The organism is Kitasatospora sp. NPDC094015, assembly GCF_040304075.1.
Lineage (GTDB): Bacteria > Actinomycetota > Actinomycetes > Streptomycetales > Streptomycetaceae > Kitasatospora.
This window is the reverse complement of the sequence record NZ_JBEOUL010000026.1, coordinates 1-112,435: the sequence shown is the minus strand read 5'-3', so window position 1 is coordinate 112,435 and position 112,435 is coordinate 1. Positions and strand designations below refer to the sequence as shown.

The window sequence follows — 112,435 nt, the reverse complement described above, 5'->3', positions numbered from 1 at the left end:
CTCGGTGAGCGGGTAGCGGCTGAGGATGCCGACGCTGCCGGCGCTCTGGTAGGCGAACCAGCCGAGCGCGTCGGCCAGCGCCTGCGCGCCGGTGCCCGCGGTCTCCTGGAGGGCGACCAGGTCGAAGCCCTGGGTGAGCACCACCCGTAGCTGCTTCTCCAACGCGTCCTCGACGTTGGCGCCGGCCTTCCAGAGGTTCAGGGTGGCGGTCTTCAGCTGCGGCTTGCGGGTGTTGACCGGCACCTGCACGGTGATCGTGTCGGTGGCGCCGGCCGGGTCCTTGACCCCCACGGTCAGCACGGCCGGCCGGGCGAGGGCGGAGTTCGGGGCGGTGCCGGTCACGGTGCCGTCGGCGGCGACGGACAGCCAGGAGTCCCCGCTGATCTTGCGGAACACCGGGGCGCCGGTGCCGCGCGTCCACAGGCCGCCGAGCTTGATCCGGAAGGCGGCGGACGGCGCAACGGTGGTGGCGGTGAGCGCGTCCACCGCGGCGTGCGGGCGGGGCGCGGCCGGGCGCGGCTTGAAGCTGAACGGCGCGCTCTGCGCCAGGATGCCGTAGCCGTCCTTGGCGAGCAGGTACGCGGTGTACGGGCCGCCGGTCAGCGCGGAGGTGTCCAGCTGCAGGTCGCCGGAGGCGTCGGGGGTGTACTTCCACAGCAGCGAGGAGCCGGTGCCGGGGAGCCTGGTGCCGTCGTAGATGCCGACCCAGTTCTTGGCGTCCGGGGCGTCGGTGGTCCAGTGGAAGGTGAGCTTGTCGCCTTCGGTGGGGTTCGGGGGTGTGGAGAGGACGAGGGAGGATCCTGTCGCCACGCGGGGGTCCTGTCCGCCGCGGCGGGGTCGCGCGGCTGAGTCGAGTTGGCTGTACAACTGGGCCAATTCAGTCGGGACGTGGCGGACGGCGGATGAACGGGACGTGACGCCGCGTCGGGCGCTCCCGGAACTAACGGCCGGTAACATGCGGCCGGGCGGGGCACCCCGAAGGGCACCCCGCCCGGAGCGGAGGTCAGTGGCCGCCGCGCAGGTTGAGGACGACCACGCCGGCGATGATCAGGGCGACGCCCGCCCACTGGGCCCGGCCCAGCACCTCACCGAACGCGACCACGCCGATGCCGGCGACCGCCGCGGTGCCGGCGCCGGACCAGACCGCGTACGCCACCGAGACCGGGATGTGCTTCAGCGCCCGGCCGAGCAGCAGGAAGGACAGCGCGTAGCCGACGCCGACGCCGAGGCTCGGCCACAGCCGGCTGAAGCCCTCGGTCAGCTTCAGGCAGCTGGTGGCGCACACCTCGCTGGCGATGGCCAGCGCGAGCAACAGGTACGGCATCAGGCCGCGGCGGCGGTCAGCCGTCCGAGCAGGGCCAGGTCGGCCTGCTCCAGGCTCTCCAGCGGGGTGACCCGCTCGGCCGCCGGGATCGGGACGGTGGAGGGCACCGCCAGCACCGCGCAGCCGGCCGCCTGCGCGGAGGCGACACCGGTCGGGGTGTCCTCGACCGCCACGCAGGCGGCCGGCTCCAGGCCGAGCCGCTCGGCGGCGGCCAGGTACGGCGCGGGGTCGGGCTTGGTGCGCTCGGTGTCCTCGGCGGCCAGGGTCACGGTGAACCACTGGCGGCCGATCGTGTCCAGCACCAGGTCGACCACCCGGCGGGGGGAGGCGGAGACCAGCGCGGTGGGCACCTCGGCGTCCCGCAGCGCGGCCAGCAGCGCGAGCGCGCCGGGCCGCGGCACCACCTCGGCGGCGACCTTGCCGGTGAAGGACTCGTCGAGCAGCTCGACGAGTTCCCGCTCGGCCCGGTCGGTGCCGCTGGCGCGGTGCAGGTGGGCGGCGGTGTGCTCGACGGCGCGGCCGAGCACCTCCGGCAGGTCACGGTCGGTGAGGACGAGGCCGAGTTCGGTGGCGAGTTCGGCGGCGCACTGCCACCAGAGGTGTTCGGTGTCGACCAGGGTGCCGTCCATGTCGAACAGGACGGCCGCTGGGCCGGGGGTGGGGCGGGCAGGCATGGCGGTACCTTCGGTGGAGATCGGAGGAGTCAGGACGCGCGGCGGTCGACCAGCACCGGACGGTCCGGCAGGGCGATGTCGGCGGTGGAGCCTATCGGCAGGCCGGCGGCGAGCTCGGTCGCCAGGTCCGCCTTGACCTCGGTCCCGTCGGCGAGGCGGACGGTGAGCCGGGTGACCGCGCCGAGGAAGGACGCGCCGACGACCTGCGCACGGCCGTGCGGGGCCGGCAGCAGGGTGACGTTCTCCGGGCGCACCAGCACGTCCAGCTGGCCGTCGGCGGGCAGTGTGCCGTCGACCTGGTGGCGGCGGCCGAGCACCTCGACGCCGTCGAGCGAGCGGACGGCCGGGATCCGGCTCATGGTGCCGACGAACTCGGCGACGAACGCGGTGGTCGGGCGGGCGTACAGCTCGGCCGGGGCGGCGCACTGCTCCAGGCGGCCCGCGCGCAGCACGGCGACCCGGTCGGCCATCGACAGCGCCTCCTCCTGGTCGTGGGTCACGAACAGGGTGGTGATGCCCAGCTCCTGCTGGAGGCGGCGGATCTCCTCGCGGAGGTTGAGCCGGACCTTGGCGTCCAGCGCCGACAGCGGCTCGTCCAGCAGCAGCACCCGGGGCTGCAGGGCCAGCGCGCGGGCCAGCGCGATGCGCTGCTGCTGCCCGCCGGACATCTGGTGCGGGTAGCGGTCGGCGTGCTGCGGCAGGCCGACCAGCTCCAGCAGCTCCTTGGCGCGCTTGCGCCGATCGGCCTTGCCGGTGCCGCGCATCCGCAGGCCGAAGGCGACGTTGTCGGCCGCGGTGAGGTGCGGGAAGAGGCTGTAGGACTGGAAGACCATGCCGGCGTCGCGGCGGTGGGCCGGGATCCGGGTGATGTCCTCGCCGTCGACCAGGACCTGGCCGGAGTCGTGCTGCTCGAAGCCGGCCAGGATCCGCAGCGCGGTGGTCTTGCCGCAGCCGGAGGGGCCGAGCAGGGCCAGCAGCTCACCGGGGCGGACCGTCAGGTCCAGGCCGTCCAGCGCGGTGGTCGCACCGAACGAGCGGCGCAGCGAACGGAATTCGACGGTCGCGCTGTCGGGTGCGGTCGGCACGCCGGCAACGGGGGCGGTAACCGTGGTCATGGGGGTTTCTCCGCTGGTGGTTCAGGAGTGGGCAGGCTTGTGGCGGCGCTCGCGGCCGGCCGCGGCCAGCAGGAGCAGCAGCACCCAGGTGATCAGCAGGCTGAGCACCGAGACCGCGACGGACATCTGGCCCTGGCTGTTGCCGACCGCGTAGATCCAGACCGGGAAGGGCTGGTATCCGAGGATCGAGGCGGAGGTGAACTCGCCGAGCACCAGCGCCAGGGTCAGGAAGGAGGCGTTCAGCAGCGCGCCGCGCAGGTTGGGCAGGATCACCGTGAAGACCGAACGCGGCCAGCTGGCACCGCAGTTGCGGGCGGCCTCGACCAGCGTGCGGACGTCCACCGAGCGCAGCCCGGCGTCGATCGCGCGGTACGCCAGCGGCAGGGCCATCAGCACGTACGCGAGCACCAGCACGAGCGGGAACTCGGGCTGCTGGACGAACACGAAGGTCTGGAAGAACGGCGTGTCCATCAGGTAGTCCGGGCCCCAGCGCAGCACGCCGATCATGCCGGCGGTGAGCGCCACCGGGGGCACCACCAGCGGCAGGGTGCAGAGCACCTCGAGGATGGTGCGCAGCCGGGGCGAGCCCAGCCGGGCGGCGATCATCGCGGGCACCAGCAGCAGCAGGAGCAGGACGACGGTGGCCAGCGCCAGCTTCACGGTCAGCCAGAGGCTGTCGGTGAAGCCCTCGGCGCCGAGCAGGCCGGTGTAGGCCTGGAAGCCGATCCCGTTCTTGTCGCTGATGGAGAACCAGACCGAGGCGCCCATCGGGATCAGGAAGTACAACGCGGCCACCAGCAGCACGAGGCCGCGGCCGAGCTGCGGCCGGCGCATCGGGGTGCGGGAGGTCAGCTGAGCCATCGGGCGCTCCGGCGCTGGAGGGGCAGGTAGATCGCCATCACCAGGACGGCGACGATGATCATGTCGAGGCTGAGGGCGAGCGCGAGGTTGCCCTGGCCGACCAGCACGTTGCCGGACAGCGCGTCGGCGATCTGGCGGCTGATCAGGGGCACGGTCGCGCCGACCATCGCGGCGGCCGTCGCGTACGCCGCGAAGGCGCTGCCGAACAGCAGGACGAAGCCGCCCAGCAGCGAGGGCAGCAGGATCGGCAGGGCGACGAAGCGCCAGTACTGCAGGCCGGTGGCCCGGTTGTTCTGGGCCGCCTCCCGCCACTGCGCCCGCAGGCCGTCCAGGGCCGGGGTGATGGTGAGGACCATCAGCGGGATCAGGAAGTACAGGTAGGCGACGGTCAGGCCGCTGAAGCTGTAGAGCGTCCAGCCGTGGTCGGTCAGGTGGAACAGCTTGGTCAGCTCGCCGGCGTTGCCGAGGGTCGCCACGAAGGCGAAGGCCAGCGGCAGGCCGCCGAAGTTGGCGAGCACGCCGGAGGCGGTCAGCACCGCCTCGCGCAGCATCCGGAACCGGGAGGTGACGACCGCCTGGGCGATCGGCAGGCCCACCAGGGTCCCGATCAGGGCGGTGAGCGCGGAGAGCTTGAGGCTGCTCAGCAGGGCGGTCCAGTACGCGCCGGAGACCGAGTCGCTCAGGTTGGCGGTGGTGAAGCTGCCGGCGCCGGTCTCGGCGTCGCTGGAGACCGTGAAGGCGCCGATCACGATCGCGACGGCCGGCAGGCCGAAGGCGATCACGAAGAACACGAACAGCGGGAGCGTGGCCAGCCAGGAGCCGCCGCGCGGGGCGCGGCGCTTGGCGTGCGAACGGGCGGGGGCGGGGGAGGCGGTGCCGGACACCCCGGGGCCGCCACTGAACTCGTCAGTGGCGGCCGGGGTCGGCACCGGGGTGGGAGCCGTGGTCATGTCTGTGATCAGCCCGCGATCGCCTTGGCCCAGTTCTCCGTCACGACCTTCTTGGCGGCCGTGATCTGGTCCTGGGTCGGGAAGGTGGTGAAGGGCTTCTCGACGGCCGGCAGCTTGGCGGCGGCCGCGGCGTCGAGGGTGCCGTCCTTCTTCATCGGGTCGAACAGGGCCGGGGTGGCGTAGCCGCCCAGGAAGAGGTTCTGGCCCTCGGCGCTGAAGAGGTACTCCTGCCACAGGCGGGCGGCCGCCGGGTGCGGGGCCCACTTGTTGATGGCCTGGTTGTAGTACTGGGCGTAGGAGCCGTCGGAGGGGACGGCGACCTGCCAGTCGATGCCCTTGCCCTTGAACTCGTCGGTGTAGCCGGCGTTCAGGTACGACCAGTCGATCGAGATCGGGGTCTCGCCCTTCTCGACGGTGGCCGGGGTGGACTCGACCGGCACGAAGTTGCCGCTCTGCTTCAGCTTCGCGAAGAAGTCGATGCCGGGCTGGATGTTGTCCAGCGAACCGCCGTTGGCCAGGGCCGCCGCGTAGACGCCGCCGAAGGCGGAGCCGGACTTGGTCGGGTTGCCGTTCAGCGCGACCTTGCCCTTGTACTCGGGCTTGAGCAGGTCGGCGAAGGTCTTCGGGCAGACCGGGATCGCCTTGGCGTCGCAGCCGATCGAGATGTAGCCGCCGTAGTCGTTGACGGCGAGGCCGGTGGCCTCCTTCATGGTGTCCGTGATCTTGTCGAACGAGGCCACCTTGTAGGGGGCGAGCAGGCCGTCCTTGGCCGCGGAGACGGCGAAGGCGCTGCCCAGGTCGACCACGTCGGGGGCGCGGTCCTGGCCCTTGCGGGAGGTGATCGCGTTGATCTCGTCCTGGCTGGAGCCGTCCGGGTTCTCGTCCTCGATCTCGATGCCGTACTTGGCCTTGAACGAGTCCATGATCTTGCCGTAGTTCGCCCAGTCCTTGGGCAGCGTGATGACGTGCAGCTTGCCCTCCTTCTTGGCGGCGGCGACCAGGGCGTCCATGCCGCCGAGGTCCGCGGCCGAGGTGGCGTCCTTGGCCTCCTTCTTCGCGCCGGCGGCGGCGTCACCGGACTTGGCGGAGGTCCCGGCCGAGCCGCAGGCGGTCAGCGAGAGGGCGGCGGCGGTCAGCACGGCCGCGAGGGCGGCGGCACGAGGGCGGTACACGGTCACGGGTGGTTCTCCTGAATGAGGTGAACAGGCGGGGAGAGTTCGCGAAGGTGGGGTCAGCTGACGCTGAGCCAAGTTGGCTGGCCAACTTGTGCTGACGGGGGTAAGTACGCCCCAGCCCGGTGACGGGAAGGTGAACGGACGCCCCAGAACAGGGGGCGGCTGCTGGAACGGTCGAATCCCGTCCGTCCACGGAGATCCGCAGCGGCTACAGTCGGTGGCGTCCCGCGCGACACCACTGCCCGGGCCGCCGCCCCAGGAGGGACCTTGACTGACGTGGCACTCGACCAGGACCGCGCCGCCGGCTCGCTGTACCGCAAGGTGGCCGCCGACCTGCGCGAAGCGATCACCTCGGGCAGCTTCGGGGAGGCCGGCCGGCTGCCCGCCGAAGGCGCGCTGGCCGAGCAGTACGGCGTCTCCCGGGGCACCGTCCGGCAGGCCCTGGCGATGCTCCGGGCCGACGGCCTGGTCACCTCGCGTCGCGGCACCCGCCGGGTGGTGCTCGGCACCGCCCGGGTGCAGAGCTTCTCGGAGCTGCTGAGCTTCACGCACTGGGCCCGCTCGATGGGCGAGGAGCCCGGCGGCCGGCTGGAGTCGCTGGTCCGCCGCCCGGCCGACGCCGCCGAGCGCGAGCACCTGCGGCTGGAGCCGGGCACCGAGGTCTACGTGACGCTCCGGCTGCGCACCCTGTCCGGCACCCCGGTGATGGTCGAGCGCACCGTCTACCCGCCCCGGGTCGGCGAGTTGGTGGCCGAGCTGCCCGCGGACGTGGTCTCGCACACCGAGCCGCTGCGCGAGCACGGCATCCTGTTCACCGACGCCGACCACACCATCGACGTGGTCGCCGCCAACGCCGACGACGCCCGGCTGCTCGGCTGCCGCCGCGGCAGCCCGCTGCTGCGCGAGCGCCGCCGGACCACCGACCCGACCGGCACCCCGGTGGAGTGGTCCCAGGACCGCTACCTGCCCGGCACGGTCGCCTTCAGCGTGCACAACTCGCTGGCGGCCTCGGCGCTGTCCCGGCACACCCGCGAGAGCGACTGACCCCCGGGCCCGGGCGGGCCGGTACGAAGGCGTACGGGCCGGGCGGTTCGGGCGGCGTTCCGGCGATTCGGCGTTAGGCTGACGATTCGTCCGATGATCTGCCTTTAGGGGAAGCGGCCATGACGTCACGTCAGGATGAGTCCGACCAGCACGCCGACGACCCGGGCGAGTGGGCCCGCCTCGGTGTCGACACCGGCGCGCCCCACTCGGCCCGGGTGTACGACTACTGGCTGGGCGGCAAGACCAACTTCGCGCCGGACCGGGCGATGGGGCAGGCCTTCGAGGAGGCCATCCCGAGCATCCGCGCGATGGCCAAGGAGAACCGCGCCTTCCAGGGCCGCGCCGTCCGCTACCTGGCCCAGGAGCTGGGCATCCGCCAGTTCCTCGACCTCGGCACCGGCATCCCCACCTCGCCCAACACCCACGACATCGCCGAGGCGGTCAGCCCCGGGACCCGCGTGGTGTATGTGGACAACGACCCGATCGTGCTGGCCCACGCCCGGGCGCTGATGGTCAGCACCGAGGCCAGCCGCACCACCTACATCCACGCCGACCTGCGCAAGCCGGCCGAGCTGCTGGCCGACCCGGAGCTGACCTCCACCCTCGACCTGGACCAGCCGGTCGGCCTGCTGCTGATCGCCGTGCTGATGCTGGTCGCGGACGAGGACGACCCCTGGGGCAAGGTCGCCGAGCTGCGCGACGCGCTCCCCTCCGGCAGCTGCATCGCGCTCACCCACCCGACCCAGGACTTCGACCCGGAGACGGTGGCCACGGTTGCCGCCGCGGCCCGGCAGGGCGGGATGACGCTGGTGCCGCGCACCCGCGAGGAGGTCACGCGGTTCTTCGACGGCTGGGAGCTGCTGGAGCCGGGCGTCTCCCCGGTGATGGCCTGGCGCCCGGAGGGCGAGCCGCCGACCGATCCGACCGCCGCGTACTACTGGGGCGCGGTCGCCCGCAAGAAGTAGCCGCCGCACCACCGGGGTGCCCCGCCGGACGGGCGGGGCACCCCGGTCGGTACCGGCTCAGCGCATCAACGCGGCCAGCAGCGGCCGGAAGTGGGCGAACGACGGGATCGCGGCGTCCGCGTCCTTGGCCTGCTCGTCCCAGCGGCGGACCGCGACCGCGTCCAGCGCCCCGGAGCCGGCCGCGAACCGGGCCGCCTCCTGCTCGTCCATCGGGCCGCCCTGCACCTGCAGGGTGTACTCGGAGGCCTCCGACAGCCGCTCCCGGTAGCCCGGCTCCACGGCACACAGGTAGCGCTTGGCCGCCACATGCAGCCGGACCGGCTCGGTGACCGCCGGGCCGAACCACTGGCCCAGCCAGTCGGCGCCGGTGTGGCTGTGCCGGTTGTCCCGGCCCTGCATCAGCTCCAGGCCCGAGCCGTTGAAGTGGCCGACGTCGTGCAGCAGCGCGGCCGCGACCAGGTGCGGCGGCGCCCCGGCGGCCTGGGCCAGCGCCCCGGCCTGCAGCATGTGCTGGGCCATCGTGACCTCCTCGCCCAGGTACTCGGCGCCGCCCTCACCCTCGAACAGTTGCTCGAGGGTGTCCAGCGCGGCGGCGCGGCGGTGCAGCACGGCGAGGGTGCTCGCCAGCGAGTCCAGGTCCGCGTAGCAGCCCTGCAGGTGGCGGTGGCCGTCCTGCTCGAAGGCCGTCCGGGCGTGCAGCAGGCGGGTGTTGTCGAAGACCAGGCAGTCACCGGGGCCGAGCCGGAAGGTCAGCTGGAGCTCGGGCCGCAGGGTGATCGCGGCGAACCGCCGGTAGGCCGTGTAGAAGGCGTCCAGCTCGGTGGCGGGCAGCCGCAGGGTGCCGATCGAGCGGTTGTTGAACCGTACTTCGCGGATCCGCCCGCGCGCGTCGGTCTCGATCAGCGGCCGCTCGGCGCGCAGTTCGGTCCGGCGGTCGCGGAACACGAACGGGACCGGGGTGGCGGTCAGCCGGGCGAAGTCCTCGGGGTGCTCGGTGCGCAGCAGGTCGGCCGCGCGGAAGCCGTCCACCAGACCGGAGTCGCCGCCGGTGGCGTCGTTGCGCAGGCAGTGCAGCAGCTGGAGGGTGGGCACCGGGTCGCGGTACGGGTTGTCCGTGTGCGGGGCGATCGCGGCGCTGGTGAAGGCCAGGTTGTTGGGGTCCGGCTCGACCCGGACGTCGAACAGCGGGCCGTAGTTGGTCTCCCGCACGTAGCCGAAGCTGGCGGCCACCGCCAGCACCTGGTCCTCCTGCGCCGGGACCCCGCGCAGCACCGCGAAGCCCAGGTGCCGCACCGCCCCGAGGACGGCCGCCCGCTCGGCCGGGTCCGCCAGGTAGGTCGCCCAGTCCGCCTCCGGGAGGCCGCGCTCGAACTCCGCCGCCGCCCACAGCCGCTTGTCCTGCTCGGTCCGCCCGTCCCCCTCGCCCTCCTCCGCCAGCCAGCCGAGCGGGTACGAGGAGCGGTGGCCGTCCGACCACACCACGTGCAGCGCCCCGGCCTCCTCGGTCTCCTCCACGGCGGCCAGGTCGTCGGGCAACTCGCTGATCTGGAACAGCTTCTGCCCGTTGCGCGGGTCGCGGCACCCGGTGCACGGGCAGTTGTCGCGCAGCCAGTACGGGGACAGGGTCATCGTCTCTCGACTCCTCAGATGGGGTCAGTTGTACATACAACTTTCCGTCACCTCGACCCTGCCGAAGCCCGGTGATGCCGACGGGTCCGCCAGATGGCCGGCAGGCGAACAACAGCGGCCGCTGGGATCGGTAACGATCCGGCCGCGACAATGCGGATCCCGTCGGCGATACCGGACAACGGCCGGGCCCCCGCCGCCGCGCGCTGCTGGGATGGCCTGCGAACGGTCCGGTACGAGGGGGATGGATGAACAACGCGCTCAAGGAACTGCCGTACCCGATGGAGGCCTTGCCGCAGCCGCGGCGATGGGGCCGGCGGGGTTGGCTGGCCGTGGGGGCCGCGGCGGCGGTGGCCGCGGGCGCCCTCGCGTACGCGTACGGCGGTGGCGCGCAAGGGCCCTCCGGCTACCGCTTCGAGGCGCCGGACCACTTCCAGGGCCTCACCCGAGCCCCCGAGGACCGCACGCCCGGGACCGGTCTCGTGATGGCTGCCGGTCCCGGTGACTTCACGGTGCTGTACACGGACGAGGAGGCGCCCGACCGGATCGTGCTGGTCATGGGACACGCCCAGCCCTTCGCCGACCCCTCGGCGCGGCTGGACGCCCAGGTCGAAGGGAGCCCCTGGGCCTACTCCGACCTGCGCCGGGTGGACCCGGGCCCGTTCGGCGGCGCCATGAGCTGCGGCGCGTACAACCCGAGCGCAGTCGGGGCCCCGCAGTACGGCCTGTGCATCTGGTACGACGCCGGGATGACGGTGACCTACGGCGAGAGCGTGCACCGCCGCGCTCCCGACCTGCGAACCCTGGAGGAGCACGCCCGCAGCCTGCGCGAACTCGCCGAGAAGCCGGGCTGATCCGGCTCCCGGCAGTGCGGTCACCGGACGGCTTGCGCCCAGGCGGCCCGCGCCCGCTCGTGGGCCGGGGCCGGGTCGGCGCCGAGGGCGGTGGCCAGGGCGGTGAGGGTGGCCAGGACGGTGTCCAGGGCGGCCGCCGGGCCGTAGTGGTTGACCCGGAGCATGGTGGCGGCGAGCGGGCCGCCGCCGGCCTGGAGCGGGACGGCCGGGTCGGTGGCGAGGGCCGTGGCGGTCAGCTCGGCCGCGTCCAGCTCCGGCGGGGTGCGCAGCGTGGTGGCCACCGGGGCGGCGTCCGCCTCGCGCGGCACGTAGGGGGCGAGCGGCGCGAGGGCGCGGGCGCCGGCCCGGGTGGCGGCGGCCGCGGCGCGGTGCCGGGCGAGGGTGGCGGGCAGCCCTTCGGCGTCGATCCGGTCCAGGCAGGCCTCCAGCGCGAGCATCTCCAACTGGGCCGGGGCGTGCGGCAGGGCGGTGCGGCCGGCGTCCGTCCAGCGCTCCTTCCAGTCCAGCAGCGAGAGGTACGAGCGGCGCGGCGCGGCCGGGTTGGCGGTGATCCGCTCCCAGGCGCGCGGGCTGACCGCGACCGCCGAGACGCCGGCCGGGCCGCCCATCGCCTTCTGCCCGCCGATCACGCACAGGTCGACGCCCCACGCGTCGGTGAGCACCGGTTCGGCCGCCACCGAGGCGACCGCGTCCAGCATCAGCAGGGCGCCGTGCGCACGGACCACGGCCGCGATCTCGGCGACCGGGTTGGTGTTCCCGGTGGCGGCCTCGGCGTGCACCAGCGAGACCAGGCCGGTGCCGGGGTGCGCGCGCAGCGCCTCGGCGACCTGTTCGGCGCCGACCGCGGTGTCGTACGGCACCGCCAGGTCGACCACCTCGGCGCCGCAGTCGCGCAGCCAGTCGCCGAAGGTCCGGCCGTAGGGGCCGGTGACGATGTTCAGCGCGGTGGAGCCGGGGTGCGCGGCGCCGCGGATCGCGGCCTCCAGCGGCAGCAGGGCCTCGCCCTGGGTGATGATCACGTCCGAGGAGGTGTGCAGCAGGGCGGCCACCCGGTCCTCGATCGCGGCGAACCGTGCCGCGCTCAGCGGCGGGAGATCCAGGAACTGGCTCATGGCGACGGCCTTTCGGGTGCGGACGGACACCGGGCCAGTCTGCCGCATCGCACTCTGCCGCCGGGTGGAGCGGTCTCGGTAGAGTGCGGCGCATGAGCGACGGTGCGGTGCTGCACATCAAGGGCCGGGTGCTGGTCGGGCCCGAGGAGGTCCGGGACGAGCTGTGGGTGGTCGACGGCCGGGTGACCTTCGACCGGCCGGTGTCCGCGGCGGAGGTCCGGACGGTCACCGGCTGGGTGCTGCCGGGCCTGGTGGACGCGCACTGCCACGTCGGCCTGGACGCGCACGGCGCGGTGGACGCGGCGACCAGCGAGAAGCAGGCGATCACCGACCGGGACGCCGGCACCCTGCTGATCCGGGACGCGGGCTCCGCCGCCGACACCCGCTGGGTCGACGACCGCGAGGACCTGCCGCGGATCATCCGGGCCGGCCGGCACATCGCCCGCACCCGGCGCTACATCCGCAACTACGCGCACGAGATCGAGCCCGGCGACCTCGCGGCGTACGTCCGCCAGGAGGCCCGGCGCGGCGACGGCTGGGTGAAGCTGGTCGGCGACTGGATCGACCGGGAGCGCGGCGACCTGGCGGCGTGCTGGCCGGGCGACGCGCTGAAGGAGGCGATCGCGGCGGCGCACGCCGAGGGCGCCCGGGTGACCGCGCACTGCTTCGCCGCCGAGTCGCTGCCGGACCTGCTGGCGGCCGGGATCGACTGCGTCGAGCACGCCACCGGCCTGACCGAGGAGTTGATCCCGCAGTTCGCCGAGCGGCAGGTCGCGATCGTCCCGACGCTGGTCAACATCGCCACCTTCCCGGGCCTCGCGGCGGGCGGCGAGAGCAAGTTCCCGGCCTGGTCGGCGCACATGCGGCGGCTGCACGAGCGCCGGTACGAGACGGTCGGCGCGGCCCGCGACGCGGGGATCCCGATCTTCGTCGGCACGGACGCCGGCGGCTCGCTCGCGCACGGCCTGGTCGCCGAGGAGACGGCCGAGCTGGTCAAGGCCGGTCTGTCGACCACCGAGGCGCTGGCGGCGGCCAGTTGGCGGGCCCGCGCATGGCTGGGCCGGGAGGGCCTGACCGAGGGGGCCCCGGCCGACCTGGTGGTCTACGACCAGGACCCGCGTGCGGACATCCGGGTGCTGGCCGATCCCCGGCTGGTGGTGCTGCGCGGGCGGATCGTCCGCTGACGTTGGGCCGATAGGGTGGCGGGCATGGCACCGCGTCCCCTCCACGAGATCGTCGAACCCGGCTGGGCCAAGGCCCTGGAGCCCGTCTCCGGGCAGGTGGCCGCCATGGGCGACTTCCTGCGCGCCGAGCTGGCGGCCGGCCGCACCTACCTGCCGTCCGGGCCGAACGTGCTGCGCGCCTTCCAGCAGCCGTTCGACCAGGTCCGGGTGCTGATCATGGGTCAGGATCCGTACCCGACGCCGGGTCACGCGGTGGGGCTGAGCTTCTCGGTGGCGCCGCAGGTGCGGCCGGTCCCGGGCAGCCTGGTGAACATCTTCCAGGAGTACGGCCGCGACCTGGGCTTCCCGCCGCCCGCGAACGGCGATCTGACGCCGTGGACCGAGCAGGGCGTGCTGCTGCTGAACCGTGCGCTGACCACCGCGCCGGGCAAGCCGGCCGCGCACCGGGGCAAGGGCTGGGAGGAGGTCACCGAGCAGGCGATCCGGGCGCTGGTGGCGCGCGGCGGCCCGCTGGTGGCGATCCTCTGGGGGCGTGACGCCCGCAACCTGCGCCCCCTGCTCGGTCAGGTGCCCTCGGTGGAGTCCGCGCACCCCAGCCCGATGTCGGCCGACCGCGGCTTCTTCGGCTCCCGCCCGTTCAGCCGCGCCAACGACCTGCTCGCCCGGCAGGGCGCGCAGCCCGTGGACTGGCGCCTGCCGTAAGGCGGTTCGGCCTCACCGGGGTCAGGGCAGCGGCACCTGGGCCAGCGGCCGCGGGGGGCTGCCCTGGAGCGCCGCGGCGATCGCGTCCCGCCAGATCGGGCCGGCCACCGTGCCGCCCGACGCGGAGCCGATCTGCCGGCCGCCGATCCTCCGGTTGTTCAGCGAGGCCTGGTTGTCGGTGTCGCCGACCACGGTCGCGGCCGCCAGCTCGGCGGTGTAGCCGACGAACCAGACCTGCTTGGAGCCGTTGGTGGTGCCGGTCTTGCCGGCGCTGTCGCGGTCGTCCAGGCCCGCCTTGGTGCCGGTGCCGTCCTGCACCACGCCCTTGAGCATGGTGGTCAGGGCGTCCGCGGTGTCCGCCGACACCGCCTGCCGGCAGTCGGCGGCCGGCGCCTTCAGGGCCTTGCCGTCGGCCGTGCTCACCGAGGTGATCGCGACCGGCCGGCAGTAGGTGCCGTGCGCGGCGAAGGCGGCGTACGCGGCCGCCATGTCCAGCGGGGTGAGGCTGTTGCTGCCGAGGGCCATCGACGGCACCGCGTCCAGCTTCGCGCCGCCGCCCTGCTGGGTGATCCCCAGCTCGGCAGCGGTCTGCTCGACCGTGCACAGGCCGGTCTCGCCCTCCAGTGCGGCGAAGTAGGTGTTCACCGACTCGGCCATCGCCGGCGCCATGGTGAACGGCCCGACCATGTCGCTCTCGTCGTTGTGCACCTCGCCGCCCTGCGGGTACCGGTCGCCCGCGCAGTTCTTCATCGCCGGCCAGGGCGTGCTGTACGGCGAGGGGTAGCTCTGCGCCGGGGTCAGGCCGTTCTCCAGCGCGGCGGCCGCCACGATCGGCTTGAAGGTCGACCCGGTCGGGAAGCCCTGCCCGCCGCCCATCGAGGTGCCGGCGTTCAGGTTGATCAGGGTCTGTCCGGCGGCCGGTCCGTACGGGCGGCTCTGGCCCATCGCCAGGATCCGGCCGGTCCCCGGCTGCACCACGGTCATCGCGCCCGCCGCCTTGTCGCCCGCGTACACGTGCTCGGTGACGGACTTCTGCACCGCCCGCTGCGTCGCGGGGTCGAGCGTGGTGCGGATCTGCAGGCCGCCGCGCGCCCACAGCGCCTGCCGCTCGGCGGAGGTGGCGCCGAAGGCCGGGTCGGTGGTGATCACCCGGTGCACGTAGTCGCAGAAGAAGCCCTCGCCGTCCTGGGCGGTGATGCACCCCTGCCGCGGGCGGCTGACCTTCAGCGTGACCGGGGTCGCGATCGCCTCGTCCGCCTGGGCCCGGGTGATCGAGCCGTACTCGGCCATCTTGCCGAGCACGGTGTCGCGGCGGTCCTTGGCCGCCCGCGGGTTGACCACCGGGTCGTAGCCGGTCGGCGACTGCACCAGCCCGGCCAGCAGCGCGGCCTGGGGCAGCGTGAGGTCCTTGGCGTGCGTGCTGAAGTACCGCTGGGCGGCCGCCTCCACGCCGTACGCCTGCTCGCCGAAGAAGGTGATGTTGAGGTAGTCGGTGAGGATCTGGTCCTTGGTGAGGGTCTGCTCCAGTTTGATCGCGTACTTCATCTCCTTGACCTTGCGGCCGAGGGTCTGCGCCTGCGCGGCCTGGACGGCCTTCGGGTCGTCGCCGGCCTCGTCCACGAAGACGTTCTTCACGTACTGCTGGGTGAGGGTGGAGGCGCCCTCGGAGATCTCGCCGCTCGCCGCGTTCTTGTCGATCGCGCGCAGCACGCCCTTCAGGTCCACCGCGCCGTGCTGGTAGAAGCGGTTGTCCTCGATGTCGACCAGCGCGGCCTTCATCAGCGGCGCGATCTGCTCGCTCGGCACCACCGTGCGGTCCCGTTCGTAGACGGTGGCGATCACGCCGCCGTCCGCGTCGTACACGGTGGACGCCTGGGACAGCGGCGGAGCGGTGAAGTCGCCGGGCAGGCTGTCGAAATCGGAGACGGCTCCCTTGGCCGCGAGGCCGACGCTGCCGAGCGCGGGCAGCGCGAGTCCGGCGGTGAGCACGCCGGCGACGGCGCTGGCGCCGACCAGCCGGCCGGCCAGTCCGGCGGCCCGGCCGGCCCGGCGTATCGGGGAGCGAGAACGTGACGAGGGCATGGACCGAGCGTAGGCAGACGAGATGAGAGCCGGGCCCGACCGGTGCCCCGGGAACGTCACAGGACTGCGACAGCTTGCGGAGTTCCGGGTTCCGAGGCTCCGACCCGGCGCGGCGGGGGCGACCGCGGGTCAACCTCACTCGTACGAGTGAAAGGGCTTTCTGTGTGACTCGTGTGACTGATCGTTCGAAGAGACTGTCGGGCAGTCGAGAGCACCAGCCCTGCCCCCGGTCCGCCGCGGTCTGATCCCGCGCGGGGTGAGTCCGGAGCGTGCTCTGCCACATCCGCCACCCGTGGGGGTACCGCCATGTCCTCAACCCAGACCGTCCCGCGCACCGCGCTGCGCACCGCCGCCGCCGCGGCGCTGGCCGCCTCGGCGCTCGCCGTCACCCTGCCGCCGGGCACCGCGCACGCGGCCGGCCCGGCCGGCAGCCCCGGCCGGGCGAGCGCGGTGACCGCCGAACTCGCCCTCGACGTCCGGCTGCTCTCCCAGGTCTCGGTGCCGGTCGACGTCGCGCTCAACAAGGTGCAGAGCCCGGCCCGGATGGACGGCGCGATGCTCACCGCCAAGGTCGACGGCGTCGACCAGGGCCGCCCGGTCACCCTGCTCGCGGCCGAGGTCGGCCGGTCCACCACCAGCGCCGACGAGCACGGCGCCGCCGCCTCCGTGAAGCTGGTCGACGCCGATCTGCACGCCCCCGGCCTGCCCGGCACCGCCCTGCTCGGACTGGAGGCGCTGAGCGCCGAGGTGACCTGCCCGGTCGACGGGCCGCCCACCGCGAACGTGGTCGCGCCGGCCAAGGTGACCGTGCTCGGCAGGTCCGTCACCGCCGGGCTGAACGGGCCGAGCCACGTGGTGGTGCCCGGCGTCGGCACCGTGGACGTCCAGTTCTCCCGGCGCACCACCACCTCCTCGACGGCCGCCGCCTCCGCCCTGGAGGCCACCGTCGACCTCAACCCGCTGAACCTGAACGTCGCCCGCGTCAGCGGCCGGATCACCATCGCCTCGGTCAGCTGCGAGAAGCCCGTCCCGGCGCCCGCGACCTCCACCGCGCCCGCCACCTCCGCCCCGCCCACCACCACGGCGGCCCGCGCCGTGCCGACCCCCCAGGCGGCACTCGCCTCCACCGGGGGCGGCGGCGCCACCCTGCCGGTACTGGCCGGCGCCGGGACGCTGCTGGTCACCGGCTCCGCCGCGCTCTGGCTGACCCGCCGCCGGCGCGGCCACGCCCGCCGCCACTGACCGCCGCGGCCCGCGGTGCGCCCACATTCCGGGACCGGCACTCCCGGTACGTGAGCGTGCCGCTGCGGACCGTTGGTTCACATGGGCGTTACATAGGAGGAACAACCGGGAAACGGCGGCTTGCGACGCTACGCGGGCACCCACCACCCAAGCAGTGAGGTTCACCGCAATGGCAATCAAGGCCGAGTACATCTGGATCGACGGCACGCAGCCGACCGCCAAGCTCCGTTCCAAGACTCGTATCCTCGCCAACGCGGACAAGCTGCCCACCTGGGGCTTCGACGGCTCCTCGACCAACCAGGCCGAGGGCCACGCCTCGGACCGGGTGCTCGAGCCGGTCGCCTCCTTCCCGGACCCGATCCGCGGCGGTGACCACCTGCTGGTGCTGTGCGAGGTCAACGAGACCGACGGCACCCCGCACGTGTCCAACACCCGCGCCCTGCTGCGCCCGATCGCCGAGCAGTTCGCCGCGCAGGAGTCGATCTTCGGCATCGAGCAGGAGTACACCTTCTTCAAGGGCTCCCGCCCGCTCGGCTTCCCCGAGGGCGGCTTCCCGGCCCCGCAGGGCGGCTACTACTGCGGCATCGGCGCCGAGGAGGTCTTCGGCCGCGAGATCGTCGAGCTGCACCTCGACCGCTGCATCGAGGCCGGCCTGGCCATCTGCGGCATCAACGCCGAGGTCATGCCCGGCCAGTGGGAGTTCCAGATCGGCCCGGTCGACGCGCTGACCGCCTCCGACCACCTGTGGGTCGCCCGCTACCTGCTCTACCGCACCGCCGAGGAGTTCGGCATCGACGCCACCCTGGACGCCAAGCCCGTGCGCGGCGACTGGAACGGCGCCGGCGCCCACACCAACTTCTCCACCAAGGCCATGCGTGAGGGCTACGACGCCATCATCACCGCCTGCGAGTCGCTCGGCGCCTCCCAGGAGAAGGTCCTGGAGCACGTCAAGCAGTACGGCTTCGGCATCGAGTCCCGCCTGACCGGCCTGCACGAGACCGCCCCGTGGAACGTCTACTCCTACGGCGTGTCCGACCGCGGCGCCTCGGTCCGCATCCCGTGGCAGGTCGAGGTGGAGCAGAAGGGCTACATCGAGGACCGCCGCCCGAACGCCAACGTCGACCCGTACGTGGTGACCCGCCTGCTGGTCAACACCTGCTGCTCCGCCCTGGAGAAGGCCGGCCAGGTCTGATCCCCGGCGCCCGACGCCGCCGCGCCCGCCGCCCCTCCCCGCCCGTGGGGAAGGGCCGGCGGGCGCGGCCGTGTCCCGGGCCCCGCGCCCTAGGCTGGGCGCATGGACGACTTCACGCCGCACCAGCTGGCCCGCGGCCGGGAGCTGAGGCGCGCCCAACTGCCCTGGCTGCTCGGCGGCCGGGCGGCGGGGCTGCTGCTCACCCTGGTGCTCGGCCTGACCCCGGCCGGCGCCGCCGTGGTGACCTGGGCCGGCGGCCTGTTCGGCGGTTCGCGGACGGCGCAGGTGCTCGCCGGCGCAGCCGTCCTGGTGCTGCTCGGCCGGGTGGTCGCGCTGCCGCCCGGCGCCCGGGTGCGGGTGGTGCGCGCCCGGTACGGGCTGGTCACCCAGGGCTGGGGCGGCTGGGCCGTGGACCTGCTGCGCGGCCTCGGCCTGACCCTGGCGCTCCTGCTGCCGACGGCGTACGGGCTGTACGCGCTGACCGCGTGGTCGCCCGCGCGCTGGTGGCTGCCGGCCGCCGGGGCGGCGGCGCTGCTCACGGTGGCGCTGTCCTTCCTCCACCCGCTGCTGTTCGAGCCGCTGTTCAACCGCTTCACCCCGATGGAGCCCGGCCCGCTGCGGGACTCGCTGCTCGGCCTGGCCCGGCAGGACGGCATCCCCGTGCGCGAGGTGCTGGTTGCGGACGCCTCGCGCCGCACCACTGCGCTCAACGCGTACGTCTCCGGGCTCGGCGCCACCCGCCGGATCGTCGCCTACGACACCCTGCTGACCACCGCCGAACCCCGTGAGGTGGAGCTGGTGGTGGCGCACGAGCTCGGCCACGTCAAGCACCGCGACCTGCTCACCGGGACGCTTCTGGGTGCGGTCGGGGCGGGAGTCGCGGTGGTCCTGATCGGCCTGCTCGCCGGGTTGCCGGCCCTGCTGTCGGCCGCCGGGGCGAGCGGCCCGGCCGACCCGCGCTCGCTGCCGCTGCTGGCGGCCTGCGCGGCCGTGGTGGGCGCCCTGGGCGGCCCGCCGCAGTGCGCGGTGAGCCGCCGCATCGAGACCCGGGCCGACCGGCACGCGCTCGAACTCACCGCGGACCCGGAGCACTTCATCGCGATGCAGCGCCGTCTCGCGGTCACCAACGTCGCCGAGGTCGACCCGCCCCGGCTGCTGGAGCTGCTGTTCGCCACCCACCCCAGCACCGCGCGCCGGATCGCCGCCGCCCGCGCCTGGCAGGGCTGAGCGCGGGCCGCCGCGCTCAGCCCGCGGGGTCGGCCACGGCGCGCACCAGCTCCGCCAGGAAGCGGTCGGTGGTCGGCCGGTCCCGGACGGCGATCCGCAGCCAGTCGGGCCCCAGACCGGGGAAGGTGTCGCCGCGCCGGACGGCGAACCCGGCGGACCGCAGCCGCTCGCGGACCCCGGCCGCACCGGCCAGCTCGATCAGCACGAACGAGGCGGCCGGCTCGCCGTGCACCCGCACCCCGGGCACCGCCGCCAGGCCGGCCAGCAGGTGCGCCCGGTCGGCCGCGGTGCCGACCGCGGCGGCCTCGGCCTCGGCCAGCGCCTGCGGCCCGCTGCACAGTTCGGCCGCCACCAGGGCCGGCGTGGAGACCGGCCAGAGCGGCTGCGCGGCGGCCAGCCGGGCGATCAGCGCGGCCGGGCCGAGGACGTAGCCGATCCGCAGGCCGGCCAGCCCCCAGGTCTTGGTCAGGCTGCGCAGCACCACCACCTGGCCGGGCAGGTCGCGCAGCGCGGCCAGTGACTCGGGCTCGCCGGGGTCGGTGTCCATGAAGGCCTCGTCGACCACCAGGGTCCGGCCCGGCCGGGCCAGCGCGGTCAGCACGGCGGCGGGGTGCAGCACCGAGGTCGGGTTGGTCGGGTTGCCGACCACCACCAGGTCGGCCTGCTCGGGTACGGCCTGCGGCCGCAGCCGGAAGCCGTCCCCGGCCGTCAGCAGCACCCGGTGCACGGTGTGCCCGGCGTCCCGCAGCGCCGCCTCGGGCTCGGTGAACTGCGGGTGGACCACGACCACGTGCCGGGCCGCCAGGACCCGGGCGAGCAGCACGAAGGCCTCGGCGGCCCCGGCGGTGAGCAGCACCTCCGCGGGCGGGCGGCGGTGCCGGGCGGCCACCGCGGCGCGGGCGGCGGACTGCTCGGGGTAGGCGGCGAGGCCCGTGAGCGCGTCGGCGAGCCGCTCGCGCAGCCACCGGGGCGGGGTGCCGGTGCGGACGTTGACGGCCAGGTCCACCAGTCCGGGCCCGCCCACCTCGGCGTCCCCGTGGTGCCGCAGGTCGGGTTCGACGGCGATCGCCACGGTGGCCCGGGCCGAGCTGCGGCGCGGGACCAGCAGGCCACCGCCCGAGCCGAGCAGCGCCGCCGCCTCGGCGACGCTCGGGGTGCCGACCACGGCCAGCGCCCGGGCGGAGGGGTTCGGCACCGCGACCGCGGCCAGCACCTCGGCGGGGTGCCCGGTCAGCGGGACGCCGAGCGCGGCGGCGGCCGCGTGCAGGCCGGGCTCGTCCAGCCGGGCGTCCAGGGTGGCCAGCCGGCCGATCTCGGCGCGGCTGCGGCCGGCCTCGGCCAGCGCGGCGTCGACCAGGGCCAGCACCTCCTCGGCGCTCACCAGGCGGCCGGCGCCGACCCCGACGCTCAACAGGGGTCCGTGCACCGGGCCCACCTCTCTCGACCCGACGTGAGCGACCTGCTCACCGGCCCCGGAATCCCACCACGGGCGCCTCGGACCGGTCAATCGCCGGCCACCCGCCGGACGGATGGCCGGATCCGTACGGGTCGGCCGGGTGCGGGGGCAATCGTTCGCCTGCTCTTCATGTCCGGGGTGCGGCCCGCTCCACCGGCCTGCTCCTAGGGTGGCGGCGCTCCGCCACCGAACGCTCGCCCGCTTCTGTCCGGAGGACAGTCATGACCGCCGTCCAGGCACCCCGGCGCAACCGCCGCTCCCTCACCGCACTGGCCGGGGCCGTCGCCCTCGCCGCCACCTCGGCCGGTCTGTGGGCCGCGACCGGCTCCACCGCGCAGGCCGCCGCGCTCCCGACGCCCGACCACGTGGTCGTCGTCATGATGGAGAACCACGCCTACAGCCAGGTGATCGGGAGCTCCAGCGCGCCGTACCTCAACAACACCCTCAAGGCCGGAGGGGCGAGCCTCACCCAGTCCTTCGGCCTGACCCACCCCAGCGAGCCCAACTACTACATGATCTTCTCGGGCTCCAACCAGGGCCGCACCGACGACGGTTGCGTGGGTGTCGGCTCGATCGGCGCGGCCAACCTGGCGTCCGAGCTGATCGCGGCCGGCAAGACCTGGGGCAGCTACAACGAGGGCCTGCCGAGCCAGGGTTCGACCACCTGCAGCAGCGGCAAGTACGCGCAGAAGCACAACCCGTGGTTCGGCTTCTCCAACGTGCCGACCAGCACCGCGAAGACCATGACCCAGTTCCCCACCGACTACACCACGCTGCCGAAGGTCTCCTTCGTCGTCCCGGACCTGTGCAACGACATGCACGACTGCTCGGTGTCCACCGGCGACACCTGGCTGAAGAACAAGCTGGGCGGGTACGCGACCTGGGCCAAGACCCACAACAGCATCCTGGTCGTCACCTTCGACGAGGACAACAAGCTGTCCGGCAACCGCATCCCGACCGTGCTGTACGGCCAGCACGTCACCCCGGGCTCCTCCACCAGCACCACGTACAACCACTACAACGTGCTGCGCACGCTGGAGGACCTGGCCGGCCTGTCCGCGCACGCGGGCAACGCCGCCTCTGCCTCCGACATCACCGGCATCTGGAACTGACACCCGTGTACCTCGCGGACTCCCGCAGCACCAAGCCGGCCGTCGCCCCGGGCACCAGCCCGGGGCGGCGGGCGGCCGCCGTGCCCGGCACGGTGGTCGCGCTCGGCGCGGTCAGCCTGATCACCGACATCTCCTCCGAGATGGTCACCGCCGTCCTGCCGCTGTACGTGGTGGCCACGCTGGGCCTGTCCCCGCTCGGCTTCGGCCTGCTGGACGGCATCAACAACGGCGTCGGCGCGCTGGTCCGGCTGACCGGCGGCCACCTGGCCGACCGGGGCGGGCGGCGGCACAAGATGGTGGCCGCCGTCGGCTACGGGCTCTCCGCCCTGTGCAAGCCGCTGCTGCTGCTCGCCCACGGCCTGCCCGCGATCAGCGGCGCGCTGGCCCTCGACCGCACCGGCAAGGGGCTGCGCACGGCCCCCCGGGACGCGATGATCTCGCTGGCCACCCGGCCCGAGCACCGCGGCCGGGCGTTCGGCGTGCACCGGGCGATGGACACCACCGGCGCGCTGCTCGGTCCGCTGGCCGCCTTCGCGGTGCTGCGGTTCGCGGGCGGCCCGCTGCTCGGTGAGGGCGGCGAGGTCGGCGGCTACCACGCGGTGTTCGCGGTCAGCGGGTGCGTGGCCGCGCTCGGCGTCCTGGTGCTGGTGCTCTTCGTGCCGCCGCGGATCACCCCGGCCGGCGCCCCGGCGGGCGCCGCCGACCGCACGCCGCGACCCACGCTGCGCGACTCGCTCGCCCTGCTGCGCCGCCCCCAGCTGCGCCGGCTCACCCTGTGCGCCGCGCTGCTCGGCCTGACCACCGTCAGCGACTCCTTCCTGTACCTGCTGCTCCAGCGCGAACTGCGGCTGCCCGCCCACCTGTTCCCGCTGCTGCCGCTCGGCACCGCCGCCGCCTTCCTGCTGCTCGCCGTGCCGCTGGGCGCGCTGGCGGACCGGGTCGGCCGCCGCCGGCTCTTCCTCGCGGGGCACGGCCTGCTGCTGCTCGGGTACGCCCTGCTGCTCTCGCCGCTGCCCGCGGCGCTGGTGCTGCCCGCCGTGCTGCTGCTGCACGGCACGTTCTACGCCGCCACCGACGGGGTGCTCGCCGCGGCCACCGCCGAGGCCGTCCCGGCCGAGCACCAGGGCGCCGGACAGGCGCTGGTGGGCACCGGGCAGGCGCTGGCGCGGTTCGCCTGCTCGCTCGCGTTCGGTGCCGCCTGGGGCCTGTGGGGCGGCCGCGGCGCGCTCGCCGCCGCGGCCGGGTGCCTGGCCGCCGCCGCGGTGGTGGCCGCCCTCGTACTGCGGACCGCCGACGAGGCGGACGCAGGCCCGCCCGCGGACGGCCCGCCCGCGGACGGCCCGCCCGCGCACGACCCGAACGAGGTGCCCGTATGACCGGCAACCGCTCCCGCCTGGTGATCCTGCTGATCGCCGTGGTGCTGCTCGGTGCGGCCGGCACCGGCGCGGTGCGGTACGCCGCCGACCGGTCCGGCAAGCGCGACCAGGAGCAGGCCGGCGGCCCGGCCGTCCGGACCGGCAGCGTCTCGCTGCGGCCGGACGGCCACCGGCTGGTGGTCCGCAACCTGGCCTGGGGCCCGCACCGCGACGAACTCGCCACCGTCCCGGCCGACCGACCGGACGGCCCGCGCACCGTCTCCGGGGTCAAGTGCCTGCGCTTCCACGCCGCCGCCGGCACCGGGATCTGCCTCCAGGCCGAGCCGGGCGTGCTGGAGGACACCTACCGCGCGGTGGTGCTCGACGACCGGCTGCACGAGGTGCGGCACTTCCCGGCCGCCGGCATCCCCACCAGGGCCCGGGTGTCACCCTCGGGCCACCTGGTGGCCTGGACGGTCTTCGTGTCCGGCGACTCGTACGCGGGCACCGACTTCTCCACCCGCACGGCGATCGTGGACACCCGCGACTGGACGGTGGACGACAACCTGGAGACCTTCGCCGTCACCAGGGACGGCAAGCCGTACCACGCCTCGGACGTCAACATCTGGGGCGTCACCTTCGCCGACGACGACCGCTTCTACGCCACCCTGGCGACCGGCGGCCAGACCTACCTGGTGCAGGGCGACGTCACCGCCCGCACCCTCACCACCCTGCACCAGAACGTCGAATGCCCCTCGCTGTCGCCGGACGGCACCCGGATCGCGTACAAGAAGCGGGTGGCCGGCGCCTCGCCCGACGCGCCCTGGCGGCTGTACGTGCTGGACCTCGCCACCATGACCGAGACCGCCACCGCCGAGCAGCGCAACATCGACGACCAGGCACTCTGGGCGGACGGCGCCACCCTGGTGTACGCGCTGCCCGGCGACTACGGCTCCGACCTGTGGACCGTCCCCGCCGACGGCTCGGGCGCCCCGCGGACCCTGATGACCTCCGCGGTCGCCCCGGCCTACCTGGGGTGAGCCCCCGGCGGGCGACGCCCGGTCAGGCCCCGACCGAGACCTCGGGCTCGTGCCGGACCGGGAAGTTGACCGAGTTCGCGATGAAGCAGGCGCGGTGCGCCCGCTCGTGCAGCGCGATCGCCTGCTCGACCATCTCCGCCCGCGCCACCTCGATCCGCGGCCGCAGCACCGCCCCGGTGAAGTGGCCGCCGCTCGCGGTCTCCGCCATGGTGCCCTCGGCGCGGTCCTGGTAGGAGGTCACCACCACGCCCTCCACCGCGCAGAAGTGCAGGTACCAGAGCATGTGGCACTGGGACACCGAGGCCAGCAGCAGCTGCTCCGGGTTCCACCGCGCCGGATCGCCCCGGAAGGCCGGGTCGGAGCTGCCCGCGATCGCCGGCCGGCCCTCGGCGGAGACCTCGTGCGCGCGCCCGTAGGAGCGGTAACCACTCGTCCCGGTACCGGAGTTGCCGGTCCAGGTGACCGTGGTGGTGTAGCTGTGCAGCGTGCTCATGGAACTGCTCCGTCCCCGCGGCGGGGCGGGCGGCGGGATGCCGCACCGCTCGGGGCATTCAAGCACCCCACAATTGGAGTGGTTCCGTGAACGACCGGTCGGCTATATTCGCGCAGCCGCCGGACGTACCCGCCCGACGGCAGTCCTGCGCCCGAGGGGGATCCAGCCATTCCGTCCGACCAGCCCCAGCCGAACGTCCCCGAATCCGCAGCGGCCCCGGCCGCCGAGGACACCGTGCTGAAGGCGTTCGCACCACCCGCGCAGACCATCGGCGCGACCCCGCCCCCACCCTCGCAACAGCCCTACCCGGCGCAGCCGTACCCGTATGCGCAGCCCTACCCCTACCCGTACCCGGGGCAGCCCGGCTGGGGCGCGCAGCCGCCCGGCGGCTGGAGCGGGTACGCGATCACCTCGCTGGTGCTCGGCGTGTTCGGCATCGCCTGCTGCCTGTGGGTCGGTGCCATCGCCTTCGGGATCTCGGCGCTGCGCACCATCCCGCAACGCAACGAGCGCGGCCGGTGGATGGCCGTCACGGGCCTGGTGCTGGGCTGTCTGTGGGGCGTCGGAGTGATCACCGGGGCCACCGTCGCCGCCCTGCACCGGGCCGAGGAGGACAGGGCGAGCACCAGCGGCCTGCCCGCACCGGCCTGGAGCCGCAGCGCCGCACCCGGCACCCCCGGCACGGTGAGCGTGGACAACGTCCACGCGGGCGACTGCTTCACCCGGCCGAAGAACCTCGACCGGGCCACCGAGCTGGCCGTGGTCCCCTGTTCGGCCGCCCACTACGGCGAGGTGTTCGCCACCACCAGGATCGTGGCCGGCGGTGACTACCCCGGGGAGCAGAAGGTCGCCGACGAGGCGGAGAAGCTCTGCACCGCGAGCCGGGAGCAGTACACGATGGACATCCTCGCCGTCCCGGACGACGTCGACGTGTACTACTACTACCCGCAGAAGTCCGGCTGGACCCTGGCCGACGACCGCGGGGTGGTCTGCCTCTACACCTCCTCCCACGGCGACCGGACCGGCTCGCTGCGCCGCGACGCCGGCAACCTGACGGCCGAGCAGATCGCCTACCTGAAGGCCGTCCGGCCGTTCAACACGGCCGAGGACAGCGTCCCGGACCTGGACGAGCCGGCCGACGACCCGGCCGCCTTCCGGGCCTGGGCCGGGCGGCTCGCCGAGGCCGCCGACGCCGAGGCGTCCGCGCTGGCGGCCGGCACCTGGGGCTCCGGGGCCGCGAAGCCGGTGGCCGACCTCACCGCCGCCGTCCGCGCCGAGGGCGTCCACCTGCGGGCCGCCGCCGGCAGCTCCGACCCGGACGTCATCGAACGCGAGCTGGTCGCCGCCCGGCTCGGCGCGGTGTCGGCCAAGGCGATGGCCGCCCGCTCGGCGCTCGGTCTGGCCACCCGCTCGGACTCCGACGGCCCCGAGGCTCCCGGCACCGCCCCGGGCGCCGCGGCCGCCCCGGTCGGCTACCGCGGGTAGCGCCGGATCCGGCCCGCCGCCGGCTCCCGACCGTCAGTTCCAGGCCGTCAACTCCCGGCCGGGCCTGCGGCGGCGGCCCGGACCAGGCGTTCGGCCGCCTGCGGCACCCCGGCCCAGTGCAGGTGCAAGTAGGAGGCGTGCACCGGGCCCTGGACGAAGCCCTCGGTGCGCGGACCGGCCGGGGTGCGCCAGGCCCAGGCGCTCTGCTCGCCGCTGCCCGGCTCGCAGACCGTCCGGTGGAACTCGTGGCCGCGGACCCGGGTGCCGGTCACGGCCAGCGGGCTGTCACCGAGGGCGACCGCCTCGCGGTAGCCGAGGGTGAGGCGCTCGGTCATCCGGGCGGTGGTGTCGAGCAGCCCGCACATCGGCCGGCCGTCCAACTCCCGCCCCAGGTAGAGCAGGCCGGCGCACTCCGTGGCGATCGGAGCGCCCTTGGCGGCGAGCGCGGCGACGGCCGCGCGCAGCCGGGTGTTCCCGCTCAACTCGCCGACGTACAGCTCCGGGAAGCCGCCGCCGATCACCAACGCGGCGGTGCCCTCGGGCAGTTCGGTGTCGTGCAGCGGGTCGAAGCCCACCACCTCGGCGCCGGCGGCGGCGAGCAGTTCGGAGTTCTCCGCGTACGAGAAGGAGAAGGCCGCCCCGCCCGCGACGGCGATCCGCGGGCGGCCCGGCACCGCCGTCACCTCGGCCGCCGGGTCCCACGGCTCGGCCGCCAGCGGCGGCGCGCTGCCGGCCAGCGCCAGCAGCCCGTCCAGGTCGACCGAGCGGGCCACCAGCTCGCCCATCTCCCGGACGGCGGCCAACGCCTGCTCGGACCGCTCCGCCGCCGGGATCAGCCCCAGGTGCCGGGAGGGCGTGGCGACCGCGGCCGCCCGCCGCACCGCGCCGAGCACCGGCACCCCGGAGCCCTCCTCCAGCGCCTCGCGCAGCAGGTCCTCGTGCCGGTCGGAGGCGACCCGGTTGAGGATCACCCCGGCCAGCCGCACCTGCGGGTCCCAGGAGGCGAAGCCGTGCACCAGGGCGGCCACCGAGCGGGACTGCGCGGAGGCGTCCACCACCAGCACCACCGGGGCGGCCAGCAGCTTGGCCACGTGCGCTGTCGAGGCCAGCTCGCCCTGCCCGGCGGCGCCGTCGTACAGCCCCATCACCCCTTCGACCACGGCGACGTCCGCCCCGGCCGCCCCGTGCAGGAACAGCGGGGCGATCCGCTCGGCGCCGCACATGTAGGCGTCCAGGTTGCGGCCCGGCCGGCCGGCGGCCAGCGCGTGGTAGCCGGGATCGATGTAGTCCGGGCCGACCTTGTGCGGGGAGACGGCCAGGCCGCGCGCGCTCAGCGCGGCCATCAGGCCGGTGGCGACGGTGGTCTTGCCCGCGCCCGAGGAGGGCGCGGCGACGACGAGACGGGGGATGTTCAACGGGCTACCACTCGATACCGCGCTGGCCCTTGCGGCCGGCGTCCATGGGGTGCTTGACCTTGGTCATCTCGGTGACCAGGTCGGCGAGTTCGGTCAGCGGCGGCTTGGCGTACCGGCCGGTGACGACCACGTGCTGGCTGCCGGGGCGCTCGCGCAGCACCGCCACCACCTCCTCGACATCCACCCAGCCCCAGTGCATCGGGTAGGTGAACTCGTCCAGCACGTAGAACCGGTAGGTCTCGGCCGCCAGGTCGCGCTTGACCTGCTCCCAGCCCTCCTTGGCCGCCTCCTCGCTGGACTGCTCCATCTCGGACGAGCGCTGGACCCACGACCAGCCCTCGCCCATCTTGTGCCAGTCCACCGTGCCGCCCTGGCCGGAGGCGCCGAGCACGCGCAGCGCGTTCTCCTCGCCGACCTTCCACTTGGCGGACTTGACGAACTGGAACACCCCGATCGGCCAGCCCTGGTTCCAGGCCCGCAGCGCCATCCCGAAGGCGGCGGTGGACTTGCCCTTGCCGGGGCCGGTGTGCACGGCGGTGATCGGCAGGGTGCGGCGCTGGCGGGTGGTCAGGCCGTCTTCGGGGACGGTCTCGGGTACGCCCTTGGGCATGGGGTCACGCGGCCTTTCGGTCGTGGTCGGCGGTGCGGTGCGCGTGCACCAGGGCGGCCACGCCCTCGGCACGCAGCTCGTCCAGGGAGACGGCGGGGGCGCCCAGCCGGGCGGCCACGGTGCGGGCGAGGCCGAGCCGGACGGGGCCGGACTCGCAGTCCAGCACCACCGCGGCCAGGCCCTGGGCGGCCAGCAGGTCCGCCGCCCGGCCCGCCCGGGCGAGCGCGTCCTTGCCGCCGGTGGCCCGGCCGTCGGTCACCAGCACCAGCAGCGGGCGGCGGTTCGGGTCGCGCATCCGCTCGACCCGGAGCACCTCGTGGGCGCGCAGCAGACCGGCGGCCAGCGGGGTGCGGCCGCCGGTCGGCAGCTGCTCCAGCCGGGCCGCGCCCACCTCCACCGAGGAGGTCGGCGGCAGCACCAGCTCGGCGTCCGCGCCGCGGAAAGTGATCATGCCGATCTTGTCCCGCCGCTGGTAGGCGTCCATCAGCAGGGAGAGCACGGCGCCCTTGACGGCCGTCATCCGCTGCCGGGCGGCCATCGACCCGGAGGCGTCCACCACGAACAGCACCAGGTTGGCCTCCCGGCCCCGGCGCACCTGCTCCCGGAAGTCGTCCCGCTGGAGCACCAGCGCCCGGCCGGCCCGCCCGCGCGCCACCTGGTGCGGCGCGGCCGCCTGCAGGGTGGCGGCCAGGTGCAGCCGGCTGAGCCGGCCCTGCGGGCGGCGGGCCCGGACGGTGTGCCCGCTGTCGGTCTCGGCGGGGGAGCGGCGGCCCTGGGCGCCCTTGCCGGTGCCGGGCACCCTGAACAGCCGGGTCCGGTACGGCTCGCCGGCGGCCACCGGGGTGGCCTCCCGCCCGCCACCGGGCGCGGGCTGCGGCACCGGGGCGGCCGGCTCCTGCGGTCCGTCGGGCTGCGGTCCGTCGGGGCGGGGAGCGTCGGCCGCGCTGCCGTCCTGCGGGGGGCCGGCCGGCTCGGGCGCGCCGCCGCCGTCCGGTCCACCGCCGTCCGGGCCCTCCCCGTCGCCGTCCCCGTCCGGGCCGCCGTCCGGGCCGCGGCCCTCCGGGTCCTGCGGGGGCTCGGGCTGCTCGGCGTGCTCCTCCAGGGTCCGCTCCAGCTGCTCCTCGTCCAGCCCCGGGGCGTCGAACGGGTTGCGGCGCCGGCGGTGCGGCAGCGCCAGCCGGGCGGCCTGCCGGACGTCCTCCTCCAGCACCTCGGTCCGGCCGGCCCAGGCGGCCAGCGCGACGGCGGTGCGCGCCATCACGATGTCCGCCCGCAGGCCGTCCACCTCGAAGGCGGCGCAGACGGCGGTGATCTGCCGCAGCGCCCCGTCGCCCAGCTCGACCGAGGGCAGCAACTCCCGGGCGGCGGTGATCCGTTCGGCGAGCTCCCGCTCCGGCTCGGCGAACCGGGCGGCGAACGCGGCCGGGTCGGCGTCGTACGCCAGCCGGCGCCGGACCACCTCGGCCCGCTCGGCCGCGTCCCGGGTCGCCGCGATCTCCACGGTCAGCCCGAACCGGTCGAGCAGCTGCGGGCGCAGCTCCCCCTCCTCCGGGTTCATCGTGCCGACCAGCAGGAAGCGCGCCGCGTGCCGGACGGAGACGCCCTCGCGCTCCACGTACGAGCGGCCCATCGCGGCGGCGTCCAGCAGCAGGTCGACCAGGTGGTCCTGGAGCAGGTTCACCTCGTCGATGTAGAGCACGCCGCGGTGCGCCTTGGCCAGCAGCCCGGGTTCGTACGCCTTGACGCCCTCGGCGAGCGCCCGCTCCAGGTCCAGAGAGCCGACGATCCGGTCCTCGGAGACGCCGACCGGCAGCTCCACCAGGTGGGCCGGGCGCCGCTCGGTGCCGGCGGCGGCGTGCGGGGCGTCCGGGCACTGCTGGTCCGGCGCGGCCGGGTCGCAGGCGAACCGGCAGGCCTCCACGGTCGCGATCGAGGGCAGCAGCCCGGCCAGCGCGCGCACCATGGTCGACTTGGCGGTGCCCTTCTCACCGCGCACCAGCACCCCGCCGACCGCCGGTGAGACCGCGTTGAGCAGCAGCCCGAGCCGCAGGTCGGCCATGCCGACGATCGCGGTGAACGGGTATCGGACGTCACTCATCAGTCGTGCCACTCTCCAGACTTGTCACGGTGCCCCCGGCGGGACGAACGGCAGGCTGCCCGCGGCGGGCACCCCGCCCTCGATCAGCTTCCACAGCGCGTCGGTGTCGGCGTGCTCCTCGATCAGGTCGCCCAGGCGGTCCAGGCGCTCCTCGCGGGCGGCGGCGAACGAGGTGTCCGGCGCGGGCACGAACGCCCGGCCGGCCAGCGCCGCCACCTCGCGCAGCAGGGCCCGGCGGAAGGCGTCGTTCTCCAGCACGCCGTGCCAGGTGGTGCCCCACACCGCGCCCAGGCGGCAGCCCTCGAGCGGGCGCCCGGTGCCGTCCGCGATGAACACCTCGCCGCCCTCCACCTCCACCACGCCGTGGTGGATCTCGTACCCCTCGACCCGCTCCCCGTACGCCTCGCCGACCGGCCGGGCCAGCACCTTCTCGGCGCCGAACACCACCCGGACCGGCAGCAGGCCGAGCGCGCCGACCGTGCCGGCCCCCGACTCCACCTCGTCGGTGATCTCGCGGCCCAGCATCTGGTACCCGCCGCACACCCCGAGCACCGGCAGGCCGGCGGCCGCGCGGGCCTTCAGCGGGACCTCCAGGCCGCGTTCGCGCAGCCACGCCAGGTCGGCCACGGTGGCGCGGGTGCCGGGCAGCACCACCAGGTCCGCGTCGGCCAGCTCCTCCGGCCGGGTGGCCCAGCGGACCAGGACGCCCGGCTCCTGGGCGAGCGCGTCCAGGTCGGTGAAGTTGGACAGCCGCGGGAAGCGCACCACGGCCACCCGCAGCACGTCCGCGCCGTACGGGCCGGCGGACGCCTGCTGCTCGACGACGGTGGTCAGGTCCAGCGAGTCCTCGGCGTCCAGCCACAGGCCGGGCAGCATCGGCAGGGTGCCGAGCACCGGACGGCCGGTCAGCCGGTGCAGCATGTCCAGACCGGGCGCGAGCAGCCGGGCGTCGCCGCGGAACTTGTTCACGAACCAGCCGGCCACGTGCCGCTGGTCCTCGGCCGAGAGCAGCGCGAGCGTGCCGTACATCGCGGCGAACACGCCGCCGCGGTCGATGTCGCCGACCACCACGGTCGGCAGCCCGGCGGCCGTGGCCAGGCCCATGTTGGCGATGTCCCGGTCCCGCAGGTTGATCTCGGCGGGCGAACCGGCTCCCTCGCAGACCACCACGTCGTACCGGCCGCGCAGATCCGCCAGGCACTCCAGCGCCCGCTCCAGCAGGACGGGCTTGCGCTCCCGGTAGTCCAGCGCCCCGACCTCGGCCACCGGCCGGCCGAGCAGCACCACCTGACTGCGGCCGTTGGCACCCGGCTTCAGCAGCACCGGATTCATCGCCGCCTCCGGCTCGACCCGGGCGGCCGCGGCCTGCATCGCCTGCGCCCGGCCGATCTCGGCGCCGTCCGCGGTGACGAAGGAGTTGAGCGACATGTTCTGCGCCTTGAACGGCGCCACCCGCACCCCCTGCCGCACCAGCCACCGGCAGATCCCCGCCGTCACCACCGACTTCCCCGCATCCGAGGTCGTCCCGGCCACCAACAACGCCCTACCCACACCCGCCTCCGATCCACCGACCCCCGACACATCCAGCGAAACCCACCCTGCGCACCGGGATACCTCCGGGGGCGCGAGGAACTGCGCGCTGCGGTAGGCGCGGCGCCGTCACTCCCGATGCCGCGCAGTTCCCCGCGCCCCTAGGGGTGGTTGCCCGCACGTGGGTGCCTTCAGGGGCGCGAGGAACTGCGCGCTGCGGAAGGCGCGATACCGTCACTTGCGACGTCGCGCAGTTCCCCGCGCCCCTGCGGGTCGGGGTCGTCCTCATGAGCGGTGTCGCTTCAGGAGGGCCGCCGCCGAGGTCGTCGCCAAGGCGAGGAGGCCGACGCGGCGGGAGAGGGTGCAGGCGCGGTCGATGTCGTCCACGGTGACCGGCCGGAGTTCGGCCCCCAGGACCGGCCGGTGCTCGGTCCGCGTCCCGTACTGGAGGGTGCCCCCGAGCCGTACCCCGAGCGCCCCGGCGAACGCCGATTCGGCCTGGCCCGCGTTGGGGCTGGGGTGGGAGGAGCCGTCCCGGCGCCAGATCCGCCAGGTGCGGCCGGGTTCCGGTGAGGCGGCGACGGTGAGCAGGGCGGTGAGCCGGGCCCCGGGCCAGCCGGCCACGTCGTCGAGCCGGGCGGAGGCCCAGCCGAACCGCGCGTACCGGGCCGAGCGGTGACCGACCATCGCGTCCAGCGTGTTGACGGCCCGGAAGGCGAGCAGCCCGGGCGCCCCGGCCACCGCGCCCCAGACCAGCGCGTTGACCACCGCGTCCGCGGTGTTCTCGGCGACCGACTCGACCACGGCCCGGGCCAGTTGCTGTTCGTCCAGGCCGCTCGGATCGCGCCCGCACAGGTGCGGCAGCCGTTCCCGCGCGGCGGTCAGGTCGCCGGCCCGCAGCGCCCCGGCGACGGTCTCCGCCTCCCGGGTGAGCGAGGTGCCGCCGAGCACGGTGAAGGTGGCGGCGGCGGTGAGCGCGGTGCGGCCCAGCGGGGAGCGCCGCAGGGCCCGGTCGGCCAGCGCGGTGCCGGCCGCGACGGCGCCCACGCAGACGGCGGTGTACAGCGCGCCGGCGCCCCGGTGGTCGCGCCACAGGGCCCGCTCCAGGCGGCCGGCGGCCGTGCCGAACAGGGCGACCGGGTGGCCGCGCCGCGGGTCGCCGTAGCGGGCGTCCGCGAGGTGGCCGAGGGCGGCGCCGAGCAGGTGGGGGGCGGCCGCGCTCAGCCGGCGCACGGCGCAGCGAGCGGAGCTCGGTTCGGGGCAGCCTGCATGGCTCGCGTGTCCTCACTCAGGGTCCGCGCCCTGGATCGACGAACGGCGGCGAGAGTCTCCTGGCTTCCGGGTCGGACGCACCCCCGCGTCCCGGCCGAGGGCGGCCGGGCCGAGCGTGCTCCCCGGTGACAGTGGCGGGACCGCGCCGGATTCGCACCGGCTTCCTCTCCTTGCCTCCGTATGGCCCAAGGATCTGACCACGGGCCCGGACCGGGAGTCAACCGGTCCGCCGGAGGCCTTGATCACACGTCATCACCCCAGCTCACCGGGGTCGCCGAAGGGTGCTGCGGAGGCCCGGGGACGCTCCGGCGCGCTACCCGCGTAGCTTGCGCCCGGCGGCGGCCGCCGTCACTACCTCCGAGTAGTGCGGCCGTTCGGAGGGCCGGGGCTGTGTGATCGGCCAGTCCACTGTCCGACCGTCCAACCGGGCTTCGTGTGTTCGGCGGGTACAGCGCGGGCCGCGCCGCCCCTAGCTTCGTGGCATGCGACGAAGACAGCCCGAACCGACGCCGGTGCCGTTCTCCCCGGCGGCCGCCCGTGCCCACCGCGCCGGGCTCGGCCTGACCCCGGACCAGGTGGTCGAGGGGATGGCCGCGCACGGGGTGCGGCTGCTGCCCGCCCATGTGATCGGGTGGGAGACCGGCGGGATCCGGCCGTCCGAGGAGGAGTTCATCGCGCTGGCGCGCGCCCTGTGGTGCCCGCCGGCCCAGCTGATGGGCGCCCCGCCCGACGGACTGCGTGACTTCCGGGTCGCCCGGGAGCTGAGCCAGGAACAGGCGGCCCGCCGGATCGGCGTCACCGAGCAGGCGTACCGGAAGGCGGAGGACACCGGCCGGTGGACCGGGGACGCGGAGCAGACCCGCGCGCTGGCCCACGTGCTCGGCCTGGGCCTGCGCACGCTGGTCCGGATCACCCATCACCAGGACGACCTGGAGCAGCGGCTGCGCCAGGTGGTGCAGGGCCGCTGGCAGGCCCAGCTGAAGCCGGTGGCCCGGCTGGTGCCGGTCGACCGGGAGGTGCTCGCCGAGGTCCTGGCCGAACTGCAGGGGGAGTACCAGGTGCCGATGCACTGGGGCGCCGCCACCCCGGCCGCCGCGGAGCCGTCGCGCCGCCCGCCCGCCGCGCGGTTCTGGGAGCTGCTCGCCGGACGTTCCACCGAGATCCCGGTCTGAGGCCGCGCGGGGCGTCCGGCCCCTCGAACGGCCGCTTCCGGTGGCTGCGCCGGGGCGCGGGCGGTGGACTGGGACCGTACCGCGTCCGATCCGCGACCAGCATCCGGGGAGCAGTATGCGTTGGGGTACCGCCGCCATCGTGGCAGCAGCCGCCGTCGGGGCCGGGGCGGCGGCCGGTCTGCTGCTCGGCCGCAAGGTCTCCGAGCGGGTCCTGCGCCCCGGCGTCGAGCCCGGCGGCGCCCGCCCCGCGCTGCGGGTGCACGCCCTCGCCCCCGGCCTGGTGACGCTCAGCCGGACCCCGGACTCGGTCCGCCCCGGCCGCTACGGCCTGGAGTGGGGCGAGGGCGGCCACGCGGTGGTCGGCGAGGTGGTCGCCACCGGCGTGCAGACCGTGACCCGCCGGCTGGAGCGGGCCGAGCTGGGCACCCTGGTCACCGGCACGGAGGTCCGGCTGACCCCCCGGGTGTACGTCGGGGACCCGTTCCGCGCGTTCGGGATGGCGTTCACCGACGACGCGGTGACCGGTGAGCTCGGTCCGCTCCCGGCCTGGTTCGTCCCCGCCGTCCGCGGGACCTGGATGATCCTGGTGCACGGCCCCGCGGCCGACCGCACCCAGGCGCTCCCGGTCATGCCGCTGCTGCACTCGCTCCAGCTGCCCACCCTCACCGTCACCTACCGCGGCGACCGCGGCGCACCGGGCTCCCCGGACGGCCTCGGGCACTTCGGGGAGACCGAGTGGCGGGACGTGGAGGCGGCGATCCGCACCGCGCTGGCCTCCGGCGCGGGCCGGGTGGTGCTGTACGGCTGGTCGCTGGGCGCCACCATCGCGCTCCAGGCGGCCGCCCGCTCGGACTGGCGGGAGTCGGTGAGCGGGCTGGTGCTGGACTCCCCGGTGCTGGACTGGCCGGCCACCGTGCGCCGGGTGGCCGCCCGGACGGGGGCCCCGGCCCCGGTGGCCGAGCTGGGCGCGCTGGCCGCGCAGGGCCGTTCGGGGGTGGACCTGGCGGACTTCGCCCGGCTTGCCGACGGCAGCGACCTGCACGTGCCGGTGCTGCTGCTGCACAGCCCGGACGACGCCGTCGCCCCGTACGCGGCCGCCGAGAAACTGGCCCGGCGGCGGGAGAACCTGGTGAGCCTGTGCAGCGTCCCTGATGCTGGGCACGCCGCCCTGTGGAACGCCGACCCGGACCGTTACCTGGAGCACCTGCGACGCTTTCTCACCCCACTGCTCTGAGAGTCACCGCTCCTGGGCCCGCCGCACTGCGCCCATCGCGCTGGGCCCACCGCTCCGAGCCACGGCGGCGCCGGTGGGCCGGAATTGTTTGTCGTGTACGGGGCGGATGTCAAGGGTTCCGGGCCCGGTTTGCGGGCCCTTGCCCGAATCCGGGACGGGTTCCGGGCCCCCGGCGCCAAAGACGCGCCGCACCCGATGTGACAGAACGCCCGTACAAGGGGAAGACTGCACGGCGTGACGTCTCGGAACCCGCGCGACCGTGATGCCCCGCTCCAGCCGACGATCCGTACCGGTGCGACGGTCACCCGTCTGCCAGGCACGGGCAGCCGTGCCGACAGCGCAATCCAGGGCAGCCCCGCCGCAGCCCGCCGCCGTACCCCCCAGCCCAAGCCCGGGCGTGGCAGGGTACCCGTACCCGACGGCTTCCCCGCCCCCGCGGAGCTGGCCCCGCTCGCCCGGCGGATGCTCGCCGACGCGGTCCGGATCGCCCGCTGGGCGGGCGAACTCGGCGAGGTCGACAAGCGCGGGGAGCTGCTGCCCGAGGACGCCCGGGCGGCCGGGCTGGCCCTCGCCATGACCGTCGGCGCCGCCGCCAAGGCCTGGGGCCAGGCCCTGCAGATCGGCCTGGTCGAGCTCCGCGACAGCGGCGCCGGCCCCGGCTGGCGCCTGCACGCCTGGGAGCACGACGACGAGGCCGTGGTCCGCGGCTGGTCGGCGCTGTTCGACGCCTGGACCCTGCTGGCACCGGTGCCGCCCGCCGCGATGCGCGGCGTCTTCGCGGTGCTCGCCGGTCAGGCCGTCGACCAGGCGCCCCAGCTGCTCTCCTTCCTGCACCTGGTGGACGGCCCGGTCCCCGACAGCGAACTGCTGGAGCTGCTGCGGCGCGGCCTGGACGAGCGCCGGGTCGGCGTCGCCGTCGGCGCCGGCCCGCTCTCGCCGGTCCCGCACGCGGCCTCCGCCGTCTCCGCGGTCCGCGGCACCTGCCGCGAGCCGCAGATCGACACCCTGCCCGCCTCCGGCGACGTCGCCGCCGTCCTGGACTGGATGCTCGACGGCCTGGCCGCCGTCGGCGCGCTGACCAGGAGCGACGAGGCGGCCGAGCTGTCGCCGCTCGGGCACTGGGCGGTGCGGGCCAAGCTGGAGGAGATCTGCACGGTGGCCCAGACCGCCGCCGGGCACATCGAGCAGAGCGCGCCCGAGCTGCTCAGCGCCTGCGCCGACTACTCGCCCGGCCCGGCCCGCGCCGAGTACCGGGCCTGGGTCGCCGCCCGCCCCGCCGACCGGGCCGTCGCCGAGCTGCTGGACGCCGCCCGCGGCGAGGACGCGCTGGTGCGCGGCCTCGCCTTCGAGGCGCTCCGGGTGGCCGGTCGCACCGCCGAGGCGGCGGTGCGCGGCGCGGTCGAGGAGGCGGTGCTGCGCCCGTACGCGCTGCTCTGGCTGGCCGAGCAGCTGGACGAGGGCGGGGTCTCCCCGGCCGACGTGCTCGGTGCGGAGGACGCCGCCTGGCTCTGGGTGGACACCGCGGCCGCGGTGCTCGACCACGGCGAGACCGGCCTGCTGGTCGGCCACGTGGAGGGCGCCTCGGCGGGGGAGCCGGTCCGGCTGTTCAACCGGGCCCGGCAGTCCGGCCACCCGAGGGCGGCCTCGGTGCTCACGGCGGTCGCCGGGGTGCACCCGGACCCGGCGGTGGCCCGGGCGGCCCGCCGCTCGGCCTTCAGCGTCCACCACGGCGGCGCGTAGCGGCCGCCGCGCCGTGGCGCAGCGAGCACGGCGACGACGAGAACACGGCGAAGGGGCCCGGATCCATCAGGATCCGGGCCCCTTCGTGGTACGCGGTGCGGGTCAGCAGCCCCGCGACTCGGCGCGGCGGGCGCGCACGTCGCCGACCTTCTGGCCCACCTTGCGGCGGATGACCAGCAGCGGCGCCATCGCGGCCAGCGCGATCTGGGCGACCGCACCGATGTGCATCAGGGTGTCGCCGCCCGGCAGCCCGGCCGCCCAGGAGGCGAGGCAGCCGATGCTGACCACGATCCAGGCCAGCGTGGCGGTCGCCAGCAGGCCCTGCGGCTTCGGGTACTCGATCCGGCTCACCATCAGGTACGCCACACCGAAGATCATCAGCAGGCCCGGCACGAACGGCGGGTCCAGCAGGACGATCGCGATCACCGTCATGGCGCCCATCGGGCAGGGCATGCCCTGGAAGATCCCCGGCCGCATCTTCACGGTCGAGAACCTCGCCAGCCGCAGCACCACCGACAGCAGCACGGTGAGTGCGATGAAGGCGGAGAGCTGCTGGTTGCTGTCGGGCGAGACGATGCCCCAGACCGCGACGAAGTACGCCGGCGCGATGCCGAAGCTGATCAGGTCGGCCAGGTTGTCCAGCTCCGCTCCCAGCGCCGAGGAGCGCAGCTTGCGGGCCACCAGGCCGTCGAACAGGTCGCACATGGCGCCGATCAGCAGCAGCGTCACGGCGGTGGCCGCGCTGTGCTTGTCCGGCGTGTTGGACTCGCCGGTGAGGTGCGGCATCAGGACCCCGGTGGTGATCGAGTAGATCGCCAGGAAGCCGCAGACGGCGTTCCCCAGGGTCAGGAAGTCGGCGGTGGACAGGTGCTGCGGCGAACGGGGAGCCCGGAGCTCGCGGTCGCGCGCCCAGCGGCGGCGACGCAGGTCGGTCTCCTCGTCGTCCAGGCCGACGAGAGTCTCAGGATCAGTCACGGTCAAGGCGTGTCACCCCGGCGGTGGTCTTCTGGCCGACCTCGACACCGACCTCGATGCCGGCCGGCAGGTAGGTGTCGACGCGGGAGCCGAAGCGGATCAGGCCGATCCGGTCGCCCTGCTCGACCTTGGTGCCGGCGTCCACGTACGGCACGATGCGACGGGCCACGGCCCCCGCGATCTGCACCATCTCGATGTCGCCGAGCTCGGTGTCGAAGTGCCACACGACACGCTCGTTGGTGTCGCTGTCCTTGTTGAACGCCGGGACGAAGCCGCCGGCGACGTGCTCCACGGACGTCACGGTGCCGGGCAGCGGCGCGCGGTTGACGTGGACGTTGAGCGGGCTCATGAAGATCGCGACCCGGGTCCGGCCGTCCGGCCAGGCGTCGATGGACTGCACGACACCGTCGGCCGGCGAGATCACTCTGCCGGTGCCGATCTCACGCTCGGGGTCGCGGAAGAACCACAGCATGCCCGCACCGAGCGCGCAGGCCGGTACGGCCGCGAGCGCCCACTTGCCGTTGCGCCGGGTGAGAGCGCTGGTGAGGGCGGCGGTGGCCAGCGTGGGGACGAACCAGGGGGTGGCTCCGCGCGCGATGGTCACGCGGGGTCGCCGGCCGGCTGTCGGAGCGGCGAAGGCATCGCGATCCGGGACGGAGGTGTGAGGGGACGGGCTGATGGGCATCGAAGACCTTTGTCGCGGGCCCCGAGGGACAGAGCATGGCCGCTGGACGGGGGCCACCGCGGGGATCGGGTGATATGGGGACGGTGTCCCGGTGGATGCTATCGGGACCAGACGGTAGGTGGGCAAGCCGCCTGCTCGTGGAACTCTCCAGTGCGGTACCCGGATGCGCCTGCTATGTGTACGACCGTAGCCCGGGGTGGTCCGGTTCCCAAAGGGTCTCGACGGATCCCGTGACCCATGTCTCACGGTGGAGCACTGCCGCGCTCCGCGCGGATCGCGGCTGGAGCGCCGCTGGAGCGGCTCGGGGGGTGCCGGTGGACCGATGGGCCCAAGAGCCCCGTAACGCGGCCTGAAGGGCGTACAGAAGCGGTCGTAGGGCGTGTACAGCGTGGAACGCGCCCTACGACCGCTTCCGGGCGCCGCACCACCCGCCGGAGCTGACCAGGCCCCGGGGGATGCGGCGGGGCCGGGCGCGGACCCGCACGGCCGCGCCCGACCGGACGGAAGGTCAGTCGGCGAGTCGGTACTCCTCGAGCAGGCGGCGACCCACGATCATCTTCTGGATCTCCGCCGTACCTTCACCGATCAGCAGCATCGGTGCCTCGCGGTAGAGCCGCTCGATCTCGTACTCCTTGGAGAAGCCGTAGCCGCCGTGGATCCGGAAGGAGTCCTCGACGACCTCCTTGCAGTACTCCGAGGCGAGGTACTTGGCCATGCCGGCCTCCAGGTCGTTGCGCTCGCCGCTGTCCTTCTTGCGGGCGGCCATCACCATCATCTGGTGCGCGGCCTCGACCTTGGTGGCCATCTCGGCCAGCTTGAACTGGATCGCCTGGTGCTCGGCGATCTTCTTGCCGAAGGTGGTGCGCTGCTGCGCGTACTGGATGCCCAGCTCGAAGGCGCGCCGGGCGACGCCGCACCCGCGGGCGGCCACGTTGACGCGGCCGACCTCGACGCCGTCCATCATCTGGTAGAAGCCCCGGCCCGGGACGCCGCCGAGGATCCGGTCGGCCGGGATCCGGACGTCCTGGAGCACCAGCTCGGTGGTGTCGACGCCCTTGTAGCCCATCTTCTCGATCTTGCCCGGCACGGTGAGGCCGGGCACGGTCTCGTTCGGCCCGAAGCCCGGGGTCTTCTCGATCAGGAAGGTGGTCATGTTCTTGTACGGGGTCGAACCGCCCTCGTCGGTCTTGCACAGGACCGCGACCAGGGTGGAGGTGCCGCCGTTGGTCAGCCACATCTTCTGGCCGTTGAGGACGTAGAACTCGCCGTCCTTGACGCCCTTGGTGGAGATCGCGGCCACGTCGGAGCCGAGGCCCGGCTCGGACATCGAGAAGGCGCCGCGGATCTCGCCGGCCGCCATCCGGGGCAGGAAGTACTCCTTCTGCTCCTGGGTGCCGTGCGCGTTGATCATGTGCGCCACGATGAAGTGGGTGTTGACGATGCCGGAGACCGACATCCAGCCGCGGGCGATCTCCTCGACCACCAGCGCGTAGGTGAGCAGGGACTCGCCGAGGCCGCCGAACTCCTCCGGGATGGTCAGGCCGAACAGGCCGAGCTGCTTCATCCCCTCGACGATCGCGGCCGGGTACTCGTCCTTGTGCTCCAACTCGGTCGCGACCGGGATGATCTCCTTGTCGACAAAGTCCCGCACGGTGGCGAGGATGTCCCGCTGGATCTCGGTGAGGCCGTCGGTCTGTGCGAGGCGTCCCATCGTGCGGCTCCGTCTCTGGGGGAATGCGCTGAGGGTGGGGGAGGTACTGGCGGTGTTGCGGGTGCTGCCGGTGCTGCGGTTTCGGGTGTTGCCGGGGGCCCGGCCGGCGTGGCTGCGGCAGCCGGGCCCCCGTACCGGAGTGGGCGCGGCCGATGACGGCGGCCTGCCCAGCCGGGGTTCGGGGAAGGCCGGGGCCTAGGAGAGCGGCTCCGGGCGGCCGGGCTGCTCGCCGCCGCGCGCCTTGATGTAGGTCTCGGTGGGCACCATCACCTTGCGGCGGAAGATGCAGACCACCGTGCCGTCCTGCTTGTAGCCCTTGGTCTCGACGTAGACGATGCCGCGGTCGTCCTTGGACTTGGACGGCCACTTGTCGAGCACCACGGTCTCGCCGTAGATGGTGTCGCCGTGGAAGGTCGGCGCGACGTGCCGCAGCGACTCGATCTCCAGGTTGGCGATCGCCTTGCCGGAGACGTCCGGGACGGACATCCCCAGCAGCAGCGAGTAGATGTAGTTGCCCACCACGACGTTCCTGCCGAAGTCCGTCGTCTTCTCCGCATAGTTGGTGTCCATGTGGAGCGGGTGGTGGTTCATGGTCAGCAGGCAGAACAGGTGGTCGTCGTACTCGGTGACCGTCTTGCCGGGCCAGTGCTTGTAGACCGCGCCGACCTCGAACTCCTCGTAGGTGCGTCCGAACTGCATGATTCAGCTTCCTTAACGGGGTAGCGGCGGGTCAGGCCTGCGGGGGCTCGAACTTGGAGGTGCGCTCGAAGCCGGCGGCGCGGCCCTTGCCGGCGATGACCAGGGCCATCTTGCGGCTGGCCTCGTCGATCATCTCGTCGCCGAGCATCGCGGAGCCCTTGGCGCCGCCCGCCTCGGAGGTGCACCAGTCGTAGGCGTCCAGGATCAGCTCGGCGTGGTCGTAGTCCTCCTGGGAGGGCGAGAAGATCTCGTTCGCCGCGGCCACCTGGTCCGGGTGCAGCACCCACTTGCCGTCGAAGCCGAGCGCGGCGGCGCGGCCGGCCACCTCGCGGTAGCCCTCCTGGTTGCGGATCTGCAGGTAGGGGCCGTCGATCGCCTGCAGGTCGTGGGTGCGGGCGGCCATCAGGATGCGCATCAGGATGTAGTGGTAGGCGTCGGCCGGGTAGCCGGGCGGCTGCTGGCCGACCACCAGGGTCTTCATGTTGATCGAGGCCATGAAGTCGGCCGGGCCGAAGATGATGGTCTCCAGCCGGGGCGAGGCGGCGGCGATCTCGTCGACGTTGACCAGGCCCTTGGCGTTCTCGATCTGCGCCTCGATGCCGATCCGGCCGACCTCGAAGCCCATGGTCTTCTCGATCTGGGTGAGCAGCAGGTCGAGCGCCTTGACCTGGGTGGCGTCCTGGACCTTGGGCAGCATGATGCAGTCCAGGTTCGGGCCGGCGCCCTCGACCACGGTGATCACGTCGCGGTACGTCCAGTGCGTGGTCCAGTCGTTGACCCGGACCACGCGGGTCTTCTTGCCCCAGTCGCCGTTGTTGAGGGCGTCGACGATGTTGTGCCGGGCGCTCTCCTTGACCAGCGGGGCGCAGGCGTCCTCGAGGTCGAGGAAGACCTGGTCGGCCGGCAGGCCCTGGGCCTTCTCCAGGAAGCGCGGGTTGCTGCCGGGCACGGCCAGGCAGGAACGGCGGGGCCGGAGGCGGTTGACGGTGGTCATGAGGGGGTGGTCCTTCCCGGTCAGCTGGTCGCCGCGGTGGCGGCGGCCCAGGGCTGAAGCCTGTTGGCCAGCCGGATCTCGTCCACGATCCGGCCGATGATGGTGGTGATGCCGAAGTCCTTCGGGGTGAAGACCGCGGCGACACCGGCGGCCTTGAGAGTCTCGGCGTCCGCAGCCGGGATGATGCCACCCACGATCACGGGCACATCCTCCACCCCGGCGCGCCGCAGCCGGTGCAGCACGTCCGGGACCAGCTCCGGGTGCGCGCCGGAGAGGATGGACAGGCCCACGCAGTGCACGTCCTCGGCGACGGCGGCGGAGACGATCTGCTCGGGCGTCAGGCGGATGCCCTGGTAGACCACCTCGAAGCCGGCGTCCCTGGCCCGGACCGCGATCTGCTCGGCGCCGTTCGAGTGGCCGTCCAGGCCGGGCTTGCCGACCAGCAGCCGGAGCTTGCCGGTGCCCAGCTCGGCCGCGGTGGCGGCGACCGCCTCGCGGACCGCGGCCAGCTCGCCGCCGGGCTCGGCGGCCACGGCCACCGGCGCCCCGCCGACCCCGGTGGGGGCGCGGTACTCGCCGAACACCTCGCGCAGGGCGAAGGCCCACTCGCCGGTGGTGACCCCGGCCCGGGCGCAGGCCAGCGTGGCGGGCATCAGGTTGTCGGTGGTGGCGGCGGTGGACTTGAGCTCGGCCAGCGTGGTCTGCACCGCCGTCTCGTCCCGCCCCTCGCGCCAGGCCCGCAGCGAGTCGAGCACGGACTGCTCGGAGGCCGGGTCGACCACCATGATTGCCGCGTCCAGGTCCGCGGTGAGCGGGTTCTCCTCGGTGGTGTCGAAGCAGTTCACCCCGATGATCTTGTCCTCGCCGGCCTCGATCCGGGCCCGCCGGGCGGCGTGCGAGGCGACCAGGTTGGACTTGAGGTAGCCGGACTCGACGGCCGGGATCACCCCGCCCATCTCCAGCACCTTGGCGATCTCGGCCTCGGCCCCGGCCAGCAGGTCGGCGGTCTTGGCCTCGATCACCTCGGAGCCGTTGAAGATGTCGCCGTACTCCAGCAGGTCGGACTCGTAGGCCAGCACCTGCTGGATCCGCAGCGACCACTGCTGGTCCCAGGGCCGGGGCAGGCCGAGCGCCTCGTTCCACGCCGGCAGCTGGACGGCCCGCGCGCGGGCGTCCTTGGACAGCGTGACCGCCAGCATCTCCAGCACGATCCGTTGGACGTTGTTCTCCGGCTGGGCCTCGGTCAGCCCGAGCGAGTTGACCTGGACCCCGTACCGGAAGCGGCGCTGCTTGGCGTCCTCGATGCCGTACCGCTCGCGGGTGACCTTCTCCCAGAGCCGGCCGAACGCCCGCATCTTGCACATCTCCTCGATGAAGCGGACGCCCGCGTTCACGAAGAAGGAGATCCGGGCGACCACCTCGCCCATCCGCTCGGGCGGCACCTGGCCCGAGTCGCGGACGGCGTCGAGCACGGCGATCGCCGTGCACATCGAGTACGCGATCTCCTGCACCGGGGTGGCCCCGGCCTCCTGCAGGTGGTAGCTGCAGATGTTGATCGGGTTCCACTTGGGGATGTTGCCGACGGTGTAGGCGATCATGTCGGTGATCAGCCGGACCGAGGGGCCGGGCGGGAAGACGTGCGTCCCGCGCGACAGGTACTCCTTGACGATGTCGTTCTGGGTGGTGCCGGTGAGCCGGGCGATGTCCGCGCCCTGCTCCTCGGCGACCACCTGGTAGAGCGCCAGCATCCACATGGCGGTCGCGTTGATCGTCATGGAGGTGTTGGTCTGCTCGAGCGGGATGCCGTCGAACAGCGTCCGCATGTCGCCGACGTGGCCCACCGGTACGCCGACCCGACCGACCTCGCCGCGGGCGAGGATGTGGTCGGAGTCGTACCCCGTCTGGGTGGGCAGGTCGAAGGCGACCGACAGGCCGGTCTGGCCCTTCGCCAGGTTCCGCCGGTAGAGCGCGTTGGAGTCGCTCGCGGTGGAGTGGCCTGCGTAGGTGCGCATCAGCCAGGGACGGTCCCGCTGGACGCGCTCGCCGGTCTGCTCGGCCATCAGATGTTCCGGAAGCGGTTGATGGCGTCGATGTGCTGGGCCCGGAACTCGTGGTCCCGCACGCCCAGGCCCTCCTCGGGCGCCAGGCACAGCACCCCGACCTTGCCCTGGTGCTTGTTCTGGTGCACGTCGAGCGAGGCCTGGCCGGTCTCCTCCAGCGAGTAGACCTTGGAGACGGTCGGGTGGATCTTGCCCTTGGCGACCAGCCGGTTGGCCTCCCAGGCCTCGCGGTAGTTGGCGAAGTGCGAGCCGACGATCCGCTTCAGCGACATCCACAGGTAGCGGTTGTCGTACTGGTGCATGTAGCCGGAGGTGGAGGCGCAGGTGACGATGGTGCCGCCCTTGCGGGTGACGTAGACCGAGGCGCCGAAGGTCTCGCGGCCCGGGTGCTCGAAGACGATGTCGACGTCCTCGCCGCCGGTCAGCTCGCGGATCCGGGCGCCCAGGCGCTTCCACTCGCGCGGGTCCTGGGTGTTCTCGTCCTTCCAGAACTTGTAGCCCTCGGCGCTGCGGTCGATGATCGCCTCGGCGCCCATGGCCCGGCAGATCTCGGCCTTCTGGTCGTTGGAGACCACGCAGATCGGGGTGGCGCCGCCGGCCAGCGCGTACTGGGTCGCGTACGAGCCGAGGCCGCCGCTGGCGCCCCAGATCAGCACGTTGTCGCCCTGCTTCATGCCGGCGCCGTTGCGGCTGACCAGCTGGCGGTAGGCGGTGGAGTTGACCAGACCGGGGGAGGCGGCCTCCTCCCAGGACAGGTGACGGGGCTTGGGCATCAGCTGGTTGGTCTTCACCAGGGCCAGCTGGGCCAGGCCGCCGAAGTTGGTCTCGAAGCCCCAGATCCGCTGCTCCGGGTCCATCATCGTGTCGTTGTGGCCGTCCGAGGACTCCAGCTCGACCGACAGGCAGTGCGCGACCACCTCGTCGCCGGGCTTCCAGGCGTTGACGCCGGCGCCGGTGCGCAGCACCACGCCCGCGAGGTCCGAGCCGAGCACGTGGTAGGGCAGGTCGTGCCGCTTGGTGAGCGGGGAGAGCCGGCCGTAGCGCTCCAGGAAGCCGAAGGTGGAGACCGGCTCGAAGATCGAGGACCAGACGGTGTTGTAGTTCACGGCACTGGCCATCACGGCGACCAGGGCCTCGCCCGGGCCGAGCTCGGGCAGCGCGACGTCGTCGAGGTGCAGGGACTTGCGTGGGTCCTTGTCGCGGCTGTCGAGGCCGGCGAACATCTGCTCCTCGTCCTTGTGGAGCGTCACGGCGCGGTAGGACTCCGGGAGCTTGAGCGCGGCGAAGTCCGCCGCGGTGCTGTCGGAGCTGAGGATCGCGTCGAGGATTTCCTGCATGGCTGCCTCCGAAGGCGTACCTGTGTTGAGGGCGCACAGGGCGTCTGGGGGAGCCGGGAGCGGACACCGGCTTCGCTGAGGGTCTGTGGGTGGGTCTGCGGTGCGACGGTTGGGTGGGTCGCCGAGGTGGTGCTGGGTGGTGCTCGCCCCCAGCTGTGCGGGGACGCCCGACACGGCGCGCCGAGGTGGGGAGCCGCGGCGCCGCGACCGGTGGGTAACAAAGTAGTGGCACCCTGTGCCACTCGTAAAGACACCGGGTGTCACTAGTTCGAGTGAACCGGATGACAGTTCGACAACGGGCCGCCGGGCACGCCGAAGGCCCGCCCGGAGAACTCCCGGACGGGCCTTCGAATCTGTCTTGACCTGGGTGTTTTTCCTGCGTTAACCAGCCTGGGAGCCGGCAAGTGCCGCCCTGATCGAGTCGACCACCAGGTCGAGCGGGGCGTCCGTACGGGCGACTGTGATGAGCACCTCACCCCCGGGGCTGGCACTGAGTGCGCTCACCGCAGCAGCCTCCATCGGTGACAGCGAGTCACTCGTGGCACCGGGTGCCACAACAGTGCCACGGCGTCTGGCCCCGCTCGGCGGCGTCGGCCAGAACGTCCCGCGGATCACCGCGAACGAGTGGTCCAGCTGGGACTCCACGTCGCCGTGCCCGCCGGCCCGCAGCCAGCGCCGCAGCACGTGGTTGTGGGCCGCGACCACCGCCGCCGCCGATACCTCGGCCAGCATCGAGTCGTCGTCCCCGCCGCGCTGCCAGCTCGGCGGCGTCTCCTCGGCCGCGTCGAAGCGCCCGAGCAGGTAGCGGGTGAACAGCCGCTCGTACCGGGCCACCACCGCGATCTCGCGCTCCCGCAGCGCCGGCACCTGCCGGATCAGCTGGTACCGGGCGACCGAGACCGCCGGGGTGGAGGCGTACATCCGCAGCACCTCCTTGATGCCCCGGCAGACCACGTCCAGCGGGTGCTCCTCGGAGTCGGCGCTCGCCAGCAGGTCGGCCACCCGGACCAGGGTGTCGTCGTGGTCCGGGAAGATCGCCTCCTCCTTCGAGCGGAAGTACCGGAAGAAGGTGCGGCGGGCCACCCCGGCCGCGGCGGCGATCTGGTCGACCGTCGTCTCCTCGTAGCCCTGGGTGGCGAACAGCTCCATGGCCGCCGTCGCCAGGTCCTGGCGCATCTGCTGGCGCTGCGCCGCCGCCCGCCGGCTGCCCGCACCGCCCTCCGCCGCCGGCCGGCCGGCCGGGTGCTCCGAGGGGTTGCGCTCCGAGGATGAATGGTCCCGATCCATGGCCGGAACGCTACACGCCCCGGGCGCGCCCGCCGGCGGCTTCGGCCGCCGCACCGGCGCCGCGGCCGGAACCGGGGTGGCGGGCCGCAGCCACCGGGCGCCCGCCGGCCCGCCGCCCCAGGCCGGACCGGCGGCCCCGGCCGGCCGCCGCGCGGTGCCCGGCAGCACCCCCGGCAGCGTGCCGGGCAGCGCGCCCGGCACCGCCGGGCCGCCGGGGACGCCCGGCCCCCCGCGGCCCGCACCCGCCGGCCCGGCGCCCGGTCGCCCGGGCGCCCGCCCGGTCACCGGCGCGCGTGGTCGCGGAACCCGCGACCACTCTTGCGGCCCAGGCAGCCGGCCGCCACCAGGTGCTCCAGCAGCGGCGCCGCCGCCAGCCCCGGCTCGCGGAACTCCTGGTGCAGCACCTGCTCGATGGTCAGCGACACGTCCAGGCCGACCACGTCCAGCAGCTCGAACGGACCCATCGGGTAGCCGCAGCCGAGCTTCATCGCGGTGTCGATGTCGTCCACGGTCGCGTAGTGCTCCTGCAGCATCCGCACCGCGTCGTTCAGGTACGGGAAGAGCAGCGCGTTCACGATGAAGCCGGCCCGGTCGCCGCACTCCACCGCGTGCTTGCGGGCCTTGCCGCACAGCTCCAGCACGGTCGAGGTGACGTCCTCGGCGGTCAGCACGGTGGAGACCACCTCGACCAGCTTCATGGCCGGCGCCGGGTTGAAGAAGTGCATGCCGATCACGTCCTGCGGCCGCGAGGTCGCGGTCGCGCAGCTGATCACCGGCAGGCTGGAGGTGGTGGTGGCGAGCACCGCGCCCGGCTTGCAGATCTTGTCGAGGGTGGCGAACAGCTCCCGCTTGACCTCCAGGTCCTCCGCCACCGCCTCGACCACCAGGTCGGCCTCGGCCAGGTCGGCGTACTGCCCGGTCGGGGTGGTCAGCGCGAGCGCCGCGTCCCGCTGCTCCGCCGTCAGCCGGCCCTTGGCCACCGACCGCTCCAGCGACTTCGCCAGCTGCGCCTTGGCCCGGTCCGCCTTCTCCTGGCTGCGGGCGGCCAGCAGCACCGGGTACCCGGCCTTCGCCAGCACCTCCGCGATGCCGGTCGCCATCGTGCCGGAGCCGCAGACGCCGACGCTGCGCACCTCGCGGCCGGCCACCCGGCCGGCCAGGCCGGCGGCGGGCCCGGCGACCACCTTGGAGGAGCCGGGGGCCTCGTAGGTGTAGAAGCCGCGGCCCGACTTGCGGCCCAGCAGCCCGGCCGCGGCCAGCTGGCCGAGGATCGGGGCGGGCGCGTGCAGCCGGTCCTTGGACTGCTCGTACATCGCCTCCAGCACGGTGCGGGCGGTGTCGATGCCGATCAGGTCGAGCAGCGCCAGCGGACCCATCGGCAGCCCGCAGCCCAGCCGCATCGCGGCGTCGATGTCCTCGCGGGTGGCGTACCGCGACTCGAACATCGCGGCCGCCTGGTTGAGGTAGGCGAACAGCAACCCGTTGACGATGAACCCGGCCCGGTCGCCGGCGGCCACCGGCTCCTTGTCCAGCTCGCGGGCGAGCGCGGCGACGTCCTCGGCGGCCTGCGGGGAGGTCAGCACGGTGCGGACCACCTCGACCAGCCGCATCGAGTGCACCGGGTTGAAGAAGTGCACGCCGAGCACCCGCTCGGGGCGGGCGGTGGCGGCGGCGATCCGGGTCACCGACAGCGCGGTGGTGCCGGTGGCGAGGACGGTGGCGGGCGGGCAGATCCGGTCCAGGTCGGCGAAGATCCGCCGCTTCAGCTCCAGCTGCTCCGGCACCTCCTCGATCACCAGGTCGGCGCCGGCGGCGGCCTGCAGGTCGTGGCCGACCGAGATCAGGGCGAGCAGGGCGCTGCGGGCCTCGGGGGTGAACCGCTCGCGCTCGACCGCGTGCGCGGTGGCCTCCTCGATCCGGGCCAGCGCGCGGGCGGCGGAGGCCTGGTCGGCCTCGATGCCGATCACCCGGCGGCCGCTGCGGGCCACCGCGACGGCGACACCGGCACCCATGGTGCCGAGGCCGACCACAGCGACGGTGGGGAAGGGACGCTCCATTGTCCGGACTCCTAGTCATGGGCCCGCGCCGCGCTCCCGCGCGGCCGGCCGGCTCGTCGTCGAGCGGGCGGCACAGGGCGCGCGGGAGGAGGGTTCGGCGGCACGGGGGCGGGAGATGACGTGTCGAGGCATGCCGACAGGGACCGGTCCGCTCCGGCCGTGCTGAGGGTGTGCCGTGATGCTCAGGCGCTCTGGAAGAACACTGGAGCGGCGCTGACGTACGCGCCGAAGAGGCCCCGAGGGCCGGGAAGCTGGGCACCAGGGCGGCCGTCGATCACAGGCGGCCGCGGCCCTGCCGGTGCGGCTCCCGAAGCCCGGCAGTGGTGCGTGCGGTCACTGTAGCGGAGTTACCACGGGGTAGGAAGAGGGCAACCCACCCCGAGGACACGCGGGTTGTCGTACTGTGCCCGCGCCGACCGAAGGAGGACACCATGGCAGTCATGACCCTGGACCGGCCCCAGATGGACCGCGAGGCCTTCGAGGCCATCGCGACAGCCGCTGCACGGGAGGACGTGACGCTGGAACTCGTCGACGGCAGGATCGGAGTCAAGCCGGCGCCCGACGGCGATCACGGCGAGATCGTCATGTGGCTGCTCGAGCAGTGCATGCAGCAGCGTCCGGAGCTACGGCTCTACCCCGAGCAGGGTCTCAAGGTGGAGAGCTACCGAACCGGCCGCGCCCGGCCCGACGGCACGCTCGTGACCAAGGGCACCTTCGCCAGCCAGGGCGAGTGGGCCGAACCGGCCGGGGTCCTCATGGTGGTCGAGGTCACCTCGCACGACCCGGATCTCGGTCTACCTGCTGATCGACCGCGACGCCGACACGGTCACCGTGCACAGCGAGCCCGAGGGCGGGCGGTACCGGAGCGTCGTCACCCTCTCGTACGGGCACGAGGTCGTGGTGCCCGGTCCGGTGGCGGTCACGCTCGACACCGAGGCGCTCAAGGAGTACTCCCGCTGAACGCACTGCGGCCCGCCCGGTGGGTACCGGGCGGGCCGCAGGGGGTGTGGACGGAGCGTCAGTGCGCCATGACGGGCACCGCGAGCTCCTCGGAGTCGGCGCCGGTGGCCTGGTGGGCCTCCGGACGACCGGTGTTGATCAGGGTGAAGGCGACGCCGGCCGCCAGCACCAGGATCCCGAAGGACCACCAGATCGCGGTGGAGAAGCTGTGCACCATGCCCTCGAGCTGCTGGATCTTCGGCGACGTCGGGCCGATGTGGTGGGCCTTGGCGTACGCGACACCGGCGCTGTTGGCGATGGTGTTCAGCAGCGCGGTGCCGATCGCGCCGCCGACCTGCTGCGAGGTGTTGACCATCGCGGAGGCGACGCCGGCGTCCTGCGGCTTCACGCCGTGGGTGGCCATGCTCATGGCCGGCATGAACGCGGTACCCATGCCGAGACCCATCAGGATCAGGCCGGGCAGCAGGTTCCAGTAGGAGCTGTCGACCTTGATCTGGGTGAGGATCAGCATGCCGACCGAGGCGACCAGGAAGCCGGGCGCCATCAGGTAGCGCGGGGCCACCCGGGTCATCAGGCGGGCGCCGATCTGGGTCGAGCCGGTGATCATGCCCGCCACCATCGGCAGGAAGGCCAGGCCGGTGACGACCGGGGTGTAGCCGAGCACGACCTGCAGGTAGTAGGTCAGGAAGAGGAACAGACCGAACATGCCGATCACGGCCATGCCCAGCGACAGGTAGACGCCGCCGCGGTTGCGCTCGGTGACCACCCGCAGGGGCAGCAGCGGGGCCTTGACCTTGCTCTCGACCAGCACGAAGGCGACCAGCAGGACGGCCGCGGCGGCGAACAGGCCGAGGGTGGAGCCGGAGGTCCAGCCGTCCGACTCGGCGCGGGTGAAGCCGTAGACCAGCGAGACCAGGCCGGTGGTGACCAGCAGCACGCCGGGGATGTCCAGGCGGTTGCGGTTCTGGCTGCCGACCGGCTCCTTGATCACCAGCACCGCGCCGGCGACCGCGACCAGGGCGAACGGGATGTTGACGTAGAAGGTCCAGCGCCAGTTCAGGTACTCGGTGAGCAGCCCGCCCAGGATCAGGCCGATGGCACCGCCACCACCCGCGATCGCGCCGTAGATGCCGAAGGCCTTGGCCCGCTCCTTGGCGTCGGTGAACATCACCGCGAGCAGCGACAGGGCGGCGGGGGCGAGCAGGGCGCCGAACACGCCCTGCAGGGCGCGGGCGCCGAGCAGCATGGCGGTGTTGGCGGCCATGCCGCCGATCGCCGAGGCGAGCGCGAAGCCGATCAGGCCGACCGTGAAGGTCCGCTTGCGGCCCCACAGGTCGGCGATCCGGCCGCCGAACAGCAGCAGGCCGCCGAAGGCCAGCGCGTAGGCGGTGATCACCCACTGGCGGTTGGCGTCGGAGATGCCGAGGTCGGCCTGGGCGGAGGGGAGCGCGATGTTCACGACGGTGGCGTCGAGGACGACCATCAGCTGGGCGAGGCCGATGAAGATGAGCGCCTTCCACCGCCGCGGATCGGGCTGCAGGGCTGATTCAGACATGGGGATACCCACTTGTGTACGAGGGCGGAACGGCAGGGCAGGAGTACCGAGGCGTGCCGGGGACGGGACGTGCGGGACGAATGGCGAAAGACGAAGACGAGGGGACGGAGCTGGTCAGGCGCGCGGCTTCAGGTCGTCCAGGGAGACGGGGTGGCCGGGCAGGGTGGATCGGGCCGGTGCCTGCACGCCGTCCAGGAACAGCTGCAGGTGGCGGTGGACGAACTGGTCGAGCTCCAGGCAGTGGGTGCCGGGCAGCGGGCGGGTCAGCTGGGTGATGGCGACGACGAAGTCGCCCACTCCCACGTCCTCGCGCAACTGCCCGCTGAGGTGCGCCCGGGTGATCACCTCGGTGGTGGTCTCCTGCAGGCGTGCCTTGGCCTCGTGCAGTTCGGGGTCGTGCATGTCGACGTGGTCGGAGAGCAGCGGGCACAGGGCGCCCATCCGCTCGTCCGCCGCAGCGTGGGTGAACCGGGTGAGCGCCGCGAAGGCGTCCGGCTCCTCGGCCATCGCGCGCTCGGCGTGCTCGACCACGAGGTCCAGCACCGACAGCGTGACATGGTGGATCAACTCGCGGCGGTCCGCGAAGTTGCGGTAGAGCGTCGCGTTGCCGACCCCTGCGCGCCGCGCGATCTCGTCGAGCGGCACGTCGGCACCGTGCTCGACGAAGGCCTCGCGGGCCGCGTCGATGATCCGGGCGCGGTTGCGACTGGCGTCCGCCCGCAGCCGGGGAGCCCGTGGCGTGGAAGTGGTCATCGGATGCTCCCTTCGGTCGGTGGCGGAGGTTTCCGGGGAACAACTCCCCGCTTCCGTTGACACTAGCCTAAACGGGGAGAGAGTCCCCGGAAATTTCGCGGGCCCGTGTGAGCTGCGCCACAAGGGGTTTGAGGCGTCCGTGCGCTCCGCCGGGCGGGTGAACGTCGCCCCGGACGCTCGGTGTACGAGCCGTCCTTTCGGGAGCATGGCCGGGTGACCACGAAGCTGCCCCCCGCCGAGCGCGCCGCCCTGGCCCGCGCCGCCGTCGACCGGCTGGGCCCGGAGGTCGACGGGGTGATCCTCGGCTGGGTGGACAACGCGGGCGTCCAGCGGGTGAAGGCCGTCCCGGTCGATCGGCTGGCGCACGCCGCCGAGTGGGGCGTCGGCGCCGCCCCCTGCTTCGACGCCTTCCTGGTGGACGACGCGATGGCCCCGGGCACCGGCCCGGTCGGCGATCTGCGGCTCGTCCCGGACGTCTCCGCCCTCACCGCCCTGGCCGCCCAGCCGGGCTGGGCCTTCGCCCCGGCCGACCGGTACGGCCAGGACGGCGTGCCGCACCCCGGCTGCCAACGGCTGTTCGCCGGCCGGATGGCCGCCGAGGCGGCCCGGCGCGGCCTGGAGGTGCGGGCCGGGATCGAGGTCGAGTGGATGCTGCTGGACGGCGCGGGCGCCGGGCCCGCGTACGGCATGCGGCGGCTGATCGGCCTCTCCGACTACCTGCGCGAGCTGCTGCGGGCGTTGCGCGCGCAGGGGATGGCGGTGCTCCAGATCCACCCGGAGTACGCGGTCGGCCAGTTCGAGCTGTCGCTCGCCCCCGGTGGCCCCGTCGAGGCGGCCGACACCGCGCTGCTGGTCCGGCACACGGTGCAGGCGGTCTCGGTGCGGCACGGGCTGGACGCCTCGTTCGCCCCGGCGGTCACCGCCGGCGGGGTGGGCAACGGCGGGCACCTCCACCTCAGCCTCTGGCGCGCCGGGCACAACCTCGGCGCCGGCGGCCCCGGGCGGTACGGGCTGACCGCCGAGGGCGAGGCCTTCCTCGCCGGTGTCCTCGCCGAACTGCCGGCGCTGCTCGCGCTCGGCGCCCCGAGCGTCGCCAGCTACCTGCGCCTGGTGCCCGGGCGCTGGTCCGGGCCGTACCGCTGCTGGGGCCGGGAGAACCGCGAGGCGGCGCTGCGGCTGATCCCCGGCTCCGCGCCCGAGCAGGCCAACGCCGAGGTGAAGTGCTTCGACGCCGCCGCCAACCCCTACCTGGCGATCGGCGGCGTGCTGGCGGCGGGCTTCGCCGGGATCGACCGCGGCCTGCGGCTGCCGCCCGAGGTCTGCGGCGATCCGGTCGACTCCGGGTACGCGGAGCGGCTGCCGGCCGAACTCCCGGTCGCCACCGCCGCGTTCAAGGGCTCGGACGTGCTGCGCGAGGCGCTCGGCGCCGAGCTGCACTCGGCGGTGCTGGCGGTCCGCACGGCCGAGGCGGAGCGCTTCGCGGGCCGCGATCCGGACGAGGTGATCGCGGCGACCAGGCTGCGCTGGTGAGCCGGTGCTGATCGACCAGCACTGCCACAGCGTGCTCGCCCCGGGCCCGCAGGAGCCGAGCGACGAGAGCTTCGGCGCCCTGCTCACCGAGTCCGACCGCCCGCCCGCGCCCGGCGCCTCCCGGTTCGCCGGTGCGATCGGCCTCGCGGTGCGCCGCTGGTGCCCGCCCGCTCTCGGGCTCCCGGCGTTCGCCTCCCCCGTCGACTACCTGGCCCGGCGGCGCGAACTCGGCACCGCGGAGGCGACCGGGCTGCTGCTGGCCGCCGCCGGGCTGACCGCCTGCCTGGTGGACACCGGCCTGGTCGAGGCGGGCGGCCGGCCGCTGCTCCCGCTGCCCGCGCTGGCCCGGGCCGCGGGCGCCGAGGTGCACGAGGTGGTGCGGCTGGAGACGGTCGCGGAGCCGGTCCGGGCGGAGCCGGCCCGCTGGCCGCAGGCGGTGGCCGAGGCGCTCGCGGCGGCCTGCGCCGGCGCCGTCGCGGTCAAGTCGGTGCTCGCCTACCGGCACGGCCTGGACATCCCGCCCGGGCGGCCCACCCGCGCCGAGGTGGTCCGCGCGGCCGAGGGGTGGCTGAGCGGCCCGCGCGAGCGGCTCACCGATCCCGTCCTGCTGCGCCACCTGCTCTGGCAGGCGGTCGACCTGGGCCTGCCGATCCAGCTGCACACCGGTTTCGGCGATCCGGACCTGCGGCTGCACCGGGCGGATCCGGCGCTGCTGGACGGCTTCGTCCGCGCGGTCGAGCCCACCGGCGTCCCGCTGGTGCTGCTGCACTGCTACCCGTACCACCGGCAGGCCGCCTGGCTGGCGCACTGCTACCCGCAGGTGTACGTGGACGTGGGCCTCACCCTTTCCCACGCTGGCCCCCGGGCCGCCCAGGTGCTCGGCGAGGTGCTCGAACTGGCGCCGTTCGGGCAGGTGTTGTTCTCCACCGACGCCTACGGGCTGCCGGAGCTCTTCCTCACCGGCGCCGCCCAGTACCGGCACGCGCTGGCCACCCTGCTGGACGGCTGGCGGCAGGACGGCGCCTGCACGGCGGCGGACGCGGCCGGGATCGAGCGGCAGCTGTCCTGGGCCAACGCCCGCCGGCTGTACCGGCTGCCCGGCGCCGCCCCCGCCGACACCTCAGCTGTCAGCCAACTTCACTGACGTCATATCAGCTGGTCAGCCGGGCAAGGCCGTTCGGCCGCCCGATCACTGCGGTCGGGCCCCTTGCGGAAGCGATCGGGGGGTCACTAGCGTCCCACCCACTTGCGTGCCCCTGCCATCCGTGGGGGCACTTCGAGACTCGGGAGGGTCATCCCCTATGAGAGTTCCTCGGATACGTCGGGTCCGGCTGGCGGCGACAGGCCTCGCGCTCGCCACCGCCGCCTCGATCGCGCTGCCGGCGGGCACCGCCGCGGCAGCCGGATCGGACGCTCCGGCGCCCGGGCCGCTGCTCAGCTATGTGGTGAACACCCAGGCCGACCACGGCCAGGTGAAGAAGGCCGAGCGGGAGGTGACCAAGGCCGGTGGCACGGTGGTCACCTCGTACGACCAGATCGGCGTGGTGATCGCCCGCTCCACCGACACCGCCTTCGCGACCAAGCTCCGCAAGGTCCGCGGCATCGACTCGGTCGGCGCCAGCCGGACGGCCGGCATCGTGGCCGCCGACGTCGAGTCCACCGTCGAGCGGGTCGCCCCCGGCGCCACCCCGGCCGACGGGTCCGAGCCGCTCTGGGCCGACCAGTGGGACATGCGGCAGATCGGTGTCGACCAGGCGCACAAGACCACCCTCGGCAGCCGCCGGGTGGTCGTCGGCGTGCTGGACTCCGGCATCGACGCCACCCACGAGGACCTCCAGGCCAACGTGGACCCGGCGCTCTCCGCCTCCTGCCTCGGCGGCAAGCCGGACACCTCGTTCGCCTCCTGGCAGCCGACCACCAGCGACCACGGCACCCACGTGGCCGGCACCATCGCCGCCGCCAAGAACGGCAAGGGCGTCGAGGGCATCGCCCCCGGCGTGCGGCTGGCGGCGGTCAAGGTGGTGGACGACGCGGGCTTCATCTACCCCGAGTACGCGATCTGCGGCTTCGTCTGGGCCGGCCAGCACCACTTCACGGTGACCAACAACAGCTACTACATCGACCCGTGGCTGTTCAACTGCAAGAACGACCCCGACCAGGCCGCGGTGACCACCGCGGTCAAGCGGGCGGTGGCCTTCTCGCAGCGCAACGGCGTGCTGAACGTGGCCGCGGCCGGCAACGACAACATCGACCTGGCCCACAAGACCACCGATGCGACCAGCCCGGACGACACCACCCCGGCGCCGCGCCCGATCGACGCCGGCTGCCTCTCGCTGCCGACCGAACTGCCGGGCGTCGTGGTGACCAGCTCGGTCGGGGTGAAGGGCGACAAGTCCTTCTACTCCAGCTACGGCAACGGCAAGGTGACCGTCGCGGCCCCCGGCGGCGACTCGCGCTACCAGCTGCCGGACACCCCCGACAAGAACGGCCGGGTGCTCTCCACCGTCCGCGGCGGCTACGCCTACATGCAGGGCACCTCGATGGCCTCCCCGCACACCGTCGGCGTGGTCGCGCTGCTCGCCTCGACCCACCCGTGGGCCGGCCCGGACGAGCTGCGCGCGATGCTGACCCACCAGGCCGACGCGCACGCCTGCCCGGCCGTCTTCGACCCGAGCGGCGACGGCGCCTTCGCCGGTGTCTGCGAGGGCAGCACCGCGCACAACGGCTTCTACGGCGCCGGCATCGTCAACGCCGCCAAGGCCGCCCAGTGGTGGCGCTGGTAGTCCTACGGCGAGTTCCGTGCCCCGCCCCGGCGCCCGCCGGGGCGGGGCACGGCTGTTGCGGGCAACGGCCGCTCCGAGCGAGGCAGTTGGCTGGGTCAGCCGATGTGGCGGCGCCAGTCGGACTCGACCTGCGCCTGCCCGTGCCGGTTGGGCACCTGCTTCAGCCAGGCCGGCCGGGCCGCCACCATGGCGGCCTCCCGGGCCGCCTCGGCCGCCCGCTGCTCCTCCGCGGTGGCGAAGCAGGTCGGCAGCCAGGCCGCCGAGGAGGCGGCCCGCGCCGCCAGCTGGCCCACGTACGCCTCGCGCAGCGCCGCGACCGAGTCGAAGCCGGGCTCCTCGGCCAGCCACTGCTCCGGCACCAGGTCGACCACCTCGCGCAGCAGCGCCTCGGTGACCAGCGGCGCCAGCGCGGCGTCGGCGGCCCGCAGGTCGGGGTGGTAGCCGCCGAGCGCGTGCGCGGCCATCGGGTAGGACTTGAGCAGCGCGGCGGCGGCGCCGGACCAGCGGTGGTGGAAGACCAGCCCGGAGCCGTTGTCGATCAGCCACAGCCGGTCGTGCCAGACCATCAGGTTGGGGTTGGCGGTGGTCCGGTCGACGTTGCCGGTCAGCGCGTCCAGCCAGACCACCCGGCCGGCCTCCGCCGGGTCGACCTCCAGCAGGCCCGGCCGGAAGTCGCGGGCGCCGGGCAGCAGGTCCATCCCCAGGTTCAGGCCGGCACTGGCCCGCAGGATGTCCTGGATCTCCGGGTCGGGCTCGTCGGCCGCCACCGCCGGGTCGAAGTCCACCAGGACCAGCGGGGGCACCCGCAGCCCGAGCCGGCGGCCCAGCTCGCCGACGATCACCTCGGCCACCAGCGCCTTGCGGCCCTGCCCGGCGCCGGTGAACTTCACGACGTAGGTGCCCAGGTCGTCGGTCTCGACCACCCCCGGCACCGATCCACCCGCGCGCAGCGGGTCGACATAGCGGATTGCGGTCACCTGATCGAGCACACCGGCCAGCCTAACCCGGCCGCTTCCGGTGGCACGCCCGGATTTCCGGGCCCGGTTTGGGTGCCGGCCGAGCGCGGTGGTTGGCTTGCCCCGAGAGTCCGGGTAGCAGCATCCGGCACGCAGAAGGAGAGCAGCCACATGGGCAAGGTGCAGGCCACCACCGAGCGCGAGTACCAGGCCACCCCCGAGCGGGTGTACGAGGCGCTGGCCGACTACACCACCGTCCGGCCGCGACTGCTGCCCGCGCAGTACAGCGAGTACGAGGTGAAGGCGGGCGGCACCGGCGCCGGCACCCAGGTGCACTGGCGGCTCCAGGCCACCGAGAAGCGGGTCCGCGACTGCCTGTTCACGGTGTCCGCGCCGGGTGAGCGGCAGCTGGTGGAGACCGACGCCAACTCCAGCATGGTGATCACCTGGACGGTGGCCCCGGCCGGGGCGGGCGGCTCCCGGGTGACGGTGGAGGCGAGCTGGCAGGGCGCCACCGGCATCGGCGGCTTCTTCGAGCGGACCTTCGCCCCCAAGGGCCTCAACCGGATCCACGACGCGGTGCTCGCCAAGCTGGCCGACGAACTGGCCTGACCGGTCGGGCCCCGGCGCGGGCCCGACCGGTCAGGCGTGCGCGAGCGGGGAACACCCGTACGGCCCGGCGCGCCGTACGGGTGGCAGCGTCCCCCGGGCGGGTGAATCGACCCCCGCCTGCGGCGGTGCCCCGACCTAGGCTCGCCGCCGTGCGCATGACGATCCTTCACATCTCCCAGCCCGTGGACGGCGGCGTCGCCCGGGTGGTGGCCGACCTGGTCCGGGGCCAGCGCGAGGCGGGCTGCCGGGTGCTGGTCGCCTGCCCGCCGGGCGGGCGGCTGGCCGCCGACGCGGCGGCCGCGGGCGCGCTGGTGCTGGAGTGGCCGGCGGAGCGCTCGCCCGGCCCGGGGACGCCGGGGGAGGTGCGCCGGCTGCGCCGGATCATCAGGCGGGCCGCCCCGGACGTGCTGCACCTGCACAGCGCCAAGGCCGGGCTGGCCGGCCGGCTGGCCGCCCGGGGGGCGCTGCCCACCGTCTTCCAGCCGCACGCCTGGTCCTTCGCCGCGGTCGGCGGTCCGATGGCCGCCGCCACCGTGCGCTGGGAGCGCTTCGCCACCCGCTGGACCAGGGCGCTGCTCTGCGTCAGCGAGCAGGAGCGGGTGGACGGGGTGGCGGCCGGTCTGGAGGCCGACTGGCGGGTGGTGCCGAACGGGGTCGACCTGCGGCACCACGCGGTGGCCGACCGGGCGGCCCGCCGGGCGGCCCGGATGCAGCTGGGCCTGGACCTGGAGGCGCCGCTGGCGGTCTGCGTCGGCCGGCTCTGCCGGCAGAAGGGCCAGGACGTGCTGCTCGCGGCCTGGCCCGAGGTGCTGGCCCGGGTGCCGGCCGCCCGGCTGGCGCTGGTCGGCGGCGGCCCCGACGCGGGTGTGCTCGCCGGCCGGGTGCGCGGGCTGGCCGATCCGTCCCGGGTCCGGCTGGCCGGGGACGTGCCGGACCCGCGGCCCTGGCTGGCGGCGGCCGACCTGGTGGTGCTGCCCTCGCGCTGGGAGGGGATGGCGCTGGCGCCGCTGGAGGCGATGGCGACCGGGCGCCCGGTGCTGCTCACCGACGTGCCCGGCGCCCGGGAGTGCCTGCCGCCCGGGCAGGCGGCGGCCGGGCTGGTGCCGCCGGAGGACCCGGTTGCGCTGGCGGCGCTGCTGGCGCGGGCGCTGGCCGATCCGATCGAGTGCGAACGCCGGGGGCAGCTCGCCCGGGTGCATCTGGCGGCCCGTCACGACATCCGCGAGGTGGTGCGGCAGGTGGCCGGCGTCTACGGCTCGGTGCTGCCCGCGGGCGCGGTGCCCGCCGCCCGGCCGCCCCGTGTCCCTGGGCGGTCCTGATCGTTTCTCAGACCGTGAATGCCTGCCGCGAAGGTGCTGCCGTATTCGCCGCTGAACAGCAGTGCTTGCGGATTCAAATCCGAAAGTCTGATTAATGGGCGGGTGGAATGAACTGGCACGTCAACTTCCTGCAATCCAGGCGGCGTTCGGTACTGTCTGATTTTGCCTGCTTCGTCCCAATTTTCCGACGGTCACATTCACCAGAGGTCGATCAGAGAAATGGCCGATAGCCGCTTACGGCAGCAGGTGCCCACCTGGACCGCGTCCACCGGGCCGGGTTCGCCGCGCCGATGCGACCCCGGATCCGGCTGTCCCGCCACGGCGGGTACACAGCAGGGGAGTTCGTGCGCTGATGACCATTGACCACGAGAGTGTGCCACGGCCGGGCAGATCGCTGTCGGCGCCACGTCGACCCGCCACCGAGCTGCTGGAACGGCCGTCCGCGCCCCGGACCAGGGCAGCGCCGAGCCTCGGCCGGCACCGCCGCCCGTTCCGCTCCCGGATGGTCCTGCCGCTGGCCCTCGCCGGCACCGACGCTCTCGCGGTCCTCGGCGCCCAGGGCGGCGTCGCGGCCCTCGCCCCGGGGCTGGACCCGCTGGCCGGCACCGCCGCCCTGCTGCCGCTGCTGCTCCCGCTCAACCTCGCCGGCGGCCTCTACCGCAACCGGCTCAGCCTCTCCGTCCTGGACGAACTCCCGGCCCTCGCCGCCCGGACCGTCGTGGCCACCGCCTTCGCCGTCACCCTCACCTCCTGCCTGGACGGCCGCTGGCCGGCCGGCGGCCCCGCCACCCCGCTGCGGCTGGCCGCCCTGGTGGCCGCCGTCCTGCTGCTGGTGGCCCTCGGCCGCGCCGTCGCCCACCACCTGCTGCGCCAGGCCCGCCGGCGCCGCCCCAGCCCGGTGCTGGTGCTCGGCGCCGGCCGGCTCGGCCAGCGGATCGCCGCCGCCCTCACCGAACGCCGCGAGTACGGGCTGCGCCCGGTCGGCTTCCTCGACCCCGACCCGGTCCTGCTGGCCGAGGGCTCCCGGCTCCCGGTGCTCGGCGGTCGCGAGGTGCTGGAGCGCGAGGTCCGCCGGCACCGGATCCACCACGTGGTCGCCACCGAGGGCGCCGCCGACGAGGCCGAGACCGCCGCCGCCCTGCGCGACGCCGCCCGGCTCGGCTGCCAGGTCTGGCTGGTGCCCGCGCTGCGCGAGTACGGCTCGCTCACCCGTTTCCCCGCCGACCACCTCTACGGCTTCCCCTGCCTGCCGCTGGCCCGCCCGGCCATGCGGCGCGGCGGCTGGCCGGCCAAGCGCACGCTGGACATCCTCGCGGCGGGCCTTGGCATGCTGGTGCTCGCCCCGGTGCTGGCCGCCTGCGCGCTCGCCGTCCGCTGCGACACCGGCCCCGGCGTGCTCTTCCGCCAGCAGCGCACCGGCCTGGACGGCAAGGTCTTCACCGTCCTCAAGTTCCGCACCCTGCGCCCCAGCAACGAGCACGAGTCGGCGACCCGCTGGAACATCTCGCAGGACCACCGGATGGGCGCGGTCGGCCGGCTGCTGCGCCGCAGCTCGTTGGACGAGCTCCCGCAGCTGTGGAACGTGCTCCGCGGCGACATGAGCCTGGTCGGCCCCCGGCCCGAGCGCCCCTACTTCGTGATGCGCTTCGGCCAGGCCTACCCGGAGTACGCCGACCGCCACCGGGTCCCGGTCGGGCTGACCGGCCTGGCCCAGGTCAACGGCCTGCGCGGGGACACCTCGATCGAGGACCGGGCCCGCTTCGACAACCGCTACATCGAGGGCTGGAGCCTGTGGCAGGACACCAAGATCCTGCTGCGCACCGCCGCGCTGATGCTCCACCCGGACGGGAGCTGAGATGGCCCTGACCCTCCAGCGGCCCGGCCTGCGGCAGGGCCTGACCGTCCGCCGGCTGGCCGGCATAGTGATCGCGCGGCCCAGCCTGGCGGCCGCCGCCACCGTCCTGCTGGTCTGCGTGCCGACCGGCGAGAAGGACGTCGCCGCCGCCGTCCACGTCACCCCGGCCGACCTCGCCTCGCTGGCCCTGGTCGGGCTGGTCTCGGTGGACCTGCTGCGCGGCCGGATCCGCCGGCTGGACCGCACGGCCTGCCTGCTGTTCGGCGGGATCGTGCTGGCGGCGGCCGCCGCCACGCTCGGCTCGATCGACCCGGACACCAGCCTCACCGGCTTCGTCCGGCTGGTCCAGGTCTTCGTCCTGGTCCCCGCCGCCGTGCTGGGCGCCCTGCGGGACCGCCGCGACCTGCGGATCGTGCTCGGCGCCTTCGTCACCGCCGCCCTGGTCGAGGGCGCGGTCGGCGCCCACCAGTACCTGACCCGCACCGGAGCCTCGTACACCGGCCAGCCGATCCGTGCGGTCGGCACCTTCGGGGCGCTGGACATCATGGGGATGTCCACCGTGGTCAGCTTCGGCCTGCTGGCCGCACTCGCGCTGGCGCTCGGCGAGCGCGGCCCCGGCGGCAACCGCCGGCTGCGGCTGGCGATGGCCGGCGCCGCCGCCTTCCTGGCCTTCCCGCTCGCCGTCTCCTTCAGCCGGGGCAGCTGGATCGCCTGCGGCGTGGCCGCCACCGTGCTGCTGCTGCGGGCCGACGCCCGGCTCGCGGTGCGCGGTGCGGTGCTGGCGGCCGCCGCGGCCGTGGTGCTGGTCGGCGGGCTCGGCCTCGGCGCCTCCGGGGTCACCGAACGGCTCAGCAGCATCGGCTCGGTCTCCGCCGCCCCCGACCAGTCGGTCAGCGACCGCTACGACCTGTGGACCACGGCCGGCCGGATCTGGCAGGACCACCCGATCACCGGCGCCGGCCCCAAGGCGTTCCAGCGGCTGCGCGACAGCCACGCCCCGCTGCGGCTCTCCTCCGGCAGCGACGCGGCCGACGCCACCATCGGCTTCCAGCGCGAACCGCTGCTCTCCCCGCACAACATGTACTTCCTGGTGCTCAGCGAGCAGGGCCTGGTCGGCATCGTCGCCTACGCCGCGCTCTTCCTCGCCCTGCTCCTCGGCTGCCTGCGCCGGGCCCGCGCGGCCGGCCCGGACCTGGCCGCGCTCGCCCTGCTGTGCTGGGTCACGGTCGACTTCCTCTACGCCGACATCGGCGGTACCACCACGGTGCTGACCTCGGTGGTGCTGGGCCTGGCCGCCCGGTCCGCCCTGCCCGGACCGGACTCCCGCGGAGCGTACGCCGAATGACCACCGACCAGCCCGCCCCGGCGGTCGCCCCGGCCGTCGTCCCGCCGGCCCGCTCGGCCGGGCCGTCCGGAGCCGGGCCGGCCGCGGGCGGGCCGGCCGCCCCCGTCCGCCGGGGCTTCCTGGCCAAGGCCTTCGGGGTCACCGCCCTGCTGAGCGCGGCCGGCTCCGCCCTCGGACTGCTCCGCGACCTGCTGCTGGCCCGCTACTTCGGGGCCAACCAGGGCACCGACGCCTTCCTGGTGGCCTGGACGGTGCCGGAGACGGCGGCTCCGCTGCTGATCGAGGACGCGATGGCGTTCCTGATGGTGCCGGCCTTCAGCCTGGCCCTGGTGCTGCGCGAGGAGCGGCCCGAAGGACCGGACCCGGTGCGGCAGTTGGTCCGGGCAACGCTGCCCTGGCTGCTGCTCGCGCTGTGCGCGCTCTCGGTCGCCGCCGGGCTCGGCGCCCCCCAGCTGGTCGCCCTGCTCGCCCCCGGGCTGGCCGATCCGGGGCTGGCCGTCAGCTGCACCCGGATCACCGCGTTCAGCGTGCTGCCGTTCGGGGTGGCCGGCTACCTCGGTTCGGCGCTGCGCGCCCACCACCGCTTCACCGCCCCCGCCTCCATCTACGTGGCCTACAACCTCGGCATCCTGGCCGTGCTGCTGGCCGGGCAGGCCGCGTGGGGGGTCCGTTCGGCCGCCCTCGGGGTGGCGTTCGGCAGCGTGCTGATGGCCGGGGTGCTGGTGGCCCCGTTCCTGCGGCGGCTGCGCCCGGCGCAGGGGCGGCGCCAGGCCCGCGCCGCCGCCGGGCCGGGCGGCGGGCTGGTGCTGATCCCGCTGGCGATGCTCCCGGTGGCCGCCTTCACGCTCACCCGGCAGGCCCAGGTGTTCATCGAGCGCTACCTCGGCTCCGGCCTGCCGCCGGGCACCATCTCGCACCTCAACTACGCCGCCAAGGTCTCCCAACTCGCCATGACCGCAGGCATCCTGATCGTCACGGTGACCTTCCCGCTGGTCGCCAGGGCGCTCGCCGCCGGCGATCTGACGGCGGCCCGCGACCGGGTCGAGAAGGACCTCGGGCAGGCCGCCGCGGTGGTGCTGCTGGGCACCGCGTTCCTGATGGCCTGCGCCCCGTCGGTGGTCGCGCTGCTCTTCCAGCGCGGTGCGTTCGGGGCGCACGACACCGCCGCCACCGCCGCCGTGATCCGGGTCTACAGCTTCGGCCTGCCCGCCCAGGCGATGATCGGCGTGATGGTCCGCCCGTTCTTCTCGCTGCGTCCGGTGGTCCGCCGGGCCGACGACCCGAAGAGCGACGACGGCGGCCGCCGGCTGCTCGACTGGTACCCGGTCGCCGCGATGGCCTTCGGCCTGCTGGTCACCGTCGGGGTCGGCCTCGCCGCCACCCCGGACTTCGGCGCGCTGGGACTGGCGGCCGGCAACGCGGCCGGCATCACCGCCACCGCCGCGCTGCTGCTGCGCGGGCTGCTGCTGCGCGGCATCGCCCTGCGGCTGTCCCTGGTGCTGACCGGCCAGGCCCGGCTGCTCGTCGCCGGGGTGGCGGCCGCCGGCGCCGGCGCGCTCGCCGCCGGCCTCGCCGGCAACCCGCTGCTCTCCACCCTGATCGGCGGCGCCGTCGTGGTCCTGGTCTACGCCGCCCTCGGCACCGCGCTCGGCGCCGCCGAGCTGCGCGGCCCGGTCCTCGCCCTCGCCCGCGCCCTGAACCCCACCGCCACGGCCGCTGAAGGGAAGCTGCCCCATGGACGCTGAACCCGCCCGGCATCCGCTCCTGCCGGCCCAGTCGGCCGGGGCGGGGCCGGCCCCCTGGATCCTGATGTACCACTCGGTGGCCGACGAGGAGGAGGATCCGTACCTGCTCACCGTCAGCCCGCAGCGGTTCGCCGCCCAGATGGACTGGCTGCACCGCACCGGCCGGCGCGGCGTCAGCGTCCGCGAGCTGCTGCGCGCCCGCCGGGCCGGCCGGGCCGCCGGACTGGTCGGCCTGACCTTCGACGACGGCTACGCCGACTTCGCCCGGCACGCCGTCCCGGTGCTCCGCGAGTACGGCTTCACCGCCACCGCGTACGTGGTGCCCGACCTGCTCGGCACCGAGAACGGCTGGGACTCCGAAGGCCCGCGCAAGAAGCTGCTGACCGTCGACCAGGTCACCGAACTCGCCGGCGCCGGCTGGGAGATCGGCTCGCACGGGCTCGGCCACCAGGCGCTGCCGGGGATGCCCGCCGAGGTGCTCGCCACCCAGTGCCGGGAGAGCCGCCGGGCCCTGGAGGAACTGGTCGGCGGCCCGGTCACCGGCTTCTGCTACCCGTACGGCGCGGTGGACCTGCCGGCCGCCCGAGCGGTCCGCGACGCCGGCTACGACTACGCCTGCGCGATCCAGCACTCGGTGCTCACCGGCCGGTTCGCGCTGCCGCGCTGCTACGTGGGCGACCGCGACGGCGCCCTGCGGCTGCTCGCCAAGCACGGCCGGCACCGCCTGCGGGACGCCGTCACCGGCCTGCGCCGCAGCAACCTGGTCCGGCCGCGCGGGGAGTGGGCATGAAGATCCTGCACGTGATCACCGGTCTCGCCTCCGGCGGCGCCGAGCGCCAGCTCCAGCTGGTGCTCAAGCACCTGCCGCCCGAGCACCGCTGCGAGGTCGCCACCCTCACCAACCCCGGCACGGTCGCCACCGCCCTGCGCGCCGACGGCGTCACCGTGCACGACCTGGCGATGCGCGGCAACCGCGACCTCGCTGTACTGCCCCGGCTCACCCGGCTGATCCGGGCCGGCGGCTACGACCTGGTGCACACCCACCTCTACCGGGCCGGTCTGTACGGCCGGCTGGCGGCCCGGCTGGCCGGGGTGCGCACGGTGGTGGCCACCGAGCACTCGCTGCACGCCGGGGTGATCGAGGGCCGCCCCACCTCCCGCGGCGTCCGGGCGCTCTACCTCGGGGCCGAGCGCCTCGGCACCGTCACGGTGGCCGTCTCCGCGCAGGTCGCGGGCACCCTGAAGGACTGGGGCGTGCCGCCCGCCCGGGTCGAACTGCTGCCGAACGGCATCGACGCGGCCCGGTACGCGCTGCCCACCGCCTCCCGGTACGCCCTGCGGCAGAACCTGCGGACCGCACTCGGCCTGCCCCAGCAGGCCTGGGTGGTGGGCGCGGTGGGCCGGCTGGTGCCGGGCAAGCGGTTCGAGGTGCTGATCGACGTGCTGGCCGAACTGCGCAAGGTGGCCGAGCGCCACCCGGCGCTGCGTGAGCCCCGGCTGCTGCTGGTCGGCGCCGGCCCCGAGGCCGCCGCCCTGGAGCAGCGGGCCGAACGCCTCGGCGTGCGCGACCTGTTGCTGCTCGCCGGGGAGCGCGAGGACGTCCCGGACCTGCTGACCGCGATGGACGTGCTGGCCGCCCCCTCGGCCGAGGAGACCTTCGGCCTGACCGTGCTGGAGGCGCTGGCGGCCGGTCTGCCGGTGTGCCACAGCGCCTGCCCCGCGCTGGACGAACTCGGCCCGCAGGCCGCGCCGGAGGCCGTCCGGCTGCCGTCCGAGCCGGCCGCCTACACCGCCGCGCTGTGCGAGCTGTGGGGCCGGCGCAGCGCCGCGCTGCCGCAGCCGCCGGCGGTCGCGCACTACGACATCGCCCGGATCGCCGTCCAGCTGGGCCGGCTCTACGACCGGCTCGGCCCGGCCGGCGCCGCCCACCAGGACCGGGCCGCCGGCGCCCGGGTCTGAACCAACCACCAGCCAAACCGTGCGGCGGGCCGGTCCCGGGCCCGCCGCGTCGATCCGAGGAGTCATCGATGTCCGATCTGCGCCAGAGCGCCCGTGCGCTGGCCCGCCGCTGGTGGCCGGTGGCGGTCGCCGTTCCGCTGGGGGCCGTGGCCGGGCTCGGCTACGCGGCCGTCTCGCACCCCTCGTACGCCGCCGACTCGTACGTGGTGGTGGTCCCGCAGAACTCGGGGGAGGGGGCCACGGCGGTCAACTTCGCCCAGGCCTACGGCCGGCTGGCCGGGCAGCCGCAGGTGCTGGCCGGCGCCGCGGCGGAGTCCGGGCACAGCATCGCCGACCTGGCCGAGCTGGTCAGCGGCACCACCTCGCCGGACGCCCCGGTGATCGACATCACCGGGACCGGGCCCCGGCCCGAGCAGGCGGTCCGGGCGGCCGACGCGGTCGCCAGGTCGCTGATCGCGTTCGCCAACACCAGCAGCAAGGAGACCGGCGTGCGGCTGGTCCCGCTGGCGGCCGCCGCCGAGCCGGACCGGCCCACCACGCCGTCCGCCGAGCTGGACACCGGGGTCGGTGCCGCCGCCGGTGTGCTGGTCGGCGCGCTGGTGATGATGACCCGCCGGCGCGGCGGGCCGCAGGACGCGGCCGGGCAGCCGGCCCCGCCGCACCAGCGCGGCGCCGCCCCGCAGGAGGAGGCCGCCGGCGTCGCGACGCCGGAGCAGCGGCCCGCCGCCGAGCGGGCGGGGAGCACCCGATGACCACCGGGACCGCCGCGGTCGGCCTGCCCGGCCAGGCCCGCGGGGCGGTCTGGACCACCGAGGTGCACCGGGCCGACGACACCCTGGACCGGCTCGCGGCGGAGTGGGACGAGCTGGCGGCCCGCTGCCGCACGGCCACCCCCTTCCAGGCCGCCGGCTGGCTGGCCTCCTGGTGGCGGCACTACGGCCGGCCGGGCGCCCTGGTCGTGGTGCTGGTCCGCCGGGACGGCCGGCTGGCCGGCGCCGCCGCCCTGCAGCGCCGCGGCCGCCTCGGCGGCCTGACCAACCTCGGCGGCGGCCTGGTGGACTTCACCGACGTGCTGCTGGACGACGGCTGCGCCGACCGCGCCGCCGCCGAGCTGGCCGCCGCCCTGCCGCTGCGCCGCCCCTGGCACAGCCTGGAGCTGCGCGAGGTGCACCCGCAGGCCGCGCTGCAGCAGGTCTTCGCGGCCTGGCCGGGGCGCCGGCACCGGTTCGAGGACTCACTCTGCCAGTACCTGCCGGCGGTGCCGATGGAGGAGCTGCTCAAGCGGCTGCCGGGCAAGACGGCCCAGCGCAGCCGGGTGAAGCAGCGCAAGATCGCCGAGTCCGGGGTGGTGGTCCGGGCGACCACGCCGGAGGAGGTGCCGCAGGCGGTCCGCGAGCTGCTGCGGCTGCACGTCCTGCAGTGGCAGGACCGCGGGGTCACCCCCGAGCACCGCACGGCCCGGTTCGCGGCGCACCTGACCGAGTCCACCACGAGCCAGGTGGCGGGCGGCCGGGCGGCCATGCACCGGTACTGGCTGGACGGCGAGCTGGTGGCGGTCAACCTGCTGGTGCTCTGTCCGTCGTTCGGGGGCCTCTACATGTACGGCGCGCACCCGGCGCTGCGCGAGCGCCTGGACATCGCCGGGCTGCTGTTCGGGGTCGCGCTGGACGAGGTCCGGCAGGCCGAGATCCCGGTGCTCAGCCTGCTGCGCGGCCAGGAGCCGTACAAGCAGCGCTGGCGGCCGGACCAGCTGCACAACCAGCGGCTGGTGCTGGGGCCCGGCCGGCTGGCCCCGGCGGCCGTGGTCCGGGCGGCCCGGGTCCGGCTGCGGCACGCCGCGGTGGGGGTGCTGCGCAGCCGGCTGCCCCGGCTCAAGGCTGCGCTAGTGGCCCGTCGCCTGCGGTGAGGCGGCGGCCGGCGGCCTGACCGCCGCTCCCGCCGGGACGCCCGGCGAGGCCGACATCAGCTGCTTGAACCGGGCGGCCGATTTCGGGTTGCGGTTGCAGGCCCAGAAGCCGTGCGGGCAGTAGTCGGTGAGGGTCTGGTACGCGGTGTCGTGGGTGCGCATCCACTCCACCATCCGCTCCACGAAGACCGGGTTGTCGCCGTTGCGGAACAGGCCCCACTCCGGGTACGACACCGGCTTGCCGCGCTTGGCGGCGAACTCGACCTGGTCCTGCAGCCCGTACGGCTCGTTCACGTACTCGTCGAAGGTGGCGCCGGCGGGCTGGTCGTAGCTGTCCATGCCGATGATGTCCACCACGTCGTCGCCGGGGTAGCAGCGGGTCCACGGGATGGCGTCCAGGCCCCGGGTGGGGGTGAAGTCGAAGGTGAAGTGCTGGCCGGGCACCGAGCGCATCACGCCGACGATCCGGCGCCAGTAGGCCTTCCAGGCGGTCGGGTCTGGGCGGCAGCGGCTGGTGTAGGTGACGCCGTTCATCTCCCAGCCCAGGGTGATCACGGTGTCGCCGCCGCCGAGCGCGGTGAGCTTGCGGGCCAGCTTGAGGAAGTGCGCGTCGAACTCGCCCTTGTTGCCGCGGGCCAGCAGCCGGGCCACCTCGGAGTCGGGGGTGTTGTTCTCGTTGGGCACCAGCATCGGGACGCCGAGCACGAGCTTGCGGGACGGGTCGGCCTGCCGCCACTGCGACCACAGACCCAGCACCGCCGGGTCGCCCTCGACGTCGTTCCACCCGTTGCCGGCCAGGTAGGTGTGGCCGACCTGCATGTTGGCGCCGTCCAGCCAGCGGGCCATCTTGGCGATGTTCGGGATGTAGGTGTCCCAGGAGCCGACGAAGGCGCCGAACGGCACCTCGTGACTGCTGCGCCGCACCACCGGCCGCGGCGCGGCGCCGCGTGGCTGGATCGAGTCCGAGGAGAGCAGCGCGTGGCGCTCGGCCCGGCTCAGCGGTGTCCCGGACGGGACGCTCGCGGTGGTCACCAGCAGCAGCGCGGTGGCGGCCAGCGCCAGGCGGCCGAGTCGCATGGGGGCTTCCTCCGGGACGGCGGGGGGACGGCAGACCCGACAGTACGGCCCCAAGCCATCTGAAAAGCCTCATGTCACTCAAAAGTGGCAGGTCGTACTGACGAACGGCAGTGACGGGTCGTCAGGACCGCCGGGATGTGCCACATCACCCGGTCCGCCGGTGCCCCCGCCGATCCGCCGCCCGGCCCTTCGTCGGCGAACCGCCTCCGGTATCACCTCTGTAACAGTCGGCGCGCGGCGGCGGCCCGGACACCGGCCCCGGCGGCCGCTTATCGCCCGCTGACAACCGCAGGTGAACGGTGCCGCGCCGGCGCCCGGCGGCGCTGCCCGTCCGCCCCCGGGAGCGGCCGCGTCGAGCTGACGGACATCCGTGCGGACGGTACGCTCCGCCCGTGTCCTGGAATCCGCTGCGCAGCCTCTCACCCCGGTCGGCCCTCCCCGCTGTCGCCGTGCTGGTGGTCCTCGGCGCGGGCGCGGCGGCGCACGCCAACCGGCCGGTGCCGTTCGGCGACCGGGTGGCCGAGCCCGGCGGCGCGGACGCCAGCCCGGTCGGCGCGCAGTCCTTGGACACCGGCGGCATGGAGCTGAAGGTCGGTCCGGGCCTGGAGGCGTACGACCCGACCACCGGCGGGCACCTGTGGTCGTACCGCCGGGAGGGTGCGACCGCCCTCCAGCTGGCGATGGCCGGCGAGAACGCCGTGGTGCTCTGGGACGACGGCATGGTCACCTCGGTCCGCCCGAGCGACCACTCGGTGCGCTGGCACCGGGCCGTGCCGGGGCTGGCCGACTGGCTGCGCGCCGACGGCGAGCCGGGCGCTGCCGACCGGCCCGAGGCCGAGCGGCGGGCCACCGCGGTCAAGCGGGCCGCCGCCGCGCTCCAGACCGTCTCGGTGGAGGAGTCCTGGGTGGCCGTCGTCACCCCTTCGCTCACCATGGGCTTCCGCGACCGCGACGGCGACCTGCGGTTCAACTCCCGCCCGCCGACCGGCTGCACCTTCGACCCGCTGCGCACGGTGCACACCGAGGACGCGGTTCTCATCCCGCGCAGCTGCACCAGTGACGACACCGGCCGGGCGCTGCCGGGCGGGATCAGCGTCTTCCAGCTCGACGGTGGCCAGACCGCGCTGCTCAGCGCCGGCCCGGACGTCCTGCTGCACGCGCTCGACGCGCACCGGGTGACCGTCGACGACGGCCCGATCGTGGGCAGCCACGTCTTCGACACCCGCAAGGGCGCCCCGGAGGCGCTCTGCGGCGCACCGGCCGCGCCGTTCGCCGCCGTCCCGGCCAAGGACGCCTGCCCCGCGAAGTGAGCCGGGCCGCCCGAGGGCCGGGCGGCACTCCTCCGGGCTCCGCCGGCGAGCCCGGTAGACTGGTCGGCATGGCTGTTCTCCCCGGGCATTAGCGCGCCACCCGGCAGGGCCCCGGTCGCCCCGCCGCCGTCCCGTGCGCAGCCCCCTCCCGCCCGGCCGCCGTGCCATGCCCACGTCTCAGGAGTAACCCCAGCCATGATTACCGCGAACGCCCTGGAGCTGCGCGCCGGCGCCCGCATCCTGATCGAGTCCGCCAGCTTCCGGATCGCCCCGGGCGACCGGATCGGCCTGGTCGGCCGCAACGGCGCGGGCAAGACCACGCTCACCAAGGTGCTGGCCGGTGAGGGCCTCCCGGCCGGCGGTACGGTCACCAACTCCGGCCAGGTCGGCTACCTCCCGCAGGACCCGCGCACCGGCGACCTCGACGTGCTCGCCCGGGACCGCATCCTGTCCGCCCGCGGCCTCGACTCGGTGCTGAAGAAGATGCGCGAGAACGAGGACCGGATGGCGAACGGCAAGGGCGCCACCCGCGACAAGGCGATGAAGAAGTACGCCACGCTGGAGACCGAGTTCCTCACCAAGGGCGGGTACGCCGCCGAGGCCGAGGCCGCCACCATCGCCGCCGCCCTCGGGCTGCCGGACCGCATCCTCGGCCAGCCGCTGCACACCCTCTCGGGTGGTCAGCGCCGCCGGGTCGAGCTGGCCCGGATCCTCTTCTCGGACGCCGACATCCTGCTGCTGGACGAGCCGACCAACCACCTGGACGCCGACTCGATCGCCTGGCTGCGCGACTTCCTGAAGACCTACAAGGGCGGGTTCATCGTGATCTCGCACGATGTCGACCTGGTCGAGACGGTCGTCAACAAGGTCTTCTACCTGGACGCCAACCGCGCCGCGATCGACGTCTACAACATGGGCTGGAAGCAGTACAAGCAGCAGCGCGAGGACGACGAGAAGCGCCGCAAGCGCGAGCGGGCCAACGCCGAGAAGAAGGCGGCCACGCTCAACTCGCAGGCCGACAAGATGCGGGCCAAGGCCACCAAGACCGTCGCCGCGCAGAACATGGCCCGCCGGGCCGAGAAGCTGCTCTCCGGTCTGGAGCAGGTCCGGGTCTCCGACAAGGTCGCCAAGCTCCGCTTCCCGGACCCGGCGCCGTGCGGCAAGACCCCGCTGACCGCCGAGGGCCTGTCCAAGTCCTACGGCTCGCTGGAGATCTTCACCGATGTCGGCCTGGCGATCGACCGCGGCTCGCGGGTGGTCATCCTCGGCCTCAACGGCGCCGGCAAGACCACCCTGCTGCGGATGCTGGCGGGCGTCGAGGAGCCGGACACCGGTGAGGTGATCGCGGGCCACGGCCTGAAGATCGGCTACTACGCCCAGGAGCACGAGACGCTCGACCCCGAGCGCAGCGTGCTGGAGAACATGCGCTCCGCGGCGCCGGACACGGACCTGGTGCAGATCCGCAAGATCCTCGGCTCCTTCCTGTTCTCCGGCGACGACGTCGACAAGCCGGCCGGGGTGCTCTCCGGTGGTGAGAAGACCCGTCTGGCGCTGGCCTCGCTGGTGGTCTCCAGCGCCAACGTGCTGCTGCTCGACGAGCCGACCAACAACCTCGACCCGGCCAGCCGCGAGGAGATCCTCGGCGCGCTGCGCTCGTTCAGCGGCGCCGTCGTGCTGGTCACCCACGACGAGGGCGCGGTGGACGCGCTCCAGCCGGAGCGGATCATCCTGCTGCCCGACGGCGTCGAGGACCTGTGGAGCCCCGCCTACCACGACCTGGTCTCGCTGGCCTGACCCGGCTCCGGCCCGGCCCGTCCGCCCCCGTACCCGCTGCCCCGGCCGCGGATGCGGGGGCGTCGGTCGTCCGGTCGGGGTAGACGCGAGATCCACTGTTCGGCCGAGAAGACCTCAGCTTCCGGGAACCGCGGGAATGCGCGCACCGGAGATTCCGTTGACAGCGGCCCGGTCGTGGTTTGCGGTCGGGCTGCCCGTGCTGATCAGCAGATTCACCCCCGACCCGGTCCGTGACAGGGGGCGCGTGCACCCTGTGTGAGCGCCCTTGTGCGGAGCGAGCACCACCGGCAGACTGCGCTTTCCCGGTATCGACCTTGTCGAATGGGTGGCCAGGAGCCTGGCTATGGGTGATCATGGGAATCTGACCGAGCACAGCTACGAGGAGGCACGGGTGGCCGAGACTCTGAAAAAGGGCAGCCGGGTGACAGGTGCCGCGCGTGAGAAGCTCGCGGCCGATCTGAAGAAGAAGTACGACTCCGGGGCGAGCATTCGCGCGCTGGCGGAGGAGACGGGCCGCTCCTACGGCTTCGTGCACCGCATGCTGAGCGAGTCCGGAGTGATCCTCCGGGGCCGCGGCGGTGCGACGCGTGGCAAGAGCAAGGTTACTGCCGCAGCAGGTTCCTGACTCTCCATCAGTTCCGTTCGGCGGTGTCGATCCGGATCGCCGTCCATGCTCTGCGCGCCTCGGGTGCGGCATCCGGGAAATGCGCAGTCGACAGTTCCAGACGTATCGGCGGACGGGTCTCCCGGGCCGCCGATCGTCATTTCCCGGTGGCACCGAAATCGCCGAATTCCGAGTGATCGGCGCTTGTTCCGAGCCGCCCCTGTCCGGGCGGCCGGCTCTTTGTTACTCTCCAGTAGGTTTCACTGTCCCCGTGCTGGAGGTATCCCCATGACCGTGCCCGCAGCCCTCCCCGACTCGTCGCAGTGGGAGCAGGCCGGCGTCCGGCTGGAGCTCGACGGCGAGCTGGCCCTGGTGACGCTCTGTCACCCGAAGCGGCGCAACGCCCAGACCCCGGCGATGTGGCGCGCGCTCGCCGCCGTCGGGCGCAGCCTGCCCGGCACCGTGCGCGTGGTGCTGCTGCGGGCCGAGGGCGTCTCCTTCTCCGCCGGGCTCGACCGGGCGATGTTCACCCCCGAGGGGATCCCCGGCGAGCGCACCTTCCTGGAACTCGCCGCCGACGGGGACAAGGAGCTGGACGCGGTCATCGCCGGCTACCAGGAGGCCTTCACCTGGTGGCGCCGGGCCGACCTGGTCTCGATCGCCGCCGTCCAGGGCCACGCGGTCGGCGCCGGCTTCCAGCTCGCGCTCGGCTGCGACCTGCGGGTGGTCGCCGACGACGTGCAGTTCGCGATGAAGGAGACCTCGCTCGGGCTGGTCCCCGACCTGGCCGGCACCAAGCCGCTCAGCGACCTGGTCGGCCCGGCCCGCACGCTGGAGATCTGCGCCACCGGCCGCTGGGTCGGCGCCGAGGAGGCCGTGGCCACCGGTCTCGCCAACCTGGCCGTGCCGGTCGCCGAGCTGGACGCCGCCGCCCGCGACCTGGCGGCCGCCCTGCTGGCCGCGCCGCGCAACGCGGTCGTCGAGACCAAGGCGCTGCTGCAGGGCGCCGGCGCCCGCACGCACGAGGAGCAGCAGGCCGCCGAGCGGGCGGCGCAGGCCCGCCGGCTGCGCGACCTGGCCGGCATCGGGGACTGAGCGCCTGCTCCCCGGGACGTCGGGAGGCCCGGTCGCCACGGCGGCCGGGCCTTCGGCGTGCCCGGGCGGTGGTCGTCGGGGTGCGGTCGGGGTCGGCTCCCGGGTTGCTCGGTGGTGCTCCGGGCTGCTCCGGGTGGGTTCGTGCGACGCGCGGGGCCGGTGGCGAAATGTCAGAGTTGGGGGTGATTTGCGATATAGCTGGACCGCGACCCCAGGAGAGCGCCATGCCGCAGACCCCGACCCCCGCCGACCTCCAGAAGAGTGCCACCGGGCACGGCGGCGACCCCATGGTCGACCGCGGCCGGACCGCGCTGGCGGTCGGCGTGGTGGAGAAGATCGCCGGGATGGCGGCCCGCGAGGTCTCCGGCATCCACGCGCTCGGCTCCGGCTTCACGCGTACCTTCGGGGCCGTCCGCGACCGGGTGCCCGGTGGCAAGTCGAGCATCGGCCGCGGGATCAAGGCCGAGGTCGGCGAGAAGCAGACGGCGATCGACATCGCCCTGGTGGTCGAGTACGGGGTGGTGATTCCCAGACTGGCGGCCGAGGTGCGGGCGAACATCATCGAGTCGGTGGAGCGGATGACCGGCCTGGAGGTCGTCGAGGTCAACATCGCCGTCAACGACGTCCACCTGCCCGACGAGCCGGACGAGCCCGAGGAGGAGGAGATCGGCTCCTCCGGCCGCCGCCCCCGGGTCCAGTAGGACCCGCAGACGAGGAGAACGGATGAATCTGGCGTTGGTGGGCCTGCTGGCCGGGATGGGGCTGGGCTTCGCCGGGTACTTCGGCGGCTTCGCCGCCTTCCTGCTGGTGGCCGTGCTGGGAGCGGCGGGGTTCGTGGCGGGCCGGGTGCTCGAGGGAGACCTGGACCTGCGCGACCTCGGTGAGCTGCTGCGCGGCCGCGACCGGCGGCGCTGATGGCCGCCACGGCAGCGCGGACGAACCCGACGGTCGCCGCCCAGCGCGGTGAACTGCGGGTCGCCGACCGGGTGTTCAGCAGCATCGCGGGGTACGCCGTCCGGCAGTCGCTGGCCGAGAGCTGGGCCGGGCGGGCCGACCGGGGCGCGCCGCCCAGGGTGTCGGTCCGGGTGGTGCAGGGCGTCGCCCGGATCACCCTGCACCTGGACCTGCCGTTCCCGGCCGACCTGGCCGAACTGGCCAGGACCGCCCGGGCGGCCGCCGCCGACCGGGTCGCCGAGCTGACCGGGACCCCGGTGGGCGACGTGGTCGTGGTGGTGGAGCGGCTGCTCCCGGTCGGGAACGTCCGGTGAGCACGGCGGTGGGCGCGCAGGGCGAGGCGGCCGATCCCGGGCGGCCGCGGTCGGCGCGGACCTGGCCGGCGCTGGTGGTCGTGCTGGTGGTGCTGGTGGTGGCCGGGGTGCTGCTCTTCGACGTGATCGCCGTCCGCACCGGGCACCAGGCCTGGCCGTGGCGGGTGGGCGCGGCCGGGCGGATCGCCGACCGCGGACGGGACGACCCGTGGGTGCTGGCGGGTGGCGGGGTGGTGCTGCTGCTCGGCGTGCTGCTGCTGTGGCTGGCGTTCGCGGCCGGCGAGCGGCGCTGGCTGCCGCTGCGGGAGCCGGGCGCGGTGATCGACCGGGCGGGGGTGGCCGCGCTGATCTCCGAGCGGGCGGGCCGGCTGCCCGAGGTGGACCGGGTCAGGGTGAAGGTCACCGCCCGGCGGACCAGGGTCACCATCGCCGGCGCCGCCGACCCGGCCGCGGTGCAGCGGGAGTTGCGGGAGGAGCTGGCCCGGATCCCGCTGGCCGTGCCCAACCGGCTCGACGTCCGCACCCGCGGGTACCGGCCGGCGCCTCCGCCTCCGGCTACCCCGGTTACCCCGGCTGCGCCTCCGCCCTTGCCGGAGCCCCCGGCCGCCGGGCCGGCGGCGGAGCAGGCGCCCGGGCGGGCGTCGGACGAGGAGGAGCGGGCATGAGCCGCGGCACGGTGAACCGGACGATCCTGGCGGTGGCCGGCGTGCTGCTGCTGGCGGGCGGGCTGCTGGTGCTGGCCGGCGGCCTGGACCTCTACGGCCGGGTGGGGTTGTCGATGCCGCACCGCTGGCCGCTGTTGGGCGCGGACCGGCCGCTGTTCGGCGGGGTGGCCCGGAGCCGGTGGGAGCACCGCAGCTGGTGGTGGCCGGTGGTGATCGCCGTGCTCGCGGTGCTGGTGGTCGGGGCACTGGCGTGGCTGGTCACCCAGCTGCGGCGCCGCGGCCCGGTCTCGGTCGAACTGCCCTCGCCCGCCCCGGCGACCACGCTGCGGGTGCGCGGCCGGGCGGTGGAGGAGGCGATCGAGACCGGCGCGGTGGCGCTGCCCGGGGTCGAGCGGGTGGCGGCCCGGCTGGACCACCGGCCCGGCCGCCCGGTGGTGCGGACCGCGATCCGGCTGACCACCGACGGCGGCCCGGCCGAACTGCTGGCGGGCTACCGGTCCGGCCCGCTGGCCGACGCCCGGGACAGCCTGGGGCTGGCCGCACTGGACTCCGAACTGCGGCTGCGGGTGGTCGCCGTCCGGCCCACCCGGGCGCGCAAGCGGGCCCGGGTGGTCTGACGGCGGCTCAGAGCCCGCGCAGTGCGCCGCCGTCCACCGGGACCATCACGCCGGTGAGGTAGGAGGCCGCGGGGGAGAGCAGGAAGGCCGCGACCCGGCCGAACTCCTCGGGGGTGCCGTAGCGGCCCAGCGGGATCGCCGCGTTGGCGCGGGCCCGGGCGGCCTCCGGGTCGCCGCCCAGGGCGTCCAGCTCGCGGACCCGGTCGGTGTCGATCCGGGCCGGGAGCAGTCCCACCACCCGGATGCCGCGCGGGCCGAGCTCGTCCGCCAGCGACTTGGCGGCCATCGCCAGGCCGGGGCGCAGCCCGTTGGAGACGCCGAGGCCGGGGATCGGCTCGCGCACCGAACCGGAGAGCACGAAGCCGATCACGCCGCCCTCGCCGAGTGCGGCGGCCGCGGCGCGGGCGATCCGCAGGGCGCCCAGGAAGACCGTCTCGAAGGAGCCCCGCCAGGCGTCGTCGCCGGTCAGCGAGACCGGGCCGGCGCCCGGGCCGCCGACGCTGATCAGGACGCCGTCGAAGCGGCCGAACCGCTCCCGGGCCGCCGCGATCAGCTGGTCGGGGGTGGCGGGGTCGGCGTTGTCGGCGACCACGCCGTGGGCCCGCTCGGGGCCGCCGAGTTCGGCGACGGCGGCGGCCACCGACTCCTTGCTCCGGCCGCTGAGCACCACCCGGGCGCCGTCGGCGACCAGTTCGCGGGCGGAGGCCAGGCCCAGGCCGCGGGTGGCGCCGGTGACCACGTACACCTTGTGCTGAAGTCCGAGATCCATGGGCCCATCCTGCCGGGTCGGAGGCGCCCGGGGTGGGTCAGGGGGCGATCGGCAGCTGCCGCTTGTGCTCGGTGAGCCGGTAGCGGTCGACGATGGCCTTGAAGGCGGCCTCCGCGACCGGCTTGCCCTCCAGGAAGTCGTCGATGTCGTTGTAGGTGACGCCGAGCGCGTCCTCGTCGGGCTTGCCCGGGTCCAGCGTCTCCAGGTCGGCGGTCGGGGTCTTGTGGACCAGCTCGGCCGGGGCGCCGAGGGCCTCGGCCACCGCCCGGACCCGCCGCTTGGTGAGGCCGGTGAGCGGGACCAGGTCGGCCGCGCCGTCGCCGAACTTGGTGAAGAACCCGGAGACCGCCTCGGCGGCGTGGTCGGTGCCGACCACCAGGCCGTCGTGCGCACCGGCCACCGCGTACTGGGCGATCATGCGCTGGCGGGCCTTGATGTTGCCGTGCACGAAGTCCTGGTGGTGCGGGTCGCGGAAGACCGTGCCGCCGGCCAGCGCGGCCTCGAGGGCGGCGTCACCGGCGGCCTTGATGTCGACGGTCAGCACCCGGTCGGGCCGGATGAACTCCAGGGCCAGCTGGGCGTGGTGCTCGTCCGCCTGGGTGCCGTAGGGCAGCCGCATGGCGAAGAAGGTGGCGTCCTGGCCGGTGGCGCGGACCCGCTCGACCGCGAGCTGGCACAGCCGCCCGGCGGTGGTGGAGTCGACCCCGCCGCTGATGCCGAGCACCAGCGAACGCAGACCGGTGGTGGTGAGCCGGTCGGCGAGGAAGGCCACCCGGCGCTCGATCTCCCGCTCGGCGTCGAAGGCCGTGCTCACCTGGAGATCCCGGGCGATCTCCTGCTGCAGGGAAGTGGACGCCGGGTCGGTCACGTGGGGCTCCTCGTTCGGGCCGGTGGGCGTGGCGGGGGACGCAAGCACTCTAGAGGACCCGCGCCGCTCCGCTCCGCGCAGCCTCGGCCGAGCAGCGGGCGACCCCCGTGGCGGCGGGCCTAGCCGCGGGGGCGGCCGTCCCAGCGCCAGGAGGTGGGGCGGGGGTGGCCGGGGAGGTCGCCGCGGCCGGTCGCCCAGCGCAGGGTCGGCCACGGGTCGGTGCCGGTCGGTGCGTCGGGGAAGAGCCGGGCCAGCACCCGGGCGCACAGGTCGGCCGGCGCGGTCCAGCTGAGCCCGAGGCCGAGCGCGAGGTCGTCGAGGTGGACCAGCACCTCGACCACGCCCATCGCGGCGAAGCCCTCCGGGTCGGACTCACCGTACGGGTGCCAGGCGCGCCGTTCGGCCGGGGTGGCCCGGACCACGGCTGCCAGCAGGCCGCCGCCGGCGTCCAGCACCCGCAGCAGTGCGGCGGTCCCCCGGGTCCGGTCCGCGGCGATCGCGTTGCGCGGGCCGCCGGGGCGGCGGGAGGTGAGCTCGAACGGGACGTGCCCGTCCAGCTGGGATTGAGCCGTGGTCAACTGTGCCGCGTAGCAGAAGAGATCGTCGGCCAGATGCTCGGTGGTCTCCCAGCAGTCCCACTCCAGCGGGCCCGCCGGCACGCTCCAGTCCGCCGAGCCGGCCCGGCCGAGCGTCTCGAGTGCCAGCGCGACCGAGAACTCGACATCGGTGGCGGTGACGGGCCCGGGCGGCAGGAGGTCAGGCATGCGGCAACCCTATCCGGCCGGGGCGCCCGGTCAGGCCTCGACCAGCTCGGGGTCGGCCGCCGCCTTCCGGGCCTCGGCCGCCCGCTCCGCGGCCTCGCGCCGGGCCAGGACCACCAGGCCCACCGGCACCAGGCCGCAGAACAGCCACCACTGCACGGCGTACGCCATGTGCGGGCCGATATCGGAGTGGTCGGGTTCGGCCAGTGCCTCCGGGCCGCCGGTGGCGGTCGGGTCGGTGGCGGCCAGCTCCAGGTAGCCGCCGAGCACCCGCTCGCCGCTCTCCCGGGCCTGCTGCCCGCTGTTGATCAGCTTGTACTGCCGCTCCGGCAGGCCGCCGCGGTCGCGGATGCCGCTGCTGGCGGTGGTCTCGTCGGCCCGCATCCGGCCGGTGACGGTGACCTGGCCGGCCGGCGGGGCCGGCACCGGCGGGTAGCTGGTGGCGTCGGCCGCGGAGTCCACCCAGCCCCGGTTCACCAGCACCACACCGGCGCCGTCCGCCAGCTTCAGGGGGGTGACCACGAAGTAGCCGATGCTGCTGCCGCCGGGCTCGGTCCGGCCGCGGACCACGAACTCGTGCGCCGGGTCGTACTGCCCGCTCGCGGTGACCGTCCGCCAGGTCAGCTCGCCGGGCACCGCGAAGCCGGGGGAGGGCGAGAGCGAGTCGAAGGCCACCGGCGGCGCGGTCAGGCTGCGGGCGATCAGCTCGTTGCGGGCGACCCGCGCCTCGTGCCGGTGCAGCTGCCAGAAACCCAGCCGGATCATGGCGGGGATCAGCAGCAGGGCGAACAGTGTGATGAACGCCCAGCGCCGGGAGAGCAGAAATCGGTACACACCCGGCACGCTACGCCCACCCGACACGCACGTCAGACACCGGGGTGCGGGACGACCTCGCGCAGCAGCTGGAGGAAGGCGTCCTCGCCCACCACCGGGGTGCCGTGCTCCCGGGCCTTGCGCGCCTTGCCGCTCCAGCTGCCCGGCTCGTTGGTGACCAGCAGGCTGGTGAGCCGGCTCACCGAGGACGCGATGTGCAGCCCCGCCTCGATCGCCCGGTCCTCCAGCAGCTCCCGGTCGGTGGCGGTGTCACCGGTGATCGCCACCCGCATGCCCTGCATCAGCGGCCGGCCGTCCGTCCAGCGGCCCGGGTTCGGGTACGGGCAGGCGGGCCGCTTGCGGGCCGGCCGGTACGAGGAGCTCCAGGAGCCGCGCTGCGCCGCCGGGGACTCCTGCTCGCCGAGGTCGGTGACGGCCACGCAGGCGGTCAGCGGCAGCGGCACGCCGGCCTGCCGGGCCAGCTGCAGGCTCGGCCGGAACACCTCGGCCAGCACCCGGGCGTCGTCCAGCGCGTTGTGCGCCTGGCGCTGCTGGACGCCGAAGTACGCGGCCAGCGAGGAGAGCTTGCCGTTGGGCAGCGGCAGCGCCAGGTCGCGGGCCAGCACCATGGTGCAGATCCGCTGCTCGACCGGGGCGCGCAGGCCGGCCCGGGAGTACTCGCGGGAGATCATGTTCCAGTCGAACAGCGCGTTGTGCGCCACCATCACCCGCCCGCTCAGCCGCTCCGCCAGCTGCTCGGCGATCTCCGGGAAGGTCGGTGCGTCGGCGAGCATCGCGCCGGTGAGTCCGTGGATCCAGACCGGGCCGGGGTCGCGCAGCGGATTCACCAGGGTGTACCAGTGGTCCGTCACCTCGCCGAGGGCGTCCAGCTGGTAGACGCCGGCGGAGATCACCCGGTCCGAACGGCCGAGCCCGGTGGTCTCGACGTCGACCACGGCGAAGCCCGGGCCGGGCTCCTCGGTGCGCTGCGCCGGGAACGGAACAGGCAGGGCGGAGCCGTCCCACGGTGACTGGATCGCGTGCATGGTCAACCAGCTTAAGCGCCGTCACCGGCGCCGGTGGCCGAACCGGGACGAGCGGTGGCGTGCGCCACACCCCGGAATAGAGTGGACGCCGGAGCAGTCGTACCAGCGAGCGAATCTCCCGACGCCGCCCGCACCCCGGGGCGGCGGACCCCTGCAAAGGACATCCCATGCGCGCCACCGTGATCCACGGCCCGAACGACATCCGGATCGAGGAGGTGCCCGACCCCCGGATCCAGCAGCCCACCGACGCGGTGGTGCGGGTGGTGAACGCCTGCATCTGCGGCAGCGACCTCTGGGCGTACCGGGGCGTGGCAGCCCGGCAGCCCGGCCAGCGGATCGGGCACGAGTTCCTCGGGGTGGTCGAGGAGACCGGCTCCGAGGTCAGCGGCTTCCGGCGCGGCGACCTGGTGGTGGCCCCGTTCGTGTGGTCCGACGGCACCTGCGACTACTGCCGGGACGGCCTGCAGACCTCCTGCCCGCACGGCGGCTTCTGGGGCTCGGTCGGCTCCGACGGCGGCCAGGGCGAGGCGGTCCGGGTCCCGTTCGCGGACGGCACCCTGGTCGCCCTGCCCAAGGAGGCGGCGGGCGACGCGAAGCTGCTGCCCAGCCTGCTGGCGCTGTCCGACGTGATGGCCACCGGTCACCACGCGGCGGTCAGCGCCGGGGTGCGGCCCGGGGCGACGGTCGCGGTGGTCGGTGACGGCGCGGTCGGCCTGTGCGGCGTGCTGGCCGCGCACCGGCTCGGCGCCGGCCGGGTGATCGCGCTCGGCCGCCACCGGGCCCGGACCGACATCGCCCGCAGGTTCGGCGCCACGGACGTGGTGGCCGAGCGCGGCGAGGCGGCGATCGAGGCGGTCAAGGAGCTGACCAAGGGTCAGGGCGCCCACGCGGTGCTGGAGGCGGTCGGCACCGAGGAGTCGATGCGCACCGCGATCTCCATCACCCGGGACGGCGGCTCGGTCGGCTACGTCGGGGTGCCGCACGGCGGCAGCGCGGGCGTGGACATCGGCCAGATGTTCGACCGGAACGTACAGCTGCGCGGCGGCGTCGCCCCCGCCCGCGCGTACATCCCGGACCTGCTGGCGGACGTGCTCTCCGGCGCCATCGAGCCGGGCCTGGTGTTCGACCGCACGGTCGACCTGGACGGGGTGCCCGACGGCTACCGCGCGATGGACGACCGCTCGGCGCTGAAGGTCCGGATCGCCTTCTGATCCGAGCCGCCCGACCCGCTCCCGATCGGGGCGCCACCGCAGGCCGGTGGCGCCCCGATCGGCGTTCCGGGCCGGTTCCCGGGCGTGTCCCGGGCGGTTTTCAGCCATGTGAGGTGTACATGCGACCGGTTCTGCGCGGGCTCTGGCCCGGACCGGCGGGCGGCCCTAGCATGCATCGGCATCCGGGACTGTGACGCCCCTCACGTCCGTTCGTTCCTCCAGTGCACCCGCTGACCACAGGAGATGCCGTATGGACAACCTTCCGACCGCCCGCCCGGCCCCGCCCGACGACCTCCGCGCCATCGAACGCACCGAGGAGTTCCAGCGGCTGCGCGGGTCCTTCCGGGGCTTCGCGTTCCCGGTGACCGCGGGCTTCATCCTCTGGTACCTGCTGTACGTGCTGCTCTCCTGCTACGCCCCCGGCTTCATGGCCACCAAGCTCTTCGGGCACGTCAACACCGCCCTGGCGCTCGGGCTGCTGCAGTTCGCCACCACCTTCGCGATCGCCGCCTGGTACGCGCGGTTCGCCGGCCGCCGGCTCGACCCCGCGGCCACCGCGATCCGCGAGGACGCCGGCCCGACCGGGCCGGACGGCCGGATCGCGCCCGCCGACCGCCCGCAGCCCGCCGACCGCACGGAGGCCGTCGAATGAGCACCACCCTGCTGGCCGCCGGCTCCGCGACCGAGCACCGCGGCCTGACCATGACGCTGTTCGGCATCTTCGTGCTGGCCACCCTCGGCATCACCGTCTGGGCCGGGCGGCAGACCAAGGACGCCTCCGACTTCTACGCCGGCGGCCGCGGCTTCACCGGCTTCCAGAACGGCCTGGCGATCTCCGGCGACTACATGTCCGCCGCCTCCTTCCTCGGCATCGCCGGCGCCATCGCGCTCTTCGGCTACGACGGCTTCCTCTACTCGATCGGCTTCCTGGTGGCCTGGCTGGTGGCGCTGCTGCTGGTCGCCGAGCCGCTGCGCAACTCCGGCCGCTACACCATGGCCGACGTGCTGGCCTTCCGGATGCGCCAGCGCCCGGTGCGGACCGCGGCCGGCATCTCCACCATCGTGGTGTCGATCTTCTACCTGCTGGCCCAGATGGTCGGCGCGGGCTCGCTGGTCGCGCTGCTGCTCGGCGTCAACGGCGACGCCGCCAAGCGCTGGACGGTGGTGGCGGTCGGCGCGCTGATGGTGGTCTACGTGGTGATCGGCGGGATGAAGGGCACCACCTGGGTGCAGATCGTCAAGGCGGTGCTGCTGATCGCGGGCGCCGCGCTGATGACCGTCCTGGTGCTCGCCAAGTACCACTTCAACATCTCCAGCCTGCTCGGCGCCGCGGCCGACGCCAGCGGCAAGGGCAGTTCCTTCCTGGAACCCGGGCTCAAGTACGGCGCCACCAACACCACCAAGCTGGACTTCCTCAGCCTCGGCCTCGCCCTGGTGCTGGGCACCGCGGGCCTGCCGCACATCCTGGTGCGCTTCTACACCGTGCCCACCGCGAAGGCGGCCCGGAAGTCGGTGCTCTGGGCGATCGGCATCATCGGCGGCTTCTACCTGATGACCCTGGCCCTCGGCTTCGGCGCCGCCGCGCTGGTCGGCCCCAAGACGATCAAGGCGTCCAATGCGGCGGGCAACACCGCGGCGCCGCTGCTCGCCGAGCACCTCGGTGGCGGCGCGGGCTCCACCGGCGGGGCGATCCTGCTCGCGGTGATCTCGGCGGTCGCCTTCGCCACCATCCTGGCCGTGGTGGCCGGGCTCACCCTGGCGTCCTCCGCCTCCTTCGCCCATGACCTGTACGCCAACGTCATCCGGCGCGGCCGGGCGAGCGAGCGGGAGGAGATCGGCTCGGCCAAACTGGCCGCGGTCGCGATCGGCGCGGTCGCCATCCTGCTGTCGATCTTCGCGGACAAGCTGAACACCGCGGCCCTGGTCGCCCTGGCCTTCGCGGTGGCCGCCTCGGCCAACCTGCCGACCCTGCTCTACTCGCTGTTCTGGAAGCGCTTCACCACGGCGGGCGCGGTCTGCTCGGTCTACGCCGGGCTGGTCAGCTCGGTGCTGCTGGTGGTCTTCTCCACCGTGGTCTCGGGCAAGCCGACCTCGCTGCTCCCGCACAGCGACTTCCACTGGTTCCCGCTGGAGAACCCCGGCCTGGTCTCCATCCCGATCGGTTTCCTGGCCGGCTGGATCGGCACCATGCTCTCCCGGGAGAGCGCCGACCCGGCGAAGTACGCTGAACTGGAGGTGCGCTCGCTGACCGGGCTGGGCGCCCACTGACCGATCGGCCCTTCGGCTGCCACCAGGCCCCTGCGGCTAAGCTGGCCCGGCCCGCCCGCCAGGCGGCCGGGCCTGCCGCGCGTCGAGGAAGGGAGCCCGTCATGCTGCTGGACACCTACGGCCGTCGGGCGGTCGACCTGCGGGTCTCCCTGACCGACCGGTGCAACCTGCGCTGCACCTACTGCATGCCCGAGGAGGGTCTGCAGTGGCTGGCCAAGCCCGAGCTGCTCACCGACGAGGAGATCGTCCGGCTGGTCTCGATCGCCGTGCGTGACCTGGGGGTGCGCGAGGTCCGCTTCACCGGCGGCGAGCCGATGCTCCGGCCGGGTCTGGTGTCGATCGTGGCCGCCTGCGCCGAGCTGGCGCCGCGCCCGGAGCTCTCCCTCACCACCAACGGCATCGGCCTGGCCCGGACCGCGACCGCGCTGCGGCAGGCCGGGCTCGACCGGGTCAACGTCTCGCTGGACACCCTGGACCCGGACACCTTCCACACCCTGACCCGGCGTCACCGCCACCAGGACGTGCTGGACGGCCTGGCCGCCGCCGAGGCCGCCGGGCTGACCCCGGTCAAGCTGAACGCCGTCCTGATGCGCGGGGTCAACGACCACGAGGCCGCCGACCTGCTGGCATGGTGCCTGCGGCACGGGTACGAGCTGCGCTTCATCGAGCAGATGCCGCTGGACGCCCAGCACGGCTGGGACCGGGCCCGGATGATCACCGCCGAGGAGATCCTCGACCGGCTGCGCGAGCGCTTCACGCTGACCCCCGAGGCCTCCGACGCCCGCGGCGCCGCGCCGGCCGAACGCTGGGTGGTGGACGGCGGCCCCGGCCGGGTCGGGGTGATCGCCTCGGTGACCCGCCCGTTCTGCCGCGCCTGCGACCGGACCCGGCTCACCGCCGACGGCCAGGTCCGCAACTGCCTGTTCGCCACCGAGGAGAGCGATCTGCGGGCGGCACTGCGCTCCGGGGCGGGCGACGCCGAGATCGGCGCGCTGTGGCGCCGCGCGATGTGGGGCAAGAAGGCGGGGGCCGGGATCGACGACCCCTCGTTCCACCAGCCCGACCGCCCGATGTCCGCGATCGGCGGCTGACGGCCGGGTCCGTGGGGGTGGGGCGCGCGTCTCAGCCCTCGAAGCCGGCGAGCGGGAGGACCTCCTTGAGGAAGCCCCGCACGCTCAGGAACTGCGACAGGTGCTCCCGGTGGTCGTCGCAGGCCAGCCAGGTCTTGCGGCGGTCCGGGGTGTGCAGCTTCGGGTTGTTCCACACCAGCACCCAGACGGCCGGCTGCCGGCAGCCCTTGCCGGAGCAGACCGGCGGGCCCTCGGGGCCGTCCGCCGGGCCGAAGAGTCCGAGCGAGGGGGTGTCCATGCTGAGTGCCGTCCCGGGATGTGCTGGCGGTGGTGTGCCCTGCCAGTCTCCCACCCGGCTGCGGCCGGACCGGATCCGGGCATGACGACGCCGGGCAGCCACGGGGGGAGCTGCCCGGCGTCGGTCTGTCGCTCCGACGGGGGATGCGGAGCGCTTACGCAGTATGGCACGGTCCTGACCCCCCGTGGGGAGCTCTTTCATGATTAATCTGAGGTTGCTCTGAGCTTTCCGCCGGTCAATCGGGTCGATAACCGGACAGACCAGGGTGAGAATCGGAGGAATTGTCAGTCCCTGGCGCGGCTCTCCGTCGCCCGTCCACCCCCACCGGTCCCACCGGGCCCCAGCATCAACGGGACCTCCGGCGGCACCGCGAAGGTGCTGGGCAGGCTGGGCGCCCGCTCCCGCCCGGCGTTGGCGATCAGTACCGCGAAGTACGGCAGCAGCACCCCGCCGGCCAGCGCCACGAAGGCGACGTAGCGCTGGACGTCCCAGAGCACCACCGCCAGCAGCACGCAGGCGGTGCGGATCAGCATCGAGATCACGTAGCGCCGCTGGCGCCCGCGGACGTCCTCGGAGAGGCTGGTCCGGGCCCCGGTGATCCGGATGACCCGACCGTCGTCCTCGCTCTTGCGCATGTGTACCGCCCTCGTCCGGCTCCGCACCCTCGGCCGGCTGCGGCCACTTCACGGTACGCCGCCGAACCGTCCGCGAGGAGACCGGGTGGGCGGCGAGTCCCGCCGGCCCGTGACCGCCGGGGTCTGCCGGTGCGGGTGGGGCCGGCGGGTCGGGCGGTCCCGGAGCGCGGCGCCCCGGGTGCCGTGCTCAGGGCGCGGTGCTCAGGTAGGCCGGCGGGACGGCGTCGGTCAGCCAGACGCCGTTGGCGCTGACCCGGAAGACGTGGCCCGCCGCCGCCATCGCGGCCGCGTCCACCACCAGCACCACCGGACGGCCGTGCCGGGCGCCCACCCGCTCGGCCGTCCCGGTGTCCGCGGAGAGGTGGACGTCCCGGCGGGTCATCGGCCGCAGGCCCTCCGCCAGGATGACGCCCACCGTCCGCGACCCGGTGCCGTGGTACAGCACCGCCGGCGGGGTGCTGGGCGGCAGACCGAGGTCGACCTCCACGGTGTGGCCCTGGCTGGCCCGGATCGACCGGCCGTCCCCGGAGAAGGCGAAGCGGCGCTTGTTGTTGGTCGCCACCACGTGGTCCAGCTGCGCCCGGCTGATCCGCCGGTTGTGCCGGGCCAGCGCCGCGAGCAGCTCGTCCACCGGCACCCAGCCGGCCGCGTCCAGGGTGATCCCGATCGCGTCCGGGTCGTGCCGCAGCACCCGGGACAGCGTCTTGGACACCCGGACGGTCTGCTTCTCGTCCATCTTCTCCGTCTCCCCCTCGGTGCGGCCCGCTCAGGAGGCCTGGCTCACCGAACTCATGTTGAAGTCCGCGACCCGCACCGGCGGCATCGCTGCGCGGGTGAACCAGTCGCTCCACTCGCGCGGCAGGCAGCGCTCGGTGCGGCCCGCCTCGGTGATCCGGCCGAGCAGGTCGACCGGGGACTCGTTGAACCGGAAGTTGTTCACCGAGCCGACCACCTCGCCGTTCTCCACCAGGTACACGCCGTCCCGGGTCAGGCCGGTGAGCAGCATGGTGGCCGGGTCGACCTCCCGGATGTACCAGAGGCAGGTGAGCAGCAGCCCGCGCTCGGTCCGGGCGACCATCTCCTCCAGGGTGGGCGCGCCGGCCTGGTCGGCGGTCTCCAGCACCAGGTTGTCGACGGACGGCCGCAGCGGCAGGCCGGTCAGGGCCGCCGAGTGCCGGGTGGTGTGCAGGTTGGCCAGCTCGCCGTCGCGGATCCAGTCGGTGGCGGCCAGCGGCTGCCCGTTGTCGAAGACCGAGCCGCTGTCGCCGGAGGAGTGCGCGAGGACGAACGGGGCCGCCCGCAGCCCGGGTTCGGCCGGGTCGGAGCGCAGCGTCAGCGGCAGGGTGCTCAGCCGGTCGCCGATCCGGGTGCCGCCGCCCGCGCGGCTGAACACCGAGCGGCCCTCGGCGGCGTCCCGCCCGCCGGCCGACCAGTTCAGGCAGACCATCAGGTCGGCGACCGCGGAGGGCGGCAGCAGGGTCTCGTACCGGCCGGCCGGCAGGTCGATCCGGCGCGCGCCCCAGCCGAGCCGGGTGCTCAGGGTGGCGTGCAGCGCGGCGACGTCCACGTCGGTGAAGTCGCTGGTGGCGGCGCCGGCCCAGGCCGAGCCGGACAGGTCGGCGGTCTTGGCGTTGAGCTCGACCGAGCCGGTGGGCTGGTCGTGGCGCAGCCGCAGGCCGGTGGAGCTGCCCAGGTAGCTGCTGGTCAGCTCGTGCCGGGCGAAGCCGTACAGCAGTTCGCCGCCCTTGCGGGCCCGCGCGAAGGCCTCGCCCAGGGCCGGGGCGAACTCGGCGAAGACCTCGGCGGAGGTCTCGGCCGGGGGCTCGGTGAAGTCGGCGGACGCGGCGCGGCCGGCCAGCAGCGGCTGGGCGTCCTCGGCGGGGCCGGCGTCCCGGGCGGCGCTCTCGGCGGCCCGGACCAGGCTCTCCACCTCCTCGCGGGTGACGGCCTCGCGGGAGACCACGCCGGAGGCGGTGCCCCGGGCGCCGTCCACGGTGGCGATCACGGTGAGCCGGCGGCCCCGGGTGACGCCGTTGGTGGTCAGCCCGTTGCCGGCCCAGCGCAGGTTCGCGCTCGACTCCTCGTCGGCGATCACCACGCAGCCGTCGGTGCGGGAGAGTTCCAGGGCGCGCTCGACCAGCTCGTGCGGCCGGGGTGTGGTGTCGGACATCAGTGACCCGCCTCCTGCTGGGTGTTGAGCACGTTGACGTTGCGGAACAGCGCGGACGGGCAGCCGTGGCTGACCGCCGCGATCTGGCCCGGCTGGGCCTTGCCGCAGTTGAAGGCGCCGCCCAGGACGTAGGTCTGCGGGCCGCCGACGGCGCTCATCGAGCCCCAGAAGTCGGTGGTGGTGGCCTGGTAGGCGAAGTCCTTGACCTGCCCGGCCAGCCGGCCGTTCCTGATCGCGTAGGCGCGCTGGCCGGTGAACTGGAAGTTGTAGCGCTGCATGTCGATCGACCAGGAGCGGTCGCCGACGATGTACAGGCCCTTCTCGATGCCCTCGAACAGGCCCTCGGTGTCGGGGCCGTCCGCGGCCGGCTGCAGCGAGACGTTGGCCATCCGCTGCACCGGGACGTGGGCGGGGGAGTCGGCGAAGGCGCAGCCGTTGGAGCGGCCGAAGCCCTTGAGCTCGGCCATCCGGCGGTCCAGCTGGTAGCCGACCAGGACGCCGTCCTTGACCAGGTCCCAGGACTGGGTGGCCACGCCCTCGTCGTCGTACCCGATGGTGGCGAGGCCGTGCTCGGCCGTGCGGTCGCCGGTGACGTGCATCAGCTCGGAGCCGTACTTCAGCGTGCCGAGCTGGTCGAAGGTGGCGAACGAGGTGCCGGCGTACGCGGCTTCGTAGCCGAGCGCGCGGTCCAGCTCGGTGGCGTGGCCGATCGACTCGTGGATGGTCAGCCACAGGTTGGACGGGTCGATCACCAGGTCGTAGTTGCCGGCCTCGACGCTCGGCGCCTTCATCTTCTCGGCCAGCAGCTCGGGCAGCTCGGCGAGTTCGCGGTTCCAGTCCCAGCCGGTGCCCTGCAGGTACTCCCAACCCCGGCCGGCCGGCGGCGCGATGGTGCTCATCGAGTCGAAGGCGCCGGTGCGCTCGTCGACCGAGGTGGCCTCCAGCGAGGGGTGCAGCCGGATCCGCTGCTGGGTGGTGACGGTGCCCGCGGTGTCCGCGTAGAACTTGTTCTCCTGGACCGTCAGCAGCGAGGCCGAGACGTGCGAGACGCCGTCGGCGGCCAGCAACCGGCTGCTCCAGTCGGCCAGCAGCGCGGTCTTCTCCGCGTCCGGCACCTCGAACGGGTTGATCTCGTACGAGGAGACCCAGGTCGCGTCCGCGTACACCGGCTCGGGGGCGAGCTCGACCAGGTCCTCGGAGCCGGCTGCCCGGCTGATCCCGCCCGACAGCCGGGCCACCGCCACCGCCTGCTCCGCGACCCTGGCCACCGCGGCGGCGGTCAGGTCCACGCCGGCCGCGAAGCCCCAGGCGCCGTCCAGCAGCACCCGGACCGCGAAGCCGAGCTGCACCGTGTCGGAGCTGCCGGACGGGCGGGCGTCACGCAGCCGCCAGGCCGCGCTGCGCACCCGCTCCAAGCGGAAGTCGGCGTGCGAGGCGCCCAGTTGCCGGGCCCGGCTGAGGGCCGCGTCGGCGAGGGTGCGCAACGGGTAGGCGAGGAACAGCGGATCGACGGCGCGGTCGTGCGGCGTGCCGGCGCTGGAGGTGGGCGGCATCGGGCTCCCTGGCTCGGGGGGCTGGTTCGGGGTGTGCGGCGGGTGCCCCGCGGACAGGGGCACCCGCATCGCATCATTTCCCCTCCGGCCAATTGTCGCCAGGGAATTTAGCTCCGGCGTGGCGGGATCGGGCCACCGTCAGGCGACGGTCTCCCACCAGCCGTCCAGCTCCGGCGGGTTGTCCACGTCGACCCGCTGACCGGGGCGCGGCACCACCAGCGGCACGGCCTGCGCCTTGGCCTCCGCGAGCAGCCGCTCGATCGGCTCGGCCCACGGGTGCAGGCCCAGGTTGAAGGTGCACCAGTGGACCGGGACCAGCAGACCGGCGCGCAGGTCCAGGTGCGCCCGGACGGCGTCCTCCGGCGTCATGTGGATGTCCGGCCAGGCGACGTCGTACGCGCCGATCTGCACCAGTGCGGCGTCGAACGGGCCGTGCTGCTCGCCGATCCGCGCATAGCCCTCGAAGTAGCCGGAGTCGCCGGTGTAGTAGACCTTCCGGGACGGGCCGGCGATCACCCAGGAGCCCCAGAGCGTGGTGTTGCGGGTGGTGCCGCGGCCGGAGAAGTGGTGCGCCGAGGTGAGCGTCAGGGTGAGCTCGCCGAGCGTGCAGGTCTCGTCCCAGTCCAGCTCGATGATCCGGTGCTCCGGCACGCCCCAGCGGCGCAGGTGGCCGCCGATCCCGAGCGGCACCGCGAACGGCGCCGACTGCAGCTCGACCAGCTGCTTGACGGTCGCCATGTCCAGGTGGTCGTAGTGGTCGTGCGAGATCAGCACGGCGTCCACCGGCGGGATCTCGGCCAGCGCGACCGGGACGGGGTGCAGCCGCTTGGGGCCGACCTGGTTCACCGGCGAGCAGCGGTCGGACCATATCGGGTCGATCAGCACCCGGGTGCCCTGCACCTCCACCAGCGCGGAGGCGTGGCCGTACCAGACCACCTCGATGCCCGCGGCGGCCGGCTGCGCCGCGGTGGCGGCCGGGCGCTCCAGCGGCACCGGCAGGCTGGGGCGGCGGGCCGCGCGGTCGTCCAGCAGCATCCGCCGGAAGGTGTCGCCGTCCGGGCGGCCGGGCTCCTGCCGGGCCAGCACGCTGGGGGCGTTGTGGAAGACGCCGTCGCGGTACTGGGGGGAGTTGCGGACCCGGTCGTCCCGGGTGCCGTCCGGCCGGCGGCCGAACGCGGCCGGCAGGTCGCGCAGCGACCAGGCGGCGGCACCGGCCGCGGTGGCCAGCGCGGTCAGGGCCCACAGCCGGGCACGTCGGCCGCCGCCGCTGCTTCGGGGGTGCTTGCTCATCCGCGTTCCGCTTCCCTCTGTCTCGTGCTCCGGCCGCCGGGCCGGCCCTCGCCGGAAGCCCCAGGTGTACCGGAGGCCCAGTGAGCAACGGGTGTGACCGGTCCATCGTTCCCCCTCGGGGGCGGATCGGGCCAGCTCCCGGCACATCTCTTGTCGGGAAGCGACAGATACCGCGAGAGGTACCTGTCGGAGCCGGATGGGCCCTGCCCTCGGCGGGACCGATACCGTCACAGTGCGTACGCATGCAGGTCAACTAGGAGAGAGGTGGACCGTTGAGCCGCTCGGTTCTCGTCACCGGAGGCAACCGGGGCATCGGCCTCGCGATTGCCCAGGCCTTCGCCGAGGGCGGCGACAAGGTCGCGATCACCAGCCGCTCGGGTGAGGTCCCGGAGCAGCTTGCCAAGTTCGACGTGCTCGCAGTCCGCTGCGACATCACCGACGCCGCGCAGGTCGACGCGGCCTTCACCGAGATCGAGGCCGCGCACGGCCCGGTCGAGGTCCTGGTCGCCAACGCCGGCATCACCAAGGACACCCTGCTGCTCCGGATGAGCGAGGACGACTTCACCTCGGTCCTGGACACCAACCTGACCGGCACCTTCCGGGTGGTCAAGCGCGCCAGCGCCAAGATGCTGCGGGCCCGCAAGGGCCGGGTCGTGCTGATCTCCTCGGTGGTGGGCCTGACCGGCTCGCCGGGGCAGGTCAACTACGCCGCGTCCAAGGCCGGCCTGGTCGGCTTCGCCCGCTCGCTGGCCCGCGAGCTCGGCTCGCGCGGCATCACCGTCAACGTGGTCGCCCCCGGCTTCGTGGACACCGACATGACCGCCGTGCTCAGCGACGAGCGCCGTGCGGAGATCGTCGCGGGCGTGCCGCTCGGCCGCTACGCCGCACCGGCCGAGATCGCCTCGGCCGTGCGCTTCCTCTCCTCGGACGAGGCCGCATACATCACCGGAGCCGTCGTTCCCGTCGACGGCGGATTGGGCATGGGTCACTGAGCAACATGAGCGGAATCCTTGCAGGCAAGCGGATCCTGATCACCGGCGTGCTGATGGAGTCGTCCATCGCGTTCCACACCGCCAAGCTGGCGCAGGAGCAGGGCGCCGAGATCATCCTGACCGCGTTCCCCCGGCCCAGCCTGACCGAGCGGATCGCCAAGAAGCTGCCGGTCCCGACCAAGGTGCTCGAGCTGGACGTCTCCAGCGAGGAGCAGCTGGCGGGCATCGCCGACCAGGTGCGCGAGCACCTGCCGACCCTGGACGGCATCGTCCACTCGATCGGCTTCGCCCCGCAGGACGCCCTGGGCGGCAACTTCCTGAACACCCCGTGGGAGTCGGTGGCGACCGCCATGCAGGTCTCGGCGTTCTCGCTGAAGTCGCTGACCATGGCGCTGCTCCCGCTGATGCAGGACGGCGGCTCGGTGGTCGGCCTGACCTTCGACGCGCAGTTCGCGTGGCCGAAGTACGACTGGATGGGCCCGGCCAAGGCCGCGCTGGAGGCCACCTCCCGCTACCTGGCCCGTGACCTGGGTCCGCGGAACATCCGCTGCAACCTGGTCTCGGCCGGTCCGATCGGTTCGATGGCCGCCAAGTCCATCCCGGGCTTCGGCGAGCTGGCCGACACCTGGAACCACCGTTCGCCGCTGAAGTGGGACCTGAACGACCCGGAGCCGGCCGGCCGCGGTGTGGTCGCGCTGCTCTCGGACTGGTTCCCGAAGACCACCGGCGAGATCGTCCACGTCGACGGCGGGCTGCACGCGATCGGCGCCTGACCCGGCCCGGTCCCACCCGGTCACCCGGCGTTCCCGACCGCCCGGCCCCATCCGCTCCCGAACCGGAGCGGTGGGGCCGGGCGGTCGGCGTTTCGGCGCCCGGTCCCGGGCGCCGGGGTCAGCTGTCCGGGCCGCAGGCGCCGATCGCCCGGCCGGCCTCGACGGAGGCGAGCTGGGAGTCGCGGGTCCGGATGCCGTCGACGATGCCGCGGTGGCTGATCCAGCGGTCCGGGACGAGCTCGGGGCCGACGTCCCGGCGCAGATGTGCCCGGGTCACCTCGCCGAGGTCGGCGTAGACGGTGGCGAGCACGTCGTTGTGGGCGGCGGCGACCACGGCCTGGTGGAAGGCGGCGTCGGTCTGCACGAAGTCCTCCGGGTCGCCGGCGTGCCAGGCGGCGTCCCGCCGGGCCAGCGTCGACTCCAGCAGCTCCAGGTCCCGGTCGGTGCGGCGGAGCGCCGCCAGGCCCGCCGCGGCGGTCTCCAGGGTGGCCCGCAGCTCCGCCACCTGGGCGCCGTCCGCGTCCGCGAACCGCCGGTGCATCACCCCGGCCAGCTCGCTGGTGGCCAGCACGTAGGTGCCGGAGCCCTGCCGGATGTCCAGCAGGCCGTTGTGGGCGAGCGCCCGGACGGCCTCGCGCACCGTGTTGCGGGCCACCCCGAGCTGGTCGACCAGCTCCGCCTCGGTGGGGATGCGCGAGCCGACCGGCCATTCGCCCGAGGTGATCTGGGCGCGCAGCTGCGCGATCACCTGATCGGACAGCGACGCGCGCCGCGTGGTCGACAGGACCATGGGATCGGGACTCCTTGCTGCTGGGTGGACGGCTTCAGGATACCGGTGTGCATAAATTCATCCCATCATTCTATGATGGCCGCTATGTCGACCGCAGCAGACGCCACCAGCACCGAGCCAGCAGCGCTCCCGACCCCCCTGGACCGGTCCGCCCCGAGCGCCGCCGAGCCGGCCGTACGGGACGCCGGGCGCCCCGCCCCCCGGGCCCGGTACCTGTCCTGGCTGCTGGCGGCGGCCATCGTCGCGGCCGCCCTCAACCTGCGCCCGGTGGTCACCAGCCTCGGCCCGCTGCTGGACCAGGTCCGCTCCGGCCTCGGCATGAGCGCCACCGTCGCCGGCCTGCTGACCGCCGTGCCCTCGCTGTGCTTCGCGGTCTTCGGCATGGCCGCCCCCGCGCTGGCCCGCCGGGTGGGCCCGATCGCGGTGGTCGCCGCCGGCATGGGCGCGATCACGCTCGGCCTGCTGGCCCGCTCGTTCACCGGCAGCACCGGGGTCTTCCTGCTGCTCACCGCCGTCGCGCTGGCCGGCGTCGCGGTCTCCAACGTGCTGCTGCCGGTGGTCATCAAGCGCTACTTCCCGGACCGGGTCGGCCCGATGATCGGCCTCTACTCGATGGCGCTGTCGGTCGGCACCTCGGCCGCCGCGGCCGCCACCGTGCCGCTGACCGGCGCCCTCGGCGGCAGCTGGCGGATGGGCCTGGGCGTCTGGGGCCTGCTCGCCGCCGCGGCGCTGGTGCTCTGGCTGGTGACCGCCGTGCTGCGGCGCGAGCGCTCCGCCGCCGGGGCCGACCGGCGGGCCGGCCGGCTGCCGATCACGCGCAGCCGTACCGCCTGGGCGCTGGCCGCGTTCTTCGGCCTGCAGTCCACCAGCGCGTACGCCGCGATGGGCTGGCTGCCGAAGATCTACCAGGACGCCGGGGTGTCCGAGGGCGCCTCCGGGGTGCTGCTGGCGCTGGTGATGGTGGTCAGCGTGCCGGCCTCGTTCGTCCTGCCGAACCTCGCCGTCCGCCGTGGTGACCAGCGGATCTTCGTCGTGGTGCTGGCCCTGTGCGGCATCGCCGGGTACATCGGGCTGGCGTTCGCGGCGGGCACCGTCTCCTGGCTGTGGGCCTGCCTGGTGGGTCTGTCGATGTGCGCCTTCCCGCTCGCGCTGACCATGATCGGCCTGCGCGCCCGCACCCCGGGCGGGGTGAGCCAGCTGTCCGCCTTCGCGCAGAGCCTGGGCTACCTGATCTCCATCCCCGGCCCGATCCTGATCGGCAGCCTCTACGGCTGGACCGGTGGCTGGTACCTGCCGCTGGGCTTCCTGGCGGTGCTCCTGGTGCCGCAGATGGCGGTCGGCCTGCGGGCCGCCAGGGCCCGCCACATCGAGGACGAGGCCCCGCCGGCGGCGGCCTGAGGCCGGGCCGGGGGCGTCCCCGGCCGGGGGCCCGCGTAAGGGATGCGACACTGGCCGCATGCCAGTCCTCGAACCCAGTCCCCAGAACGGCCAGCGCAAGCTGCTCCAGCTGCTCGGCCTGATCGCCGGCGTCGTCGTGGTGGTGGGTGTGATCGCCTCCGTCGCCGCGAACATGGGCTGACGGTGGCGCACCGCAGCCGCTCCACTCCTGCGGGTGGCGGAGTTGTGGAGCACGCGCCCGACGGCTGATTTTCTGCGAAGCTCTGGGGGTATGAGCGCCGATACACCCCGAAGGATCATCGTTCTCCGCCACGCCCGTGCCGACTGGCCGAACCAGGTCGCCGACCACGAGCGTCCCCTGGCCGACCGGGGCCGGACTCAGGCCGGCGAGGCGGGCCGGTGGCTGGTCGACTCCGGCATCAACCCGGACCACGTGCTCTGCTCCACCGCCCTGCGGACCAGGGAGACCTGGAGACTGGTCGCGCACGAGCTGCCCAAGCGGCACCGCCGGACGGTGTACGAGGACCGGGTGTACGAGGCCAGCCCCGGCCAGATCATCGAGGTCCTCCAGGAGACCCACGACTACAGCGCCGACGTGCTGCTGGTCGGCCACAACCCCGGCGTGCTGGGCCTGACCCAGGTGCTGGCCGGCGACGACGGGGACCAGGAGGCGCTCAACCGGCTGCGGCTGAACGGCTTCCCCACCGGCGCCATCGCGGTGCTGAGCTTCACCGGCCCCTGGAAGGGCGTCGAGCCCGGCGTGGCCAAGCTCGACTCGTACCACACCCTGCCGGAGTAGCCGCGAGGCCGGGGCCGCCCGGGCCCCGGCCCCGCGCGCCCGCCGTCACTCGGTGGGCGTGCCGTCCAGCTCGTCGGCCGCCTCGACCTCTTCGCGGCTGATGCCCAGCAGGTAGAGCACGGTGTCCAGGAACGGGAGGTTCACGGCCACCTCGGCCGCCTCCTGCACCACCGGCTTGGCGTTGAACGCCACCCCGAGGCCGGCCGTGTTCAGCATGTCCAGGTCGTTGGCGCCGTCCCCGATCGCCACCGTCTGCGCCAGCGGCACCCGGGCCTGCTCGGCGAACCGGACCAGCCAGCGGGCCTTGCCCGGGCGGTCCACGATCTCCCCGGTGACCCGGCCGGTGAACTTCCCGTCCGCCACCTCCAGGGTGTTGGCCGCCGCGAAGTCCAGCCCGAGCAGCTCCACCAGGTGGTCGGTGACCTGGGTGAACCCGCCGGAGACGATGCCCACCTGGTAGCCCAGGCGCTGCAGCGTACGGATCAGGGTGCGGGCGCCCGGGGTCAGCCGGACCTCGGTGCGCACCTTCTCCACCACGGCGGCGTCCAGCCCGGCCAGCAGCGCCACCCGGGCGCGCAGCGACTCGGCGAAGTCCAGCTCGCCCCGCATCGCCGCGGCGGTCACCTCGGCGACCTTCTGCTCGCAGCCGGCGTGCGCCGCGAACAGCTCGATCACCTCGTCCTGGATGAGCGTGGAGTCCACGTCCATCACCACCAGGCGCTTGGCCCGGCGGTGCAGGCCGGCCTCGGCCACCGCGACGTCCACCCGCTGGACGGCGGCCTCCTGGGCCAGCTCGGTGCGCAGGTGCGCGGTGGAGACCCCGGAGACGGTCAGCTCGACCGCGGTGACCGGGTACTTGGCGAGCCGGAACACCCGGTCGATGTTGCCGCCGGCCGCCGAGATCCGGCTGCTCAGGCCGGCCACCGCGGCGGCGGACAGCGGGTGGCCGAGCACGGTCACGTGGGAACGGCCCTCGCGGCGCGGCCGGTTGTCGCCGGTGCCCGAGATGATCTCGGTCTGGAGCTTCATCTCCTCGGCCCACCGGTGCACGGTGACCCGCAGGGTGCCCTCGGCGTCGGCCGCGGGCGGCGGGGTCACCAGGGCGCACAGCGTTATCCGGCCCCGGGTGACCATCTGCTCGAAGTCGATCACGTCCACGCCGAAGTCGGCGAGCGTGCTGAACAGGCCCGCCGTGATGCCGGGGCGGTCCTTGCCGAACACCTTGACCAGCAGCGTGCGCTCGTCGGCGGTCCGGGGCTGTGAGGCGGGGAAGGGCTCAGCGGCCGGATCAGATGCGTTCATGGTGCCTCCCACGCTACCGGGCCGGGGGGCCGCTCCACCGCACCGGTCCGAACGCTGGGACGCTGGCCGCGGACCGGGACCTCACCGCGCCGCACGGAGGTGTCACCGGGCCCCGCGGGTGTGTTGCCACCCGGTCACAGTCGCCCGAGGTGACTTTCAGGTACGGCACCGCGGCTGGAATGATTCCCCTCGTCACATCACATGACCCCCCTCACCGGGGGCCGACCGGGGGACCGAGAGAGCGGGGCAGGCCGACAGTGCCGCAACTCGTACTGGAGCTCAACGGGCAGCGGCGGGTCCTGGAGCCCGGCCGCAGCTACACCATCGGACGGGACCCGAACTCGGACTTCCCGTTCGACGACGCCAGGGTCTCCTGGCGGCACGCGACCATCTCCTTCACCGGCGCCAACTGGCAGCTGGACGACCACGGTTCCACCAACGGCACGTTCGCCGCCGGGGCCCGGACCGCGCAGGCACAGCTGTACCCCGGCGCGGTGGTCAACCTGGGCAACCCGGAGAACGGGCCCCGGCTGAGCTTCTCCGCCCCGGCCCCCTCCTCGGCCACGCCGCCCGGCGGGATCCACGAGGCGACCACCCGGCGGGCCACCCCCGGTGCCCAGCAGGCCTGGGCCGCCCAGCAGCCGCCCGTGCAGGCCCCGCCGGTCCAGGCCCCGCCCGTGCAGCAGCAGTGGGACGCGCCCACCCCGCAGCCGGGCTTCCCGCAGCAGCAGTCCTTCCCGGGCGAGCCCGGCGAGTTCCGCACCGGCCCGCAGCACGCGCCGCTGCCCGCGCAGCCCCAGGGGCCGCCGCAGGGCCACCCCGACCGGCAGCCCGTCCCGGTGGGCGGCCTCGGCAACCCGACCATGGTGCGCAACCTGAGCGCCGGGGTGCGCACCATCCGGATCGGCCGCGCGCTCGACAACGACATCGTCGTCTCCGACCTCCAGGTCTCCCGGCACCACGCCGAGCTGCGCCAGCTGCCGGACGGCCGCTGGGAGATCGTCGACCTCGGCAGCCACAACGGGATCTTCCTGAACGGCCAGCCGGTCCAACGCCAGCTGATGGGGCCGCAGGACCGCCTCACCGTCGGCCACTCCAGCTTCGTCCTGGTCGGCGACCAGCTGCAGGAGTTCGTCGACACCGGCGCGGTCACCTTCTCCGCCCACCACCTCACCGTGGAGGTGGACTTCAAGGGCGGCAAGAAGGTCCTGCTCAACGACGTCAGCTTCTCCGTCCCGGAGAAGTCCCTGGTCGCGGTGATCGGCCCGTCCGGCTCCGGCAAGTCCACCCTGCTGCGCGCCCTCACCGGCTACCGCCCCGCCGACCGCGGCGAGGTCCGCTACGACGGCCGCAACCTCTACGAGCAGTTCGCCGAACTGCGCTCCCGGATCGGCCTGGTGCCGCAGTCCGAGATCCTGCACAAGGAACTCACCGTCCGCAGCGGCCTCAAGTACGCCGCCCGGCTGCGCTTCCCCGGCGACACCGAGGCGGCCGAGCGCGACCGCCGGATCGACGAGGTGCTGTTCGAACTGCGCCTGGACAAGCGGGCCGACAACCGGATCACCGCGCTCTCCGGCGGCCAGCAGAAGCGCGTCTCGGTCGCGCTGGAGCTGCTCACCAAGCCGTCCCTGATCTTCCTGGACGAGCCCACCTCCGGTCTCGACCCGGGCATGGACCGCGAGGTCATGCAGACCCTGCGCGGTCTCGCCGACGACGGCCGCACCGTCCTGGTGGTCACCCACTCGGTGGCCGAACTGGCGCTCTGCGACCGGCTGCTGGTGATGGCACCGGGCGGCTCGGTGGCGTACTTCGGGCCGCCCGGACAGGCCCTGCACTTCTTCGGCTACGAGACCTGGGCCGACGTCTTCCAGGCCTTCGAGAACTACCCCGACCACGACTGGGCCGGCCGCTACCGCGGCTCGGTGCACTACCAGGAGTATTCGGCGGCGGTCGACGCGGTGGCCACCCAGGCGGCCCCCAACGAGCACAACCAGGTGCGCCCGCCGAAGCCGCAGAGCTGGGGCTCGCAGCTGTGGACGCTGATCCGCCGCTACCTGGCGGTGATCGCCTCCGACCGGGGCTTCCTGGCGCTGTCGGTGCTGCTGCCGCTGGTGCTGGGCGGGGTGTCCGCCGTGATCCCGTCCAAGTTCGGCCTCGGCCCGGGCGACGGGCCGGCCGGCCGCAACCAGATCGCCAGCATGATCCTGCTGGTGCTCGCCTTCGGCGCCTGCCTGTCGGGTTCCGCCAACTCGGTCCGTGAGCTGATCAAGGAACGGGCGATCTACGAACGCGAACGCGCCACCGGGCTGTCCCGGTCCGCGTACCTGATGTCGAAGATCATCGTGCTCGGCGTGATCAGCTTCCTGCAGGGCGGGATCATCTCGGCGATCGGCTTCGGGGTGCGCAAACTGCCCGCCGAGGGCCTGATCCTCACGCACTCGCCGGCCGTCGAGATGGCCATCGGCATCATCCTGCTCAGCTTCACCTCGATGATGGTCGGCCTGGTCATCTCCGCCCTGGTGAAGACCGCAGAGAAGACCATGCCGCTGCTGGTGATGTTCGCCATCGTCCAGATGGTCTTCACCGGCGCGATCTTCCAGCTGTTCGACAAGCCTGGCCTGGAGCAGCTGGCCTGGCTGATGCCGGCCCGCTGGGGCGTCGCCGCCGCGGGCACCACCCTCGACCTGGCGCACATCGCCCCGGTCGCCCAGGCCAAGCCCCCGGCCACCGCGCCGATCGACGTCCTGTGGGACCACTCGGCCGGCATCTGGGTGCTCAACTGCCTGGCCATGGTGGTCATCTCGGTCGGCCTCGCGTTCCTGATCCAGCGTCTCCAGCGCCGGCACGAGCCCGAGGTCATGCAGAAGGGCTGAGCACCGCGGCCCGGCTCCGCCGCACTGCACCGCCGCACCGCTCCCCCGCACCGCCGACGGGCGGCGACCCCACCACGGGGCCGCCGCCCGTCGGCGTTCCGGGGGAGGGCCTACGTCCGAGGTCCTGCGCCCACAGCCGTACGACCGGCCCGGCGGGCGGCCGACGCGGGGCCCGCGGACCCGGCGGTAGCGTGGTGGCATGTCCTCGGAACCGGCCGCCCCGAACGAGCGTGCCCCCGCCTGCGACCCGTGCCTCGGCGGGATCGAAGCGATCAGCTCGGCCGTCCTGGCGATGAGCCGCCACCTGGAGGTGCGGGAGGTCCTGCGCCGGATCACCGCCTCCGCCCGCACCCTGCTGGACGCCGAGTACGCCGCCCTCGGGGTGCCCGACGACCACGGCGGCTTCGCCCAGTTCGTGGTGGACGGCGTCAGCGACGAGCAGTGGAAGGCGATCGGCCCGCTGCCCCGCCAGCACGGCGTCCTCGCCAGCATGCTCCACCAGCTCACCCCGACCCGGCTCGCCGACGTCCGGCAGGCCGCCGACTTCGGCGGCTGGCCGGCCGCCCACCCCGAGCTCAAGGACTTCCTCGGGATGCCGATCATCGACGGCACCGAGATCGTCGGGGCGCTCTTCTTGGCCAATAAGAGGGGCTTGGCCAATAAGAGGGGTTCGGTGGGCGGGACCTGCGGCGGTGCCGGGTTCACCGCCCACGACGAGGAACTGCTGCGCATCCTCACCGCGCACGCCGCCCTCGCCCTCGGCAACGCCCGCCTCTACGAACGCAGCCGCGAACTCACCCTCGCCGGCGAACGCGCCCGGATCGCCCACGACCTGCACGACGCGGTCTCCCAGAAGCTCTTCTCGCTGCGCCTGACCGCCAAGGCCGCCGCCACCCTGGTCGACCGCGACCCGGCCCGGGCCCGGGCCGAACTCGCCGAGGTCGCCGAACTTGCCGCCGAGGCCGCCGAGGAACTGCGTGCCGTGGTGATCGAGCTGCGCCCCGCCGCCCTCGAGGAGGACGGCCTGGTCGCCACCCTCGCCTCCCAGATCCAGGTGCTGGACCGCGCGCACACCGCCGACGTCACCTTCCGCACCGCCGACGTACGGGCGCTGCCGCCGGCCCGGGAGGCCGCCCTGCTGCGGGTCGCCCAGGAAGCCCTGCACAATGCCCTGCGCCACTCCGGCGCGCGGACCGTCGAGGTGTCGCTCACCGGTACGGCGGCCCGCGGCGCGGTGCTGCGGATCACCGACGACGGCCACGGCTTCGACCCGGACTCGGTACGCCGCGCCGGGCGGCACCTGGGCCTGGTGTCGATGCGCGACCGCGCCGCCTCCGTCGGCGGCCGGCTCACCCTGGAATCCGCCCCGGACCAGGGGACGGTCGTCGAGATGGAGGTCCCCGGTGCCTGACACCGAAGCACCGATCCGCGTGCTGCTGGTCGACGACCACCAGGTCGTCCGCCGCGGCCTGCGCACCTTCCTGGAGGTGCAGGGCGACATCGAGGTGGTCGGCGAGGCCGCCGACGGCGCGGAGGCGGTGGCCCGGACCCAGGAACTCGCCCCCGACGTCGTCCTGATGGACCTCAAGATGCCCGGGGTGGACGGGATCGAGGCGCTCCGGCTGCTCAAGGAGGAGGGCAACCCGGCCCGGGTCCTGATCGTCACCAGCTTCACCGAGCACCGCACCATGGTCCCCGCGCTGCGGGCCGGCGCCGCCGGGTACGTGTACAAGGACGTCGATCCGGAGGCGCTGGCGGGGGCGATCCGCTCGGTGCACGCCGGGCACGTGCTGCTCCAGCCCGAGCTGGCCGCGGCGCTGCTGGCCGACAGCGGACCGCAGGTGCCGCAGGGGCGGGGCGGCGCGCTGACGGACCGTGAGCGCGAGGTGCTCGGCCACATCGCGGCCGGACGCTCCAACCGGGAGATCGCCCGCTCGCTCCACCTCTCGGAGAAGACCGTGAAGACCCACGTCTCCAACATCCTTATGAAGCTCGACGTCGCCGACCGCACCCAAGCCGCCCTCTGGGCCGTCCGCAACGGCGCCGCAGGCGAACCCTGACGGACGCTCCAGGCTTTTTGAGGGGCGCGGGGTGGTCGTTCTTGAGGGTGCGGGGTGGTCGATTTTTGAGGGGCGCGGGGAACTGCGCGAAGGCGGGAGGGCAGGGGCGTGAACTGTTCGCTCGTCGCCGGCTGCCGCGGTGCTTCTTCCGTCTCGCGCAGTTCCCCGCGCCCCTGGTGGGGCCTGCGCTTGCCCCCGCCCCGGGTGGGGCCCCGCGGCGCCCGGTGGGGTCAGGGTTCGTCGGTCATGGCGTTGTAGGCGGCTACCTGGGCGCGGCGGGCTGTGCGTTCGAGGGGGGCGAGGGTGGCTCGGCGGGCGGCCATCTCGGAGGCGCTGACGGCTGCGCCGTGGCTGCCCGCCGCGATCGACAGCAGGGCGGACACCTGCCGGGCCGACTCCAGGATCCGTACCGCCCGCGGCGGATACCCCGGCGCCAGGAGTTCGGCGTGGCCCCGCCGCCGGTAGGCGTCCAGTGCCTTGAGCGTCTCGGGCCCGGCGCCCGCCACGTCCAGCCCGGCCAGCAGCGCGGTCGCCTCCCGCAGGCCGTCCGCGAGCTCCCGCTCGGCCTCGTGCAGCGACGGCACGTCCGCGGGCGGGGCGTCGTTCACCTCGGCGCAGCGCCACAGCACGGTCGCCGAGCGGTCGCCGGCGGGCCCGAACACCTGGATCTCGGGCACCAGCCCGACCGGCACCCCGACCGCGAGGACCGCCTCGCCGGCCCCCAACGCCAGGTCGTTGAACCGGGCCGGCCCGGTCAGCCCCAGCGGGTGGCCGGCCGCCGGCAGGGCCAGCCGCAGACCCTTCACCCCCAGCACCCGCAGCCGCCCGAGCGCCCAGGTGAGCCCGTGCAGCTCCCCTTCGGCGTCGCCCGGCAGCCCGGTCACGCGGTGGCTCTCGTCGGCGCCCTGCACGGCCGCCGCCGCGTCGTCGGGCGACGCGGCTCCGCCCAGCAGGGCGTTGCCCCAGGCGGTCAGCCGGCCCGATCGCGGCTCTTCGTACGGATTCTCGGAAGGAGTAGCGAGCATCCAGCCAGCCTACGGACAACACCGACATCCGGGTGGCGTAGGTTTGGCCTGTGCTGCGTGCGCCGCACCCGCTCCCCGACTCACAAGGACGGGGAGTAGGCTGCCCGCCCGCACCGACTGTCGACACGAGCGGACCGCACCCCGAGGACCTTCGCGCAGGTCCCGGACGGCCGAAACTGCATTGGGGAAGGCGTAGGCATGAGCGACGTGCTGGAGCTGGTGGACGTATCCGTGGTCCGGGAGGGGCGCGCGCTCATCGACCAGGTCTCCTGGTCGGTCGCGGAGGGCGAGCGCTGGGTCATCCTCGGCCCGAACGGAGCCGGCAAGACCACGCTGCTCCAGGTCGCCGCGACCTACCTCTTCCCGACCTCGGGTGCCGCCGCCGTGCTGGGCGAGAAGCTCGGCGAGGTGGACGTCTTCGAGCTCCGCCAGCGGATCGGCCTGGCCAGCGCCGCGATGTTCGAGAAGCTGCCGGCCGAGCAGACCGTGCTGCAGTGCGTGCTCACCGCCGCGTACGGCATGACCGTCAGCTGGCGCGAGCAGTACGACACCACCGACGAGCAGCGCGCCCTGGCCCTGCTGGACCGGCTCGGCATGTCCGGCTACACCGACCGCAAGTTCGGCACCCTCTCGGAGGGCGAGCGCAAGCGGACCCTGATCGCCCGCGCCCTGATGACCGACCCCGAGCTGCTGCTGCTCGACGAGCCCGCGGCCGGCCTCGACCTCGGCGGCCGCGAGGACCTGGTCCGCCGCCTCGGCGCGCTGGCCCAGGACGAGTACGCGCCCGCGATGGCGATGGTGACCCACCACGTCGAGGAGATCGCCCCCGGCTTCACCCACGTGCTGATGATCCGCCAGGGCAAGGTGCTGGTCGCCGGTCCGCTCGACACCACGCTGACCGCCCGCAACCTCTCGCTCTGCTTCGGCCTGCCGCTGACCCTGGAGCGGCACGGCGACCGCTGGTCCGCCCAGGGCCTGCCGCTCGGCTAGACCTTCCTGGGGGAGGGGGCCGGGAGGGCGCTGAACTCCTGAACTTCGGCTGAACCCGACCGGTCGTACGCGCGGCCGGTTTCCGCCCGTCCACCTGCGGGAACTTTCCGCCGCAAGACCGCTCCCCTCCCTAGGATGGACCTGTGGACAGCTGGACCTGGTGGCTCCTCGTCGCCGTCGCCCTGGGCATACCACTGGTGCTCACGGCCATGCCCGAGCTCGCCATGTTCGCGATCGGGGCCGGCGCGGCCGCCGGTGCCGCGGCGCTCGGGGCGGGGGTGGTCCTCCAGTTCCTGGTCTTCGTGGGGGTCTCCGTCGCCCTGCTGGTGCTGGTCAGGCCGGTCGCGTACCGCCTGCTGCAGAAGGGGCCGGAGATCCGCACGGGCGTCGACGCGCTCCCGGGCGCGTCCGCGGTGGTCCAGGAGAGGGTCGACGGTCAGGGCGGGCGGATCAAGCTGAACGGCGAGATCTGGTCGGCCCGCGCGCTCAACCCCGGCAGTGTCTACGAGCCGGGTCAGCAGGTCGACGTCGTCGAAATCCAGGGCGCAACCGCCCTGGTCGTCTAGGGGGAGAGTCGTGGAACCCGTCCTTATCGTGCTGGTCGTCCTGGTCGTGGTGGCCTTCATCGCACTGATCAAGACGATCCAGGTCATCCCGCAGGCCAGCGCCGCGATCGTGGAGCGCTTCGGCCGCTACACCCGCACGCTGGGCGCGGGGCTGAACATCGTGGTGCCGTTCATCGACACCATCCGGAACCGGATCGACCTGCGCGAGCAGGTGGTCCCGTTCCCGCCGCAGCCGGTGATCACCTCGGACAACCTGGTCGTCAACATCGACACCGTCATCTACTACCAGGTGACCGACGCCCGGGCCGCGACCTACGAGGTCGCCAGCTACATCCAGGCGATCGAGCAGCTCACCGTCACCACGCTGCGCAACATCATCGGTTCGATGGACCTGGAGTCCACCCTGACCTCCCGCGAGGTCATCAACGCCGGTCTGCGCGGCGTGCTGGACGAGGCCACCGGCCGCTGGGGCATCCGGGTCAACCGGGTCGAGCTGAAGGCGATCGAGCCGCCGACCTCCATCCAGGACTCGATGGAGAAGCAGATGCGCGCGGACCGGGACAAGCGGGCCGCGATCCTCACCGCCGAGGGTTCCCGGCAGGCCGCGATCCTGCGCGCCGAGGGTGAGAAGCAGGCCGCCGTCCTCCAGGCCGAGGGTGAGGCGCAGGCCGCGGTGCTGCGCGCCGACGGTGAGGCCGCCGCGATCCGGACGGTCTTCGAGGCGATCCACGAGGGCGACGCCGACCAGAAGCTGCTCGCCTACCAGTACCTGCAGACCCTGCCCGAGCTGGCCAAGGGCGACTCGAACAAGCTCTGGATCATCCCGAGCGAGGTCGGCGACGCGCTCAAGGGCCTCGGCGGCGCCTTCACCGGCCTGGCCGGCGGCGGCAACGGCGCGGCGCCCGCCGCGGCGACCCGGGTCCCGGTCGACCCGGCGGCCGGTCCGCGCCCGGTGGACACCGACACCAAGTCGGCCCGTCCCCGGGTCGAGCCCACCCGCCAGTACCCGAAGATCGACCCGGAGTGAGCCGGGCCCCGGCGTCCGGCCGGGGCAGCGCCGCACCCGCGCCCGAGGGCCCGTTCCGCCACCGCGGAGCGGGCCCTCGGGCGTGTCGGGACGACCGGGGGCCGGGACGGCCGGGTCCGCATGCTGGATGCCGCCTGGCCCGCCGCCGGGGGCCTCCGGCATGATCGTCCCGACAGGACCGAGCGAGGGGATGGCAGATGACACTCTGGGAGGGTGTGGCCGTGCTGATCGCCGGTGTCGGCGCCGGCGCGATCAACACCATCGTCGGCTCCGGGACCCTGATCACCTTCCCGGTCCTGCTGGCCGTCGGCCTGCCCCCGGTCACCGCCAACGTCTCCAACACCCTCGGCCTGGTGCCCGGCTCGCTCAGCGGCGCCATCGGCTACCGCCGCGAGCTGACCGGCCAGGGCCCGCGGCTGGCCAGGCTCTCGGTCGCCTCGCTGATCGGCGGCCTGATCGGCGCGGTGCTGCTGATCCGGCTCCCGGCCTCGGCCTTCGACGCGATCGTCCCGGTCCTGATCCTGCTCGCCCTGGTCCTGGTCGTGCTCCAGCCCCGGGTCGCCCGCGCCGTGGCCGCTCGCCGCAAGGAGAACGGCGCCCCCGCCGCCGAGGTCGGCCCGCTGCTGTTCACCGGTGTGCTGCTGACCGGCGTCTACGGCGGCTACTTCGGTGCCGCCCAGGGCGTCCTGCTGCTGGCCCTGATGGGCATGCTGCTCCAGGACTCGATGCAGCGGATCAACGCCACCAAGAACGTCCTCGCCATGGTGGTGAACGGCGTGGCCGCGGTCTTCTTCCTCTTCACCTCCACGATCGACTGGACCGCCGTCCTGCTGATCGCCGTCGGCTCGGCCGCCGGCGGCCAGCTCGGTGCCAAGGTGGGCCGCCGCCTGCCGCCGGCCGTGCTGCGCGCGGTGATCGTGGTGGTCGGCCTGGTGGCCGTGGGGCGGATGCTGCTCAGCTGAGGCCCCAGGCGCACTCGACCGCCCTGCCTCACCCTGACCGGGCGGCCCGCCCCGTCGGTCCGCCCGGCCACGGTGTCCACCGACCGGTCCACCACCCCGATCCACCCCTGGAGGGTTCCGATGGCTCTGGAGATGCGCGAGATCTGCGAGCGCTGCGAGGTGTCGCTCAAGGCGGACGCCCCCGCCTTCATATGCTCGTACGAGTGCACCTTCTGCCCGGAATGCACCGCGTCGATGGCCGCCACCTGTCCCAACTGCGGTGGCGAGCTGCTCACCCGGCCGCGCCGGGTCACCACCTGACAGGACGAGAGGTACCGGATGACCAGGGCCCGGCTCACGGAAGAAGAGATCACCGCGGGCCTGGCCGGCCTGCCGGACTGGCGACGCGAAGGCGACGCGATCGTCCGCACCGCCGAGACGGCGAGCTTCCCCACCGCGATCCTGGTGGTCGACGCGGTCGCCCAGGACGCCGAGCGGCTCGAGCACCACCCCGACATCGACATCCGCTGGCGGACCCTGCGGTTCGTCCTGTCCACGCACAGCGCAGGCGGTCTGACCAGCCTCGACCTCACCCTCGCAGCGCTCATCGACGAGGCGCTGCGGGCCGCGGCCTGACCCCCGGTCAGCGCCCGCCCCGGCGGGCGCCGACCGACCCGCCCCGGCCGCCGTGAGATGCTGGCCCACGGCAGCACGCAGTCGGGACGGACGGAACGCATGGCTCAGGACCATCCCCCAGCCACCGGCCAGGGGTACCCGCACGACAACGACGGACAGCAGCAGCCGGTCGGCCACGACCAGCAGCAGCAGTCCTGGTACCCCCAGCAGCAGGCCGACCCCGGCACCGCGTGGATGCCCGACAACGGCTACCAGCAGCAGGCGTACGGCGTGCCCGAGCCCCCCGCCTGGCAGCCCGGCGACCAGTGGGAGAGCGGCTTCCCGCAGCAGGAGACCGGCTACCCGCAGCAGAGCGCCACGGACACCTACCAGGCCGGGTACACCGGACTCCCGTACGGCTACCCGAGCGCGACGCAGCCGGACCAGCAGCTCTACGCCCCGGCCGGCACCGGCGACCCGTACGGTGACGCGTACGGCTACGGGAGCTACTCCCCGTACCAGGGCGACCAGCCCGGGGGCTCCGAGCAGCCGGGCCCGCTCCAGCAGGCCGCCCCGCAGGCGGACGACGGCTACGCGACGACCGCGCAGTACCCGCCCGTCCCCGCGACGCCGCCGGCCGGCTTCGAGCCCGCGCCGGCCGAGGAGCTCGGGAAGTCCGAGCAGCAGGCGGAGCCGGCTCGGCCGTCCGGGCCCCGGGACACCGCCAAGCCCTCGCTGCTCGACCGGGCCAAGGCCGTCGCCGGCTCCGCCCTCGCGGGCGACCGCGCGCCCAGCCGGCGCGCCCTGGCGATCCGGGTCGGCGCCGGCGTCGCCGCCCTCGCCGTCCTGGTCACCGCGGGCGTGCTGGTCACCGAGGACGACACCCCGGAGCAGCCCGCCGCGGACGCACCCGTCAGCCAGAACATCTCGGTCGCCCACGACCGCTCCTGGTCGGCCCAGCCCGACGCCGCCGCGCCCGCCGGCAGCGACGACACCCTGGTCGGCAGCTGGCTGCTCGCGGACGCTGTGGTCCGGGCCGACGGCTCCGGCGTGCGCGCCTACGCGCTCGCCGACGGCAAGCCGACCTGGACCCTCGCCGCGCCCGCCGACGGCGCCGTACCGTGCGGACTCAGCCCGACGGTCAACGCCAAGGGCCTGGCCGCGGTGCTGTTCCGGCCGTCCGCCGACCCGAAGACCCCCTGCTCCACCCTCGCCGTCGTCGACACCAAGTCTGGCAAGGCCACCTGGACCAAGGCCGTGTCCGACACCAAGGACGGCTACGCCGCCCACGTGGCGGTCACCGACGACAAGGTGATCGCGATCGGCGAGGACCGGGTCGCCGCCTGGGCCGCCGAGGACGGCAAGGACCTCTGGCAGTACGCGGGCCAGGGCAAGTTCTGCACGCTCTCCGGCGGCGCCACCGGCGCGACCGTGGTGCTCCACAGCAGCTGCGCGGACAGCACGCCGGTCGACCAGGCGGTCGCCCTGAACGCGGGCGACGGCAAGGTCACCTGGTGGCGCGGGCTGAACAACCAGCCGAAGACCGTCACCGTGCTCTCCGCCGAACCCGCCGTGGTCCTCACCACCGGCGAGAAGTCCGCCGACGACCGGGTCTTCGCCTGGGGCCCGAGCGGCGACCCCGCCGCCGAGATCCCGGTCGCCGCCGACGGCGGCCGGCTGGACGTCACCCGCGGCACCTTCGACGCCGTGCCCGGCGTCTACTTCCACGAGCACACCATGATCGCCACGGTCACCCCGGCCGACGGCGGCGCCCCCGCCGTGACCGGCTACGACCTCGGCACCGGCAAGTCGCTCTGGCGCACCGCGATCGCCGAGAAGGCCAAGGCCCGGCCGGTCGGGCTGGACGGCGGCGGCCTGCTGCTCGCCGTCGACGAGCGCCTCGACCAGCCCGCCCACATCAGCCGGTTCGCGCTGACCGGCGGGCAGGAGACCCAGGGCGGCGCCTTCCCGAAGGGCACCGGCTCGCTGCTCACCTCGGGCCGGCTGCTCAGCGGCGGCGACAAGGTGGTGGCGATGCCCGAGCACTCCTCCAACTTCGGCCTCGCCACGGCGTTCCGCAGCAAGGACTGACCGCGCGGTCGGTCAGGTGGGCCGACCCGTCCCCCGATCGGGTCGGCCCACCGGCTCTTGGGGCGCCGGCTCTGGGGGCGCCTCCTGGTGCACCGGCTGCGCGCGGGGCTAGGCGGTGGCCGGCAGCCAGGCCGCCAGGTCACCGAGGTCGCTCTCGCGCAGACCGAGCGCCAGCATCAGCGTGGCCTCCGGCGTCGGCTCGAACGGGCGCCGCAGCAGCCGCATGCCGGCCTGCTCGGGCGTCCGGTCCGCCTTGCGCTGGTTGTCCTCGGCGCAGGCCGCGACCGTGTTCAGCCAGCTGTCCGCACCACCGCGCGACTTCGGCATCAGGTGGTCCACCGTGCTCGCCCGGCGTCCGCAGTACGCGCACAGGTGCTGGTCCCGGACCAGCACACCCCGGCGCGACCACGGCGCCCGTTGTCGGAACGGCACTCTGACGAACCGTTGCAGTCTGATGACCCGCGGTACCGGGATCGACACACCGGTACCGCGGACCACGCGAAGCGGGTGGGCCTGCTCGACGACGGCCTTGTCCTGCAGGACCAGGACCACGGCGCGCTTGAGCGAGACCGTGGTCAGCGGTTCGTAGCTCGCGTTCAGTACCAGTGTGTTGCGCACCTCGGGCCACCTCCCTGCGGACCGTGCGACGGCACGGCCGCCCTGTCACCGCCGCCACCCGGCGATGGCACCACTGTGACCGGGCGGCACCCGCGGAACAACGGAATTTCCGCGTGCCCGGGCCGACCGGCCGAAACCCGCTGGCCCCGACCGCGTACTCTCTAGAACGCTGGAGCTAGAACGTGGGAGTCGTCCGACGCCGGGCCCGAGGGAACGGGCCGCGGGGCACCGGACGCCCGGTCGAAGGAGAAGCGTGACCGTGACGGACATCGTCGACGAGCTGCGGTGGCGTGGGCTGATCGCCCTGTCCACCGACGAGGACGCACTGCGCAAGGCGTTCGCGGACGGCCCGGTCACCTTCTATTGCGGCTTCGACCCGACGGCCCCGAGCCTGCACCTGGGCAACCTGGTGCAGATCCTCACCATGCGCCGCCTCCAGCAGGCCGGAAACCTCCCGCTCGGCCTGGTCGGCGGCGCGACCGGCCTGATCGGCGACCCCAAGCCGACCGCCGAGCGCGTGCTCAACGACCCCGAGACGGTGGCCGGCTGGGTGGACCGCCTGCGCGGCCAGATCTCCCGCTTCCTCGACTTCGAGGGCGAGTACGCGGCCCGCATGGTCAACAACCTGGACTGGACCTCCGGGATGTCGGCGATCAGCCTGCTGCGCGACGTGGGCAAGTACTTCCGGGTCAACAACATGATCGCGAAGGAGGCCGTCGCCCGACGGCTCAACTCCGACGCCGGCATCAGCTACACCGAGTTCAGCTACCAGATCCTCCAGGGCATGGACTACCTGGAGCTGAACCGCCGCTACAACTGCACCCTGCAGACCGGTGGCAGCGACCAGTGGGGCAACCTCACCGCCGGCAGCGACCTGATCCGCAAGGCCGACGGCAAGTCCGTCCACCTGCTCGCCACCCCGCTGATCGTCAAGGCGGACGGCACCAAGTTCGGCAAGACCGAGTCCGGCACCATCTGGCTCGACCCCGAGCTCACCACCCCGTACGCCTTCTACCAGTTCTGGCTGAACGCGGACGACCGGGACGTCTCGAACTTCCTGCGCATCTTCTCCTTCCGCTCCCGCGAGGAGATCGAGGAGCTGGAGCGCGAGACCGCCGAGCGACCGGCCGCCCGCCTCGCCCAGCGGGCCCTGGCGGAGGAGCTGACCTCCTTGGTCCACGGCGCCGACCAGTACGAGCGCGCCGTCGCGGCCTCGAAGGCGCTCTTCGGCCAGGGCGAGCTGACCGACCTGGAGCCGGCCACGCTCGCCGCGGCCCTCGCCGAGGTGCCGAAGGCGACCGTCACCGAGCTCGGCCAGCTCGTCGACCTGCTGGTCGAGACCGGCCTGGCGCCGAGTCGCTCGGCCGCCCGCCGCACCATCAAGGAGGGTGGCGCCTACCTCAACAACGCCAAGGTCGCCGACGAGGAGGCCGTGGCCACCGCCGGCGACCTGCTGCACGGTCGCTGGCTGGTGCTCCGCCGCGGGAAGCGCAACCTGGCCGCGGTGGAGCTGGCGGCGAACTGACCGCAGGTTCCACCACCCCTCCGTAGTAGGGGTCAGGTGGCCGAGAACAGACCCGGGTTGACCAGCGCACCCGGGACCGAGGGGCCGGATCCAGCCAGATCCGGCCCCTCATGTTTGACTCGATCGACACCTCGGCGTAACGTAGTCCGAGTCGCCTGAACGGCTGAGGCCGAGGACGACGAACCCCCCGAACACTGATGAGCGACTTGTCGCGCACTTTTCCGATTCCGATCGGAAGGGAAAAGCGACCGAATCACTCTGCTAGAGTTTGGAAAGCCGAAAGGCAAAAGCTAATCGGATGAATGAAGCCCCGGAAAACGGAGCGGAAAACATCTGCTAGGCTGGGAAACACGAAAGAACGAAGCGCCCGGAGGGCCCGCTGGAAGGCGGTCCGAAGGAAGTGTCCGTTCCTTGAGAACTCAACAGCGTGCCAAAAGTCAACGC

At 74.0% G+C, this 112,435-nt stretch carries 101 protein-coding genes, 1 pseudogene and 1 riboswitch (1 of these 103 cut by a window edge); of the genes and pseudogenes, 57 read left to right on the top strand and 45 right to left on the bottom strand.

Going from position 1 to position 112,435, the window contains the following annotated elements; translation table 11 throughout:
- The 7 genes from ABT014_RS26400 to ABT014_RS26370 all read right to left on the bottom strand — a co-directional run.
- On the bottom strand, positions 1–810 hold the 5' portion of the coding sequence (locus tag ABT014_RS26400; RefSeq protein ID WP_350641679.1) for an endonuclease/exonuclease/phosphatase family protein. Its footprint begins 609 nt before the window's first position; only the first 810 of its 1,419 coding nucleotides appear in the window; its start codon is at positions 808–810; its stop codon lies beyond the left edge, outside the window.
- Between the two features lie 193 nt (positions 811–1,003).
- Positions 1,004–1,324 carry a DMT family transporter gene (locus ABT014_RS26395; protein WP_350641678.1) on the bottom strand — a complete coding sequence of 107 codons (321 nt, stop codon included), beginning with the start codon at positions 1,322–1,324 and terminating at the stop codon, positions 1,004–1,006.
- On the bottom strand, positions 1,324–1,998 hold the full coding sequence (locus tag ABT014_RS26390) for an HAD family hydrolase (RefSeq protein ID WP_350641677.1): 675 nt from the start codon (positions 1,996–1,998) through the stop codon (positions 1,324–1,326). The genes ABT014_RS26395 and ABT014_RS26390 overlap by 1 nt, the downstream gene beginning before the upstream one ends.
- A 29-nt stretch (positions 1,999–2,027) precedes the next feature.
- Entirely contained in the window at positions 2,028–3,113 is a 1,086-nt protein-coding gene (locus tag ABT014_RS26385; protein WP_350641676.1) for an ABC transporter ATP-binding protein, read from the bottom strand.
- A 21-nt stretch (positions 3,114–3,134) separates the two neighbouring features.
- Positions 3,135–3,947, bottom strand: coding sequence for an ABC transporter permease (locus ABT014_RS26380; protein ID WP_350641685.1), 813 nt, complete (start codon positions 3,945–3,947; stop codon positions 3,135–3,137).
- Positions 3,948–3,961: 14 nt separating this feature from the next.
- Positions 3,962–4,924 carry an ABC transporter permease gene (locus ABT014_RS26375; RefSeq protein ID WP_350641675.1) on the bottom strand — a complete coding sequence of 321 codons (963 nt, stop codon included), beginning with the start codon at positions 4,922–4,924 and terminating at the stop codon, positions 3,962–3,964.
- An 8-nt stretch (positions 4,925–4,932) separates the two neighbouring features.
- The gene (locus tag ABT014_RS26370; protein WP_350641674.1) at positions 4,933–6,102 is read right to left on the bottom strand and encodes an ABC transporter substrate-binding protein; all 1,170 of its coding nucleotides are present in this window, start codon (positions 6,100–6,102) and stop codon (positions 4,933–4,935) included.
- Positions 6,103–6,375: 273 nt separating this feature from the next.
- On the opposite strand from ABT014_RS26370, the gene ABT014_RS26365 reads away from it, so the two are divergent.
- Positions 6,376–7,143 carry a GntR family transcriptional regulator gene (locus ABT014_RS26365; protein WP_350641684.1) on the top strand — a complete coding sequence of 256 codons (768 nt, stop codon included), beginning with the start codon at positions 6,376–6,378 and terminating at the stop codon, positions 7,141–7,143.
- Between the two features lie 119 nt (positions 7,144–7,262).
- Positions 7,263–8,108 (top strand): SAM-dependent methyltransferase, encoded by an 846-nt coding sequence (locus tag ABT014_RS26360; protein WP_350641673.1) that lies wholly within the window; start codon positions 7,263–7,265, stop codon positions 8,106–8,108.
- Between the two features lie 57 nt (positions 8,109–8,165).
- On the opposite strand, the gene tmpA is transcribed toward ABT014_RS26360, so the two are convergent.
- Positions 8,166–9,737, bottom strand: a complete 1,572-nt coding sequence (gene tmpA, locus ABT014_RS26355; RefSeq protein ID WP_350641672.1) for a 2-trimethylaminoethylphosphonate dioxygenase — start codon at positions 9,735–9,737, stop codon at positions 8,166–8,168.
- 245 nt (positions 9,738–9,982) lie between these two features.
- On the opposite strand from tmpA, the gene ABT014_RS26350 reads away from it, so the two are divergent.
- A complete protein-coding gene (locus ABT014_RS26350; RefSeq protein WP_350641671.1) occupies positions 9,983–10,588 on the top strand; it encodes a hypothetical protein in 606 nt (201 codons plus the stop codon).
- 20 nt (positions 10,589–10,608) lie between these two features.
- On the opposite strand, the gene ABT014_RS26345 is transcribed toward ABT014_RS26350, so the two are convergent.
- Positions 10,609–11,700: a pyridoxal-phosphate-dependent aminotransferase family protein gene (locus ABT014_RS26345; RefSeq protein WP_350641670.1), complete on the bottom strand. Its 1,092-nt coding sequence runs from the start codon at positions 11,698–11,700 to the stop codon at positions 10,609–10,611.
- A gap of 92 nt (positions 11,701–11,792) precedes the next feature.
- Between ABT014_RS26345 and ABT014_RS26340 the strand changes: the two genes are divergently transcribed.
- Both ABT014_RS26340 and ABT014_RS26335 read left to right on the top strand, forming a co-directional pair.
- On the top strand, positions 11,793–12,884 hold the full coding sequence (locus tag ABT014_RS26340; RefSeq protein WP_350641669.1) for an amidohydrolase family protein: 1,092 nt from the start codon (positions 11,793–11,795) through the stop codon (positions 12,882–12,884).
- Between the two features lie 24 nt (positions 12,885–12,908).
- Entirely contained in the window at positions 12,909–13,586 is a 678-nt protein-coding gene (locus tag ABT014_RS26335; protein WP_350641668.1) for a uracil-DNA glycosylase, read from the top strand.
- Positions 13,587–13,607: 21 nt separating this feature from the next.
- On the opposite strand, the gene ABT014_RS26330 is transcribed toward ABT014_RS26335, so the two are convergent.
- A complete protein-coding gene (locus ABT014_RS26330; RefSeq protein WP_350641667.1) occupies positions 13,608–15,668 on the bottom strand; it encodes a transglycosylase domain-containing protein in 2,061 nt (686 codons plus the stop codon).
- A 306-nt stretch (positions 15,669–15,974) separates the two neighbouring features.
- Here ABT014_RS26330 and ABT014_RS26325 point away from each other — a divergent pair, with 306 nt between their 5' ends.
- The 3 genes from ABT014_RS26325 (at position 15,975) to ABT014_RS26315 (ending at position 19,329) form a co-directional block, all read left to right on the top strand.
- The gene (locus ABT014_RS26325; protein WP_350641666.1) at positions 15,975–16,910 is read left to right on the top strand and encodes an SCO1860 family LAETG-anchored protein; all 936 of its coding nucleotides are present in this window, start codon (positions 15,975–15,977) and stop codon (positions 16,908–16,910) included.
- A 169-nt stretch (positions 16,911–17,079) separates the two neighbouring features.
- Positions 17,080–18,102 carry a glutamine synthetase gene (glnII, locus tag ABT014_RS26320; protein WP_350641665.1) on the top strand — a complete coding sequence of 341 codons (1,023 nt, stop codon included), beginning with the start codon at positions 17,080–17,082 and terminating at the stop codon, positions 18,100–18,102.
- Between the two features lie 102 nt (positions 18,103–18,204).
- The gene (locus tag ABT014_RS26315; RefSeq protein ID WP_350641664.1) at positions 18,205–19,329 is read left to right on the top strand and encodes a M48 family metalloprotease; all 1,125 of its coding nucleotides are present in this window, start codon (positions 18,205–18,207) and stop codon (positions 19,327–19,329) included.
- A gap of 16 nt (positions 19,330–19,345) precedes the next feature.
- Here ABT014_RS26315 and cobC read toward each other — a convergent pair whose 3' ends face one another.
- A complete protein-coding gene (gene cobC, locus ABT014_RS26310; protein ID WP_350641663.1) occupies positions 19,346–20,755 on the bottom strand; it encodes an Rv2231c family histidinol phosphate aminotransferase CobC in 1,410 nt (469 codons plus the stop codon).
- 251 nt (positions 20,756–21,006) lie between these two features.
- Between cobC and ABT014_RS26305 the strand changes: the two genes are divergently transcribed.
- Genes ABT014_RS26305 through ABT014_RS26295 form a run of 3 tightly spaced genes read left to right on the top strand, consistent with a single transcriptional unit; the run spans position 21,007 to position 24,292 of the window.
- Positions 21,007–21,897 (top strand): alkaline phosphatase family protein, encoded by an 891-nt coding sequence (locus ABT014_RS26305; protein ID WP_350641662.1) that lies wholly within the window; start codon positions 21,007–21,009, stop codon positions 21,895–21,897.
- A 5-nt stretch (positions 21,898–21,902) separates the two neighbouring features.
- Entirely contained in the window at positions 21,903–23,273 is a 1,371-nt protein-coding gene (locus ABT014_RS26300) for an MFS transporter (RefSeq protein ID WP_350641661.1), read from the top strand.
- Positions 23,270–24,292 (top strand): TolB family protein, encoded by a 1,023-nt coding sequence (locus tag ABT014_RS26295; protein ID WP_350641660.1) that lies wholly within the window; start codon positions 23,270–23,272, stop codon positions 24,290–24,292. Before ABT014_RS26300 ends, ABT014_RS26295 begins: the two co-directional genes overlap by 4 nt.
- A 22-nt stretch (positions 24,293–24,314) precedes the next feature.
- Here ABT014_RS26295 and ABT014_RS26290 read toward each other — a convergent pair whose 3' ends face one another.
- Entirely contained in the window at positions 24,315–24,785 is a 471-nt protein-coding gene (locus ABT014_RS26290) for an OsmC family protein (protein ID WP_350641659.1), read from the bottom strand.
- Between the two features lie 234 nt (positions 24,786–25,019).
- Here ABT014_RS26290 and ABT014_RS26285 point away from each other — a divergent pair, with 234 nt between their 5' ends.
- Entirely contained in the window at positions 25,020–26,270 is a 1,251-nt protein-coding gene (locus tag ABT014_RS26285; protein WP_350641658.1) for a DUF4190 domain-containing protein, read from the top strand.
- 47 nt (positions 26,271–26,317) lie between these two features.
- Here the strand turns inward: ABT014_RS26285 and ABT014_RS26280 are convergent, their stop codons facing one another.
- From ABT014_RS26280 to ABT014_RS26260, 5 genes are all read right to left on the bottom strand, one after another.
- On the bottom strand, positions 26,318–27,685 hold the full coding sequence (locus ABT014_RS26280; protein ID WP_350641657.1) for a cobyrinic acid a,c-diamide synthase CobB: 1,368 nt from the start codon (positions 27,683–27,685) through the stop codon (positions 26,318–26,320).
- 4 nt (positions 27,686–27,689) lie between these two features.
- Positions 27,690–28,295 (bottom strand): cob(I)yrinic acid a,c-diamide adenosyltransferase, encoded by a 606-nt coding sequence (cobO, locus tag ABT014_RS26275; protein WP_350641656.1) that lies wholly within the window; start codon positions 28,293–28,295, stop codon positions 27,690–27,692.
- A 4-nt stretch (positions 28,296–28,299) separates the two neighbouring features.
- Positions 28,300–30,393 (bottom strand): putative cobaltochelatase, encoded by a 2,094-nt coding sequence (locus tag ABT014_RS26270; RefSeq protein WP_350641655.1) that lies wholly within the window; start codon positions 30,391–30,393, stop codon positions 28,300–28,302.
- Positions 30,394–30,417: 24 nt separating this feature from the next.
- Positions 30,418–31,944 carry a cobyric acid synthase gene (locus ABT014_RS26265; RefSeq protein ID WP_350641654.1) on the bottom strand — a complete coding sequence of 509 codons (1,527 nt, stop codon included), beginning with the start codon at positions 31,942–31,944 and terminating at the stop codon, positions 30,418–30,420.
- Between the two features lie 264 nt (positions 31,945–32,208).
- Positions 32,209–33,147, bottom strand: coding sequence for a cobalamin biosynthesis protein (locus ABT014_RS26260; RefSeq protein WP_350641683.1), 939 nt, complete (start codon positions 33,145–33,147; stop codon positions 32,209–32,211).
- Positions 33,148–33,225: 78 nt separating this feature from the next.
- Positions 33,226–33,388: riboswitch (cobalamin riboswitch) on the bottom strand.
- A gap of 289 nt (positions 33,389–33,677) precedes the next feature.
- Between ABT014_RS26260 and ABT014_RS26255 the strand changes: the two genes are divergently transcribed.
- The 3 genes from ABT014_RS26255 to ABT014_RS26245 all read left to right on the top strand — a co-directional run bounded on the left by ABT014_RS26255 (position 33,678) and on the right by ABT014_RS26245 (position 37,341).
- Positions 33,678–34,367, top strand: a complete 690-nt coding sequence (locus tag ABT014_RS26255) for a helix-turn-helix domain-containing protein (RefSeq protein ID WP_350641653.1) — start codon at positions 33,678–33,680, stop codon at positions 34,365–34,367.
- Between the two features lie 115 nt (positions 34,368–34,482).
- Complete coding sequence (locus ABT014_RS26250) at positions 34,483–35,601, top strand: alpha/beta hydrolase (protein ID WP_502895102.1); 1,119 nt, start codon at positions 34,483–34,485, stop codon at positions 35,599–35,601.
- 234 nt (positions 35,602–35,835) lie between these two features.
- On the top strand, positions 35,836–37,341 hold the full coding sequence (locus tag ABT014_RS26245; RefSeq protein ID WP_350641651.1) for a hypothetical protein: 1,506 nt from the start codon (positions 35,836–35,838) through the stop codon (positions 37,339–37,341).
- A 102-nt stretch (positions 37,342–37,443) separates the two neighbouring features.
- Here the strand turns inward: ABT014_RS26245 and ABT014_RS26240 are convergent, their stop codons facing one another.
- The 9 genes from ABT014_RS26240 to ABT014_RS26200 form a co-directional block, all read right to left on the bottom strand.
- On the bottom strand, positions 37,444–38,322 hold the full coding sequence (locus ABT014_RS26240; RefSeq protein WP_502895101.1) for a CDP-alcohol phosphatidyltransferase family protein: 879 nt from the start codon (positions 38,320–38,322) through the stop codon (positions 37,444–37,446).
- Positions 38,309–39,001: a phosphatidylserine decarboxylase gene (locus ABT014_RS26235; RefSeq protein ID WP_350641650.1), complete on the bottom strand. Its 693-nt coding sequence runs from the start codon at positions 38,999–39,001 to the stop codon at positions 38,309–38,311. Before ABT014_RS26235 ends, ABT014_RS26240 begins: the two co-directional genes overlap by 14 nt.
- Before the next feature lie 508 nt (positions 39,002–39,509).
- Positions 39,510–40,712, bottom strand: a complete 1,203-nt coding sequence (locus tag ABT014_RS26230) for an acyl-CoA dehydrogenase family protein (protein WP_350641649.1) — start codon at positions 40,710–40,712, stop codon at positions 39,510–39,512.
- A 195-nt stretch (positions 40,713–40,907) separates the two neighbouring features.
- A complete protein-coding gene (locus ABT014_RS26225) occupies positions 40,908–41,411 on the bottom strand; it encodes a MaoC family dehydratase (RefSeq protein WP_350641648.1) in 504 nt (167 codons plus the stop codon).
- A gap of 31 nt (positions 41,412–41,442) precedes the next feature.
- On the bottom strand, positions 41,443–42,405 hold the full coding sequence (locus ABT014_RS26220; protein WP_350641647.1) for an HpcH/HpaI aldolase/citrate lyase family protein: 963 nt from the start codon (positions 42,403–42,405) through the stop codon (positions 41,443–41,445).
- Positions 42,406–42,425: 20 nt separating this feature from the next.
- Complete coding sequence (locus ABT014_RS26215) at positions 42,426–44,465, bottom strand: ethylmalonyl-CoA mutase (protein WP_350641646.1); 2,040 nt, start codon at positions 44,463–44,465, stop codon at positions 42,426–42,428.
- Positions 44,465–45,802: a crotonyl-CoA carboxylase/reductase gene (gene ccrA / locus ABT014_RS26210; protein WP_350641645.1), complete on the bottom strand. Its 1,338-nt coding sequence runs from the start codon at positions 45,800–45,802 to the stop codon at positions 44,465–44,467. Before ccrA ends, ABT014_RS26215 begins: the two co-directional genes overlap by 1 nt.
- A 381-nt stretch (positions 45,803–46,183) precedes the next feature.
- Positions 46,184–47,089, bottom strand: coding sequence for a TetR family transcriptional regulator (locus tag ABT014_RS26205; RefSeq protein ID WP_350641644.1), 906 nt, complete (start codon positions 47,087–47,089; stop codon positions 46,184–46,186).
- A 281-nt stretch (positions 47,090–47,370) separates the two neighbouring features.
- Positions 47,371–49,146 (bottom strand): 3-hydroxyacyl-CoA dehydrogenase family protein, encoded by a 1,776-nt coding sequence (locus tag ABT014_RS26200; RefSeq protein WP_350641643.1) that lies wholly within the window; start codon positions 49,144–49,146, stop codon positions 47,371–47,373.
- 431 nt (positions 49,147–49,577) lie between these two features.
- Between ABT014_RS26200 and ABT014_RS26195 the strand changes: the two are divergent.
- A pseudogene (locus ABT014_RS26195) lies at positions 49,578–50,106 on the top strand (Uma2 family endonuclease).
- 58 nt (positions 50,107–50,164) lie between these two features.
- On the opposite strand, the gene ABT014_RS26190 reads toward ABT014_RS26195, so the two are convergent.
- On the bottom strand, positions 50,165–51,661 hold the full coding sequence (locus tag ABT014_RS26190; RefSeq protein ID WP_350641642.1) for an MFS transporter: 1,497 nt from the start codon (positions 51,659–51,661) through the stop codon (positions 50,165–50,167).
- A 114-nt stretch (positions 51,662–51,775) separates the two neighbouring features.
- A complete protein-coding gene (locus ABT014_RS26185; RefSeq protein WP_350641641.1) occupies positions 51,776–52,414 on the bottom strand; it encodes a TetR/AcrR family transcriptional regulator in 639 nt (212 codons plus the stop codon).
- A gap of 213 nt (positions 52,415–52,627) precedes the next feature.
- Here ABT014_RS26185 and ABT014_RS26180 point away from each other — a divergent pair, with 213 nt between their 5' ends.
- The 3 genes from ABT014_RS26180 (at position 52,628) to ABT014_RS26170 (ending at position 56,727) form a co-directional block, all read left to right on the top strand.
- Entirely contained in the window at positions 52,628–53,944 is a 1,317-nt protein-coding gene (locus ABT014_RS26180; RefSeq protein WP_350641640.1) for a type I glutamate--ammonia ligase, read from the top strand.
- 4 nt (positions 53,945–53,948) lie between these two features.
- On the top strand, positions 53,949–55,088 hold the full coding sequence (locus tag ABT014_RS26175; protein WP_350641639.1) for an amidohydrolase family protein: 1,140 nt from the start codon (positions 53,949–53,951) through the stop codon (positions 55,086–55,088).
- A gap of 157 nt (positions 55,089–55,245) precedes the next feature.
- The gene (locus tag ABT014_RS26170) at positions 55,246–56,727 is read left to right on the top strand and encodes a S8 family peptidase (protein ID WP_350641638.1); all 1,482 of its coding nucleotides are present in this window, start codon (positions 55,246–55,248) and stop codon (positions 56,725–56,727) included.
- A gap of 95 nt (positions 56,728–56,822) precedes the next feature.
- Here ABT014_RS26170 and ABT014_RS26165 read toward each other — a convergent pair whose 3' ends face one another.
- Positions 56,823–57,716, bottom strand: coding sequence for a HipA family kinase (locus ABT014_RS26165; protein WP_350641637.1), 894 nt, complete (start codon positions 57,714–57,716; stop codon positions 56,823–56,825).
- Between the two features lie 138 nt (positions 57,717–57,854).
- On the opposite strand from ABT014_RS26165, the gene ABT014_RS26160 reads away from it, so the two are divergent.
- The 9 genes from ABT014_RS26160 to ABT014_RS26120 all read left to right on the top strand — a co-directional run bounded on the left by ABT014_RS26160 (position 57,855) and on the right by ABT014_RS26120 (position 68,424).
- The gene (locus tag ABT014_RS26160) at positions 57,855–58,295 is read left to right on the top strand and encodes an SRPBCC family protein (RefSeq protein WP_350641636.1); all 441 of its coding nucleotides are present in this window, start codon (positions 57,855–57,857) and stop codon (positions 58,293–58,295) included.
- A 155-nt stretch (positions 58,296–58,450) separates the two neighbouring features.
- On the top strand, positions 58,451–59,614 hold the full coding sequence (locus tag ABT014_RS26155) for a glycosyltransferase (RefSeq protein WP_350641635.1): 1,164 nt from the start codon (positions 58,451–58,453) through the stop codon (positions 59,612–59,614).
- Positions 59,615–59,966: 352 nt separating this feature from the next.
- Positions 59,967–61,469 carry a sugar transferase gene (locus ABT014_RS26150; RefSeq protein ID WP_350641634.1) on the top strand — a complete coding sequence of 501 codons (1,503 nt, stop codon included), beginning with the start codon at positions 59,967–59,969 and terminating at the stop codon, positions 61,467–61,469.
- Position 61,470: 1 nt separating this feature from the next.
- On the top strand, positions 61,471–62,814 hold the full coding sequence (locus tag ABT014_RS26145; RefSeq protein ID WP_350641633.1) for an O-antigen ligase family protein: 1,344 nt from the start codon (positions 61,471–61,473) through the stop codon (positions 62,812–62,814).
- Entirely contained in the window at positions 62,811–64,559 is a 1,749-nt protein-coding gene (locus ABT014_RS26140) for a lipid II flippase MurJ (protein ID WP_350641632.1), read from the top strand. Before ABT014_RS26145 ends, ABT014_RS26140 begins: the two co-directional genes overlap by 4 nt.
- Positions 64,549–65,349, top strand: coding sequence for a polysaccharide deacetylase family protein (locus ABT014_RS26135; RefSeq protein ID WP_350641631.1), 801 nt, complete (start codon positions 64,549–64,551; stop codon positions 65,347–65,349). Before ABT014_RS26140 ends, ABT014_RS26135 begins: the two co-directional genes overlap by 11 nt.
- A complete protein-coding gene (locus tag ABT014_RS26130) occupies positions 65,346–66,518 on the top strand; it encodes a glycosyltransferase (RefSeq protein ID WP_350641630.1) in 1,173 nt (390 codons plus the stop codon). Before ABT014_RS26135 ends, ABT014_RS26130 begins: the two co-directional genes overlap by 4 nt.
- Before the next feature lie 68 nt (positions 66,519–66,586).
- A complete protein-coding gene (locus ABT014_RS26125; protein ID WP_350641629.1) occupies positions 66,587–67,270 on the top strand; it encodes a Wzz/FepE/Etk N-terminal domain-containing protein in 684 nt (227 codons plus the stop codon).
- Positions 67,267–68,424 (top strand): GNAT family N-acetyltransferase, encoded by a 1,158-nt coding sequence (locus tag ABT014_RS26120; RefSeq protein WP_350641628.1) that lies wholly within the window; start codon positions 67,267–67,269, stop codon positions 68,422–68,424. Before ABT014_RS26125 ends, ABT014_RS26120 begins: the two co-directional genes overlap by 4 nt.
- Here ABT014_RS26120 and ABT014_RS26115 read toward each other — a convergent pair.
- A complete protein-coding gene (locus ABT014_RS26115; protein ID WP_350641627.1) occupies positions 68,401–69,501 on the bottom strand; it encodes a glycoside hydrolase family 26 protein in 1,101 nt (366 codons plus the stop codon). The two genes, ABT014_RS26120 and ABT014_RS26115, sit on opposite strands and share 24 nt — an antisense overlap.
- A 392-nt stretch (positions 69,502–69,893) precedes the next feature.
- On the opposite strand from ABT014_RS26115, the gene ABT014_RS26110 reads away from it, so the two are divergent.
- From ABT014_RS26110 to ABT014_RS26070, 9 genes are all read left to right on the top strand, one after another.
- Positions 69,894–70,811: a PQQ-binding-like beta-propeller repeat protein gene (locus ABT014_RS26110; protein ID WP_350641626.1), complete on the top strand. Its 918-nt coding sequence runs from the start codon at positions 69,894–69,896 to the stop codon at positions 70,809–70,811.
- A gap of 195 nt (positions 70,812–71,006) precedes the next feature.
- Positions 71,007–72,605 (top strand): ABC-F family ATP-binding cassette domain-containing protein, encoded by a 1,599-nt coding sequence (locus tag ABT014_RS26105; RefSeq protein ID WP_350641625.1) that lies wholly within the window; start codon positions 71,007–71,009, stop codon positions 72,603–72,605.
- A 391-nt stretch (positions 72,606–72,996) separates the two neighbouring features.
- Entirely contained in the window at positions 72,997–73,230 is a 234-nt protein-coding gene (locus ABT014_RS26100) for a helix-turn-helix domain-containing protein (protein WP_350641624.1), read from the top strand.
- A 267-nt stretch (positions 73,231–73,497) separates the two neighbouring features.
- Positions 73,498–74,304, top strand: a complete 807-nt coding sequence (locus ABT014_RS26095; RefSeq protein ID WP_350641623.1) for an enoyl-CoA hydratase/isomerase family protein — start codon at positions 73,498–73,500, stop codon at positions 74,302–74,304.
- A 224-nt stretch (positions 74,305–74,528) separates the two neighbouring features.
- The gene (locus ABT014_RS26090; RefSeq protein WP_350641622.1) at positions 74,529–75,005 is read left to right on the top strand and encodes an Asp23/Gls24 family envelope stress response protein; all 477 of its coding nucleotides are present in this window, start codon (positions 74,529–74,531) and stop codon (positions 75,003–75,005) included.
- A gap of 22 nt (positions 75,006–75,027) precedes the next feature.
- Positions 75,028–75,219, top strand: a complete 192-nt coding sequence (locus ABT014_RS26085) for a hypothetical protein (protein ID WP_350641621.1) — start codon at positions 75,028–75,030, stop codon at positions 75,217–75,219.
- Positions 75,219–75,572 (top strand): hypothetical protein, encoded by a 354-nt coding sequence (locus ABT014_RS26080; RefSeq protein ID WP_350641620.1) that lies wholly within the window; start codon positions 75,219–75,221, stop codon positions 75,570–75,572. Before ABT014_RS26085 ends, ABT014_RS26080 begins: the two co-directional genes overlap by 1 nt.
- A complete protein-coding gene (locus tag ABT014_RS26075; RefSeq protein WP_350641619.1) occupies positions 75,569–76,237 on the top strand; it encodes a DUF6286 domain-containing protein in 669 nt (222 codons plus the stop codon). The genes ABT014_RS26080 and ABT014_RS26075 overlap by 4 nt, the downstream gene beginning before the upstream one ends.
- Positions 76,234–76,854, top strand: a complete 621-nt coding sequence (locus tag ABT014_RS26070) for an alkaline shock response membrane anchor protein AmaP (RefSeq protein WP_350641618.1) — start codon at positions 76,234–76,236, stop codon at positions 76,852–76,854. The genes ABT014_RS26075 and ABT014_RS26070 overlap by 4 nt, the downstream gene beginning before the upstream one ends.
- Before the next feature lie 7 nt (positions 76,855–76,861).
- On the opposite strand, the gene ABT014_RS26065 is transcribed toward ABT014_RS26070, so the two are convergent.
- The 5 genes from ABT014_RS26065 to ABT014_RS26045 form a co-directional block, all read right to left on the bottom strand.
- Positions 76,862–77,623 (bottom strand): SDR family oxidoreductase, encoded by a 762-nt coding sequence (locus ABT014_RS26065; RefSeq protein ID WP_350641617.1) that lies wholly within the window; start codon positions 77,621–77,623, stop codon positions 76,862–76,864.
- A 37-nt stretch (positions 77,624–77,660) separates the two neighbouring features.
- On the bottom strand, positions 77,661–78,491 hold the full coding sequence (gene nadE / locus ABT014_RS26060) for an NAD(+) synthase (RefSeq protein ID WP_350641616.1): 831 nt from the start codon (positions 78,489–78,491) through the stop codon (positions 77,661–77,663).
- Positions 78,492–78,610: 119 nt separating this feature from the next.
- Entirely contained in the window at positions 78,611–79,255 is a 645-nt protein-coding gene (locus ABT014_RS26055; RefSeq protein WP_350641615.1) for a maleylpyruvate isomerase N-terminal domain-containing protein, read from the bottom strand.
- Between the two features lie 30 nt (positions 79,256–79,285).
- Entirely contained in the window at positions 79,286–80,086 is an 801-nt protein-coding gene (locus ABT014_RS26050; RefSeq protein WP_350641614.1) for an SURF1 family cytochrome oxidase biogenesis protein, read from the bottom strand.
- 32 nt (positions 80,087–80,118) lie between these two features.
- Positions 80,119–81,111 (bottom strand): DEDDh family exonuclease, encoded by a 993-nt coding sequence (locus tag ABT014_RS26045; RefSeq protein ID WP_350641613.1) that lies wholly within the window; start codon positions 81,109–81,111, stop codon positions 80,119–80,121.
- 167 nt (positions 81,112–81,278) lie between these two features.
- On the opposite strand from ABT014_RS26045, the gene ABT014_RS26040 reads away from it, so the two are divergent.
- From ABT014_RS26040 to moaA, 4 genes are all read left to right on the top strand, one after another.
- Positions 81,279–82,322: a zinc-dependent alcohol dehydrogenase family protein gene (locus ABT014_RS26040; protein ID WP_350641612.1), complete on the top strand. Its 1,044-nt coding sequence runs from the start codon at positions 81,279–81,281 to the stop codon at positions 82,320–82,322.
- 250 nt (positions 82,323–82,572) lie between these two features.
- Entirely contained in the window at positions 82,573–82,974 is a 402-nt protein-coding gene (locus ABT014_RS26035; RefSeq protein ID WP_350641611.1) for a DUF485 domain-containing protein, read from the top strand.
- Entirely contained in the window at positions 82,971–84,590 is a 1,620-nt protein-coding gene (locus ABT014_RS26030) for a monocarboxylic acid transporter (RefSeq protein WP_350641610.1), read from the top strand. Before ABT014_RS26035 ends, ABT014_RS26030 begins: the two co-directional genes overlap by 4 nt.
- A 101-nt stretch (positions 84,591–84,691) precedes the next feature.
- Positions 84,692–85,681, top strand: a complete 990-nt coding sequence (gene moaA / locus ABT014_RS26025) for a GTP 3',8-cyclase MoaA (protein WP_350641609.1) — start codon at positions 84,692–84,694, stop codon at positions 85,679–85,681.
- A 31-nt stretch (positions 85,682–85,712) separates the two neighbouring features.
- Here moaA and ABT014_RS26020 read toward each other — a convergent pair whose 3' ends face one another.
- From ABT014_RS26020 to ABT014_RS25995, 6 genes are all read right to left on the bottom strand, one after another.
- On the bottom strand, positions 85,713–85,958 hold the full coding sequence (locus ABT014_RS26020) for a hypothetical protein (protein WP_350641608.1): 246 nt from the start codon (positions 85,956–85,958) through the stop codon (positions 85,713–85,715).
- Between the two features lie 284 nt (positions 85,959–86,242).
- A complete protein-coding gene (locus ABT014_RS26015; RefSeq protein ID WP_350641607.1) occupies positions 86,243–86,593 on the bottom strand; it encodes a DUF3099 domain-containing protein in 351 nt (116 codons plus the stop codon).
- A 187-nt stretch (positions 86,594–86,780) separates the two neighbouring features.
- Positions 86,781–87,329, bottom strand: coding sequence for an RNA 2'-phosphotransferase (locus tag ABT014_RS26010; protein ID WP_350641606.1), 549 nt, complete (start codon positions 87,327–87,329; stop codon positions 86,781–86,783).
- A 30-nt stretch (positions 87,330–87,359) separates the two neighbouring features.
- Positions 87,360–88,763: a metallopeptidase TldD-related protein gene (locus ABT014_RS26005; protein ID WP_350641605.1), complete on the bottom strand. Its 1,404-nt coding sequence runs from the start codon at positions 88,761–88,763 to the stop codon at positions 87,360–87,362.
- Positions 88,763–90,316, bottom strand: coding sequence for a TldD/PmbA family protein (locus tag ABT014_RS26000; RefSeq protein ID WP_350641604.1), 1,554 nt, complete (start codon positions 90,314–90,316; stop codon positions 88,763–88,765). The genes ABT014_RS26005 and ABT014_RS26000 overlap by 1 nt, the downstream gene beginning before the upstream one ends.
- A gap of 138 nt (positions 90,317–90,454) precedes the next feature.
- Entirely contained in the window at positions 90,455–91,606 is a 1,152-nt protein-coding gene (locus tag ABT014_RS25995) for an MBL fold metallo-hydrolase (protein WP_350641603.1), read from the bottom strand.
- Positions 91,607–91,878: 272 nt separating this feature from the next.
- Between ABT014_RS25995 and fabG the strand changes: the two genes are divergently transcribed.
- Entirely contained in the window at positions 91,879–92,598 is a 720-nt protein-coding gene (fabG, locus tag ABT014_RS25990; RefSeq protein WP_350641602.1) for a 3-oxoacyl-[acyl-carrier-protein] reductase, read from the top strand.
- Positions 92,599–92,603: 5 nt separating this feature from the next.
- Positions 92,604–93,371: an enoyl-ACP reductase FabI gene (fabI, locus tag ABT014_RS25985; protein WP_350641601.1), complete on the top strand. Its 768-nt coding sequence runs from the start codon at positions 92,604–92,606 to the stop codon at positions 93,369–93,371.
- 118 nt (positions 93,372–93,489) lie between these two features.
- Here fabI and ABT014_RS25980 read toward each other — a convergent pair whose 3' ends face one another.
- Complete coding sequence (locus ABT014_RS25980) at positions 93,490–94,161, bottom strand: FadR/GntR family transcriptional regulator (protein ID WP_350641600.1); 672 nt, start codon at positions 94,159–94,161, stop codon at positions 93,490–93,492.
- An 84-nt stretch (positions 94,162–94,245) separates the two neighbouring features.
- Here ABT014_RS25980 and ABT014_RS25975 point away from each other — a divergent pair, with 84 nt between their 5' ends.
- The 3 genes from ABT014_RS25975 (at position 94,246) to ABT014_RS25965 (ending at position 96,358) form a co-directional block, all read left to right on the top strand.
- Complete coding sequence (locus ABT014_RS25975) at positions 94,246–95,559, top strand: CynX/NimT family MFS transporter (RefSeq protein WP_350641599.1); 1,314 nt, start codon at positions 94,246–94,248, stop codon at positions 95,557–95,559.
- Between the two features lie 58 nt (positions 95,560–95,617).
- A complete protein-coding gene (locus tag ABT014_RS25970; protein ID WP_350641598.1) occupies positions 95,618–95,740 on the top strand; it encodes an SGM_5486 family transporter-associated protein in 123 nt (40 codons plus the stop codon).
- Between the two features lie 90 nt (positions 95,741–95,830).
- The gene (locus tag ABT014_RS25965) at positions 95,831–96,358 is read left to right on the top strand and encodes a SixA phosphatase family protein (RefSeq protein WP_350641597.1); all 528 of its coding nucleotides are present in this window, start codon (positions 95,831–95,833) and stop codon (positions 96,356–96,358) included.
- 45 nt (positions 96,359–96,403) lie between these two features.
- Here the strand turns inward: ABT014_RS25965 and serB are convergent, their stop codons facing one another.
- Entirely contained in the window at positions 96,404–97,660 is a 1,257-nt protein-coding gene (gene serB / locus ABT014_RS25960; protein ID WP_350641596.1) for a phosphoserine phosphatase SerB, read from the bottom strand.
- 257 nt (positions 97,661–97,917) lie between these two features.
- On the opposite strand from serB, the gene ABT014_RS25955 reads away from it, so the two are divergent.
- The 3 genes from ABT014_RS25955 to ABT014_RS25945 all read left to right on the top strand — a co-directional run bounded on the left by ABT014_RS25955 (position 97,918) and on the right by ABT014_RS25945 (position 102,593).
- Positions 97,918–100,533, top strand: a complete 2,616-nt coding sequence (locus ABT014_RS25955; protein ID WP_350641595.1) for an FHA domain-containing protein — start codon at positions 97,918–97,920, stop codon at positions 100,531–100,533.
- Between the two features lie 199 nt (positions 100,534–100,732).
- Positions 100,733–101,944, top strand: a complete 1,212-nt coding sequence (locus ABT014_RS25950) for a GAF domain-containing sensor histidine kinase (protein ID WP_350641594.1) — start codon at positions 100,733–100,735, stop codon at positions 101,942–101,944.
- Positions 101,937–102,593 (top strand): response regulator, encoded by a 657-nt coding sequence (locus tag ABT014_RS25945; protein WP_350641593.1) that lies wholly within the window; start codon positions 101,937–101,939, stop codon positions 102,591–102,593. The genes ABT014_RS25950 and ABT014_RS25945 overlap by 8 nt, the downstream gene beginning before the upstream one ends.
- A 230-nt stretch (positions 102,594–102,823) precedes the next feature.
- On the opposite strand, the gene ABT014_RS25940 is transcribed toward ABT014_RS25945, so the two are convergent.
- Positions 102,824–103,618, bottom strand: a complete 795-nt coding sequence (locus ABT014_RS25940) for an Rv1486c family protein (protein WP_350641592.1) — start codon at positions 103,616–103,618, stop codon at positions 102,824–102,826.
- Positions 103,619–103,816: 198 nt separating this feature from the next.
- Here ABT014_RS25940 and ABT014_RS25935 point away from each other — a divergent pair, with 198 nt between their 5' ends.
- The 7 genes from ABT014_RS25935 (at position 103,817) to ABT014_RS25905 (ending at position 109,848) form a co-directional block, all read left to right on the top strand.
- Positions 103,817–104,608, top strand: a complete 792-nt coding sequence (locus ABT014_RS25935) for an ABC transporter ATP-binding protein (protein WP_350641591.1) — start codon at positions 103,817–103,819, stop codon at positions 104,606–104,608.
- 143 nt (positions 104,609–104,751) lie between these two features.
- Positions 104,752–105,174: an NfeD family protein gene (locus ABT014_RS25930; protein ID WP_350641590.1), complete on the top strand. Its 423-nt coding sequence runs from the start codon at positions 104,752–104,754 to the stop codon at positions 105,172–105,174.
- A 10-nt stretch (positions 105,175–105,184) separates the two neighbouring features.
- On the top strand, positions 105,185–106,201 hold the full coding sequence (locus tag ABT014_RS25925; RefSeq protein ID WP_350641589.1) for an SPFH domain-containing protein: 1,017 nt from the start codon (positions 105,185–105,187) through the stop codon (positions 106,199–106,201).
- Between the two features lie 197 nt (positions 106,202–106,398).
- Positions 106,399–107,163: a sulfite exporter TauE/SafE family protein gene (locus ABT014_RS25920; protein WP_350641588.1), complete on the top strand. Its 765-nt coding sequence runs from the start codon at positions 106,399–106,401 to the stop codon at positions 107,161–107,163.
- A 120-nt stretch (positions 107,164–107,283) separates the two neighbouring features.
- A complete protein-coding gene (locus ABT014_RS25915; protein WP_350641587.1) occupies positions 107,284–107,463 on the top strand; it encodes a DUF1272 domain-containing protein in 180 nt (59 codons plus the stop codon).
- 18 nt (positions 107,464–107,481) lie between these two features.
- The gene (locus ABT014_RS25910; RefSeq protein ID WP_350641586.1) at positions 107,482–107,778 is read left to right on the top strand and encodes a 4a-hydroxytetrahydrobiopterin dehydratase; all 297 of its coding nucleotides are present in this window, start codon (positions 107,482–107,484) and stop codon (positions 107,776–107,778) included.
- A gap of 99 nt (positions 107,779–107,877) precedes the next feature.
- Complete coding sequence (locus tag ABT014_RS25905) at positions 107,878–109,848, top strand: outer membrane protein assembly factor BamB family protein (RefSeq protein WP_350641585.1); 1,971 nt, start codon at positions 107,878–107,880, stop codon at positions 109,846–109,848.
- A 108-nt stretch (positions 109,849–109,956) separates the two neighbouring features.
- Here the strand turns inward: ABT014_RS25905 and ABT014_RS25900 are convergent, their stop codons facing one another.
- Positions 109,957–110,466, bottom strand: a complete 510-nt coding sequence (locus ABT014_RS25900; RefSeq protein ID WP_350641584.1) for an HNH endonuclease — start codon at positions 110,464–110,466, stop codon at positions 109,957–109,959.
- Between the two features lie 259 nt (positions 110,467–110,725).
- On the opposite strand from ABT014_RS25900, the gene tyrS reads away from it, so the two are divergent.
- Positions 110,726–111,991, top strand: coding sequence for a tyrosine--tRNA ligase (gene tyrS / locus ABT014_RS25895; protein WP_350641681.1), 1,266 nt, complete (start codon positions 110,726–110,728; stop codon positions 111,989–111,991).
- Positions 111,992–112,435 lie beyond the last annotated feature (444 nt).

Coding starts and splice junctions, on each gene's coding strand:
- ABT014_RS26135 (WP_350641631.1), top strand. CDS start 64,549: ATGGACGCTGAACCCGCCCGGCATCCGCTCCTGCCGGCCCAGTCGGCC.
- ABT014_RS25940 (WP_350641592.1), bottom strand. CDS start 103,618: ATGCTCGCTACTCCTTCCGAGAATCCGTACGAAGAGCCGCGATCGGGC.
- ABT014_RS26335 (WP_350641668.1), top strand. CDS start 12,909: ATGGCACCGCGTCCCCTCCACGAGATCGTCGAACCCGGCTGGGCCAAG.
- cobO (WP_350641656.1), bottom strand. CDS start 28,295: ATGCCCAAGGGCGTACCCGAGACCGTCCCCGAAGACGGCCTGACCACC.
- ABT014_RS25905 (WP_350641585.1), top strand. CDS start 107,878: ATGGCTCAGGACCATCCCCCAGCCACCGGCCAGGGGTACCCGCACGAC.
- ABT014_RS26330 (WP_350641667.1), bottom strand. CDS start 15,668: ATGCCCTCGTCACGTTCTCGCTCCCCGATACGCCGGGCCGGCCGGGCC.
- ABT014_RS26140 (WP_350641632.1), top strand. CDS start 62,811: ATGACCACCGACCAGCCCGCCCCGGCGGTCGCCCCGGCCGTCGTCCCG.
- ABT014_RS25980 (WP_350641600.1), bottom strand. CDS start 94,161: ATGGTCCTGTCGACCACGCGGCGCGCGTCGCTGTCCGATCAGGTGATC.
- ABT014_RS26105 (WP_350641625.1), top strand. CDS start 71,007: ATGATTACCGCGAACGCCCTGGAGCTGCGCGCCGGCGCCCGCATCCTG.
- ABT014_RS26375 (WP_350641675.1), bottom strand. CDS start 4,924: ATGACCACGGCTCCCACCCCGGTGCCGACCCCGGCCGCCACTGACGAG.
- ABT014_RS26085 (WP_350641621.1), top strand. CDS start 75,028: ATGAATCTGGCGTTGGTGGGCCTGCTGGCCGGGATGGGGCTGGGCTTC.
- ABT014_RS26055 (WP_350641615.1), bottom strand. CDS start 79,255: ATGCCTGACCTCCTGCCGCCCGGGCCCGTCACCGCCACCGATGTCGAG.
- ABT014_RS26270 (WP_350641655.1), bottom strand. CDS start 30,393: ATGAGTGACGTCCGATACCCGTTCACCGCGATCGTCGGCATGGCCGAC.
- ABT014_RS26090 (WP_350641622.1), top strand. CDS start 74,529: ATGCCGCAGACCCCGACCCCCGCCGACCTCCAGAAGAGTGCCACCGGG.
- ABT014_RS26225 (WP_350641648.1), bottom strand. CDS start 41,411: ATGCAGTTCGGACGCACCTACGAGGAGTTCGAGGTCGGCGCGGTCTAC.
- ABT014_RS26145 (WP_350641633.1), top strand. CDS start 61,471: ATGGCCCTGACCCTCCAGCGGCCCGGCCTGCGGCAGGGCCTGACCGTC.
- ABT014_RS26305 (WP_350641662.1), top strand. CDS start 21,007: ATGACCGCCGTCCAGGCACCCCGGCGCAACCGCCGCTCCCTCACCGCA.
- ABT014_RS26040 (WP_350641612.1), top strand. CDS start 81,279: ATGCGCGCCACCGTGATCCACGGCCCGAACGACATCCGGATCGAGGAG.
- ABT014_RS26080 (WP_350641620.1), top strand. CDS start 75,219: ATGGCCGCCACGGCAGCGCGGACGAACCCGACGGTCGCCGCCCAGCGC.
- ABT014_RS26185 (WP_350641641.1), bottom strand. CDS start 52,414: ATGACCACTTCCACGCCACGGGCTCCCCGGCTGCGGGCGGACGCCAGT.
- ABT014_RS25975 (WP_350641599.1), top strand. CDS start 94,246: ATGTCGACCGCAGCAGACGCCACCAGCACCGAGCCAGCAGCGCTCCCG.
- ABT014_RS26380 (WP_350641685.1), bottom strand. CDS start 3,947: ATGCGCCGGCCGCAGCTCGGCCGCGGCCTCGTGCTGCTGGTGGCCGCG.
- ABT014_RS25910 (WP_350641586.1), top strand. CDS start 107,482: ATGACCAGGGCCCGGCTCACGGAAGAAGAGATCACCGCGGGCCTGGCC.
- ABT014_RS26220 (WP_350641647.1), bottom strand. CDS start 42,405: ATGACCACCGTCAACCGCCTCCGGCCCCGCCGTTCCTGCCTGGCCGTG.
- ABT014_RS26200 (WP_350641643.1), bottom strand. CDS start 49,146: ATGGAGCGTCCCTTCCCCACCGTCGCTGTGGTCGGCCTCGGCACCATG.
- ABT014_RS26345 (WP_350641670.1), bottom strand. CDS start 11,700: ATGAGCCAGTTCCTGGATCTCCCGCCGCTGAGCGCGGCACGGTTCGCC.
- ABT014_RS26130 (WP_350641630.1), top strand. CDS start 65,346: ATGAAGATCCTGCACGTGATCACCGGTCTCGCCTCCGGCGGCGCCGAG.
- ABT014_RS26295 (WP_350641660.1), top strand. CDS start 23,270: ATGACCGGCAACCGCTCCCGCCTGGTGATCCTGCTGATCGCCGTGGTG.
- ABT014_RS26150 (WP_350641634.1), top strand. CDS start 59,967: ATGACCATTGACCACGAGAGTGTGCCACGGCCGGGCAGATCGCTGTCG.
- ABT014_RS26095 (WP_350641623.1), top strand. CDS start 73,498: ATGACCGTGCCCGCAGCCCTCCCCGACTCGTCGCAGTGGGAGCAGGCC.
- ABT014_RS26250 (WP_502895102.1), top strand. CDS start 34,483: ATGCGTTGGGGTACCGCCGCCATCGTGGCAGCAGCCGCCGTCGGGGCC.
- glnII (WP_350641665.1), top strand. CDS start 17,080: ATGGCAATCAAGGCCGAGTACATCTGGATCGACGGCACGCAGCCGACC.
- ABT014_RS26350 (WP_350641671.1), top strand. CDS start 9,983: ATGAACAACGCGCTCAAGGAACTGCCGTACCCGATGGAGGCCTTGCCG.
- ABT014_RS26315 (WP_350641664.1), top strand. CDS start 18,205: ATGGACGACTTCACGCCGCACCAGCTGGCCCGCGGCCGGGAGCTGAGG.
- fabI (WP_350641601.1), top strand. CDS start 92,604: ATGAGCGGAATCCTTGCAGGCAAGCGGATCCTGATCACCGGCGTGCTG.
- ABT014_RS26360 (WP_350641673.1), top strand. CDS start 7,263: ATGACGTCACGTCAGGATGAGTCCGACCAGCACGCCGACGACCCGGGC.
- ABT014_RS26385 (WP_350641676.1), bottom strand. CDS start 3,113: ATGACCACGGTTACCGCCCCCGTTGCCGGCGTGCCGACCGCACCCGAC.
- ABT014_RS26215 (WP_350641646.1), bottom strand. CDS start 44,465: ATGGCCGAGCAGACCGGCGAGCGCGTCCAGCGGGACCGTCCCTGGCTG.
- ABT014_RS26255 (WP_350641653.1), top strand. CDS start 33,678: ATGCGACGAAGACAGCCCGAACCGACGCCGGTGCCGTTCTCCCCGGCG.
- ABT014_RS26160 (WP_350641636.1), top strand. CDS start 57,855: ATGGGCAAGGTGCAGGCCACCACCGAGCGCGAGTACCAGGCCACCCCC.
- ABT014_RS26000 (WP_350641604.1), bottom strand. CDS start 90,316: ATGCCGCCCACCTCCAGCGCCGGCACGCCGCACGACCGCGCCGTCGAT.
- ABT014_RS25950 (WP_350641594.1), top strand. CDS start 100,733: ATGTCCTCGGAACCGGCCGCCCCGAACGAGCGTGCCCCCGCCTGCGAC.
- ABT014_RS26190 (WP_350641642.1), bottom strand. CDS start 51,661: ATGTCTGAATCAGCCCTGCAGCCCGATCCGCGGCGGTGGAAGGCGCTC.
- ABT014_RS25965 (WP_350641597.1), top strand. CDS start 95,831: ATGAGCGCCGATACACCCCGAAGGATCATCGTTCTCCGCCACGCCCGT.
- ABT014_RS26125 (WP_350641629.1), top strand. CDS start 66,587: ATGTCCGATCTGCGCCAGAGCGCCCGTGCGCTGGCCCGCCGCTGGTGG.
- ABT014_RS26395 (WP_350641678.1), bottom strand. CDS start 1,324: ATGCCGTACCTGTTGCTCGCGCTGGCCATCGCCAGCGAGGTGTGCGCC.
- ABT014_RS26010 (WP_350641606.1), bottom strand. CDS start 87,329: ATGGACGAGAAGCAGACCGTCCGGGTGTCCAAGACGCTGTCCCGGGTG.
- ABT014_RS26005 (WP_350641605.1), bottom strand. CDS start 88,763: ATGTCCGACACCACACCCCGGCCGCACGAGCTGGTCGAGCGCGCCCTG.
- ABT014_RS26070 (WP_350641618.1), top strand. CDS start 76,234: ATGAGCCGCGGCACGGTGAACCGGACGATCCTGGCGGTGGCCGGCGTG.
- ABT014_RS25915 (WP_350641587.1), top strand. CDS start 107,284: ATGGCTCTGGAGATGCGCGAGATCTGCGAGCGCTGCGAGGTGTCGCTC.
- ABT014_RS26115 (WP_350641627.1), bottom strand. CDS start 69,501: ATGCGACTCGGCCGCCTGGCGCTGGCCGCCACCGCGCTGCTGCTGGTG.
- ABT014_RS26390 (WP_350641677.1), bottom strand. CDS start 1,998: ATGCCTGCCCGCCCCACCCCCGGCCCAGCGGCCGTCCTGTTCGACATG.
- ABT014_RS26120 (WP_350641628.1), top strand. CDS start 67,267: ATGACCACCGGGACCGCCGCGGTCGGCCTGCCCGGCCAGGCCCGCGGG.
- ABT014_RS26290 (WP_350641659.1), bottom strand. CDS start 24,785: ATGAGCACGCTGCACAGCTACACCACCACGGTCACCTGGACCGGCAAC.
- tmpA (WP_350641672.1), bottom strand. CDS start 9,737: ATGACCCTGTCCCCGTACTGGCTGCGCGACAACTGCCCGTGCACCGGG.
- ABT014_RS25995 (WP_350641603.1), bottom strand. CDS start 91,606: ATGAGCAAGCACCCCCGAAGCAGCGGCGGCGGCCGACGTGCCCGGCTG.
- ABT014_RS26325 (WP_350641666.1), top strand. CDS start 15,975: ATGTCCTCAACCCAGACCGTCCCGCGCACCGCGCTGCGCACCGCCGCC.
- ABT014_RS25970 (WP_350641598.1), top strand. CDS start 95,618: ATGCCAGTCCTCGAACCCAGTCCCCAGAACGGCCAGCGCAAGCTGCTC.
- ABT014_RS25920 (WP_350641588.1), top strand. CDS start 106,399: ATGACACTCTGGGAGGGTGTGGCCGTGCTGATCGCCGGTGTCGGCGCC.
- ABT014_RS26030 (WP_350641610.1), top strand. CDS start 82,971: ATGAGCACCACCCTGCTGGCCGCCGGCTCCGCGACCGAGCACCGCGGC.
- ABT014_RS26155 (WP_350641635.1), top strand. CDS start 58,451: ATGACGATCCTTCACATCTCCCAGCCCGTGGACGGCGGCGTCGCCCGG.
- ABT014_RS26065 (WP_350641617.1), bottom strand. CDS start 77,623: ATGGATCTCGGACTTCAGCACAAGGTGTACGTGGTCACCGGCGCCACC.
- ABT014_RS26020 (WP_350641608.1), bottom strand. CDS start 85,958: ATGGACACCCCCTCGCTCGGACTCTTCGGCCCGGCGGACGGCCCCGAG.
- moaA (WP_350641609.1), top strand. CDS start 84,692: ATGCTGCTGGACACCTACGGCCGTCGGGCGGTCGACCTGCGGGTCTCC.
- ABT014_RS26340 (WP_350641669.1), top strand. CDS start 11,793: ATGAGCGACGGTGCGGTGCTGCACATCAAGGGCCGGGTGCTGGTCGGG.
- ABT014_RS26035 (WP_350641611.1), top strand. CDS start 82,573: ATGGACAACCTTCCGACCGCCCGCCCGGCCCCGCCCGACGACCTCCGC.
- ABT014_RS26230 (WP_350641649.1), bottom strand. CDS start 40,712: ATGGGACGCCTCGCACAGACCGACGGCCTCACCGAGATCCAGCGGGAC.
- ABT014_RS26045 (WP_350641613.1), bottom strand. CDS start 81,111: ATGCACGCGATCCAGTCACCGTGGGACGGCTCCGCCCTGCCTGTTCCG.
- ABT014_RS26015 (WP_350641607.1), bottom strand. CDS start 86,593: ATGCGCAAGAGCGAGGACGACGGTCGGGTCATCCGGATCACCGGGGCC.
- ABT014_RS26205 (WP_350641644.1), bottom strand. CDS start 47,089: ATGGATCGGGACCATTCATCCTCGGAGCGCAACCCCTCGGAGCACCCG.
- ABT014_RS26235 (WP_350641650.1), bottom strand. CDS start 39,001: ATGCCCATCAGCCCGTCCCCTCACACCTCCGTCCCGGATCGCGATGCC.
- serB (WP_350641596.1), bottom strand. CDS start 97,660: ATGAACGCATCTGATCCGGCCGCTGAGCCCTTCCCCGCCTCACAGCCC.
- ABT014_RS25935 (WP_350641591.1), top strand. CDS start 103,817: ATGAGCGACGTGCTGGAGCTGGTGGACGTATCCGTGGTCCGGGAGGGG.
- ABT014_RS26170 (WP_350641638.1), top strand. CDS start 55,246: ATGAGAGTTCCTCGGATACGTCGGGTCCGGCTGGCGGCGACAGGCCTC.
- ccrA (WP_350641645.1), bottom strand. CDS start 45,802: ATGCAGGAAATCCTCGACGCGATCCTCAGCTCCGACAGCACCGCGGCG.